Here is a 113,222-nt window from a genome sequence, read left to right as displayed (position 1 = left end):
CTGAGCTTCCACTGCTTCAGCCGGTCTTCCATACGGGCGCGGAAGCGGGCTTCCTGCTCATCATCGGTAATGGAGAACCAGTATTTCACCAGCTTGATGCCGCTGCGCACCAGCATGCGCTCAAATTCCGGCACAGAGCGGAAGAATTCTTCGTATTCTTCATCCGTGCAAAAGCCCATTACGTGTTCCACGCCGGCGCGGTTATACCAGCTGCGGTCAAACAGCACGATCTCACCCGCAGCAGGTAGATGCGCCACATAGCGCTGGAAATACCACTGCGTTTTTTCACGGTCTGTTGGGGCGGGCAGGGCGGCCACGCGGCAGATGCGGGGGTTCAGCCGCTGGGTAATGCGTTTGATCACGCCGCCCTTGCCTGCGGCATCGCGCCCTTCAAACAGCACCACAATGCGCTGGCCGGTGGCCTGCACCCAATCCTGCAACTTCACCAGTTCGGTTTGCAGGCGCACCAGTTCCCGAAAATACTCACGGCGGAAGGCATTTTCAGATTCAGAAATGCTGCCGTCCAGCCCGTCTTCCTGCAATTCCAGTTCTATTTCTTCGTCCAGGTCATCAATAATTTCCTGGCGCATCCGCTCACGTTCATGTTCTGCAGCGCGAAGGGTATCTGTTGCCTGATCTGTCATATCCAAGGCCCTCAAGCAAAGAGCGGGGCACTTTGGGGTGCCCCGCTCTGATTTATTAGAAGATGTGGCGGAAGATAAAGTAGAGCACGCCGCTGATCAGCATGGCGGCGGGCAGGGTTGTTACCCACGCCATGGCCATGGCGCGCAGGGTAGCCCATTGCAGGCCACCGCCACCGGCAACCATGGTGCCAGCCACACCGCTGGAAAGAATGTGCGTGGTGGAAACCGGCAGGCCATAGCGTTCTGCCAGGCCAATGGTGCCCATGGCCACCAGTTCTGCCGCAGCACCTTGTGCGTAGGTCAGATGGGTTTTGCCAATTTTTTCACCAACGGTGACCACAATGCGCTTCCAGCCCACCATGGTGCCAAGGCCCAGAGCCAGCGCCACAGCAATTTTAACCCATGTGGGAATAAAGCGTGTGCCTGCGTTAAGCTGGCCCATAAACTTGCTTAGCTCGGCACTTTCATCACCCGTAAAGCCGGAAACCTTGCCCATGTTGCGCACGGCTTCTGCCACCAGATACATGTCTGTGCGCACGTTTGGCACAGCAGCAGCCGGAATGGCCTGCAGGGAATGATAGCTGCCAACAGACTGTGCAATATCATCAGACAGCACGCCAAGGGCGGAATAGATTTCCGGGCGGGCCACTGTTTTGGTGCGCAGCGCATCGGTTACCTGTGCGCGGGCTTCTTCTGCACTTGGCAGGCTTGGCGCGGCAGAGCCGTGCACTTCAAACACATGGGCGGCCTGCTGTGCGGTCTGCACAAAGGCGGGCATCATGTCATCTGGCATGGCGCGGTTAAGCGCATACGCCGTGGGGGCCGCACCAATAAGGATAAGCATGATAAGGCCCATGCCCTTCTGCCCATCGTTACTGCCGTGGAAGAAGGAAACACCCGTGCAGGTGCCCACCAGCAAACCACGGATCCACAGCGGCGGCGGGGCATCACCCTCTGGCGCGCGATACAGGGCCGCGTTGCGGATAACCAGACGCATCAGGATCAGCATGCCCGCTGCCAGCACAAAGCCGCAAACGGGGGAGAACAGCAGGGCGGAAAACACCTTGCGCACCTGAGACCAGTCCACCCCATACAGGGCGCTACCGGCAGGAGACATAAGCTGGTTGGCAAACCCAACACCCAGAATGGAACCCACCAGAGCGTGGGAGGAGCTGTTGGGAATACCAAAGGCCCAAGTGGCCAGGTTCCAGATAATGGCGGAAAGCAGCAGGGCAAAAATCATGGCATGGCCGGCACCGCTGCCAACCTGCAGGATAAGCTCTACCGGCAGAAGCGTGACAACACTATAAGCCACCGCCCCGGATGAAACCAGAACGCCAGCAAGGTTCCACATGCCAGACCATACAACCGCCACCAGCGGTGGCAGGCTGTTGGTGTAAATAACGGTGGCCACGGCGTTTGCCGTATCATGAAAGCCGTTTACAAATTCAAAGCCCAGCGCAATCAAAAGCGCCAGAGCCAGCAGTGCAAAGGCCCCAATGGCCATGCCGTTTTCACCAGCAGACCGCAGGTCTGCCAGAACACTATACCCTACAAAAACAAGGGCTGCCGTCACCACGCCCATAAAGAACATGCGGAAGGCCTGGTTGGTGCCTCCCTTCATGTTTGGGCGTGGTGCGGCAGCCGGACTCAGCAACGTGCCGGACATGGATTTTTCCTGACTGTCAATTTCACTCTATAGGGGAAAAGCAGACCTTTTCCCGTCCTGCTGTCAGGGGTCAGACGGCGTGGGCCGGCTTGCCGGCCACATGGGCCGCTGTAGCAGGGCGTGCACCTGCACACACCTTGCGGCGTGCGGTATGCGGCAGGGCTGCATACGGGTGCGGGGTGCCGTTACGTTCCCATACATATAGCAAAGTGGTGCGCCAGCGCTCACGCACGGCTTCGCGCCACTTGGGCTTATGTGCATCGGGCTGCATTGCAGTAACTGATTGAGCACACATTGTCTGCTTCTCCTCCAAACAGGATGAGCAGTCCTTTAGCCCCTTGCTGGCCGATTGTGCGTGACGCTTTCATGACAACCTCTGCGAACTGTTCGCAAAAGCGTGAGGCTCACTGCCTGAAAACACGTTATTATATTGAAATAGTAATATCACATATGCGTTAATAATATAGATTGGCCCCTATAGGCCGGAACGCCGCCTTTCCTCCCTACGTTGGCACCCGTGTAACGCTGTGCAGATGTATGGAAAGGTCAGGCAGAACATGTCGGTTCAGATTTCAAGAGAAGCCCTGCTGCGTGCGTATCGGAGCATGCGTACCATTCGCGTTTTTGAAGAACGCCTGCACGTGGAATTTGCCACAGGGGAAATTCCCGGCTTTGTGCACCTTTATTGCGGCGAGGAAGCCTCGGCCGTTGGGGTGTGCGCCAACCTTACAGATAACGATACCATTGCCAGCACCCACCGTGGCCACGGGCACTGCATTGCCAAGGGCGTGGAAGTGGGCGGCATGATGGCCGAAATTTATGGCCGCCATACCGGCGTGTGCCGGGGCAAGGGGGGCTCCATGCATATTGCGGATCTTTCCAAGGGCATGCTGGGGGCCAATGGCATTGTGGGCGGTGGCCCACCGCTTATTTGCGGGGCAGCACTTTCACACAAAACGCTCAAGGATAACGGTGTGGCCGTGGCGTTTTTTGGTGATGGAGCCTCTAACGAAGGCACCACGCTGGAAAGCATGAACCTTGCCTCCGTATGGCATCTGCCCGCCGTGTTTGTGGTGGAAGACAATGGATATGGCGAGGCCACAGGCGCAGCCTATGCCTGTGCTGGCACGCAAAAGGACAGGGCCGCCGGGTTTGGCCTGCCGTATTTCTCCTGCGAGGGAGATGACTTTTTTGAGGTGTATGAAACAGCCCGCGCCGCCATAGATCACGCACGCTCTGGCGAAGGGCCGGTGATGCTGCATGTGCATCTCAGCCGCTGGTATGGGCACTTTGAAGGCGATGCCATGAGCTACCGCAAGGCCGGAGAAGTGGCCGAGCAGAAGAAAGATCATGATTGCCTCAAAAAGTTTCGCGCCCGCGCGGTGGCGGAAAACCTGCTGCCCGAAGGCGATATGGATGAAATAGACGCCGCCGTGGCGGACGAGGTGGAAAGCGCGGTTGTAACCGCCAAGCAGGCACCGTGGCCGCAGGACAAAGACCTGATGGCCGATGTGTATGCGCGGTACTAACCCCTCCACCAGTTTTTCAGCCACACAGGCAAACGGGAACCAGAACAATGGGTAAGAAAAGTTTCAGACAGGCCATTAACGAAGCTCTGCGGCAGGAAATGCGGCGTGACCCACGGGTGATCCTGATGGGGGAAGACATTGCTGGGGGCCGTGGCGGCACCGCTGGCATTACAGATGCCTGGGGCGGCGTGCTGGGTGTAACCAAAGGGCTGTGGGAAGAGTTTGGAGATGACCGCGTGCTGGACACGCCTATTTCCGAGGCCTCCTACATTGGTGCAGCAGCAGGTGCGGCGGCCACCGGCCTGCGCCCCGTGGCCGAGCTGATGTTTGTAGATTTTGTGGGCTGTTGTCTGGACCAGATCATGAATCAGGCCGCCAAGTTCCGCTACATGTTTGGCGGCAAGGCCACCACGCCGCTGGTTATCCGGGCCATGTATGGCGGCGGGTTTAGTGCGGCGGCCCAGCACAGCCAGGCGCTTTACCCGCTGTTTACGCATATTCCGGGGCTTAAGGTTGTTATCCCGTCATCACCGTATGAGGCCAAGGGCCTGCTGATAGAAGCCATCCGGGATGATGACCCCGTGATCTTCCTTGAAAACAAGGTGATGTATGATGATGAGGAAGATGTGCCCGATGAGGCCTACACCATTCCGTTTGGTGAAGCGAACGTAACGCGTGAAGGCGAAGATGTAACCATTGTGGCCATTGGCCGTATGGTTGGCATGGCCAACGCCGCAGCGGATGAGCTGGAAAAGCAGGGCATTGGCTGCACGGTCATAGACCCGCGCACCACATCCCCGCTGGATGAGGAAACCATTTTGGAATCCGTATCCGAAACCGGCCGCCTTGTGGTGGTGGATGAAGCCAGCCCGCGCTGCAACATGGCGTGCGATATTTCTGCCCTTGTGGCGGAAAAAGCGTTTTTCAGCCTCAAGGCACCTATCCGCCGCGTGGTGCCGCCGCATACGCCGGTGCCGTTTTCCACCCCGCTGGAAAAGCTGTACATGCCAGATGCAAATAAAATTGCCGCTGCGGTGCGTTCCATTACTTCCAGCCAGAAACAGAAGGTTGCATAAGCCATGCCCAACACCATTACAGCCCTCACCATGCCCAAGTTCGGTTTGGCCATGACAGAAGGCAAGCTGGCATCATGGACGGTGCCAGTTGGCCAGAGCGTGCAGCAGGGTGATGAACTGGCGGATATTGAAACCACCAAAATTACCAGCAGTTATGAAAGCCCCGCCGCAGGTGTGCTGCGCAAACAGGTGGCACAGGCGGGGGAAACCCTGCCCGTGGGCGCACTGATTGGCGTGCTGGCCGATGCCGAAACGCCCGATGTGGATATTGAAGCCTTTATCAAAAACTTTCATGCCGAAAACCCACAGGATGCTGCCGCCACGCAGGATGCCAACGCCGGGGAACCCAAACCGGTAACGGTGGGGGAACACACGCTGAATGTGCGTGATGTGGGCACGCATACGGGCACACCCATTGTGCTGGTGCACGGTTTTGGCGGAGATATCAGCAACTGGCTGCTCACGCAGGATGCCTTGGCCGCAGACAGGCGCGTGATTGCGTTTGACCTGCCGGGGCATGGGGCTTCCTCCAAAAACGTGGGCACAGGCACGCTGGCATTTTTGGCCGGTGTGGTAAGCGCCTTGCTGAAAACCCTTAAAATAGAAAAAGCTCATGTGGTGGGCCATTCTCTGGGCGGCGGCATTGCGCTGACCTTGTTGCGAGACCACCCTGATCAGGTTGCCAGCTTGAACCTTCTGGCCCCCGCCGGGTTGGGCAAGGATGTGAATACAGATTTCATCAGCGCGTTTGTGGATAGTGAAAGCAGCCGGGATATGAAGGCTGTTTTGCAAATGCTGGTGTATAACAAGGCCCTTGTGGGCCGGAAGATGGTGGATGCCGTGCTGCGCGCCCGCAGGCTGGATGGCGCGCGAGATGCCCTGCACGTTATTGCCAAGGCGTGCTTCCCCAACGGGCATCAGGCGGATGATCTGCGCCCGGTCTTGGCCGGGGCGGAAACACCTACCCAGATTTTCTGGGGCAAGGAAGATGAAATTCTTTCCGTCTCCAACGCATCTGGTCTGCCAGATGTCATTCCCGTAACGGTGTATGAAGAAACAGGACATCTGCCGCAGCTTGAACGCGCAACAGATGTTAACAAAGCCATTGCCGTGTTTGTAAAAGACCCCGAAGCCGCGCTGAGCATGGCCCGGATGGACGCTACAGCCTAACCCGCCAAATCTCCCCAATACGCCCGATCATGCAGGTGCCTTCTATACGTAAAGTGTAGAGGGCATCTGCATATTGTTTGTTAAAAACGCTGCATTGTTCTTTAGATATGGGAAGCGATGTTATGACATGCACGCATTTCCGGCACGCTGAATCAGGGCATGTAAAATTGATCTGGATCAAGGGAGAGGCGATCAGAAAGCGGTGATACTCCTAAGCGTGATCACAAGGGTGCCGCGTGCCGGGCCCTTGTGCCAGAACAAGGAGGATAAAATGACCAGTTACGTGAATACAGGCCGCTCCCCCGTTGTGCGCGTTCCTGTTGGCACTGTACGGGTGGCAGATCCGTTTTCTGTTCTGCAGCGGCAGATGAGCCGTTTGTTTGAAGATTTTAAAACACCAGAAGGGGCCGCAGCAGCCACAAGCCGCTTGGGCGCCACCGATATTACAGAAAACGCCAGTGCCTACGTGGTGGCCACGGAAGTGCCGGGCTGTTCTGAAAATGACATCAAGCTGGGCACAGCCAACGGGCTGCTGACCATTAGTGGCGAAAAGAAAAAGCCCGAACTGGAAGAAGGCACAAAGCACCACGTTGCAGGCCGCCAGTTTGCCGCTTTTGAAGATTCCTTTGCCATTCCCGAAGATGTGGACGTGGATAAAATTTCTGCCACCATCAAAAACGGTGTGCTGACAGTAACCATGCCCAAAAAAGCGGAAGCCAAACCGGTAGAACGCCAGATTGCCATTAAGGCAGGCTGAAAAAAACAGGCGGGGTGTTTAACCCCGCCATGAAAGATAGATTGATGAGCACGAAAAACAAAACGGTACTGATTGACAGCACCAAATACGAAATGCTGGGTGTTATCAATGATGGTGACAGCAAGGTGCGGCTGAAGGACAGCGCAGGCAAGGTGGAGGAAATGACAAGTGATTCCTTCATTACTCTGCTGAATGAAGGCAAGGCCAAGTATCTGGACTAATACAGATAGCCGGATAACGGGTTGTTGTTGGCAGGGTGTATAAAGGCCCGCATTGTGGGGTTTATCCAACACACAGAGCGGGCGCTTTAAAAATACAGGGGGCAAGCAGGATGCGGTGAACCTGCTTGGTCTGGCCCTTATACGGGTGGGCCGCCCCTGTGTGGCAGGTTTGTGTTATCAGGTTCCCGCACTGGCTGATGTTTTAAACAGGCCGGTGCGGGAATGCTTTTTTATAAACCGCGCGTTTATGGGCGGTGTTAAGTTTTGGCTTAGTCCATCCGCACGGGTGGGCGCACAAAGCCATCCAGCCAATCTGTAAAGCAGGCAATCATGCCGCGGAATGGCCCGTACAGTTCAAACTGATGTTGCCGGTACAGTGCCATATGGCCAAGCCGTGCGCTAAGGCCGTGCATAAAGCCGCCGCCAAAGGTTTTGCCATCTGCAAAAGCGCCCCAGCCGTTGTAATCCCCCAAAGCCACAATGGCCCCGCGATTTTTGAACTTAAAGGCGGGCACAGGCTTTTTGTTAAAGATAAAGCCCGGCAGATAGCGTGCCAGATGGTGTGCCTGCTGGCGGGCCACCTGTGCGGTGGGGGCAAGCGGGCTATCGCTAATAAAGGCGCAATCCCCCACAGCAAAAATGCTGTCATCCAGCGTGGTCTGCAAATTGGGGCGCACCAAAAACTGGCCACCACGCCCACATTCCAGACCATCCATCTGGCGGGTTACATCCGGGGCTTTTACGCCTGCTGCCCAAACGCGAAACTGTGCATCCACGCGTGAGCCATCTTTGAGCATAAAGCCGTGCTCATCCGCACCGCTCACCATTGTGCTGGTGAGCACCTTGATCTTGAGCGCTTCAAGCTGCTTTTGCGCGGCGGCAGACACGTTTTCGGGGAAGGCAGGCAGAATACGCGGCCCGGCTTCCAGCAATGTGACGCGCATTTCCGGCGTAACAGGCGTGAAGTTGTAAAGGGAGCCAATATCCAGCGCCTTGTGCAGTTCTGCCGCAAGCTGCACGCCCGTGGCGCCACCGCCCACAATGGCAATATCCAGCGGAGAACCCCGGCCATAGGCCTGAATAACCGCATGGCGGAAGCGCTCGTTAAAGTTGTTGGCTTCTACAATGTTGTCCAGGAAGATGCAGTTTTCCACCACGCCCGGCGTGCCAAAATCGTTCGCGCGGCTGCCAATGGCAAAAATCAGCACATCGTAATCCAGGTACCGCTCATCCAGCAGCACCTCGTGGTCTTCTTCTTCCAGCGGGGCCAGCTTCAGGCGCTTGGCGGCGCGGTCTATCCCGGCAATTTCACCATAGCAAAAGCGGAACCCATGCGCCGCAGCGTGGGAGATAAAGGTGATGCGGTCATTCTCGTTTTTGGCCGTGCCCGCGGCAAAGCAGTGCAACATGGGCTTCCACACATGGCTGAAGCCCTTGTCCACCAACGTAATATCCAACTTGCCGGAGCGCCCAAGGCTGTTGCCCAGCCGCGTTGCAATGGCCATGCCTGCAACACCGCCGCCAACAATAACCACCCGAAACCGATCACTCATCCCACAATATCCCCCTTGCTCCGCACCATGCGGTGCGGAGGAGTGCCGTGCAATCCACTACTTGTTGATCTCACGCACCCGTTTATTGTGTTCTACCGTGGTACGCGCAGTTTTGATGACCGAAGCCGGCGTAATCAGGAAGCGGCTAAATCCACCACACCAATTACACCTTCCTCGGTGCCAAAACCCAGCGTGCAGCCATCCGGGCTATAGGCCAGCGCCGTAATGGCCCCCGCCTTGCCCAGTGATACGGGCAGAACCCGCTGGGTAGATGGTTCCATCATTACAACGGTACCATCAGCAAAGCCAGCGGCCACAACCTCCTGCTCTGGATGAAAAGCCACGCGGGTGCACAGCGCACCGCCTGCGCCCGGCAGTTCCATGGGCGGTTTGCCCATGGGGCCACCCCCAAAGAACGGCCACATCACAACGATGTCAGCCCCACTGGTGGCCAGCCATTTGCCGTTTTTGGAAAAGGAGAGCGAGCGCACCTTGGTGGGGTAGCCGCTCATGCGCATGTTGTGGCCATCGGCCAGCCGCCAGCCGTGCAGGTCATTATCCTGCATGGCGGTAACTACGGCATCACCCGCCGGGTGCATGGCAATATCAAGGTGGCTGCCTTTCCATTCCAGTTGGCGGGGCTTGCCATCCTTGGATTGGGTGAACCACACAGAAACACCATTGTAGTGCGAAACCGCAATGCGCTTGCCTTTGGGGTCAAACGCAATGCCGCCCACGGTGGTGGGGTGTTCCAGCGTGCGGGTTACGGTGCGGCCCGTGGCATCGCGCAGCTCCACATTCTTGCCAGCAGCGGCGGCAATTACGGCAGATTTGGCATCTACATAGGTGGCAATGTGCTCCACCCAGCGGCGGCCCTTGCCCAGTTCCTCAATCTCGCCCGATGGATCAAGCCGGCACAGGCGGCCATCATCACCGCCCGTTAAAAAGCAATCGGGCAGCGTATCGGCAGAAAGAGAAAGGGCAGGGCCATCATGCACGGCATAGGTGTTCCATGCCTCTGGCGTAAGCTGGTCTTCACGGTGCACCACCACCACATCACCTTCACCGGTGGTAAAGGCAAAGCGGCTGTTATCCCGCGTGGCGGTGCAGGCGGTAATTTCACCTTCCACCTTGATGTGCGCACCGCGTTTTTCAATAAGGCCGCGCAGGGTCTGTGTTTCGGTGCTCATGCGGCAATGCAGCTTTCAAGCCCGCGGCGCAGCTGGGGCCGGTTGAGGTTGCGACCAATGAACACAAGGCGGCTTTCACGCGGTTCATCTTTCTTCCACGGGCCGATGTTGTCTCCATCCGCCATCATGTGCACGGCCTGAAAGGCAAAGCGGTCGGGCTGGCCTGCAAAGTCCAGAATGCCCTTGGTGCGTAGGATATCGCCGCCTTTTTCCTGCAACAATGCGCCAATCCATGCCTGAAAGCGCCCGGCATCCAGCGGCTGCTTGACGGTAAGGGAAACGCTGGTGATATCCCCTTCATGGTGGTGTTCTGGCGTGTGTTCCAGAAAATCCGGGGTGTTTTCCAAAACGCGTTCCAGATCAAACCCGCCACGGTCCATTACGTCTGTCAGCTTCACGTTGCCTTTTTTGGCGGGGTAGATGGGCGCTACGGCGTTGATCTTGCGGATGGCATCTTCCACCGTTTTCAGCTCGGCGGCATCTACAAGGTCTGTCTTGTTCAGGATAATTACATCCGCAAAGGCAACCTGTTCGTGCGCTTCGGGGCTATCCTTTAGTGTGCTCAGGAAGTTGCTGGCATCCACCACCGTTACCACGGCATCCAGCTTGGTTTTTGCGCGCACATCTTCATCGGCAAAAAAGGTCTGGGCCACGGGGGCGGGGTCTGCCAGACCGGTGGTTTCTACAATAATGCCATCAAACTTGCCGCGGCGCTTGAGCAGCCCGTTCAAAATACGGATCAGGTCTCCGCGCACGGTGCAGCAGATGCAGCCATTGTTCATTTCGAACACTTCTTCATCTGCATCCACAACCAGATCGTTATCCACGCCCAGTTCGCCAAACTCGTTAATCACCACGGCGTATTTGCGGCCGTGCTCGGCTGTTAGAATGTGGTTGAGCAGCGTGGTTTTGCCCGCGCCCAAAAAGCCGGTCAGCACGGTAACCGGTACGCGGGTATCGGGCGCGGCTGCGTTTTCAGGCGCTGAAGATGCGTCGGACATCGGGAATGAACCTTTCCAGTACAAACAACTGTTACAACATATAGGGTGCTAGAGCGCTCTAGGCCAGAACCCAGGCCCACAGGCGCATCAGCTCTGCTTTGAGGATGAGGCGCGGCGTGCGGTATCTGTGGCTGTTACCACGGATGCGCTGCTTTGTTTGGGGGCGGTGGTGCGCACAAAACGCACGGCCAGCGCGCCATACAAAGCGTGGCTGCACAGGGTGCGGGATACACCAAAGGCCAAAAAGGCGCTGGCCAGCAGGGCAAGGGTGATCTGCTGGTTATCGCACATTTCCATCACAATCACCGTGGCGGTGAGGGGAGACTGCGTAACGGCGGCAAAATAGGCCACGGTGCCCAGCAGCACCACGGCCCCCGGTGCGGTATGGGGCAAAAACTGTGCCACCCAGCCGCCCATGCCCGCCCCAACGGAAAGCGAGGGCGCAAACAGCCCGCCGGGAATGCCAGAACAGTAGGACACAATGGTGGCCAGCAGTTTCAGCACAAAAAACGAGGCCGGATACTGGTCTGACCCCATAATGATGTCACGCGCCTGTACATAGCCTGTGCCGTATGTCATGCCGCCAGAAATCAGCCCGATAAGGGCCAGCACCAGCCCGCACAGGGCTGCAAACGCCACCGGGTGGCGTGTAATGAATGTGCCAAAAGCCCCCGAAATACCGCGAGACATGCGCACCAGAAGGGCAGAAAACCCGCCCCCGCACAGCCCACCCATAATGCCGCAGGCCAGTACCGCCAGCCAGCTTGTGCCCACTGGCACGGAAGAATAGGTGTGCCCGAAATAGGTATAGTTGCCCACAAGGGCAATGGCCGTAACACCGGAGATGACCACACATGTCAGCATGGTGCCGCTGGTGCGTTGTTCGAAGGAATGGGCCAGTTCCTCAATACCAAACACAATGCCAGCCAGCGGGGTGTTAAAGGCGGCAGCCACACCTGCGGCCCCACCGGCCTTGATAAGCGCACGTTGGCGGGTAAGGTCTGTAATACCCATGTAATGCCCCACCGTGTGCATGATGGAAGCGCCCACCTGCACGGTTGGCCCTTCGCGGCCAATGGAAGCGCCAGAAAGCAGGCCAAGGCACGTCAGCAGGATTTTGGCCAGTGCAATGCGCAGGGCCAGCACTTTATCTACAATGGCAATGTTGTTGAGGTGCATGCACGCAATGGCTTGCGGAATACCGCTGCCCTGTGCGCCCCTAAACCATGTGCGCGTCAGCCACGTAGAAAGTGCCAGCCCGCCGGGGGTTACCAGCAGCATCAGCAGCGGGCTTATTTTTAAAATATGGTCACGCACATGGGCGGCGGCATCGGCCAGCGTGGCAAAGCCCACGGCCACCACACCCACCATAATGGCGCCAGACCAGTAAATAAATTTTCTGCGCCAGTTTACGGTGCCCGCTTTGGCATGTTCTCGCAAATGACGAAGGGATTCAGTCGTGGGGAACACGCTGGCGGGCATGGGCGGCATCCGTAAAGGCATAAGGGCAGGAAAAAAGGATGCAGCCGAGTGTAGCATTTCATGCACAACATGAAAGAGGCGATGTTCTTTATTGCCGAATATTTATGGCAAGTGCTGCTTTTATTATGCGTGGGCCCCAGTATCGGGCAGGGCATCGGGTGCGGGGCAGGCTTCTGCCGGGCCTTTCCAGAACACAATGCCCTCGCGCTTGGCGTGCGTGTCTGGCTCAACATGAATATGCACCAGCGTGCTGCCCATGCTGGCGCGCAGGGCGGCCTCTATGCGGTCACAGATATCATGCGCGGTGTTGACGCTCATGGTGCCGGGCACAACCAGATGGAACTCCAAAAACGTAACCGCCCCCACAATACGGGTGCGGATATCGTGCGCCTCAATCGCCCCTTTGCCGTTGGCGGCAATAATGGCGCGAATTTCATCCATTGTTTCGGGTTCGGGGGCTTCATCCATCAGCCCGGCAACAGATTCGCGCATAACTTCCCAGCCCACGCGCAGCACGTTTATGGACAAAAGCCCTGCCAGAATGGCATCCAGCCGCGCCCAGCCGGTGAGCGGAATAAGCGTAACACCCACCACAAGGGCAACGCCTGTCCATACATCGGAAAGCACATGCTGCCCGCCGGCCACCAGTGCGGGGGAGCGGCGTTTTTGCCCCACCCGCAGCATGATAAGCCCCCATGCCAGATTCACCACGGTGGCCAATGCGTTTAGCCCCAGCCCAAGCCACGGGGCCTTGGGTGGGTTGGGGTGCAGCCAGCCATGCACGGCTTCATCCCCAATAACAAAGGCTGTCACCACCACCAGCGCGCCCTCTGCCACGGCAGAAAGATATTCCGCCTTGTGGTGGCCGTAGGGGTGGTTGGTATCTGCGGGCAGTTCAGCCACGCTCAGCGCCCACAGCCCTCCGGCGGCGGCTACCACGTTAATGATGGTTTCTAGTGCATCGGCATACAGGGCAATGCTGCCGCTGGTGGCATAGGCAGCGTATTTAAGCCCCAGCGCAACAAAGCTGACACCAAGGCTGACAACAGCAATCCCGCGATTGCTGGAGGGAAGGGGAAGTTCTGGCACGTAAAAAAAACTCTGGCTGGCGTGGCGGCGTAAACTGCGCGGGGGCGAGGGCAGGCGTATCAGACAGTATGCGGGTCTGTTAAGGCGCAGGAGGGGGCGTAATCTGCCGCTTCTATCTGCAAGGTGGGGTGCACAATGCCAAAGCGTTCACGCAGGGCGGCGGCGGCTTTTTCCAGCAGCGCGGTATCATTGTCTGCTGCGGGGGCAGAGGTGCGCACCAGATGCACCGTCAGTGCGGTTTCCGTGGTGCTGATGGGCCAGATGTGCAGATCATGCAAATCCGCCACACCGGGCAGCGTGCGCAAAAAGCCTTCCACGGCTCCGGCATCTACGGTGCGGGGCACGGCATCCAGCGCCATATCCAGCGAATCCCGCAGCAAAGACCACGTGCTGGCCACCACCACAACGGAAATGGCAAGGCTTATGGCGGGGTCTATCCAGTTCAGGCCCGTTAGCAACACCAGCCCGCCCGCTATCACCACGGCAAGAGAGGTAACGGCATCTGCCATAAGGTGCATGAAGGCCGCGCGAATGTTGAGGTCTCCCTTCTGCCCGGAGGCAAAAAGCAGGGCTGTGGCGCCGTTCACCACAATGCCAAGGGCGGCCACAATCATCATGGTTTTGCCAGCCACGGGGGCGGGGTCAAACAGCCGGGTTATGGCCTCCCACGCCACACCACCGGTTACCAGCATAAGCACCAGCGCATTGGCCAGCGCCGCCAGAATGGAAGACCGGCGCAACCCATACGTAAACCGCAAGGAGGGCGAGCGTTGGGAAAGATGCTGGGCCATCCATGCAGCGGCCAGCGCCAGCACATCGGAAAGATTGTGCCCCGCATCGGCCAGCAGTGCCAGCGAGTGTGAGAAAAAGCCCCACAGCGCCTCTGCCACCAGATAAAGGCTGTTGGCCGCAATACCTATGGCAAACGCCTTGCCGAAGGAGGAAGGGGTATGCACATGGGCATGCCCAAAACCGTGGCTGTGCCCGCAGCCTCCGCCTGCTGCATGATCGTGCCCGGCGTGATCATCACCATGCGCATCATGGGCGTGGTCATGATCTTCCGCGCTGCACGCATGCGTATGGGTGTGGGCATCTGTTGCGTGATCATGCCCTGCGGTGCAGGATTCTTCTGCATGGCTGTGCCCGTCTGTCTGGCCCGGCGTGTGGTGCGCATGACCACAGGCGGAACCCGCAGGCTGGGAAGGTGGCGTATGATCGTGCGGCGAAGGCATGGATAAAGCACATTCCTGAATGAATGGGACACGAATGGCCGGGGTGGGGGCAAGCTAACAGGACCAACCCGGTCTGTCTTATTTATGTCTGCTAAGAAAGGCATGGAAGGGCAACATCTTTTTTGTGACCCACCAAGCCAATATTGCGCCACACGGCGGAGCGGCCTAGGGAAAGAGCAGATTTTTTTCACGGCTGCTTGAAAGGTAAGGGCACAGCGCATGCTCCGACTGACCGAATTACGGCTTCCGCTCGACCATTCGCCACAGGCACTGGCACAGGCCATTTGTGAGCGGCTGAACATCAGCGCAGATGCGCTGGAGCATTACAGCGTGTTCAAACGCGGGCACGATGCCCGCAAGCGCGTGGCCATCAAGCTGGTTTATGCCGTGGATTGCACCGTGAAGGACGAGGCCGCCGTGCTGGCGCGTTATCGTGCAGCCCACCCCAAGGATAACCACGTGCAGCCTTCCCCCAACATGGAGTGGGTACCCCCCATTACCAACGGGGCAGAGCTGGCAGCAAAGCCCGGATACAAACGCCCTATTGTTATAGGTGCCGGGCCGTGTGGCTTTATGGCCGCCCTTGTGCTGGCCCGCATGGGCCTGCGCCCGCTGCTGCTGGAGCGCGGCAAGGTGGTGCGTGAGCGCACGGTGGATACGTTTGCCCTATGGCGCCGCTCTGAACTGATGCCAGAAAGCAACGTGCAGTTTGGTGAGGGCGGGGCCGGAACGTTTTCTGATGGCAAGCTGTACAGCCAGGTGAAGGACCCGCGCTTTTTGGGCCGCAAGGTGCTGGAGGAGTTTGTAAAGGCTGGCGCGCCGGAGGATATTCTGTATCTGGCCCATCCGCATATTGGCACGTTCCGCCTTGTTTCCATGGTGGAGCACATCCGGCGCGAGGTAGAGGAAGCTGGCGGGGAATACCGTTTTCAAACCCGTGTGGATGGGCTGGTGCTCAACCCGCAAACCCGCGCGGCAGAAGGTGTGCGCACGGCTGATGGAGAGGTTATAGACTCCGACCACGTTATTCTGGCCGTGGGCCATAGTGCGCGTGATACGTTTGCCATGTTGCAGGCCGAAGATGTGGCCATGCAGGCCAAGCCGTTTTCCATTGGGGTGCGCATAGAGCACCCGCAATCCGTTATAGACGTGGCGCAGTTTGGCCCCAGCGCGGGTAACGAACTGCTGGGGGCTGCGGAATATCGGCTGGTGCACCATGCCAGCAACGGGCGGGGCGTGTATTCCTTTTGCATGTGCCCCGGCGGCACCGTGGTGGCGGCAACATCGGAAGAAGGGCAGGTGGTCACCAACGGCATGAGCCAGTATTCCCGCGCCGAGCGTAACGCCAATTCCGGCATTGTGGTGGAACTGTGCCCCGGTGTGGATTACCCAGATGACCCGCTGGCAGGCATGGCCTTCCAACGTAAGTGGGAGCGCAAGGCGTTTGAGGCCGGTGGTGGAGATTACCGCGCCCCCGCCCAGCGTGTGGGAGATTTTCTGGCAGGCCGCCCTTCCACCACGTTGGGGGATGTGGTGCCCTCTTACAAACCGGGCGTTACCCCAACCGATCTTTCAACATGCCTGCCGGATTTTGTGGTGGAAGCCCTGCGTGAGGCCCTGCCAAAGTTTGACCGCAAGATCCGGGGTTTTGCCATGGAAGATGCGGTGATGACGGGGGTTGAAACCCGTACGTCCTCACCCCTGCGTATTCCGCGGAATGAGGCCGGGCAGTCCATCAACACGCCGGGGCTGTATCCGGCGGGTGAAGGGGCCGGTTATGCGGGCGGCATTCTTTCTGCCTCCATGGATGGCATTCGTATTGCCGAGGCCGTGGCGCTGGATATGGCAGGCAAGCCCGTTACACTGCCGCCACGCTAATTAAAGTGGCGGCATAGCCCGTTTTTGTGCCCTCAGGCGGGAGTGGCGTTTTCTGTCTGGGTGGCAAATTCTTCCACCAGTTCCATAAACCGGCGCGGGGCATCTGCATGCACCCAGTGGCCTGCGCCGTTAATGGTTTCCAGCCGATAATGCGGGAACAGATGGCGCATTTGCGGGTAATTGGTGGGCTGAATATAGGGTGATGTTTCCCCCCTTATAAACAGTGTGGGGCCGCTATACTGCGCGCTGGCGGGCAGTGTGGGCCAGCCCATCATGGCGGGCATGCCGGCCAGAATATCGTGCATGCCAATGGCCCAGCCGGGGTTATCCCCCATGCGGATGTTCTGGATCATCAACTGCCGCACGGCATCATTGGCAATAAGCGGGCGCAATAGCTCATCTGCGCTGCGCAGGTCCAGATGTGAGGGGAAGGCCAGCTTATCCAGCCCCGGTGGCAGGTCCATGCGGGCAAAGCCGCCCTGACCGGGGGCAATATCCACCACCAGCAGGCTTTGCACGGCCTGAGGGTGTATGAGTGAGAGCATCATGGCGGTTTTGCCACCCATGGAATGGCCCAGCACCATGGCTTTTTGCATGCCGTAATGGTGCATGGTTTCCAGCACATCTTCCGCCATGGCGGGGTAGCTCATGGGGCCGTGGGGGCTGTTGCCGTGGTTGCGTAAATCCATTGCCAGCGTCTGGCGGGTGGCGGCCAGCTTACGTTGCACAAAACCCAGATTGCGTGCGCGGCCAAACAGCCCGTGCAACAGCACAACCGGCGGCAGGGTAGAGGGGGCATCGGGGCCGCGTTCAATCACGTTCAGCAACACGGTGGCCGTATCCTTTTCTTGCGTAAGGGCTGGTGTAATTCTTGCGGTTGTGCCGCGCTTTGCCCCGAAATGCGAGAGGGGGCGGCATGTTTTTTCTTCACCTTCCAGAGAGAGGGCAGGCGTGGCACAGTTGGGGGGATGGGCAACCCTTCAGCCGGCAGGCACGTTTGGTGCGGATGCTTTCTGGCGCTGGCCCACCATAGGTGTGCGTGGTGACACGCCACAGATAAGAAAGGGAGAGCGCAGGCAATGCAGAGATGTCTTGTTATTCTCAGCCAGCAGGATCAGGCAGAAGTGCTGCTTAACATGGCCGCACAGTTTCTGGCCCGCGTAAATGGCAACCGCATGGATGTTCTGGCCGCGCGGGAGCCCCCCACGCAGGTGCTGGGCAATATGGGCCTGACGGATGAAAGTGCCGCCGTGCTGCGTAAAAACCAGCGTGAATGGGCAGATAGCCTGCACGCTATTTTCCATCGCTGGCTGGCGGAGGAATATGGTTCTGGCGCAGAACGGCTGAACAAGGTGGAAGTAAACTGGCTGGACCCCGAAATTACGGTGGACAGAATTATCAGCGGTTATGGCAAGGATGCTGATTTGCTGATCATGAGCTTTCCCGATAGCCGGGATAGTGACCAGAAAAAACTGGCGACCCGATCAGCTATTTTTCAGACAGGCCGCCCCGTTCTGTTTGTGCCGCCATTTTGGGACCGCCCAAGTGGAGACCATATTCTGATGGCATGGAAGGATACAGATGGCTGCCGCAAGGCGTTTGCCTCTGCCCGTGTGCTGCTGGCGCAGGCCAAACAGGTGGATGTGCTGCAAACGCCAGATTCCCCCATGCCCATGGATATCCTGCCCGGCATTACGCCCGAACGGGTGGAGCTAAAACCAAGTGATGATGCCAGCAAGGCCGCCCAATCCATTCTGGATGAGGTAGATGCCCGGCGGGCCGATTTGCTGGTGATAGGCGGGTATCAGCACAACATGCTCTATAACCGGCTTATGGGCAGTGCGACGGATTACATTCTGGCCCACCCGGATGTGCCGGTCTTTTTGCAGCACTAACGTGCATACAAGGGGGGCGTATTGTGTAGGAATACGGCCTCCCCTTTGCTAAGGCGGGCATATGCCCGCTTTTTCTTTTTCTGCCCGCTATCGGTTTTGTGCACATTGGCCCGTATGGCACGTGGTTGTGCTGGTGTTGCTGCCTGTGCTGGTGCATCTGCCAGAACTGCTTGGCCCGGCCCTGTGGGGTGGTGCAACGTCCGACCCCATTTCCGTGCTTTCGGCAGGTACGCAAACGCGGCGCAACTGGCTGGAAGGCGGCATTCTGCCCGGCCTGCCGGGGTGGGTGGATGGCTGCGCGGGCGTGATTGTGCAGGCACTGGGGCACTTGGCCGCGGCAGATTGGCGGCATGGTATTCTGCCGTGGTGGAACCCGTATAGCGGCGTGGGCATGCCGCTTGCGGGGGAGTATCAGCCCGGCGCGTTCTTTCTGCCTTTTGTGCTGCTTTTAGGGCTGCCCGGTGGGTTGCTGTTTCTTAAAATTGCGCTGCAAATTCTGGCAGGTTTTTGCATGTACGCCCTGTTGCGCAAACTGGGGATGGATGCGCGCGTGGTGTTGGCGGGGGCCGTGCTGTGGGCGTTTAACGGCACGTTTGCATGGGCATCGGATGGGCCAAGCCAGCCGCTGGCCTTTTTGCCGCTGGCCTTGCTGGGGGTGGAGGTAGTGCGCGGCACAGCACGAGGCTGGGCCGGTGTGCGTAACTGGAGCATTCTGGCCCTTGGCTTGGGCGGCATGGTGCTTTCCAGCTTTCCCGAAACCGCGTTTTTGCAAGGCACATTGGTGCTGTGCTGGGCGCTTTTGCGGCTGGCGCAACAGCCTGCGGGGGCGCGTGCACCGTTTGCCGCCGCCATTGCGGTTGGGGGCAGCGCGGCGCTGCTTTTGGCCGCCCCGCAGCTTGTGGCATTTGCCACCTATCTGCCCCATGCGTGGGTGGGAAACCACGCAGCGGGTATTTCCATCACCCAGCCTATAACATGTTGGGCTATGGCGCTGTTTCCCTACATCAATGGCCCCATCTTTTACGGCCCGGCCTCTCGGTACGAGGCATGGTGGAGCGTGGGCGGATACTGGGGCACCGTGCTGCCGTTTCTGGCCGTTCTGGGCCTGTGGGGGCGAAGAGAGCGGGCTGCGCGTATACTGCTGGCGGCCTATTTTGTGGCATGTGTGGGCAAGCAGGCCAACCTGCCCGGCATAGCCCAGCTTGTGAATATGATACCCGGCATAGCGCTCACGTTTTTTCATCGCTTTTGCTACCCGATGGAGGAAATGGCGCTTCTTCTTCTGGCTGCCTTTGGGCTGGATGATGTGTGCCGTAATGCCGCCATTCAGGCGCGCACGGAGAGTGCAAAACAGCGCACCAAAAATTGGCTGGCAACAGCATGGCCTGTACTGTGCGCCGGAGGTGTGTTGCTGCTGGCCACTTATGCCGTGTGGCGCTGGAACGCTCCCGCGCGGGCGGATTTATGGGGCTTTGCGCAGGGGCCTGTTTCTTCCCGCTTTTATGCGTTTGGTTCCGTGCTGGCTGGTGGTGCGCTGGTGACGCTGTGCCTTGCCGCGTTGCTGCTGCCCATTTTGGCGCGGTGGCGGGTGGCGGTTCTGGCAAGTGCCGTGGTGGCAGAAGCACTTTTTCTGTTTTGCGTGCCGCTGCTTTCCACCCGCAGCGTGTTGCCGGTAGATGCCATGCTAATAAACACCATGAAGGCCCAGATCGGGCTGAACAGATTTGTCTCCCTCGGCGGGTTGGCTCCCAATTATGGCGCGTATTTTGGGCTGGCTTCTATCAACCACAATGGCGTGCCCATGCCTGCGGCGTGGATAGCCCGTTTGCAGCACGATTTTGGCACAAACCTCAACCCCGTAACGTTTGATGGCATTACGCCCAACACCCCAAATGGACACTTCTTTTTGCAGGATGTGCTGGGCCAAAAGCCGGAGGTGTTGGAACGCTTGGGCGTGGCACTGGCGGTGGTGCCACATGGCATGGCCTTGCCGGGCCAGCAGGAGGCCCCTGCCGAAAAGCGCCTGCAACTTCTTTACAGCAGTGCGGCGAATGATCTGTACCGCCTACCGCATCCCACCCCGTATTTTGAGGCCCCCGAGAACTGCGAGATCCAATCACTTTCACGCACCGCACTGCGCACAAATTGCCACACGCCTGCCACGCTTATCCGGCACGAACTCATGCTGCCCGGTTGGCATGTGCGCATAAACGGGCAGGAGGCCGCCCTTGGGTATGAAGAAAACCTGTTTCAGCGCGTAGCTTTACCAAACGGGCCAGCGGAAATTCGCTTTTCCTTTACCCCACCCGGCATGGCGTGGGGCTGGGCGGGGCTGGTGTTTGGGCTGGCCCTGCTGGGGCTGGGCTTTGGGCGCGGGCAGCGTTAACGGCCCAGTGCTTCGGCTTGCAGGGTTTTGTGGGCAAACCACCAGCACGCGGCCCCAAAAGCCGCAACGCCCAACACAGGAGGCAGGCTTTGGGGCACATATTGTGCGATAGAGAGGGCATCATCCTGCCCCAGCGCGCCAGAAAGCACGGCCAGTGCCACGCCTGTCAGGCTTTCACCCACAATAAAGCCGGAGGCCAACATGGTGCCAATGGCGGCAGTGGAGGTGGAAACACTCTGCGCGGTTTGCGCCCTGCTGGTTTTGATATGGTGTTTTAACCCCCAGCCCAGAATGGCCCCAAAAGCCAGTGTAATGCTGACAGAGGCAGGCAGATACAGCCCCACCGCCACACCCAAAGGCGGCAATGCCATATGGCGGCGGCGCAAAAGCTGGTCCACCCCCACCAGAATAGCCCCCAGCACCATGCCGATTGAGAGCATGCTCCAGTCTAGCGAGTGCGTGAAAATGCCATTGGCAATCATGGCTATCAGCGCGGGTTGTGGGGCGGAGAGCGCATGTGTGGGGTCCATGCCCGGGCGGGGCATGGCGCCTGCAAAACCGTAGGCCTGATAAAGCAGGTTTAGCACGGGTGGAATAACCGCAGCGCCTACCACGCAGCCTACAATCAGCGCCACTTCCTGCTTCCACGGTGAGGCTCCAACAAGCTGCCCGGTTTTAAGATCCTGCAAGTTATCGTTGGAAATAGCCACTGTGGCGGTAATGGCCGAAAGCACTAAAATGGTAAAAGCCGTGGCCAGCTTTTGCCCTTCCGCCATCATGCTGGTGGGGGCAAGGCCCAAGGCTTCCAACGCCAGAATCATCAGGGCGGAAAGCACAGCGCCAATAATGATAATGCCTGATATGGGGGAGGAGGATGAGCCCACAATGCCCGCCATATAGCCGCAGGCGGCGGCCATAATAAAACCGAACACAATGCAAAACAGCACGGCAGCGGCTACAACAGGCCAGAACCCCACCGCAACAGGGGCCAGAAAATACGCAAACAGCCCGGCCAGCATGGCGGCAGAAAGCAGCAGCAACAGCCCCATGCTGCGGCCAGACATATCGCGCTCGGCATCGGGTACCAGTGTTTGGCCACGGCCAGCAAACATGGCGCGCAGGCCGCGCAGCACAGGGGGCATAAGCTCCACCAATGTCCAGAGTGATGCCACGGCAATGGCGCCCGCGCCAATAAAGCGCACCTTGTGCAGCCACACATCATGCGCAAAGGCGGCAGGGGCCAGATGCTGCGGGTTGGGCAAATGGGCCGTAAGCCAAGGCACACCCATGCCCCACGCCAAAATGCAGCCCAGCAGCATGGCCAGCCCGCCTGCCAACCCCACCAGATACCCCGCACCCACAAGGGCAAGGGAAAGCCCGCCGGAAAACTGAAACACCGCTGCCCCAGCCGAGGCCGTAAGAGTAAGTGTATCAGCCAAAAGCCGCAGCCCAGCACTGGCGAAAGAGAAAAGCGTGGCAATAACGCCGCCGCCAATAAGGGCGCGCAGCCCTTGGCTATGGCCTTTTTCTGCCCCGGCGCGCAGAATTTCTGCCGCAGCCACACCTTCCGGGTAAGGCAGACTGCTTTCTGTTACCAGCGCACGCCGCAACGGGATGGTAAACAGCACGCCCAATATGCCCCCGGCGAGGGAAAGCCCAGCCGTTTGCCAGAACGGAAAGTTTTGCCAGTACCCCGCCATCACCAGCCCCGGAAAAGTGGCAAACACGCAAGAAAGCGTGCCCGCTGCCGAGGCCTGGCTTTGCACCATGTTGTTTTCCAAAATGGAGCCACCACCCAGCATCCGCAGCACCGCCATGGAAATAACCGCAGCAGGAATGGAGGAGGCAAACGTTAACCCAATACGCAGGCCCAGATACACGTTGGAGGCGGTAAAAACGATGGTGATAAGCGCGCCCAATATAAGCCCGCGCAGGGTGAGTTCTTGGCGGGCGGGGGATGGCGTCATGCTGGGGCCTCGGGCTGCTGCTTGGTCTGGCTGTGGCAGGGCGGCCCGATGGGTGCATGTTCAGGACATGCGTGGCGCGTGGGGCTGCCCCGTCTGGTTTGTATATGCTGCAAGCATTACGATGGACGGGGCAGTTTGTCTGTACCGCAGTGCCCTTATGGGGCACGCAAGGGTGGTGTTAGAACGTCAGTTCCAAGTTGCTCTGCACGAACGCGCCGGAGGAGGCGCCCGCGTTGATCATGGTTTTGGAGGCAAAAATATATTCACCATCAATGCTTAGCGTAATGTGGCGCGTGGCACGCCACGTAAAGCTGGCCTGCGGCATGGTGGCTGTATAGGCCCCGTGTGGGCGCAGGTTATAAAAAGCCGTGCCGCTGGCATAAATGGCATCCTGTTTGCTGTTGCGCCACACCACGGGCACCTTCATCAGCAAGGTGGTGTTAGGGGTGGGGGAAACCGTGGCAATAGGCCCTACATCAATAATGTTGGATTGCCCGATATAGGTGCTGATATCCAGGTAATAGGCGCTGGGCACGTAGGGTGAAAGAAAGCTGCCCCAACTGCTGCTCTGGCTTTTGTTCATGTTGCCGCCAGACACATCATCCACCTGAATGCCCACAGCCGGGTGCCCCGCCCATTTGGCAAAGCGCCATGAAAGTGTGGCGTTGACGGAATAGGCAGAAACAGGCCGTGTGGGGCCGCTTTTGGCGGCGCGGAATTCTCCGCCCTGCCACATGCCGCCAACAGAAAATTCAAGCGGCCCGGCGTTGCCCCATACGCGCATTCCCGGCGTATCGCGGTGGGTGGAGCCCGCAATGCTGCCACCTGCTGCGGTGGGCAGGGCGCTGCTGGCCAGGATAATGCCGTAGTAAAAGCTATCTACAAACACCTGGCTGCTTTTGCCTAAAAACGAGAACTTGGGCAGCGCGTAAGATGTGTAAGCCCCAAACAGGCGAGACCTCCACCCCACGGTATCATGGAAGGCAATGGGCGGGCTGTTATCTGTAAGGGTCAGGTAAAAGCCATCTACGCGAAAGTTCTTCCAAAAGGCATAGCCGCGCAGGCCGTTCCATGAATACGGCAGCGTGGGGTACACGCTTCCTGCCGTAAAATACGGGGGTGCATCCAAAAAGGTCATGCGCCCGGCCATGCCGCCTACGGTGGCGCCCAGCACCTTGCCGCGCACTTCTACAAATGCCTGCTGGGCATCCAGCTTGCTGCGCCAGCGGCCCCCGGCATAGCCATAGTAGTTTACACCTGCAGCTTGTCCGCTCATCAATTCACCATACAGGCGGACGTGTTCACCCAAGTGCAGGTCTGCGCCCAGATTCCAGCGGAAGTTGTTGCGGTAGGCGGGGTCTTTTTTAATGGTGCCAAAGCCTGCGCGCTGATCATAAAAATTGTGCTGGCGGAAGTTGCCGCTGAAGGACAGATAAATATCGCCTTCCTGATTGAAGGGAATGTATTTGAGCGCATCCATGGCATCCAGGCGGTTGCGCTTGTCCCGCAGGCTGGACCAATCCTCCGCCCAACGAGAAACAGCATAATACCCCACGGTGCCAAACCCTGCGGCGGCCCCGGTATTGGCGTTAAATACCCCCCATGGCCCTTGGTGCAGCAGGGCAGTAGGCAGGGGCGAAAGCTCCAGAGACTGTGGCTGACCATACGCTTCTGGCCGGCTGGTGAGCGGGGGCAGCAGGCGCGCATTGTCCCAAAACCCCGGTTTGGCCGCCGGTGCGGCAGAGGATGTCACTTCTGCTGGTGCTTCCTTGGCGGGCACAACGGTTGTTGCGGGGGCCCTGCGCACAGGAACAGATGTGTGCGGATAATGCAGATGCGCAGCATTGGGTGCTGTTTCTGCCGCGTGTGCAGATGGGGCAAGCCACACGGCAGCCCCGGCGGCAGAAGCTGCAAGCAGAATGTGCAGGCCAAAGGCAGGCCAATAAGCAGGCGTACGGGCAGAAAAGGCAGGAGGAGAAAAAGCCGGACAGTAAACGGCGGCAATGGCCTGTCCGGGACGAGAAAATCCGGGGTATGCGGTCATGGGCCGGGGTTCGCTTCTTGTTATTTTTTTTGAGAGATATTCTAATAATGAATATCTAATATTTGGATGTTACCACTTCACGCGCTCAGGTCATATCTAAATTGCGTGTGGTGCATTCCTGTCCTGTGCAGCGTTTTGGGCTGAACAGGCGCGTATAAACCGGCTGAAACTGGCAGTATTTCTTGGTTTTTTGTGCCAGCTTCAGGGTTTCATAAAAACTGTTTTAAAAAATCAACAAAAAAGTGTTCAGCCATCCAGCCTGTTCAGGCACCGCTGCGCGCGGTCAGACAGATGCACATCATGCACATGGGCAACGGCCTGACGGGCCTGTTGGCGCCATGCGTGGCTCATACCTATGGGGGAGCACACGGCCTGCACATCGGCCTGCAAGGGGCCACCCTGTTTGGTGGCGGCCAGCACAATGGCCGGGTGCTTGGGCAGGGCGGCCTGCATGGTTTTATAAAGCGTATGCGTTGTGCGCGAATCTGCTGCGGGCAAAAGTGCGGGCACAAGCCGCGCGGCATCGGGCTGGCCAGAGGCTACGGCGTGCTGCACATCCGCCCAGCCTTTTTGGCGCGAGAGGGCTTGTGCCGTCTGGGCTGCGCCATCATGTTCCACCATGTTCAGAATATGGGTGGTGCGTTCTGGCTGCCGTGCAGGCAGCGGGGCATGTTGCAGGGCAAAAAGGCACATCCCCACCGGCACGCAGGCAGAAAGCACCGGCACAAGAGCACGCAAGAAACGCAATGGCAGATCCTCCTCTAACCTGTGGGTTACATGCACTGCAGAAAGTGGCGCTGGCAGGGCAATGCTGCGGAAAGGTTGCGGCAGCGTGGGTGGTTGTCCTATAGCGGGGCCACAGATCGGAAAGGCGGCCGCGCCAGTGCCCGGTCGCTCCACCATTTTTGGGCGGGGTGGCCCATGCCTGCGCGGCCTGTCTTATTTTGGCGCAAAGTTATGCCAGCAGGAAAAGAATGACATGAGCGGTTCCATATCTCCTTCAGAAATCTCCCGGCTCCAGACAGCTCTGCGCAGGCTGCTGGGTTCCGAAAAGCTGACCATCAACCCCGCACCCCGTGCAGGTATGTCTGTTGAACTGGCAGCAGATGGTGAAGTGATTGGCACCATCCATCGTGATGATGAAGATGGTGATGTGTCCTACGCCGTAAACATTGTGGTGCTGGAAGAAGACCTGCCCGCAGCCAAATAAATCTGGCGCACAGGCTTGCAAGGCCACTTCATGCGTAGGCTGGCACTCTATTGCCGCCTTGCGGGTGGGTGGCCTTTTTTATAAGGGCCACCCACATGCGCTAGGGAGAAGGCGGGTTAGATTTCAGGCGTTGGACGGCGCCGCAGAAGCCTGAAGCACTGGAGCCCGCGCAGTGGGGAATTCCACATTGGTAATTTTCCAGCGCCAGCCCTGTATCCGCATTTCAATGCGCAGGGGCGTTTCACGCTCATGCCCCGGCAGGGGCACTTCCGCCACAAACTGATCAAGCCGTGCAAACCTTACGGAAGCATGGGCCGCCAGAGAGGCGAAGGAAATATTGGGCTGGCTGACCGGCACCGCCGCCGGAATGGCCTGATCGACCAGCATGCCCAGATTGTTTTGCGTAACCGTGGTATCCACCGCATTGGAAACAGCGGTGGCGGCAAAGGATTCACCAAACTCGGGCAGATCGTCCGAGGTAGGCACAAGGTGCAGGCCATTCAGCGTCTGGTGCTTGATGGAGGCATCTAGCGCCCCCCAGTTGATGACCTGGCCAAGGGCCGTCATATCGTGCGAATGCAGGGCGGAACCCACGCTCCACAGCGTGACAAAAGGGGAAGCCAGATACACACCCAGCGCTGCTGCGGCTGAGGCAACACATATCCCCCGCGCGGTCTGGCGCGGGGTCAGACTGGCTGCTCGGGCAGGTTGCCCAAACTGAGGAAGGGATATCATGTTTGCATTCCTCTTATGTTGATTTTGCAGGTTACTATAACAGAAGCATACCTCTGATGCACACTAACATGTCATGTTTTGGGTGTTATTACAAAAACGTGATTTCTGCCACAACACGAAGCATGATGGCTGTTTAACGCCATTCTGACCGATCGGTTCATTGCCTTTTTTACTTTTTTCAGGATGCCCCACCATGATTTCGCAGTTTTCTGAAGACGAGATCCAGCGCTATTCCCGCCACATTCTTTTGCCCGAGGTTGGCGGAATTGGGCAGATGGCGCTGAAAGGGGCTTCCGTGCTGATTATTGGTGCGGGGGGCTTGGGTTCACCCACGGCACTGTATCTGGCCGCAGCCGGTGTGGGGCGCATCGGGCTGGTGGATGATGATGTGGTGGAGCTTTCCAACCTTCAGCGGCAAATCCTGCACGCCACGGCAGATGTGGGCCGCAGGAAGATAGACTCCGCCCGCGCCACGCTGGAGGCCCTCAACCCCGGCATTGTGGTGGAAACACACCCCCAGCGGCTGGATGCGACATCCGCAGAAGGGCTGACAAGCCAGTACGATCTGGTGTGTGATGGGTGCGATAACTTTGCCACCCGCTATGTGGTGAACGCCGCCTGTGTAAAAACCCGCAAAGTGCTGGTTTCCGCCGCTGTGCAGCGGTTTGAGGGGCAACTTTCCACCTTTCGCCCGTGGCGCGGTGGGCCGTGTTACCACTGCCTCTACCCACAAACCGATGGTGAAGCCTCTGGCCTGAGCTGTGGTGAAGCCGGGGTGTTTGGCGCCGTAACGGGCGTGATGGGCACCTTGCAGGCCACCGAGGCCCTGAAGGAACTGCTGAATATAGGGGAAAGCATGGCCGGGCGTTTGCTGATGTGGGATGCCCTGCGCACGCGCTTTACCACCATTATGCTGGAGGCAGACCCCAACTGCCCCGTATGCGGCGGCATGGGGGCGGAACACGCCCACACACCCCAGCAACAGGCCGCACCTTCTGCCGGGTAGGCAGCCACAAACATATATGCGGCTGCGACTCCTGTTGCACTTACGCATGCAGCACCTTCAGGCAGCGGAGAATACGGGCCTTTTCCCCAAGGGATGTGCAGGCAGGGTGTGTTGGGCATAGGCTGCATGTGCGGGGCATGTCTGGCGGGAATGCAAGGTTTGGCTTAGATTTGCCGCGGCTTTGGCAGGGCAGGGCATGCGCCCTTATCTGCCGCCACGCGCGGGATAAGGTGTGATGCCTCTTGCCCCGGCGCGTCTCTCTTGGCAGGGATGCAGGCATGATGTTCACACGCTCTTCCATTTTCCGGCTTCACCTGCTTGCCTGTGCGGCAGGCTGTGCCGTGGCTTTTGCCAGTGTTCCCACGGTTTCTGCCAATGCGGCAGAGCAGAAAAAAACCTCGGCGCACAGCCACCACGCGCATCATGCAGGGGCCACGCATGAAGGCGCTTCTGCCAAGGCGGGAAAAAAGGCTTCCGCCAAGTCGGACACCGCAAAGTCAGACAGTGCAGAGGCCAAGGCCGCGCACAGCAAAAAGAGCAAGCATCATAAAAAGCACCACGCGGCTGGGCATGAGGCCACAGCCACACATACCGCTGCCGCCAAGCACCACCCTGCCGCCACGGCTGCCGTAGGGGCCGCAGCGGGGGCAGGGGCAGTTGCCGCTGGCACAGCCGCAGCAGATGCCGCAAACCCGGCCACTCCTCCGGCAGATGCTGCGCCAGAACCGCCAAAGGGCACCGTAACGGGCCTGCCGCTGCCACGTTATGCGGCATTGCGGGCGGATGAAGTGAACATGCGTGCCGGGCCGGGGCAGCGTTTCCCCATTATCTGGGTGTATCATCGCCGCGGTATGCCGGTGCGGATCGAGCGTGAATTTGATGTGTGGCGTCTGGTAGAAGACCCCACGGGCCAGAAGGGCTGGATGCAGCAGGCCACCCTTGCAGGCGGGCGAGATTTTCTGGTGCCGGGTGAACCCGCGGGGGATGATGCCCCCATAGCGCCCAAGCTGGACAAGAATGGTGAGAAAATTCCCGCATCCGGCCACATGGATACGCGCGTTGTAGAAACAGTGCCCACGCTGGATGATGCCAAAAGCATTGCGGGTGCCGTTATGCTTCGTGCAAGTGCCAGTGATGATGCCCCCGTTGTAGCGGTGCTGAAACCGGGTGCTGTAGGCTCTGTTAAGGAATGTGCGGCGGGGTCTGCCTGGTGCAGGGTTTCCGTTAAACAGTATAATGGCTGGGTGCCACGCAAGGCGATCTGGGGTGTGGATGCTGATGAGGCCGTTAACCCCTCCTGAAAGACCCCAGCGGACTAGAAGGAGAAACAGATATGGCTGAATCCACACAACAGGGTTCGGGCGCAGAACAGGCGCAAACCTGCCGTACTAAAATTGTGGCCACACTCGGCCCGGCTTCTTCAGATTATGCAACCATCCGCGATCTGGCTTTGGCCGGGGCGGATGTGTTTCGCTTCAACTTCTCCCACGGCACGCATGAAGATCACGCCGCCCGCCACGCCATTGTGCGGCGGTTGGAAGAAGAACTGGGCACCCCCATTGGTATTCTGGCCGATATGCAGGGGCCCAAGCTGCGCGTGGGCCGCTTTGCCGCAGGCCGCATTATCTTGCAGCCGGGTGCCACCTTTCGGTTCGATCTGTCTGACGTGCCGGGGGATGAGCACCGCGTAAACCTGCCGCACCCGGAAATTATCAGCGCCGTGCGCCCCGGCAGCCGCCTGCTGATGGATGATGGCAAGCTGGCCGTTGTGGTGGAAAAGGTAGGGCCAGACTGGATAGAAACGCGGGTGGATGTAGGTGGCCCGCTTTCTGACCATAAAGGCGTGAACGTGCCGGATGTGGCGCTGCCTATTCCCGCCCTGACGGAAAAAGACCGCAAGGATCTGGCCTTTGCGCTGGATCTGGGGGTGGATTACGTGGCCCTTTCCTTTGTGCAGCGGGCCGAGGATGTAGCGCAGGCCCGTGCGCTGGTGGGTGAACGCGCCGCCGTGCTGACCAAGCTGGAAAAACCGCAGGCCGTTGAAAATCTGGACGCCATTCTGGAACTGTCTGATGCAGTTATGGTGGCGCGTGGGGATCTGGGCGTTGAACTGCCGCCCGAAACCGTGCCGCTGGTGCAAAAGCGCATTATCCGTGCCGCCCGCAGGCTGGGCAAACCCGTTGTGGTGGCCACCCAGATGCTGGAAAGCATGATTTCTGCCCCAACCCCCACACGGGCCGAGGCATCGGATGTGGCAACAGCCGTGTTTGATGGTGCAGATGCCGTAATGCTTTCTGCCGAATCCGCAGCGGGCAAATACCCGCGTGAGGCTGTGCGGATTATGAACCGCATTTTGTGGCGGGTGGAAGAAGATGCCGGTTGGCAGGCCCACATGGCCGCAGCCCGTCTGGCCCCGGAAGATTACGTGGCCGATGCCATTGCCAGCGCCGTGCAGCAGGTGGCAGATACGCTCAAGGCTCCGGCCATTGTGGCCTACACGCACCGCGGCCCCACGGCGCTACGCATTGCGCGTGAACGGCCCACATGCCCCATTCTGGGCATTACGCCCACACATACATCTGCCCGGCGCATGGCGCTGGTATGGGGTGTGCGGGCCTTTGTAAGCGCGCCGCACAAGCCCACAACCACGGTGGAAGATGTGGTGGACGCCGCGCTGGATGTGGTCAACCGGGCTGGCATAGGGGCGGAAGGGGATTCCGTGGTGATAGCCGCCGGTGTGCCCTTTGGCGTAAGTGGGTCCACTAACCTTTTGCGCGTGGCGCGTATTGGCTGAAAACCGTGCAGGGCAGGGGGTTTGCAATGGCCCCATGCCCTTGCGCAAAGGGGTTGCCGCAGCCAAAGGGGTGACAGTGCAGGGCCAAGGCAGTATGCACCCGCTCCATATGGCAGAAATTGCCCGGTAAACGCAGGAGGCTCAATGGCACCCCCACGTAGCAGGCTGGCAAGACGCACAATGCTGAAAGGCATAACCGCGCTTTCTGCAACCGTGGCGGCCCCGGTGCTGGCCCGTGGGGCGGATGAGGTTCTGCCCGATACCGTGCGCCCGCCCGATGTTACCACCAATCCGCCGCGCCAATGGGGGGTAAACGGCCCGCCCGTTTATACGCCAGACCCGGACGTGCTGGTGATTGATCGCTCGTTCCGTGATCTGCTGTACGGCAACGCCGCGCTGCACCGTGTGTGGGATAAAGGCACATGGCTGGAAGGGCCTGCGTGGTCATCCCAAGGGCGGTATCTGTTGTTTAGTGATGTGGTGGCAAGCCGGCAGTATCGCTATTTGTGGGAAACGGGGGAGGTGACGGTTTTTCGCCCGGAATCCTACCACGCCAATGGCAACACGTTTGATTATCAGGGCCGCCAGATTACGTGCGAGCACTTTTTGCGCCGCGTGATCAGGTGGGAGCACGATGGCTCCGCCCATGTGGTGGCCGACAAGTTTGAGGGCCACTCCCTCAACTCCCCCAATGATGTGATAGCCCACCCGGATGGCAGCATCTGGTTTACTGATCCGGGATATGGAGACAACGTGGCCGAAGGCCATGCCGACATGCCGGGCGGTGAGGCCAACCCGGATGGGCATATCCGCTGGAAAATAGGGGAAGAACTTATTGGCACGCTGGGTGGTTCGCGCCGGCAGGCAGACCATACCTTCCGTGTAGATGCCACGGGCCATCTGGATGTGGTGCTCACGCAGGCGCAGTTGCCCAACCCCAACGGGCTGTGCTTCTCGCCCGATTTTTCGCGGCTTTATGTTATTTCATCCGGCAAGCAGCCGGGCGGGCATGGGCATGATGGAGATCAGGCCGTGCATGTGTTTGATCTGCACAAGGAGGAACTGCCGCTTTCCAACCCGCGCCTGTTCACCAACATGCGGTTTGAAGGCGTGCAGATGGGGCCAGATGGCATGAAGGCCGATGTGCACGGCAACATCTGGTGCGGTGTAAGCGGGCCGGTGGGGCTGTGCGGGGTGTTTGTGTTTAACCCCGAAGGGCACCTTATTGGCCGCATTCGTCTGCCGCAGAGTGTTTCTAACCTGACATTTGGCGGCCCCAAGCGCGATTGGCTATTTATGTGCGCGGGGGATTCCCTCTACCGTTTGCAGGTGAACACCCAAGGCGCCGCCCCAGCCTGAGAAAGCGCAGCGATTAAGCGCTTTTCTTCAGGAGCAGGGGCAGTAGCCCAAACAGCGCACAGGTGATGGCGGCAAACCATGCCAGACCATCTGGCGCAGCGGCCATGGAGCTGGCAGCCAGCGCAGGCCCTGCAAACGCGCCCGCACCCCATGCAAGGGAGCTGAGGGTGTAAATGGCTATCAGGTCTCCGCCCTTATAGCGGTCTCCCACAACAGACATGGCCACTGTGTAAATACTGGCAAACACGCCATCCCACGCAAACAGCACCGCATGGGCTATGCCGGGGTGATGGATAGCCACCGGCCACAACAACGCGCCCGCCGCGGCCACCCCGGCTAATGAAACCAGAAGCCAGCGGCGGCTTGTGCGGTCTCCTATCCAGCCAATGGGAATCTGGAACGCCGTGGCGCCCAGCAGCATGATGCTCAGTAACAGTGTGGCGCCATGTTCTGACCACCCGGAGTGCATGGCGTACAGCGCCAGAAAAGAGGTCGCGGCCGAATCCAGCATGGCAATCAGCAATGTTGCGGCAATGGCTATGGGGGCCAAAGGCAGATAGCGCAGCAGGCTGGGGCGTTGTGGGGGTGTAAGCTGCGGGTGCGGCAACCACGGTGCTGCCACAAGCCCGGTGGCAACCAGCAGGCCAATACTGGCACAGGCAAAGGGCAGGGCGCTGGTGCGGCCCGTTACAGTCAGCAAGGCGGGGCCTGCTGCAATGCCAATGGAAAGCAGCGTGCTATAAAGCCCCATCACGCGGCCTCTGGCGTGGTCTGGTGTAATCTGGTTCAGCCAGCTTTCAGAAAGCACCAGAATAATCTCGCACGCAGCCCCCAGCACGGTGCGCAGGCCAAACCACACCCAGATGAACGGCAGCAGCGGAAAAAGGGCCAGCGTGGCAGCACCCGTAAGCAAAGCCAGTGTAACGGCTCGCTTGGGCCCCAAGGCCATGCTGATGCGCGGGATAAACGGCGCAATGGCCAGGGAGCCCACAGCGTGCATCATGGTGTTGGCGGCAATCATGCCGGTGCCAAAGCCCAGATCCACCATTTCCAGCGTAAACAGGGGCGCACCCAGCCCCATAACCAGCCCGAACATAAGCCCTACAACAGTAAGGGAAAGGGTGGGGGCGGCGCTTATGGCAGAACGCGCAGGGGGGTGAAGCAGCATAGGCTGGCTTGTAGCCGGTTGCGTGCGCCGGAGCCAGCCTTCACGCCCTTGGGCGTGTGCGCATTTAGAACAGTTTGTTGATAAGCGTGTTGCCAATGCCAAACCCCGCGCCAGATGCAAGGGAATGGGCAAAGCCGGAGTTGATGACATCATTCAGCACATTTTCCACTTCCGGCTTGACGGTGCTGAGGGCGGAGGGCTGCGGCGGGGCCACATTCTGCTGCACCTGTGTGGCAAGGGCCGTGTGCAGGGCCTGAAGCAGGTTGATAACCTGAGATTGCTCATCACGCAGGGAAAGGGCCAGTTCCTTCAGGTCCAGCAGCCATTCACGGGCCTGCATATCTCCGCCATCGGCTGCGGTTTGCATTTTGGCGCACAGCGTTTGCAGCGCGGTGGCAGATTGTTGGGCCTGTGCCTGAAACTGGTTGTAGGTTTGATCTATGGCCTGAATATCCATGCTAAAAACCCTTTCAATATAATGTGTTCTACGGTGCGGAGCACACCACCATAAAGGGGTAAATGCAAGCCGTGCGGCCTGTGTGCAGCCACCCCCGGTGGCAGCCATGATACGCACTGGTGAGGATTTTGCGTGCATTCCTGCGCGCGGGCGGCTATTTGTCTGGCCAAGCAAACATCAGCAAAGCCATTCTCCACCCTTTCAGGCAGAAAGCGGTGGCGTGGCCCGCAGGGAATATCAGGCCTTTACATGGATATCCGCAATATCGCCATCATTGCCCACGTTGACCACGGCAAGACGACTCTGGTTGACGAACTGCTCAAGCAGTCGGGTTCGTTCCGCGAAAACCAGCACGTTGCCGAACGCGCAATGGACAGCAACGATCTGGAACGCGAACGTGGCATTACCATTCTTGCCAAGTGCACATCCGTTGTCTGGAAAGATACCCGTATCAACATTATTGATACACCCGGACACGCCGACTTTGGCGGGGAAGTGGAACGTATTTTAAGCATGGTGGATGGCGCCATTGTGCTGGTGGACTCCGCCGAAGGTGCGCTGCCGCAGACCAAGTTTGTGGTTGGCAAGGCACTGGCCCGCGGCCTGAAGCCAATTGTGGTTGTGAACAAGATTGACCGTGGCGATGCCCGCCCCGATGAAGTGCACAACGAAATTTTCGATCTGTTTGCAGCCCTTGGCGCAAATGATGAGCAGCTTGACTTCCCGATGCTGTTTGCTTCCGGCCGTCAGGGCTGGGCAGATGAAACGCTGGACGGCGCCCGCAAGGACCTGAGCCCGATGTTCGAGCTGATCCTGCGCCATGTGCCAGCTCCGAATCTGGACAAAGACAAGCCCTTCGCCATGACAGCCACCATTCTGGAAAGTGACAACTTTCTGGGCCGCGTGCTGACAGGCCGTGTGGAACAGGGCCGCGCCAAGGTGAACATGCCTGTTAAGGTGCTGCGGGCCGATGGCTCCGTGGTGGAAACAGGCCGCCTGACCAAGCTGCTTTCCTTCCGTGGTCTGGACCGCGTGGGCGTGGAAGAAGTGGAAGCGGGTGACATTGTGGCCGTGGCCGGTTTGTCTGAAGCCACCATTCCAGACACCATTGCCGCCCCGGAAGTTGAAGCCCCGCTGGAAGCTATTCCGGTTGATCCGCCGACACTGTCCATGACTTTCCGCCTGAACGATGGCCCGCTGGGTGGCCGTGAAGGCAAGAAGGTGACGTCTCGCCAGATTCGTGACCGTCTGTTCAAGGAAATCGAAAGCAACATTGCTATTCGCGTGACAGACAGCCCCGAAAGCGAAGCGTTTGAAGTGGCTGGCCGTGGTGAACTTCAGCTTGGTGTGCTGATTGAAACCATGCGCCGTGAAGGCTTTGAGCTGACAATCGGCCGCCCGCGCGTGCTGTTCCGCACCAATGAAGAAACCGGTGAGCGCGAAGAGCCTTACGAAGAAGTTACCATTGATGTGGACGAACCCTATTCCGGCGTTGTGGTGGAAAAGATGTCCCTCCGCAAAGGCCAGATGCAGGACATGCGCCCCTCCGGCGGTGACAAGGTGCGTCTCACATTCGTCATCCCGTCTCGCGGGCTGATTGGTTATCACGGTGAGTTCCTGACCGACACGCGCGGCACGGGTATCATGAACCGTCTGTTCTCCCACTACGGGCCTTATGCTGGCACCGTGGAAGGCCGCCGCAACGGGTCTCTGATTTCTGCAGAAAACGGGGCAACCACGCAGTACTCCCTGTTCTCCCTGCAGGATCGTGGCACGCTGTTCGTGGATGCGGGTGAAACGGTTTATCAGGGCATGATCATTGGTGAGCATTCCCGTGAGAATGATCTGGAAGTAAACCCGATCCGTGAAAAGAAGCTGACCAACATGCGTGCCGCCGGTAAGGACGAAGCCCTGCTGCTGACCCCGCCGCGCCGTATGTCTTTGGAACAGGCTATTGCTTACATTGAAGATGATGAGCTGGTGGAAGTAACCCCATCTGCCATCCGCCTGCGTAAGCGGTATCTGGACCCGAACGAACGCAAGAAGCGCGCCAAGAAAGTAGACTGATTCTGTAACTTGTGGGCTGCCTAGCTTTTGGGCAGCCTGTAAGTGTGGCGCGTTTATGGTGTAGGCATATTTTTTTCGGTTACATCATTTTGTCACATACAGAAGTGCTTCAAGTGCTTTTTCCTATAAAAACCGCCTGTTACAGGGCGGTTTTTTTGGTTTTGCCCGTGCCAATATGGCCTGTTTACGGCTGTCAAGTGGCGGAGCGGTGATATGTGCAAAGATTGCACAAATTTTAGCTCAAGACGCTGTGCTTTTGCCGTGATAATAAGCAATGCATAAACCGGTCTATGTGCTGGATGCGGGGTTGTCCTGCATGAGGCGGATTGGACCACAGGTTTTTGGAGACATTCTATGATTTCTCGTCGTCTGCTTGCGGCTCTGTCCACCGTTGCCCTGCTGGGCGCTGCTGCTCCTTCCTTCGCTCAGGAAGCTGCTGCTCCTGCCGCACCTGCTGCCCCGGAAGCTGCTGCTCCTGCTGCTGCCCCAGAAGGCGCTGGCCCGGCTGCTGAAGAAGCTGGTAAAACCGAAGAAAGCAAAGGTGCAGCTGCCCACAAAGGCCACAAAGGTAAGCACCATGGTGGCAAGCACCACGGTAAGAAGAAAGCCGCAGCTCCGGCTTCTGACGCTTCTTCTTCTGAATCTGCTCAGTAATAACCCGGCAGAAAGGGGCACTGCGTTACAGGCGCGGTGCTTCCTGCCTGCTGCGGCATAAAGCTGCGCATATTAAAAAGGCCGCTGGTGGTTTTGCCACTGCGGCCTTTTTTTGTGCCCGATGTAGAGGGCTATTTTTTATAAACAGCTAGATCAGCGCCGCAGCGGGCAAGCCCGCGCCAGCTTAGTTATAGCGGCTGATGGAAAGATCCAGCGCCGGAATATCGGGCTTTTTGCCGTGCACAAGGTCTGCAATCAAACGGCCAGAACCACAGGCCATTGTCCAGCCTAGCGTGCCGTGGCCGGTGTTCAGCCACAGGTTTGTAAAGGCGAGCACAGGGCCAATAACAGGTGTGCCATCTGGCGTGCAGGGGCGCAGGCCTGTCCAGTATGTTGCGGCGGTCAGGTCTCCGCCGCCAAACAGTTCAGAAAAAGAAAGTTCCAGCGTTTCACGCCGGTCAGGGCTTAGCTTCTGGCTATAACCCGTCAGTTCCGCCGTGCCACCTACCCGGATCCGGTTGCCAAGGCGTGTAATGGCCAGCTTGTAGGATGTATCATTCACGGTGGATGTGGGGGCGTGGGTTTCATCCGTAAGGGGCAGGGTGAGGGAATAGCCTTTTACGGGGTAAACGGGCAGATGCACGCGCAACGGGTGCAGCAGCAGCGGGCTATAGCTGCCCATGGCCACAATATAGGCATCCCCCCGGAAGTGCCCGGCACTGGTGCGCACAGACATAATCTCATCCGCTGCGGCATCCAGCCCCAGAATGGTGGTGTCATATACAAACTTCACACCCTTGGCTTCTGCCATGCGGGCCAGCCTTTGGGTGAAAATATGTGCATCGCCCGATTCATCACCGGGTAAATACAGCCCACCCGTAAGCAGATGCTTGGCATGGGCTAGGCCGGGTTCGTGCTCTAAAACCTGATCCACCGCCAAAAGCTGGTGCGGAATGTTGGCTTCTGCCAGCAGGCGCATATCGTGCTGGGCGGTGTCTATCTGTTTGTTGGTGCGGAAAAGCTGGATCAGCCCGCGCTGCCTGTCATCATACGTAATGCCGGTTTCTTCACGCAGGGCGTCCAGACAATCACGGCTGTATTCGGCAATGCGCAACATGCGGGATTTGTTGATATCATACGCATGGGCATTACAGTTTTTTAAAAGCTGTTCCATCCAGCGCAGCATGGCCAGATCAAACCGTTTGCGAATAACAAGCGGGCTGGTTTTGGGGTGCAGCATCCACTTTGCGGCCTGAAGCGGCAGGCCGGGAGATGCCCATGGTGTGGAATATCCGGGGGAAACCTGCCCCGCATTGGCAAACGATGTTTCAAGCGCTGGGGCGGGCTGGCGGTCTATCACCGTGACTTCATGCCCAAGGCTGGCCAGATACCAGGCCGATGTCACCCCGATAACGCCAGCGCCGAGAATGATGACTTGCACGGTTTTATCCTTACTCACAAGGCAGATGGATCAGGCAGGCACCATACCTTGCTGCGCCCAACCGCGCCAGAACCCGGAAGAAAACTGGCATGGCGCACGCTGTAGGGAGGTATGCGAGAATAACGCGCAAAAAGTGCCTAACCCATTGCACAACAAAGATGCGTTTATAAAAAATGGCGGCATGTTGTGCCCGCTTGGGGCCATGCCGCCATAATGGCGTGGGGTTTAGGCAGGCACACCTTTGCTGGTGGAATATTCAAAGTGCAACGCCTGATCTGGGTTCACAATGGGGTAAATGGCGTGGGCGGCCATGGCGGCTTCACTAAACCCTTGCAAAATCAGCTTCAGTTTGCCGGGGTAGGTAGCCACATCGCCCACGGCAAACACGCCCGGCAGGCTGGTTTCACAGCTTGAGGGCGTTACGGGAATGGTGGAGCGCATGGTATCCATACCCCACCGCGCCACAGGCCCCAGATCTGTTGCCAGCCCAAAGAAAGGCAGCAGCACATCGGCTTCCAGCATGCGGGTTGCGCCATCCAGATCAGCCACTTCCACGCCTTCTAGCGCGCCGTTCTGGCCGTGCAGGGCATGGAGCTGATAGGGCACCACCTTTTCAATCTGCCCGGCGGCTACGGCCTCATCCAACTGGCGCAGGCTTTCCGGCGCACCGCGGAACCTGTCACGCCGATGCACGAGGTACAGCTTTTCTGCATTGTCTTTGAGGGAAAGCGCCCAATCCAGCGCGGAATCGCCACCACCGGCAATAACAATACGGCGGCCTGCAAAATCGGCTTTGCGGCGCACATAGTATTGCACGGCCCCGGTATCTTCAAACGCTTCCAAACCTTCCAGCGGCGGACGGTTGGGGCCAAAGGCACCTGCACCGGCGGCAATAATAATGGCCTTGGCCTTTAGCGTGGTGGCCTGGTTGGTGCCCAGCGTAAAGTTGCCCCGGTGGCCCTCAAGGCTTTCCACCCGGTGCTTGAGCAGGCGCGGGATGTTGAAAGGGGCAATCTGTTCTTCCAGCCGGGCAATAAGCTGCGCGCCTTCTACGGCGGGGCAGGCGGGAATATCGTAAATCGGCTTTTCCGGGTACAGGGCTGCACATTGGCCGCCCACTTCTGGCAGCACATCAATCAGCACACAGTTCAGCCGCAGCATGGCGCACTGAAAAGCGGCAAAAAGCCCGGCTGGGCCAGCGCCAATTATGGCTACGTCTGTTTCTGCTGGCGTATCAGTCATGGCGTGGCGTGATGCTCCCTTATCTGGTTACATTAAAATACAGTTTCTGTTTTGCGCCAGCACGGGCCGGTGCGCAATGGCCTAGAATAAGCAACACCCCGAAGCAGAATTTGCTTCGGGGTGTGCAGATATGCTCATGGCAAAAAGACGTGCGGCAGAAAGTTCAGCCTTTGGCCAAGGCCTGCTTGAGTTTTTCATCCAGCACATCAAGGAAGGGCTGCGTGTCCAGCCATTTGGTGCCGTTGCCCACCAGTAGCGCCAGATCCTTGGTCATCTGCCCGCCTTCCACGGTATCTACGCACACTTTTTCCAGCGTGTTGGCAAAGTGCACAACGTCTGGCGTATCATCAAAGCGGCCGCGATAAGCCAGCCCACGTGTCCATGCAAAAATGGAGGCAATGGGGTTGGTGCTGGTGGGCTTGCCTTTCTGGTGTTCACGGTAATGGCGGGTGACGGTGCCATGCGCAGCTTCGGCTTCCACCACATCGCCCTTGGGGCTGAGCAGCACGGATGTCATCAACCCAAGGCTGCCAAAACCCTGTGCCACAATGTCACTTTCCACATCGCCATCGTAGTTTTTGCAGGCCCATACATAGCCACCCGGCCATTTAAGGGCGCAGGCCACCATGTCATCAATCAGGCGGTGTTCGTAGGTCAGGCCCAGCTTTTCAAACTCGGCCTTGAATTCCTTTTCGTACACTTCCTGAAACACATCCTTGAACATGCCATCATAGGCTTTCAGGATAGTGTTCTTGGTGGACAGATAAACCGGCAGCTTGCGGTCGCGCCCGTAGGAGAGGGAAGCACGGGCAAAGCCTTCGATGGAGGCACGGGTGTTGTGCATACCCAGCGCCACGCCGGGGCCCTTGAAGTCATGCACATCCAGCGTAATGGGCTCACCACCATCTTCGGGAATGTAGTTGAGCGTCACCTTGCCGGGGCCGGGGATCTTGGTTTCCGCAGCGCGGTAGATATCCCCATAGGCATGGCGGCCAATCACGATGGGCTTTGTCCAGTGCGGCACAAGGCGCGGCACGTTGGAGCAGATGATGGGTTCACGAAAAATGGTGCCATCCAGAATATTGCGGATAGTGCCGTTGGGTGAACGCCACATTTTTTTCAGCCCAAACTCCTTCACCCGTGCTTCATCGGGGGTGATGGTGGCGCATTTTACGGCCACGCCGTAGCGTTTGGTGGCTTCTGCGGCTTCTACGGTCACCTTGTCATCCGTGGTATCACGGTTTTCTATGCCCAGATCGTAATATTTCAGGTCAATATCCAGATAGGGCAGAATCAGGCGCTCACGAATGAAGTGCCAGATGATACGGGTCATTTCATCCCCGTCCATTTCCACCACCGGGTTCTTGACCTTGATTTTAGCCATAATACTGCATCCGATTCGAAGAGTGTCTTGCATTCGTTGCGCGCAGATGCGGAATACGCATAGGCATCATGCAGTGCGCGAATTGAGACCATAAGCAGGGATGCAACACTGCGCTGTTCACGATCAGGACAGAACAGGCCCTGTTGGGCGCAATGGTGCTTATGCGCGGGCAAAAATCTTTGTTTTTTGCGGGGTAGGCCCTGTTATCACAAACATGTCAGGGCTGTGGGCGGATGGAGCATTCCATCCCGCTCAAGAGGTGCCGTGGGGAAGATGTTATGCTAACTCTGTGCATTATTAAGAAAAATGGCTGGCCGCCTGTATGCATGTGTCAGCCAAAATCATGATTCCGCGTATGGAACGGGCAGCCGGGGTAAGCTGAGGCATGTTTTCTTTTATATCATTTCACGGGCACATTCTGGCTCATCGTGATTTCTATCTGACGGGCATTCCGGTTGCGCAGGCCGCTTCTTCGCAGTGGAAGGTGGTTCAGTTGGACCCCGCAAGCAATAGTCTGCAAGGGTTTGCGGATATTGCGGTTGGCGTTGTGGAAGAGGGCGATAACAGAGGACTGGTGACCCTGGGGAATGGTACAAACTTTTTGTGTGCCAATCAGCATGCTGAACTGGCATGGATGCCGCATGTTCAGACATGGGAACGGTTTGTGCCCGTACTTAGCCAGCATGTGCCTTTGCTGGCCCGCTTGGCGCAGGGTAAATGGCTGATTCCCGGGCAGCAGCAGGCAGAGCCTGTTTCGTTTCATGAATATGCGCTGCGTCTTGGCGGGCGCGATTGGGACCTGCGCACCCTTTTCCTACGTGAAAAAGGTGATGCCATTGTGATTTCCGATGGGCGAGAGCAGGAAATCGTGCTCCAGCCCAGCCCCATGGCGGTGCAAAAAACCTTTATGGCGGCGCTGTCTGCGCAGATACAGGCCATGGAGGATAGCCCGTTTGTGAAGGCTGCACAGGCTGCCCGCCAACGTTTGCTTGTAGCCCCCGAAGATTCTGGCTGTCTGCTGGAACTGGCAAAAAACTGCGCCAAAGCTGGGCAACTTGGCTTGGCGCGCACTGCGGTGTTGTGTGCGGCGTTGCAGGATTTCCGGCCAGATATCTCCTTCTTTTCTGCCATTTTGGCATTGCGGGAAGGTGAGACCAAGCAGGCTGCAGATTTGGCCGCTCTGGCTCTGAAAGGCCGGTTTGGCGATGCCCCCATACCTGAACAGCTTACGCAGCTAGTGCAGCGGACAGAGCAGGGAGAGGCCGCACTGCTTTTGCTGCCTGCAGCCTTGAAAGATCTGCCAGACACAGAAGAGTTTGACCCCGCCTTTAACATTTTTATGGTGCCTTTGCCGGCCGCCATGCTGAGGGCAGAAGATGTGCGGCAGGCCTATTCCTACCTGTTTGAAGAAGTCGCCTCTGCCAGCACGCAGGAAGAACGGCTGCAACTGGTGCAGACCGATCTGGCGCAAAACAGAGCGCAATACTGGAACCAGGTTGTGTCGGGCCATTATGCATGGCTCAATCAGGATCGCGCCAGCGCAGACCCGCATTACGTTACGGCCCGCAAGCTTTCCAAAGATTCCGGCATCAAGGCCATTCGCTACAATTCTGGCGTTTATACATGGTTGCCGGAAGCCGCAGCCTATAACCTGCACGACCAGCAGGTAACGGACCAGTTGGGCATTGCAGGCTGGAGCTGGCATTCCAGCGTAGCGCCTGATCGGAGCGAGGCGGATACGCCAGATGCCTGTCTGGTTTTTGGATGTGATAATACTTATTTCCGCTTCGTACCCAAGCTTGTCATGTCTTTAATGCGGGCGTGTCAGGCACACCCAGAACACGGGCGCTTCCGCCTATGTTTGGGCGTGGATCGGCCCACGGATGAGCAGTTGATCCTGATGCGGGATCTTGTGTCCTTTTTCTCGGAAAAAGACCGTGGGATGGATGTGTCCTTCACGCACGGGCAGCTGAGCCATGCGAACGAGGCCACGTATCCCTGCATTCGTTACCTGATGCTGCCGCATATTGTGAGCCAGTGGCATTGCCCCGTGCTGATAGCCAATTGCGATGGCTACTTCCCGGAAGATTTCCCGGTCTTGTGGCAGGAGCTTACATCCGGTTCGGATTATGGGTTCCTGCTGAATGCTTACAATCATGAAGGCAAACAGATAAACGGAGAACCGTGGAGCTTTGGTACGGGCCTGTCCTATTTTGGGGAAACAGAGCTTCTGCCGCAGATCGGGCGGTATCTGCACAATTATGTGCAGCGGACATACAGCCCGGAAAATCCAACCAACTGGTGTATTGACCAATGCGCACTGGCGCAGGCTTATGCGCGCTTTGTTGCGCCGCGCTGGAATGACCTGCGGATACGCTTCATAGAGGAAGGCGCCCCCCTGTTGGTGGTGCCGCACCCCTGCTGGTAATGCCACACCATGTAGGCGGCCAAGATACGTTGCTGGAACCTGAGGGTGCCGTTTTTGAACAGGGTTTATGCCTGTTCACGCAAGGCAACGTTTAAGAGTGTTTTGGCAAAAGCCGGTCAGACCAAACTGGCCGGCTTTCTTTTTTGTAAATTCAAGTGCGGGCAGCACAAAGGGCGTGCAGTGGTTTATTCAAACACTGTTTTGATGCCGTGTACGAAGCACAGGGCTGTTGCTGTACACATATCATTCAATTTTTTAAGGAAATATGCTGGGGCGAACGACGGGGCTTGAACCCGCGACCACCGGTACCACAAACCGGCGCTCTACCAGCTGAGCTACGTCCGCCGCACAGCAAGCGGACGTTTAGAGAAAACTGCGTCGTTCGTCAATCACTTCTGGCGTTTTTATATAGAAAAATCAGCTCTGGCGGCTTTTCCACTGTTCCAGACGGGCCACAGCTTCAATCAGCACCTCCTCACGCTTGCAAAAGGCAAAGCGAATCAGGTTGCGCGGGGGGGTGCCGCTTTGTGCATCGTAAAAGGCAGATGCGGGAATGGTGGTGACACCGGCCTGCTCTGTCAGCAGGCGGCTGAAGGCCATGTCATCCAGCCCGTTTGCCAGCGGGGTAATATCTGCCATCACAAAGTAGCTGCCCTGGCAGGGCAACACGCCAAAGCCCACACGGGCCAGCCCGGCAGAAAGGATCTGGCGTTTTGTATCCATCTCCTGCGCCAGTTGGGTAAAGTAGGCAGTATCCTTGTTCAGCCCAAAGGCCACGGCGCGTTGCAGGTTGGGGGCGGTGGCAAACACAAGGTTCTGGTGCGCCTTGGCCACAACGGCTGCCAGCGGGGCAGGGGCGGTAACGTAACCCACCTTCCAGCCCGTAAAGGAAAAGCTTTTGCCTGCGCTGCCAATACGGATGCAGCGTTCACGCATATCCGGCAACGCCATGAGCGAGAGGTGCGGCGCGCCAAATACAAGGTGTTCATACACCTCATCGCAAATGGCGTAGGTATCGTGCTGGCGTATCAGGTCGGCAATAAAGGCCAGTTCCTCGGCGGTGAACACCTTGCCGGTGGGGTTCATGGGGGTGTTCAGCACAATGGCCTTGGTGCGGGGGCCAAAGGCGTTCTTCAGGGCCTCACGCGGGAGCGCCCAATCTGGTGCTTCCAGCCGCACAAGGCGCGGGATGCCCCCAAGCTGGCGCACAACAGGCAGGTAGGTATCGTAAAGCGGTTCTATCAGCACCACTTCATCGCCCGGTTCTATCAGCGCCATGAAGGAGGCTGCCAGGGCCTCGGTTGCGCCGGAGGTCACAACCACTTCCGATTCGGCATCAACGGGAATGTTCTGGAATCGGGCAGAGGCACCTGCAACGGCGGCACGCAGTTCTGGCAGGCCTGTAAGGGGCGCATACTGGTTGCGCCCATCAAGCAGGGCATCTGCAGCCAGTTGCACCATGTCCTGCGGGCCTTCCGTATCAGGAAAACCCTGCCCAAGATTGATGGCGTTATGCTTGCGCGCCAGCTCGGACATAAGCGTGAAAATAGTGACAGGCTGGTTGGCAATCTGCCTGTTAAGCAATTTTGTCATTACAAAGTTCCTTGCCCCGCTGGCGGAAAGAGGCGAATAAGACGCGATACCGAAACATTTGGCGGAAACAGTTGATTTGGTGCTTTATCGATACAAATTTGCATCTGCCTGATTGCCCGCACGGGCAAGCCGTGCAAGTGTAACGGTATGGGGTGCCTTCTGCCTATAGGGGGAGGGGGCATCATGAACGGACAGGCCCAAAATACGGGCACAACAATGGTGTGTTGACGACGCGCGATGAAGAAGATCGAGGCCATAATCAAGCCCTTCAAGCTGGATGAGGTAAAAGAAGCCCTCCATGAGCTTGGGTTGCAGGGTATTACCGTGATCGAAGCCAAGGGTTTCGGGCGGCAGAAGGGGCATACGGAGCTTTATCGCGGCGCGGAATACATTGTTGATTTCCTGCCCAAGATGAAGATTGAAGTTGTTTGCCCTGCTTCCATGGTGGAGCGGGCGGTAGAAGCCATTTCCGCTGCGGCCCGCACAGGCCGCATTGGTGATGGCAAGATTTTCGTGAGTCCGGTGGATGACGTGGTGCGAATCCGTACCGGGGAACGAGGGGAAGACGCAATCTGATACGGCCCATGCGCAAGTATGGGGCGCGAACGTGCGCGTACATTATTCCCGCAGACCGCGTGCCCGCAAAGTGCGGCATGCTGACAAAGCTTAGGTGAAGAGAGCATGGTAAAGAAAACAGCTCCGGCGGGTGACAGCAAGGCTGCTGCAATTGCCAAGGTTTTTGATCTGATTCAGGAACACTCTGTGGAACTGGTGGATCTGCGTTTTACAGACCCAAAGGGCAAGTGGCATCACACATGCCAGTATGTCAGCACCATCGAGGAAGATAGCTTTACCGATGGCTTCATGTTTGATGGATCTTCCATCGGTGGGTGGAAAGCCATTAACGAAAGCGACATGGTTCTGCTGCCGGATCCCACATCCGCAGTGATGGACCCTTTCTCTGCTCGTCCGCAGCTGATCCTGTTCTGCGATATTATCGAACCTTCCACCGGGCAGCCTTACAACCGCGACCCGCGCTCCACCGCCAAGCTGGCTGAGCAGTACCTCAAGTCCTCCGGTCTGGGTGATACGGCATTCTTTGGCCCGGAAGCCGAATTCTTCATCTTCGACAACGTGCTGTTTGGCACTGGCCCGAACTACGGCAAGTATCAGCTCGACAGCATTGAAGGACCCGATGCATCCCTGAAGGAATATCCTGAAGGCAACATGGGCCACCGTCCGGGTGTGAAGGGTGGTTACTTCCCCGTACCGCCAGTGGATAGCGAAAGCGATCTGCGTGCAGAAATGCTGGCAGCCATGGGCGAAATGGGTCTGGCTATTGAAAAGCACCACCATGAAGTGGCGCAGTCTCAGCACGAACTTGGCACCAAGTTTGAAACGCTGGTACGCGCAGCAGACTTCATGCAGATCTACAAATACTGTGTGCACAATGTTGCCAATTCCTACGGCAAGACCGCAACATTCATGCCAAAGCCCATCTATGGTGATAACGGCTCCGGCATGCACGTTCACCAGTCCATCTGGAAAGACGGCAAGCCCACCTTTGCTGGCAATGGTTATGCAGACCTGTCCGACACGGCCCTGTATTACATTGGCGGCATTATCAAGCACGCCAAGGCGCTAAACGCCTTCACCAACCCGTCCACCAACTCCTACAAGCGCCTGATTCCGGGCTTTGAAGCACCTGTGCTGCTGGCATATTCCGCCCGCAACCGTTCTGCTTCCTGCCGTATTCCGTACGCAACAAGCCCCAAGGCCAAGCGCGTTGAAGTGCGCTTCCCGGACCCCACAGCTAACCCGTATCTGGCATTCGCTGCCATGCTGATGGCTGGTATGGACGGCATCAAGAACAAGATCCACCCGGGCGATGCCATGGACAAGGATCTGTATGACCTGCCGCCGGAAGAACTGAAGCAGATCCCGACAGTTGCGGGTTCCCTGCGTGAAGCTCTGGAAGCTCTGGCTGCGGATCATGAGTTCCTGCTGGCTGGTGGCGTGTTCACCAAAGACCAGATTGAAAGCTACATCACCCTGAAATGGGATGATGTGTACCGTTTCGAACACACACCGCACCCGGTTGAATTCGAAATGTACTACTCCGTCTGATTTTCTTTTCCTTTTAGGGAAGATATCGGAAATAAAAGGCGCGGCTCCTTCGGGGGCCGCGCTTTTTTGTATTGGATTGCTGAATGGTATTGAAAACACGTATTTTTTCCGCGCTTGGGCTGTTGTGTCTGGCGGGGTGTGCAACCTCTGGTTCTGTGCCGGGCGGGCATGTTGCCACTGCGCCGCATGCTCTTGCACAGGCACAGCCCCCGGCATCTGCAACGGTTTCTGGCGCGGGAAACCCTGTGCTTTCGTCAGATCAGTCTTCCTTGATGAATGTCACCTCCCTGTCCCCTTCATGGGGAGAGGTTTACTGTGCGCAGGATATTCGCAAGCTGGCTGTGCAACTGCCGCTTCAGCAGGATGATAAGGATTATATTGCCAAGAGCCTGAAAGACGCCAAGCCGTTACAGGCGTGCTTTATTTACTCTCGCCCGGCTCCGGCACCCACACAGCCGCTGTTTGTGGCGGATGGGCAAAGCAATGGCCTTGGGGTGATGAGCATGTACGTTCTTACAGGGGCGGATCTGGCGGATACCACGGCTCTGTCCTTCAATTCCCAAACATACAGCCGGTTTCTGCTAGGGTTGCAGTGGCCCAAAACCCGCCCAACCGATGGTGTTTCTGTGCAGTTACAGGCAGATACGCCAGACAGGCACCACTATAATTTTCCGTTGGTGTTTGCCAAAGATACGCCGCAAAAAATGTTCGGCATCTTTTTGCCAATAGCCACAGTGCAGGAACTTGCCAAAGCACATCAGCTGAGTGTGAAAGTTACGGTGCCGGGGCAGGCCCCCTATACGCTTCATTACGGCACAGAGGGTTTACCCAAAAGTTTGGAAACCCTGTACAACTGGCGCCACACAACGGAAGATAAGGACGAATACGCCGTTATCAACGCCATGTCTGCCGTAGATAAAACCGTGCGGCTTAACCGTATCAACACGGCAGCCCCCGTTTACCCGGCAGTGGAAGAAAACAAAAATCTGGAAGGGCGCGTGCTGGCGCGGTGCGATATTACAGCGGCAGGGGCCCCCACCAACTGTGTGGTGCTTAAAACCATGGGCGGCGCAAATTTTACAAAAAGCGCGCTAACATATTTGCAGCAGGTGCGTTTTGCCCTTTCGGGTAACAATGTTGCAGATGGTGTTAAAGGCCATGTATTTACCGTGCGCTTTAAGCTGGACTGATACGGCCAAGTATCAAGCCACAAGGTATTGAAGTGAAAACTTCTGTAACCGCCTGTGTTTTATGAAAATGCAGGCGGTTTTTTGTGTCTTTTACAGTATTTTCTTGGGCTGCAATGCCCCGCTGTTGTATTGATTGTTCTCAAACGGTTTTTCTTGTGCAGAAAAATTGGGATGTGAACGTGTGCAGGGCAGAAAACAGGCAACATGATACAAACGAATAGTCACAAGCCAGATATTGTATTGCGGATTACCGCAGCAGTTTTTGCAATATTGGGCGTTTTTCTTGCAGGTGGAGGCCTCTGGCTGGCCCTGCTGGGCGGCTCCTGCTTTTACGTGGTGTGCGGTGTTGTGCTGCTGGCCACGGCGGTGCTGCTGTGGCAGCGGCGGCGTGATGCCCTGTGGCTTTACGCAGTGCTGGTTGCGGCCACACTCGTATGGTCTGTGGGAGAAGCCGGGTTTGATTTCTGGGCCCTGGCCCCGCGTGGTGATGTGCTGCTGCCGCTGGGCCTGTGGCTTGTGTTGCCTTTTGTCTCTTCTCGCCTGTTGCCGTCTTCACGCTGGAACAGTGCGCCCTTGCTGGCTGGTGTTGTGGTAGGGGCTGGTGTGTATGGTTACGCCCTTACGCAGGACCCGCAGGATATTGCCGGCGTGTTGCCCCGTGCCAATGTACAGGCTTCATCCGCCCCATTGCCGGGGGATAATGCAGTTGTGCCTGCGGCAGACTGGCCCGCTTATGGCCGCACGCAGGCGGGGGACAGATACTCCCCACTTGCGCAGATCAATGCCCACAATGTGCATGATCTGAAGGTGGCATGGGTGTTCCGCACCCATGATCTGAAGCGCGCGGATGATCCAGACGAAATTACAGATGAAGCCACGCCTATAAAGGTGCGCGATACGCTGTATCTATGCTCACCGCATCAGATCCTGTTTGCGATAGACGCCGCCACCGGGCACGAGCGCTGGCATTTTGACCCCAAAATTACCTACAACGCCTCCTATCAGCACATGACATGCCGCGGCGTGTCCTACGCAGAAACGCCGGTGGCGGAAGAACAGGCCCACGATGTGGCTGTGGCGGATGAATGCGCACACCGTATCTTCCTCCCCACCAATGATGGCCGCCTGTTTGCCCTGAACGCTGATACCGGGGCCCTGTGCCGTGGTTTTGGGCGTGATGGCGCAGTGGATCTTACAGATGGCATGCCCATGCGCACGCCGGGGTTTTATGAACCCACATCTCCGCCGGTTATCACGTCCAAGGTGGCCATTATTTCTGGCGCGGTGACGGATAACTACTCCACGCACGAACCTTCAGGCGTGACGCGTGGGTATGATCTGTATAGCGGCAAGCTGGTATGGGCGTTTGATCCGGGCAACCCGAACCCGAACGAACTGCCTTCCGCCACACATCATTATGTAGCCAATTCTCCCAATTCATGGATTACCTCAGCTTATGATGCACGGCTGAACCAGATTTACATTCCCACAGGTGTGGCCACGCCGGATATCTGGGGCGGCCACCGCACGCCGGATCAGGAGCGCTATGCTTCTGGCATTCTGGCGCTGGATGCAGATACCGGGCGCAAGGTGTGGTTTTACCAGACAGTGCATCATGATCTGTGGGATATGGATGTGCCATCCCAACCCAGCCTTGTGGATATAAAGCAGGCTGATGGCTCCGTAGTGCCAGCGCTGTATGCGCCCGCCAAAACAGGCAACATCTTTGTGCTGGACCGGCGCAATGGCCATTTGCTGGTGCCCGCGCCAGAAATGCCCGTACCGCAGGGGCCTGCGCCGGGGGATCATCTTTCTCCCACCCAGCCGTTCTCGGCTCTCACATTCCGCCCCAAAAACAACCTGACGGATGCCGATATGTGGGGCGCGACCATGTTGGACCAACTGGCCTGCCGCATCATGTTCAAACGCCTGCGGTATGAAGGGCCGTTTACGCCGCCTTCCACACAGGGCACGCTGGTGTTCCCCGGTAATCTGGGCATGTTTGAATGGGGCGGTCTGGCAGTGGACCCGGTGCGTGAGGTGGCGTTTACCAACCCCATTGCCGTGCCGTTTGTTTCTCGCCTTGTGCCGCGTGGGCCAAACAACCCGGCAGAGCCACCGCAGAATGCTGGCCCTTCTGGCGGAGAGGCTGGCCTGCAACCGCAATACGGCACACCGTTTGGGGTGGATTTGCACCCGTTCCTGTCCCCCATTGGCATTCCGTGCAAGCAGCCGGGCTGGGGCTATGTGGCGGGGCTGGATTTGCGCACCAACACAATTTTGTGGAAGCACCGCAACGGCACCACGCGGGATAGTTCCCCCGTGCCGCTGGCCTTCCGCGTTGGGGTGCCTTCTCTGGGTGGGCCTATCATTACCGCTGGGGGTGTAGCGTTCCTGACATCCACGCTGGATCTGTATATCCGCGCCTATGATGTCACGACAGGCCAGCAGCTCTGGCAGGACCGCCTGCCCGCAGGGGGGCAATCCACCCCCATGACGTATGAGCAGAACGGCCACCAATATGTGCTCTCGGTAGATGGCGGCCATGGTTCCTTTGGCACCAAGTTGGGGGATTACGTGGTGGCCTATGCGCTGCCAGATGCGCAGGCAAAACACTAACGCCACCCCGGTTTGGGCAGGCTTTGGCGGGCACACGTTTCAGGCGTGTGCCCGCTTTGCGTTTGGGAGAAGTGCTGTGTGTGAAAACATCCTCTTGCCGCCGCGCGCGGGATGCGTGATCCTGCATTGATGTGGAACGAACCCTACCTTGAAACATGTTGCCGCGCCGCCCTGCACAGGTTGTGCCTTGCGGGTGAGGTTGGCCGCCCAACGGGCATGAAGGACGACCCCTGCCTGACGCGTCTGGCGGGCAAGGGCCTTGCGCGGCAGAACGGGCAGGGGCGTTTTTTTATTACTGATGAAGGCACAGCCCGCCATGCCAGCGAAGTGCTGAAGCTAGAAGAACTTCACACCAAAAAATCATGATACCGGCAGAGCGTATATGGCACGCGCTGGATACACTGGCGCAGGAGCGTGGGCTTACGCCTTCTGGCTTGGCGCGGGCAGCGGGGCTGGATGCCACCACCTTTAACCCCTCGCGCCGCTATGCCGGCCATGGCGTATGGCGCTGGCCTGCGCTGCCAAGCCTGCTGCGTGCGCTGGATGTGCTGCGTGTTTCCCTCACCCAGTTTGAGGCCCATATCTGGGGGTATGATCAACCAGACAGGGCAGAAACTCCGGCACCCTGCTTGATGCGTAGCCTGCCGCTTTCCTGGCTGGATCAGGAAAGTGTGCTGGACCGGGCAGGCCTGCCCGCCGGAGGGCTGTGGGAGCAGGAAGAAACATTTTTCAGCCTGCCATCATCTTCAGCCTACATGCTGCGGGTGGATACGGAAGAGATGGAGCCCATTCTGCGGCTTGGCTGTTCACTTGTGGTGCAGCCTGAGCTGCACCCGCGTGGGGCAGACCGTGTGGTGCTGATACGCCCGGGCCAAGCCCCCGTGGTGGGCATTTTGCAGGAAAAACCCGTAATGGCCATTCAGCCCTTTGGGCGCAGCGCCCTGCACCCTGTGCCACAGGCTGCGGCAGGTGTATGGCTGCACCGTATTGTGCTGATATCGGGCTAAAAAACAGGCTGCGGGCTGGTGCCAAATGCGGCAGTGTGCGCAATAGGGAAAAAATTTACCTGATAATGGCCCAAGCCCGTGCGGAAGCGGCTGACTTTTCTTTCCGTTTCGCTTAAAGGAGCAGCATGACCGATACACCCCTTTCGCTCATCCGCAATTTTTCCATCATCGCACATATCGATCATGGAAAATCCACTCTGGCTGACCGCCTGATTCAGGCGTGCGGTGCCCTGACCGCGCGTGAAATGACCAATCAGGTTCTGGACAACATGGATCTGGAGCGTGAGCGTGGCATTACCATTAAGGCGCAAACCGTCCGGCTGACCTATCCGGCCAAGGATGGCAACACCTATGTGCTGAACCTGATGGACACCCCCGGACACGTGGACTTCGCCTACGAAGTCAGCCGGTCTCTGGCGGCGTGTGAGGGCTCGCTGCTGGTGGTGGATGCCTCTCAGGGGGTGGAAGCGCAAACACTGGCCAACGTGTATCAGGCCATTGATGCCAACCATGAAATTGTGCCCGTGCTCAACAAGGTGGATCTGCCAGCCGCAGAACCCGAGCGCGTAAAGGCCCAGATTGAAGAAGTTATTGGTATTCCGGCGGATGATGCGGTGGAAATTTCCGCCAAAACCGGCCTGAATATTGAAGGCGTGCTGGAAGCCATTGTAACCCGCCTGCCACCCCCGAAAGGTGATGCGGAAAAACCCCTGCAGGCCATGCTGATTGATAGCTGGTACGACCCGTATCTGGGTGTGATTGTGCTGGTGCGTATCAAGGAAGGGCGGCTCAAGCGCGGCATGAAGGTGCGCATGATGTCCTCCGGCGCGGTGCATCAGGTCGATCAGGTGGGTGTGTTTGCCCCACGCATGACCAGTGTTGAAAGCCTTGGCCCGGGTGAAATGGGCTTTATCAACGCGGCCATCAAAACCGTGGCGGACTGTAATGTGGGTGATACCATTACGGATGACCGCCGCCCGGCAGAAAAGCCGCTGCCCGGGTTCAAACCCTCCATTCCCGTGGTGTGGTGTGGCCTGTACCCCGTTGTGGCCGATGACTTTGAAAAACTGCGCGACAGCCTTGCCAAGCTGCGCCTGAACGATGCCTCCTTCCACTACGAGGCCGAAACCTCCGCAGCCCTTGGCTTCGGGTTCCGTTGCGGCTTCCTTGGTCTGCTGCATCTGGAAATCATTCAGGAACGTCTCTCGCGCGAGTTCGATCTGGATCTGATCGCAACCGCACCTTCCGTTGTGTACAAGATCACCCGCACCAATGGTGAGCGTGAGGAACTGCATAACCCGGCAGACATGCCCGATTCCTCCCTGATTGAAACCATTGAGGAGCCGTGGATTAAAGCCACCATCATGGTGCCGGATGAATATCTGGGCGCGGTGCTGACCCTGTGCACAGAACGGCGCGGCGTGCAGGTGGATCTGACCTACGTGGGCAGCCGTGCAATGGCTGTATACCGCCTGCCGCTGAACGAAGTGGTGTTTGATTTCTATGACCGCCTGAAATCTCTTACCCGCGGGTATGCCAGCTTCGATTACCAGATGGATGGGTATGAGGAGAGCGACCTCGTGCGTATTTCCATTCTGGTGAATCAGGAACCCGTGGATGCGCTGTCCTTTATTGCGCACCGCACGGCGGCGGAATCTCGCGGGCGTTCCATTTGCGCACGCTTGAAGGATCTTATCCCGCGCCAGTTGTTCAAGATCGCCATTCAGGCCGCCATTGGCAGCAAGGTGATTGCGCGTGAAACCATTGGCGCACTCTCCAAGGATGTGACGGCCAAGTGTTATGGTGGTGATATCTCCCGTAAGCGCAAACTTCTGGAAAAGCAGAAGGAAGGTAAAAAGCGCATGCGGCAGTTTGGTAAGGTGGAAATTCCGCAAAGCGCCTTCCTGGCCGCGCTTAAAATGGAACACTGAAACGGGACCGGGCGGAACTTTCCAGCACATCGGGCGTAACAGGGCAGGGCCGTTGGAAACCGGACTTGCCTTGTCCTGTAAACGTCCGTATGCCGGAGGGGATTGTTTGGAGCATTCGGCGTTTTTATGAACAGCACAACACCCTTGGCCATTGGTGAACAGCAGCATGTCCGGTTTGCCGAAGGGCTGGGGCTGGATTGCGGCGTTACCCTTGCCCCTGTTGATATTGCCTACCGCACCTATGGCACGCTTTCAGAAAAGCGGGATAACGCCATACTGATCTGCCACGCCTTTACGGGGGACCAGTACGTGGCGGAGGAACACCCGCTTACGGGCAAGCCCGGCTGGTGGAGCCGCATGGTGGGGCCGGGAAAGCCCATTGATACCAACAGGTTTTTTGTTATCTGCTCCAACGTGTTGGGGGGGTGTATGGGCAGCACCGGCCCACGCTCCATCCGCACAGATGCAGAAGGTGATGGCACAGAGCTTTGGGGCACGGCGTTTCCGCCCATTACCATTCGGGATATGGTGCGCGCGCAGCACAAGCTTGTGCATGCACTGGGCATAGAAAAACTGTTTGCCGTTATTGGCGGCTCCATGGGCGGTATGCAGGTGCTGGAATGGACAGTGACCTACCCGCAGATGATGCTGGCAGCCATGCCCATTGCCACGGCACCTTTCCATTCCGCCCAGAACATTGCGTTTAACGAGGTAGGGCGGCAGGCCATTATTGCAGACCCGGACTGGCGCGGTGGCCGCTATTGGGCGGATGATGTTGTGCCTGCCCGTGGCTTGGCTGTGGCCCGCATGATGGGGCATATCACCTATCTTTCGGAAGAAGCCTTAACGCGCAAGTTCGGCCGCCGCATGCGGCGCGGGCCTGTAAGCGGGCAGGGGCCAGAAGGCCCTGTTTCCATGTTCAGCGATATTTTTGAGGTGGAATCCTACCTGCGTTATCAGGGCTCCACCTTTGTGCGCCGGTTTGATGCCAACTCCTACCTCACCATCACCCGTGCGATGGATTGGTTTGATATTGCCGCAGACCATGATGGAGAACTGACACACGCCTTTGCTGGCACGCCGGTGCGGTTTTGTGTGGTGTCGTTCTCGTCCGACTGGCTGTTCCCCACATCGGCGGCCCGCACATTGGTGCGTGCGCTCAACCGGGCTGCGGCCAATGTCTCGTTTGTAGAAATCGAGACAGACAAAGGGCACGATGCTTTCTTGCTGGAAGAACCGGATTTTGACCGCACGGTGCGTGGCTTTTTGTGTGGTGTGGCCGAACATGCGGGGCTTGCCTGATGCGTCTTGACCAGCGGCTGATTGCCGAAATGATAGCCCCCGGCACCCGCGTGCTGGATATTGGCAGCGGAGATGGCGCGCTTATTGACCATCTGTTCCGTTACCGTGGGTGCGATGCGCGCGGTATTGAGCTGAATATGGAGCTTGTTACCAAGTCTGTCGCGCACGGGCTGCCTGTGGTGCATGGTGATGCAGACCACGATCTGGCGCATTATCCGCACCACGCGTTTGATTACGTGGTGCTGCAACGCACCTTGCAGGCTGTGGCCCGCCCGCGTGAGGTGCTGCTGCAAATGCTGCGTATTGGGCGGCATGCCATTGTCTCGTTTCCCAATTTTGGGCATTGGGAGCTCCGGCTTAAGCTGCTGCTCAGCGGCCGTATGCCCATGACATCTGTCTGGCACACACCGTGGTATGAAACCCCGAACATCCACCCCTGTACCATCCGGGATTTTCTGGAGCTGTGTAAGCAGGATGGCTACATTGTAGAGCAATGGATGGCGGTGGATGAAGAAGGTGAACGCGCGCCGTGGCGGCGCTCTATCCGGCTGGCTAACCTGTTTGGGGAACAAGCACTTTTCCTGCTTCGGCGCCGAAATGGCTAACGGGTAAGAGCCTGCGGCAAATAAGTTGCCTAAAAATTATGTTAGATTTATGCCATTTGCGTGAACGGCGTGCAAAATTCTCTAAATGGCAATATTTTAAAAAGATCTTTAAGATATCAGCATAAACCGTCTAAAACCAACAATGTTATAACGATTTTTATCCCGATTTCTAAAAATTCCTCAACATTACACGAACATCATTTTAGGACTAATATGGTACGGAAGCCTTGCGGCGTTTATAAAGTCCCCTTATATACAGCTTTACAAGGTTTGTGAGGAATGAACGCAGTTCAAAAACTTCCTTAGCGGATCTTGATGTGTTCAAAATTTTGTGGGTGCTCAGCTGCAAGCCGGTGCAAGAATGTTCCGTGTGCGCCACAAAACATACAGTGCATAACTGAAAAGGGTGCGGTCTCTCGATCTCGTTTTCAGGCTGCACAAATAAGGTTGGCCCTGATGACCAAATTTTCCGATCTGGCACTTGCTCCACCACTGCTGAAGGCATTGGCAGAGCAGGGGTATGATACACCCACTCCTATTCAGGAACGTTCCATCCCCTATCTGTTGCAGGGGCGTGATCTGCTGGGCCTGGCCCAAACAGGCACAGGCAAAACCGCATCCTTTGCGCTGCCTATTCTGGAACATCTAATCAAAAACCCACGTGCAAATACGCCCAAGCAGCCGCGTGTTCTGGTGCTGGCCCCCACGCGTGAGCTTGTGGCCCAGATTAGCGATAGCTTTAAGGCTTACGCCCGCCACATGAAGTTTACGCAGGCCGTTGTGTTTGGCGGTGTAGGGCAGGGCCGACAGGTTGAAGCCATGCGCCGTGGCGTAGATGTGCTGGTGGCTGCACCGGGCCGTCTGCTTGATCTGATGGGTCAGGGCTTTATTGATCTGTCCGGTCTGGAAATTCTGGTGCTGGATGAAGCCGACCGCATGCTGGACATGGGGTTTGTACGCGATATCCGCCGTATCATGACCTTTGTGCCAGAGCAGCGTCAGACACTTCTGTTCTCTGCCACCATGCCGCGCAGCATTGAAGATCTGGCAGCATCCCTGCTGAATGACCCGGCACGCGTTGAAGTGGCGCCGCCTTCCAGCACGGTGGATCGTATTCAGCAGGCTGTCATGTTCGTCAATGGCGCGGGCGATAAGCGCGATGCGCTGCTGAACATGGTGGAATCTCCCAAGGTTTCCCGCGCTGTGGTGTTCACGCTCATGAAGCATGAAGCCAACAAGGTTGCGGAGTTTTTGAACAAGAACAACGTGGTGGCAGAGGCCATTCACGGCAACAAGTCTCAGGGTGCGCGTGAGCGGGCCATGAAGGGCTTCCGCTCCGGTTCCGTTAAGGTGCTGGTGGCAACGGATATTGCCGCCCGCGGTATTGATGTGGACGACGTAAGCCACGTGTTCAATTACGATCTGCCAAACGTGCCGGAAAGCTACGTGCATCGTATTGGCCGTACAGCACGCGCCGGGCGTGATGGCTGGGCTGTTTCCTTCTGCGATGCAGAACAGCGCGCTTGGCTGCGTGATATTGAACGCACCATTGGCAAAACCGTGCCAGTGGTTCGGGACCATCCGTGGCACTCGGCTGAGGCTGAAGCTTCCACCATGCGTCCGCCTGTTCTGGGTGGCGGTGGCCGTGGCCGTGGTGGCCCGCGTGGCGGCGCACCTCGTGGGGGTGCGCCCGGTGGTGGGCGTGGTGGCCCGCGCCGTTCCGGTGGTGGTGCCCGCAGTGGTGGCCGTTCTGGCGCACCTGCTGGCCGCATGTAATATCTCAGGCGAATAGCTTGCAAAATAAGGCTGCTGCATCCTTTGGGTGCGGCAGCTTTTTTGTTTTGGGGCGCGCTATGGCTGTGGCAACTGGTTGGCAGATGGTAGGTGCAGGCTAATGGAAACGGGGCAGTGATCGGAAAGGTTTTGCCCGGTTTCCTCCGCCAAAGGTATTACGCGTAAGGAATTGGGAACTTTCCATGCCCGCGCAGCCCCACCCAGAATAATGTGGTCTATAAAATAGCTGCCGCCTTGGCAGGGGCTTGCCACGCCAGCGGTTGCCAGATCCAGCGGTGCAATGCGTAACAGCGTAAGAAACAGCGGATCATGCACCGTAAGGTGGCGGTTAAAATCCCCCATAATGGCAAAGGCTTCATGGTGTTGGGTGCGGTCGGCCACCCAATCATCCAGCGCGGCAAATTGCTGCCAGAGGGTTGCGCAGGCGGGGCGGGAGGCATGGGGCAGGTTATCCGGGCATCCGGCTTTAAGATGCACCACCAGAATACGCAGGGCCTGCCCGTTCTGGTGGATGGTAATATCCAGCCCGCTGCGTAAGTGATGATGTGAGGCCGGGGCTGTTGCATAGGCATCCAGCGCCGTAACATCCGGATTTTGTTCAAACGGAATATCTGCCCGCACAGCTAGCGCCGTATGCTGCACGATATGATCTTGGCTGATGACAAGGTGATAACGCGCGAATGGAAAAAGCTGCCCGGCACTGGCGGGGCTTTCTATTTCCTGCAAGGCCACAATATCGCCGTGCAAATGGGCGGCGTAGCTGGCAAGGCTGGAAATATCGGCAGATGTGCGGTGGGGAATATCTGGCGGCGCCTGTGCGTAACCGGGGTGTGCCGGATCAAGCAGCCAGTCCAGATTCCACGTGCTGAGTTTAAGTGTGTCTGCTGCGGTTGCCGAAGTAAAACTTAGGCAACACGCAGCCAGAACAAGTGCAGAAAAGAAGAACGAAGGGCCTTTAGGCGGCTTTTTCTTCCATCTGTGTAATAACGGTTTTAATGGGCAGGCTTTTACGTGTTTGTTCATCCAGCACCGTAATTTCACCGGTGCCGATATCATAAAACCACCCTTGCAAGAACAGCGTGCCCTTTGCCAACCCAGCGGCCACGGCGGGGTGCGTACGCAAATGGGCCAGCTGCAACAGCACGTTCTGTTCTGCAACAGAGCGCACGGTGGCGGGGCCAACATCTTCGCCCGTAAAGGTGTGCAGCGTGGCCGCGCGGGCGGCTTCTGCATTGCGCAGCCATTTACGCACGGTTGGCATTTTATCCAGCCCGTTCTTTTCTGGTTCCAGCAGGGCCTTCATGGCGCCGCAATCAGAATGGCCACACACAATAATGGTGGAAACCCCAAGGCCCAGAACAGCATATTCCACTGCGGAGGACACACCACCCAGCATTTCACCATATGCGGGCACAAGGTTGCCAATGTTGCGCAGAATAAACAGGTCACCCGGCCCTGTCTGAGTAATCAGATTGGGGTTAATGCGGCTATCTGCGCATGCAATAAACAGAGCTTCTGGGGCTTGCCCTTTTGCCAGGCTGGCGAACAGTTCTTCTTTGGCAGGAAAAACCTCGGTGTTGAAGTGCTCAACGCCACGCAGCAGGGAAAGAAGGCTGCTTCTGGCTTCAGAACATGAGGGCATATAAGAACTCCGGCAAATTACTATGTCGGTTCACCCTTGTAACAAAAGGGCTTCAACAATGGTGACGGTTAAATAACGGCAAGACAACTTGAGAGTTTTGCACGCAGATGAAAAAAAATGCCACCCTCTGCTGGAAGGTGGCATTTGCATAGAGCGCTTTAGCTTAGCGGATCATCTTCATCCGGTTCGCTCATCTGGTCTGCCGGGTGGCGCACGGGTGGGGCATTGGTGCGCACGGGGCGGGGGTTTTCTGTCTGCCTGCGGGTAAAGTTGCCTGCCAGAGCGGAAAGCTCCAGAAACTGGTCTGCCTGCCGGCGCAGATCATCCCCAATCAACGGCGGGGTGGAGCGCATGGAGGACACAACAGAAACCCGCGTGCCCTGCCGCTGCACGGCTTCCACCACGCGGCGGAAATCAGAATCACCGCTAAACAGAATGGCGTGGTCGATATGCGGGGCCATTTCCATCATGTCCACGGCAATTTCTATGTCCATATTGCCTTTTACGCGGCGCTTGCCGGTGGAATCGGTAAATTCGCGCGCAGGTTTGGTAACAAGAAAATACCCGTTATAGGAAAGCCAGTCCGTAAGGGGCTTAAGCGGGGAGTAATCTTCTGTATCCAAAATGGCAGCATAGTAATAAGCGCGGATAATATGCGTTTTAGCCGCAAAGAAATCCAACAGCTTTTTATAGTCTACATCAAAACCAAGGCTACGGGATGTAGAATAAAGGCTGGAGCCATCAATGAAAAGGCAGGTCTTTTCGGTTTTCTGAAGGTTCATAGTGGGTGTCCTCTAAATACTTTGGGGTGCTGTTTTGGGCATTCTTATGAAATGGTCTGAGGTCTTTTCGGTTTTGATAGAAAGAATGGTAAGATCATCAGATAACGATATCCATCAAATGTGGCAGAATTTTCTGCGAGGAACGAGTTTATAACGATGCCGGAAATGAATACCAGATCAGTGCTGATAGCGATAGGTGCGAATCTTCCGCATTTGCGATTAAGTGCGCGGCAGACGTGTGAGCAAGCCGTGCAGGCCTTGAAAAACCTACCTGAACTGGAGGTTGAGGCTGTTTCTCACTGGTATGAAAGTGCACCTGTGCCACCATCTGGGCAGCCTCCTTATGTGAATGGGGTTGTGCGTTGCCGCACGACGCTGGCGCCTCTGGCTTTGCTTGATGCGCTTCAAGGGGTGGAAACGCAGTTGGGGCGTGTACGTTCCGTGCCAAATGCAGCGCGCACGCTTGATTTGGATATTATTTCGATAGACAATATACAGACAAATATAGATCGGCTTATATTACCGCATCCCCGCGCAACCCAGCGCGCTTTTGTGCTGTACCCCTTGCGCGATGTTGCGCCGGAATGGAAAGACCCCGTAACCGGCAAGGGGCTGGATGCCCTGCTTGAAGGTGTTGCAGGGCAGGAAATACAGCCCGCAAAAGAATAAGCTCTTCCGTAGGCGGGGCGGATGCGGTAATATACTCTTTCTGTTCCTATAAGCATCTATAAGCTGAAACTTGTCTGGAGGCTCTCCGCAATGGCCCGCGTCACCGTTGAAGACTGTGTGGAAAAGGTCCCGAACCGTTTTGAACTGGTGGTCTATGCCGCACAGCGCGCCCGCAATATCTCTCGCGGGGAAGAGCTGACAGTTGATCGGGATAACGATAAAAACCCCGTTGTCGCTCTGCGTGAAATTGCAGACGAAACCGTCTCTCTCACCGCTCTGCGCAATGATCTGATCCGTTCTCAGGCCCGTGAGCCCGAGCCCGAACCTGTGGAAGAAGAAGTGCAGGATCTGGTTCCGACCGAGCAGAACATCTTTGGCCTGCAGGAAGTTTCTGCAGAAGAAGAAGCCGCTGATGATGTGCGGGCTATTGAAGCTGCACTTACCGGTCGCGCACGTCGGTAATTCGGGTGGCGCATACGGGCGGCGATCATTCCCCTCCGGTTCCGGTTTCCGTTAAGGACTCGGGGGAGGGGATCATGCAGCCTGTTAAAACGGACGCTCCTGTAGAAAAAAACACGGCTCCAGTTCCCGCCGCAGAAAATGGCGGGCGGAGTGAGTTGAACTGTGAGCGTCTGGTCAACCGGGTGCTCAGTTACGCACCCAAGGCGGATGTAGAGAGCATTCGCCGCGCTTTTGCCGTGGCCTACAAGGCGCACGAAAACCAGAAGCGCGATAATGGTGACCCGTACATAACCCACCCGCTTGCCGTGGCCATGATTCTGGCCCGCTTCCGGCTGGATGTGCAGTCCATCTGCACCGCTTTGCTGCACGACACCATAGAAGATACTGGCGTTACCTACGATACGCTTAAGGCACAGTTCGGCCCAACAGTGGCCGATCTGGTAGATGGCGTTACCAAGCTTACCCGGCTAGAGCTGCAATCAGACCGCACCAAGCAGGCGGAAAACTTCCGCAAGCTTGTGCTCGCCATGTCCAAGGACATCCGCGTTCTGCTGGTCAAGCTGGCAGACCGTCTGCACAACATGCGCACCCTGCATTTTGTGGAGCGGCAGGACAGGCGGCAGCGCATTGCGCGTGAAACGCTGGATATCTATGCGCCGCTGGCCGAGCGCATTGGTATGGACCGCGTTAAGACAGAGTTGCAGAACCTGTCCTTCGCGCAGCTTGAGCCAGAAGCCGATGCCACCATCCGCACACGCCTGAATTATCTGCGCGGGCAGGGCGCGGATGTGATTGAAGAAGTGCGGCGTGAACTGCTGCGCCTGTGCCATGAAGCCGGGCTGAAGAACGTTCAGGTTTCGGGGCGTGAGAAATCTCCCTATTCCATTTGGGAGAAGATGCAGCGCCGTAATGTGGCGTTTGAGCAGCTTTCAGACATCATGGCCTTCCGTGTGATCGTGGATACGCGGGAAGATTGCTACATGGCGCTGGGTGCCGTGCACGCGGCCTACCCCATGATAGCCGGGCGGTTTAAGGATTACATCTCCACCCCCAAGGCCAACGGATACCAGAGCCTGCATACGGGGGTGACGCTACGCTCCCCCCGCAACCAGAAGATTGAAGTGCAGATCCGCACGCAGGATATGCACGATGTGGCAGAAAACGGTGTGGCCGCGCACTGGGCCTATAAGGAAGGCACAGGCACGGAGGAAGGCGGCTATGGCGGCCTGCGCCGCCCACGCTGGGTGCAGGATCTGCTGGAAATTCTGGAAGCCTCATCCGCCCCGGATGAGTTTTTGGAAAACACCAAGCTTGAACTGTATCAGGATCAGGTTTTCTGCTTCACGCCCAAGGGGCAGCTTATTTCTCTGCCACGTGGGGCTACTCCGGTAGATTTTGCCTACGCCGTGCACAGCCATGTGGGTGATACCTGCGTGGGGGCCAAGATCAATGGTCGCCTGATGCCCTTGCGGCATGAGCTGGAAAACGGCGATCAGGTTGAAATCATGACAGCCCGTGGCGGCGCGCCTTCTCCTTCGTGGGAAAGGTTTGTTGTTACCGGCAAGGCGCGCGCACGTATCCGCCGTTATGTGGCGCAGCAGCAGCGTCAGGTCTCGCTGGATGGCGGGCGTGCCGCACTGGCTAAGGCCTTCCGTCAGGAAGGTGTGGATGGGTCTGAAAAGATTCTGGAAACCACGCTCAAGCCGCTCAAACAAAGCTCGCTGACAGATCTGTACGTGGCCGTGGGCGCGGGCAATCTGGCCGCGCGGGACGTGGTGCATACAGCGTACCCCGAACTCAAACGTGTGCAGCGTGTGCCGCGTATGCTCTCCGGCCTGCCGGGTGTGCTGGGTACTGCGGGGCCGCGTGCACGTGGGGCCGGTGGTGGCTCTGGCCGCCGCTCTTCCAACGCTGCTGTGCCGCTGGTGGGGCTGGGGGCCGGTGTGGCCGTGCATTACGCCGCTTGCTGCCACCCCTTGCCGGGGGACAGAATTGTGGGCGTGGTGGCCACAGGCCGCGGTGTCACAATTCACACCCGCACCTGCCAAACGCTGGAAAGTTTTTCCGCAACGCCAGAACGCTTTTTAGATGTGGATTGGGATTACGATGCCATGGCCCGTTCTGGCGGCGCCGGGCAGATGCGGGTTGGCCGTATCAGCATTGTGGCGGAAAACGAGGCCGCCGTGCTGGCCAACATCACCAATTCCATTTCCAAATCCGATGCGGCAATGGTGAACCTTAAAATCGTGCATCGCCAGCTTGATTTCACGGAAATTCTTGTGGATGTGGAAGTGCGCGATCTGCGCCATCTTTCCTCGGTTATTGCCAGCCTGCGCGCGGCCCCCGGCATTACGCAGGCAGACAGGGTGAAATCATGACACTGATTTCCGCCGGAGTGGATCTGTGCGATATGCGGCGGATTGCTCAGGCCTTGGAACGGTTTGGAGATCGGTTTACGCAGCGCGTGTTCACCCAGCAGGAACGCGCAAAGGCAGAAAGCAGATCCGGCCAGGCGCGTATTGGGGCCTATGCCAAACGCTGGGCCGCGAAGGAGGCCTGTGCAAAGGCACTGGGTACCGGCTTTGCGCAAGGGGTGGCGCATAGCCAGATAGGTGTGCATAACCTGCCATCTGGCCAGCCAACATTGGTGCTTACCGGGGCGGCTGCACAAAAACTGGCGCAGCTTATGCCCCCTGGCACTGTGCCCCATATTGTGCTGAGCATGACGGATGAGCCCCCATACGCGCTGGCGCAAGTGCTGGTATCAGCCCGCAAGGCATGAACACCTGCCTTGACATCCAGCGCCCTGCACGGCTTGATCCGCCGGATTTTTCTTTTTTACTGAACCGCAGGAACGGGCGAGACAGCGTATGAGCACACCGGAACATCCTCCCACCACCGGGGCAAGCAAGCCCGAAAAGGGCGGAAATACCGTGCTGGACTCCCTGCGCACCATCGTAACGGTGGTGCTGGTGGTGACTGTGGTGCGCACCTTCCTGTTTGAATCTTTCGTGATCCCATCGGGCTCCATGATCCCAACCCTACAGGTGGGGGATTACATCTGGGTGTCCAAATTCAGCTACGGATATTCCAAATATTCCTTCCCGTTCTCACCCAACCTGTTTGAAGGGCGTGTTTTTGGGGCAGAGCCGCATCGGGGTGATGTGGCTGTTTTCCGCTACACCAAAGATACATCGGTTGATTACATCAAACGCATTGTGGGCCTGCCGGGAGACCACATTCAGGTGACCAACGGCCATCTGATTCTGAACGGGCAGGAAGTGCCGTGCCTGAACCCCCATACCTACACCACGCGGGATGAAACGCAGGTGGATATGGAAGGTGAAGCCTGCACGGAACAACTGCCCGGCAGCGCCAACGGCACGGTGGTGAAGCACGATATTCTTAAGCTGACGGATGAAGGCCCGCAAAACAACACGCCCGAATATGTTGTGCCGCCGGGTTACTTTTTTGCGATGGGTGATAACCGGGATGATAGCGCCGATAGCCGCTTTATGGGTGATGGCCCCAAGGATCTGGGCTTTGTGCCCATGGAAAATCTGGTAGGCCGTGCGCAGCGTATCTTCTTCTCGGTTCAGTCTTCCCACCCGTTCTGGCAGGTCTGGTACTGGCCGGCTGAAATTCGCTGGGCGCGTATTCTGCGGGGCGTATCGTGAGAAAACCAAACAACATGTCCGATGCCGCGCGCTTCCGGCTGGAAGAGCTGGAAGTGCGTCTGGGCTACCGCTTTGCCAATCCTGATCTGCTGCAGGAGGCGCTAACGCACCGTTCCGCCGCACATCAGAAGGCAGGCGGGCGCAAGCGGCAAAAAGCCAAGGGCGCAGGCTCTAACGAGCGGCTAGAGTTTATAGGGGACCGCGTTTTGGGCCTGCTGATGGCCGAATGGCTGCTGGAGCGCTTCCCCAACGAGCAGGAAGGCGCGCTGGGGTCTCGGCTGGCGCATCTGGTCTCTCGCGTGTCTTTGGCGGAAATTGCAGATCGGCTGGATCTGCCGCAGTCTCTCACCGTTGCGGCGCATGAAGCCCGCGCAGGCGTGCAAACGGCCGCCAATGTGGTGGCCGATGCGCTAGAGGCCGTGCTTGGTGCAGTTTTTCTGGATGGCGGGCTGGAGCCTGCACGCCAGATGGTGCGGGATTGGTGGAAATCTGCGCTGGATGCGCAGGCACACCCGCCCAAGGACCCCAAAACCGCGTTGCAGGAATGGGTGCTTGGCCGCGGGCAAAGCCTGCCTGTGTATGAAACAATAGGGGCAGATGGCCCCTCTCACGCACCGCTGTTTGTGGTGCGCGTTACGGCAGGCGGCATGTTTGGTGAAGGCCGGGCAGGCAGCAAACGTGCTGCAGAAAGTGCCGCCGCCGCTGATTTACTAGAAAAACTGGAGGGGTAGCCCAGCATGGCTGATGATACCACGCGCTGCGGTTTTGCTGCCCTTGTGGGGGCGCCAAACGCAGGCAAATCAACACTTCTTAACCGCATGGCCGGGGCCAAGCTGTCCATCGTTTCGCCCAAGGCGCAAACCACGCGCTTTCGGGTTCTGGGCATTCTTATGCGCGGGCACAGCCAGATTTTGCTGGTGGATACGCCGGGAATCTTCCGCCCCCGCCGCAAGCTGGACCGCGCCATGGTGGCCGCGGCATGGACGGGTGCTGAAGATGCAGACATCACGCTGCTGCTGGTAGATGCCCGCAGCGGGCTGACAGAAGCGGTGCAGACCATTATCGAGCGTCTGGCAGAAACCAAGCGCAAGGTCTGGCTGGTGTTGAACAAGACTGATCTTGTGCCCGCCACAGCTCTGCTGCCGCTTACGGCTGCCATTACGGAAAAGCTGCCGGTTGAGCATGTGTTCATGGTGAGCGCCCGCACCGGTAATGGTGTGGAAGACCTGCTGGACAAGCTGGCCGCAAGCCTGCCCGAAGGCCCGTACCTGTACCCTGAAGATGATCTGACAGACCTGCCAGACCGGCTTTTGGCTGCTGAACTGGTGCGTGAGCAGATTTTTATGCAAACGCATGAAGAAGTGCCCTACAGCGCCACGGTGGAAACCGAAAGCTATAAGGAGCGGCCAGATGGATCTGTGCGCATAGATGCCACCATCTATGTCTCCCGCGCGGGGCACAAGGCTATCCTGATTGGCAATGGCGGGCAGAAAATTCGCCAGATTGGGGAACGCGCACGCAAGCAGCTTTCCAGCTTGCTGGAACGCCCCTGCCACCTGTTTCTAAACGTAAAGGAACGCGGTGGATGGGATGAGGAACGCGCGCGTTTGCGTGCCATTGGTCTGGACGACGTACCATAAACTACGGCATGGGCGCTTGTGGCCGTGGGCCATGAAGGATAAGAGGGGGCGATCTCGCCGTATCTGCATACGGTGTGGGATCTGTGTGGGACTTTCTGCAAGATCGAGGGCCAATGACTGCTTCTGTAGGCGAAAAGCCAAGCCGTAAACGCGTGTTGCTCAAGGTGTCGGGGGAAGCCCTGATGGGGAATGGCGCCTTCGGAGTGGATCAGCAGACGGTAGAACGCATTGCCCATGATATTGGCGAAGTGGTGCGTTCCGGCACGGAAGTGTGCCTTGTTGTGGGGGGTGGCAACATCTTTCGCGGGTTGGCGGCAGCCGCCAAGGGCATGGACCGTGCGCAGGGTGATTACGCCGGTATGCTGGCCACCGTTATTAACGCGCTGCTGCTGCAAAACGCGCTGGAGCGTGAGCAGATTGCAACGCGGGTGATGTCTGCCATCCACATGTCCTCCATTGCGGAGCCATATATCCGCCGCCGCGCCGTGCGGCACATGGAAAAAGGGCGTGTGGTTATTTTTGCCGCAGGCACAGGCAACCCGTTCTTTACCACGGATACAGCCGCTGCCCTGCGCGCTGCGGAAATGGAATGCGACATGCTGCTGAAAGGCACGCAGGTAGATGGCGTTTATTCCGCAGACCCCAAAAAGGATCCCTCCGCCAAGCGCTATGAAGAGCTGACATACATGGACGTGCTGGCCAACCAGCTTAACGTGATGGATGCTGCCGCCATTAGCCTTGCGCGTGAAAACCGTCTGCCTATCATTGTTTTCAATATTGGCGAGGAAGGGGCCTTCCCGCGTGTGATGCGCAATGAAGGGCCTTTCACACGGATTATCGAAGCCGCCTGAAAAGCGCCGCATCATTCTGGCACGCCTATGCCGCCAGAATGGCCGACAAACTGAACAGGGCGTGTAAGGCCATGCCCTTGTAGGATGCAACGGGAGAAAACACCGTGTCTGACTTGAATGCTCTGCTGGATGACCTGAAGCGCCGTATGGATGGCGCGCTGGATAGCCTGCGCCGTGATTTTTCCGGCCTGCGCTCTGGCCGCGCAAGCCCGGCTTTGCTGGAACCTGTGCGGGTGGAAGCCTATGGCGGTGAAGTGCCGCTTACACAGGTTGGCTCCATTGCCGTGCCAGAAGCCCGTATGATTACGGTGCAGGTGTGGGACCGCGCACTGGCTGGCGCTGTAGAACGCGCTATCCGTGATTCCGGTCTGGGTCTGAACCCGGCGGGTGAAGGCCAGACCATTCGTGTGCCCATTCCGCAGCTGACAGAAGAACGCCGTAACGAGCTGGCAAAAGCTGCGGCCCGTTATGCAGAAGGCGGCAAGGTGGCCGTGCGTGGCGTGCGCCGTGATGGCATGGACAAAGCCAAGGGCTTTGAAAAGAAAGGTGAAATCAGCCAGGACGATGTTAAAACCTGGTCTGACGCCATTCAGAAACTGACCGACCAGTATGTGAAAAAAATTGATGATATGCTGGCCGATAAAGACAAGGAAATCAAACAGGTCTGAGGCAGTATTGGTGCTTCTTCGGATGTGTTTGTGCACGTTAATGGGGTGGAACCCTGCCTGTTATGTCCACGCGGCTAGCTGATAAAAAACCGGCAATTCCAACCCATGTTGCTGTCATCATGGATGGAAACGGGCGCTGGGCGCGCGAACGCGGCCTGCCGCGCCTTGCCGGGCACAGGGCAGGGGCGGAAGCCGTGGCCCGTTGCGTGCGCGCGGCTATGCAGCGTGGCGTGGCGTATCTAACGCTGTATGCGTTTTCATCAGAAAACTGGGCACGCGGGCAGGAGGAGGTTTCAGACCTTACCGGCCTTTTGCGGTATTACCTGCGCCACAAGGTGCGGGAACTGCATAAGGAAGGCGTGCGCCTGCGCTTTATTGGTGATCTGGCCCGTTTTGATGACAGCTTGCGCGAAGAGCTGGCGCAGGCCGAATCCTTAACCCGTGGCAACAGCAAGCTCACGCTTATTCTGGCGCTTTCCTATGGTGGGCGGTTGGATATTGTGCAGGCTGCGCAGCGTTTGGCGCAGGAGGCCAAGGATGGCCGCATTGCGCCAGAACAGATTACAGAAAGCGTATTCACCAACTTTCTCTGGACCAGTGGCGTGCCAGACCCCGATGTGGTGGTGCGCACCAGTGGTGAATGCCGGCTTTCCAACTTTCTGCTGTGGCAGAGCGCGTATGCCGAACTGGTGTTTCTGAACGTGTTCTGGCCCGATTTTAACGAACGACATTTTGCGATGGTGCTAGACCAGTACGCCCAACGAGAACGGCGCTTTGGCGCGCGCCCGCAAGGCCCGGCATGAGCACGAACGCGCAGGATACCTCGGCTTGGCGTGATTTGCGCCCACGGCTGATGTCTGCCGCCGTATTGGTGGCTGTGGCAGGCACGTGCATCGGCTTGGGCGGCTTGGCGTATGATGCCCTTATTCTGGGCATGATGGGTGGCATGGCGGTAGAGGCCGCAGCCCTGTTTGGGCTTTCCGTCAAAAGCTGGCGCGGTGTGCTGTATCTGCTGTGGGCCGTGTGTGCAGGGCTTTCTGCCGCAACCGGGCATTGGGCCTATTTTGGCGTTTTCTGCATCAGTTCTCTGGTGTTTGGTGCTCCGCTTTGCGCCATTATGTGCGTGATTATTCTGGCTGGTACCGCGCTGCTGTGGCTGCGGCAGGGCAGCTTTTGGCCTGTTCTGTTTGTTATTGCCGTTGTGGTGGCCAGCGATAGCTCGGCCTATGTGGCAGGGCGTATTTTTGGTGGCCCCAAACTGGCACCGCGTATCTCTCCGGGTAAAACACGTTCCGGCGCTGTTGGCGGCTTGGTTGGCGCTGTGGCTACCGGCGGTATTGTTGCCACACTTTCCGGCTTAGGTGGCGTGGGTTCCGCACTGGTGTGGGGTGGCATTTTAGGCATTTCCGCCCAAGCGGGGGATCTGGCCGAAAGCGCGATGAAGCGTGCCTTGGGCGTGAAGAATTCGGGCAAGCTGCTGCCGGGGCACGGTGGGCTGCTGGATCGGTTTGATGGGCTGGTGGTGGCTGCACCTGTGGCGGCACTGGTTTCTGTATGTGCGGGGGCTTTCATGCCGTTTTGGGCAGCGGGCGCACGCACCATTTTAAGGGCTCTGGCAGGCCATCTGCCGGGGTAGGGCCAATAGGTGGTGTGGCCGCCTGTTGGGCGGTCTGCCGCCGTTTGTATTTTCAGGTTTGGAAAGACGTTAAGCATGAGAACCGTAACCGTTCTGGGCAGCACAGGCAGCATTGGCTGTTCAACCGTAGATCTGCTGGAGCAGGCGCGAGACCAGTTTCGGTTACGGGCGCTTGTGGGGGGTAAAAATGCTGCCAAACTGGCAGAACAGGCCCGCAGCCTGAAGGCGGAACTGGCCGTTCTGGCGGATGAAAGCGCGTTTGAGGAACTAAAAACCCTGCTGGCAGGCAGCGGCACGGAAGTAGCCTGTGGCCGTCAGGCAGTTATTGATGCCGCAGCCCTTCCGGCAGATTGGACAATGGCCGCCATTACCGGTGCTGCGGGGCTGGAGCCTACGCTGGCAGCGGTAAAAAACGGCAAAAGCATTGCGCTGGCCAACAAGGAAGCCTTGGTGTGCGCCGGTGATGTAATGCTGCGTGCCGTAAAGGAAGCAGGTGCTACGCTGCTGCCTGTGGATTCTGAGCACAACGCTGTTTTTCAGGCTATGGCCGACCGGCAGATTGATCAGGTTGAAAAAATTATTCTCACAGCATCTGGGGGGCCGTTCCGCACCTCCACGCTGGAAGAAATGCGCGTGGCCACTCGTGCGCAGGCGCTCAAGCACCCAACATGGAGCATGGGGGCCAAAATCAGCATCGATTCTGCCAGCATGTTCAACAAGGGGCTGGAAGTTATTGAGGCCGCCCGTATCTTCAATCTGCCGGAAGACAAGATTGATGTGCTGGTGCACCCGCAATCTGTTGTGCACGGCATGGTGCAGTACACAGATGGCAGCCTGATTGCCCAGATGGGTTCTGCCGATATGCGTATTCCCATCGTACACACGCTTACATGGCCCAAGCGTATGGCCACTACGTCTCCGCGTCTGGATCTGGCAGCTTTTGGCAAGCTGGAATTCTATGCGCCGGATGAAGTGCGCTTTCCCGCGCTGCGCCTTGCGCGTGAGGCCCTGCGTAAGGGTGGGGCGGCATCTGCCATTCTTTCCGCTGCCAATGAAATTGCGGTTGATGCCTTCCTGCATGAACAGATCGGCTTTTTGGATATCTCCCGCATTGTGGAAGAGGTGATGGTGGCCTTGGGCGCACCGCCAGCAGATACGCTGGACGCCGTGCTGCATTGGGATGCCGAGGCGCGCCGTGCCGCACAACGCCTGATTCCCGCCCACGCGGCTTGAGAAAACGCAGCCCCCAGCCGATATCGGAAGAATGATGATACACGATTACCTGCGTACACTGCTTTCCTTCGTTTTCGTGCTGGGTGTGTTGGTGAGCTTTCACGAACTTGGCCACTATCTGGCGGCCAAGTGGCGCGGCGTGCATGTGGAGGTATTCTCGCTTGGGTTTGGCCCGGCCCTGTTCCGCTGGCGCGATAAATCCGGCACGGAATGGCGTGTCTGCCCCATTCCCTTGGGTGGCTACGTGCGCCCCCACGGGTTTGAAGACCCCGAAGACGCGACGCCAGAGCAAAAAGCCGCGTGGATTAAGGGCCGCACCTTCCATGATAAATCGGTTTTCTCCCGCGCCATCGTTATTCTGGCGGGGCCGATTTTTAACTTCATTTTAGCCTTTGTGCTGTTTGCGCTGCTGTTTGCCACAACGGGCCAGCCGCATGTGCGTGATCAGATTGCAACCGTCATGCCAAATGGTGCGGCGGCTGTGGCAGGCGTGCAACAGGGCGATGTCATTCAGCGTATCGGCAGCCACGATGTCACGGGGGTGGAGGATATTCAGGCCACCATTTCCACACAGGCTGGCGCACAAACCACGCTGACCGTCAAACGCGGCGAACAGAGCGTGACGTTGCCTATCACCATCGGCAAGGCCCCGGATTCGACTCCTCAAAAACCGCATGGTCAGCTTGGTATTATTTTTGCCACGGAAGTGGGCAAGCCACTGCCATTTCCGCAGGCTGTGGCGGCGGGCGTAAAAGCTACGTGGAACGCCAGCGTGCAAACGCTGGATGGCGTGTGGCAGATTCTTACCGGCCAGCATACAGCCAAAGATTTGGGCGGTCCGCTCAAGATTGCGCAACTTTCCGGGCAGGTGGCGCAGTATGGGTTTGCCAGCCTGTTGTCCTTTATGGCGCTGCTTTCTGTTAACCTCGGGCTGATTAATCTCTTCCCCGTGCCGCTTCTTGATGGTGGACGTCTGGTTTTTTATGCCATAGAGGCAATAAGAGGCCGCCCGGTTTCCAAGCGGGTGCAAGAGATCAGTTTTCAGGTTGGATTTGCATTGCTTGCAGGCCTGTTCCTGTTCTCCACGTTCAATGACCTTTCAGGTTTTGGCCTGTTCAGGTGGATTGCTTCGCTTGTAGGATGAATGACGGCGGGAACAGGAAGGGAAGTGCTTGCGTGACAGGGGTGATTTCGGATACCTCCCGTTGCGGGCGGAATGAGAACGGAAGATGGGCTTTCGTACGAAAAGCGACCCGGATGGAAGGAAGCAGATCTTGACGGGTAAGCGTTCAGCCCTGTTCGTTTCTGTCTGTGTGCTACCTTTTGTGATGGTGGATGGCAGACAGGCATCCGCCGCATCAACAGAAGGTACAAGTGCTGCCGCACCAGCGGCAGTGGTGGCGCCATCCCGCGCTATACATGCGCGCACGCCGCGCCTTTCCGAATCCACATCATCTGTTGCGCCTACGGGCGGATATATTGAAGATATCCGGGTATCGGGTAACACCCGTATCGAAACCAACACCGTGCTGTCCTACATGGTTGCACGTGTGGGGGACCCGTTCAGCCAGGATGATCTGGACCGCTCGCTCAAGACCCTTTACGCCACCGGCCTGTTCAAGGACGTAACGCTGCGGCGTGATGGCAATATCCTGCTGGTGCGCCTGAAGGAAAACCCCATCGTCAACCGTATCGTGTTCGAGGGGAACCACGCGGCCAAGGATGAAGACCTGCGCAAGGTGCTGGCGCTGCGCCCGCGTGCGGTGTTCTCGGCTGAAACCACGGCGGATGACCGCCAGCGCATTCTGGAAGTGTATGCCCAGAAGGCTCGCTTTGCCGCGGTGGTGACACCCCAGATTATCAAGCTGGCCCATAACCGTGTGGATGTGGTTTTCCAGATTAACGAAGGGCCGCAGACACTCATCAGCAAGATCGCATTTGTGGGCAACAAGGCTTACAGCGAATCCAGTCTGGCAGGTGTTGTTTCCTCCAAGGAAACAGCTTGGTACCACTTCCTGTCCTCATCCGATGAGTACAACCCCGAACGTATTAAATACGATGCGGAATTGCTGCGCCGGTTTTACCTGCGCAACGGGTTTGTGGATTTTCAGATCAAGGACGTAAAAGGCGAGCTCTCGCCAGATCGGAAGTCTTTCTACGTTACCTTCACCATGGATGAAGGTGTGCGCTACCGCTTGGGTAAGGTGGATATCCGCTCCAGCCTGCGCCATGTGCCAGCTAAATCTCTGCGTAAGTATGTCGAGCTGTTCCCGCATCAGTGGTACGATGGCAAGGCCGTGCAGGATAACGCCACGGATATGGAGGAAATCCTTCAGGCCGAAGGGCATCCGTTTGCGCAGGTACGCCCCACCATTGCCCGCAATCCGGAAAAGCGGATTGTAAACCTGCTGTTTGATGTGAGCGAAGGCCCGCGCCATTACGTTGAACGTATTGACGTGAACGGCAACACCATCACGCAGGATAACGTGGTGCGCCGCCAGTTGCCGTTTGCTGAGGGTGACCCCTACACAACCAGCTACAAGAAATACGCCAAGGAAGCGGTGCAGGATCTGGGCTTCTTCAAGAGCGTGGATGTCTCCACCTCTCAAGGCTCTGCGCCTGATCGCACCAACGTGGCCGTTAACGTGGTGGAAAAACCCACTGGCGAATTCTCGCTTGGTGGCGGTTACTCAACCGACGTGGGCGTGATCGGTAACGTCGGGCTGAAACAGCACAACCTGCTGGGCACCGGGGTTGATGCCGGGTTCTCCGGCACGGTTTCGCAGTGGCAAAAACAGGCAGATATCTCCATCACCAACCCGGCATTCATGGGGCGCAACCTTGTTGCCGGTGCGGATATCTTCTTTGTTGAAAACAACTACCAGACCTATCAGAACTATTCAGAAGGCCGCTACGGTATCACCTTGCGTATGGGGTATTCGTACAACCGCTATCTGTCCCAGTCCTGGAACTACAGCCTGATCCGCCGTTGGGTGGGTGATACGTGGGATCAGTCCTCCTACTACGTGCTGGATCAGAAGGGTAAGTCTCTGCTCTCGCAGATCGGCACAACCCTTATGTATGATACGCGTGATAACCGTATGGCGCCGCATAGTGGGTACTATGTATCTGTGGGCGGTGACTTTGCCGGTATTGGTGGCGATGAAAAATACGTCCGCGGCAAGGTTAACGGTGCGTACTATGTGCCGTTGGATGATATTACCAACAGCCATAGCTGGACGTTCATGGTGCGCGGTGGTGCCGGGTACATGGCGGACTGGGGCAATGGCCGCCACGATATTATTGATAACTTCTATCTGGGTGGTAACAACCTGCGCGGCTTCTTGGATGGTGGTGCAGGCCCGCGTAGTGTGGGTATCCTGAACCATTCATCCGAAGATCTGTTGGGTGGGCGCTTTATGTATAACGCTTCCGCCCAGCTTAACTTCCCTATTCCGTTCCTGTCTGACATGGGTATTGGCGGGCGTGCGTTTGTGGATACCGGGAGTGTCGCTGGTTTGCGTGTGAAGCGCCTTTATACAAGCAAGGCGAATGATGGTATCTATTACACGCCTATCAGCGGTGATACGTTGCGCCCACGTGTAAGTGCTGGTGCTGGTTTTTCATGGAAAAGTCCGTTTGGTCTGCTGAACATCGATCTGGGTGTGCCCGTTATGCGGAGCCATAATGACCGCACGCAGCTCCTTCGCTTTGGCTTCGGCCAGCAATTCTGAGGTAATGATGCGTTTTTCCACCAGAACTGCCCTGCTGGGGGCTGTTGTCCTGTCTTTCTCATCCGCATTTGTGCCATCTGCACAGGCGCAGAATGGGGGCGGGTGGTTTGTGCCCAAAACCCAGCAGCCTGCTGCACAGGCTCCGGCACAGCATCCGGCTGCGGCCCGTCGCGCCCCGGCTCCGGTGCAGCTGCCTGCACCGCCGGCTGATAGCCAGGAAGCAGATCAGGCTCCGCCCGTGCTGCCGCTGCCGCCTATTCCGTCTGCGCCAGAAGTTGCCAAGGAAGCACCGCCACCCACAACCGTTATTGGTGTGATCAGCGTTGGTGGCGTTATGCGTCAGTCTTCCGCAGCCATGCAGGTTGAACGCACTCTGGGTGGCCGCCGTGATGAACTGGCGCAGGACCTTCAGAAGGAACAGGCTGGCTGGCGTGATGAGCAGCAGAAGCTGCAGGCACAGGCCAAGTCTCTGACATCCGAGCAGATTCAGACGCGTGAACGCAGCCTTCAGGCCCGCGTGATGAAAGCCCAGCGTGATTTCCGTAACCGCAACCGCATTATTCAGGAAGCGGCACAGGTTTCTCTGGGCCAGATCGAACGTGAACTGGTGCAGGTTATTCAGAAAGTGGCCGCTGCGCATGGCATGAACCTTGTTCTGCACAGCGAACAGGTGGCTCTGCATGTTGATGGGCAGGACATCACCAACGAAGTGGCCGTGCAGCTGAACAAGATTCTGCCGTCCGTGTTCATTCCAGAAGCTAATGTTGACCCAGAAGAGCTGGCAAAATCTGGCAAGATGCCCACAACGGCAGATGCAGATCAGGGCCCACGCACAGGCCCAGCCCCAGTGGTGGCACCGGCAGCCGGGCAGCAGTAATCGTGGCTGAGGGTACAACATTTTCCGGGCCAGCAGACCCGCGCTTTTTTACCCGTGCGGGGCCGTTTGATGCGGCCACGCTGGCTGAAACCGCAGGGGCGGAACTGATGCTGCCCAAAGCTGGCGCCGTGCCAGAAGAAGGCTTTGTGGGTATTGCGCCGTTGCAGGCCGCAGGCCCGCGTGATGTCAGCTTTCTGGATAACCGCCGGTATGCTCCTTTGTTGGAGCAAACCAAGGCTGGGCTGGTTATTGTTGCACCCGCTTTTGCAGATAAGGTGCCTGCCGGGTGCGCTGCACTGGTAACGGCAGCGCCCTATCTGGCGTGGTCTCGCATTGCGCGGCTGTTCCACCCACGGGTGCCAGCGCGTGCAGGTGTGCATCCTTCTGCATGTATTGACCCCACAGCCAGCATAGACCCCACGGCAGAAATTGGGCCGTTTGTAGTGGTTGGGGCCAAGGCGGAAATTGGGCCGGGCTGCATTATTGGCTCCCACGCAGTGGTGGGTGATGGTGTACAGCTTGCGCAGGATTGCCGTATTGGCAGCCATGTTACGCTTTCTCATGCCGTGTTGGGTGAGCGGGTGATTATTCTGCCCGGTTCACGCATTGGGCAGGATGGGTTTGGTTTTGCGGTTGGCCCGCAGGGGTTTGAAACCGTGCCACAGCTTGGCCGCGTGGTGCTGGAAAACGATGTAGAGATTGGTGCCAACAGCACAATTGACCGTGGTTCGGTGAATGATACGGTTATTGGTGCAGGATCACGTCTCGACAATCTGGTGCAGATCGGTCACAACGCCCGTCTGGGGCGGTGTTGTATTGTGGTTTCGCAGGCCGGGATCTCTGGCTCCACCGTGCTGGAAGACTATGTAACGATTGCCGCGCAGGCTGGCCTTATCGGGCATATCCGCATTGGCGCAAAGGCGCGTATTGGCGCGCAATGTGGCGTGATGTCGGATATAGAAGGCGGCGCGGATGTAATTGGCAGCCCGGCTATGCCGTTCAGGGAGTTTTTCCGGAACGTAGCGGTATTGCGCAAGCTGGCAAAAAAAGCGTCTGGATCGGCCAAGAACGGTTCGGACAAGGGATAAACTAAGGTCGGTGCTTGGTAACCGGCGCAAAGGGTGGTTTCGGGGACGTGGAGACGAAACAAGAATCGCAGCAGGACGCTCAGACGATCGATAAAATTGACGTCAACCGTATTATGCAGGCGATTCCGCACAGATATCCTTTTCTTCTGATCGACCGGATGGAAGATATCGTCCTGGGAGAAGAGGCAACAGGTATCAAGAATGTTTCGGTCAATGAACCATTCTTTCAGGGGCATTTTCCTGCACGCCCTGTTATGCCGGGCGTATTGCTGGTTGAAGCCATGGCGCAAACCGCAGCAACGCTGGTTGTGCTAACACTGGGCAAGGATTTTGAGGGCAAGCTGGTCTATTTCATGACCATCGAAGGCGCAAAGTTCCGCCGCCCGGTAGAACCGGGTGATCAGGTGCGGATTCATGTCGCCAAGGAACGCCACCGCTCCAATGTGTGGAAATTCCGTGGTGAAGCCCGCGTAGAAGGCACTGTGGTGGCGGAAGCCACATTCAGCGCCATGATTATGGGTTGAGAACCCGGCCTGTTCACATCATTCTGTTAAGGCAAGTCAGGTTTGCCCCTAAACTGCCCAGATTTTTTGCAAAAGGGTAAGGTTAGGGCAGATCTGCCCGGCCAACGGTGAACGGAAATAAGGAACTGAATTGGTGCACGCTGCAGAGGAAGCCAGATCAACCGTTGTCCACCCAACGGCTCTTGTTGCTCCCGGTGCGCGGCTTGGGCAGGGGGTGGTTATCGGCCCTTGGTGTTCTGTCGGGCCAGATGTCACGATTGAAGACGGGGTTGAACTGATCTCTCATGTGGTGGTCGATGGCCACACGCGTCTGGGGGCGGGTTCACGCTATTTTCCGTTTTGCACCGTGGGCATGGCCCCGCAGGATCTAAAATATAAAGGTGAGCCAACCCGGTGCGAGATCGGGGCTGGCACGGTGGTGCGTGAACACGTTACCATCCATCGTGGCACGGCCACGGGCTCTGGCTTAACCAAGGTTGGCCAGAATGTGCTGATCATGGCCAACGCCCACGTGGCGCATGATTGCGTGCTGGGTGACCGCGTTATTATCGTGAATAACGTGGTGATGGGTGGGCATGTCACCATTGAGGACGATGCCCGTATTATGGGTTCTGCCGCCATCCATCAGTTTGTCCGCATCGGGCATGCTGCCCTTGTAGGCGGTGTGGCTGGGGTGGAAGCCGATGTTATTCCTTACGGCAGTGTGCTGGGTAACCGTGCGCGGCTGATTGGCCTGCATTGGATCTGGCTGCGCCGCAATGGCGTGCAGTCTGATGAAATCCACCGCATGCGCAAGGCATTCCTTACGCTGTACCCCAAAAATGGCTGTGCGGAAGATCCGTTTTCTGTGCGTCTGGAGCGGGTGCGTACAGAGTTTGGTGATAACCCACGTGTGCGTGAAATTCTGGACTTTATAGATGCTCCAAGCCGGCGTGGCCTTGTGCGCCCCGCACGGCAGGATCTGGAGCGCGCAGAAACCGAGGGCGCGTGAGCACTCCTTCTGCTGTTGGTATTCTTGCAGGCGGCGGCCCTCTGCCGGGCAGAGTGGCAGAAGCGGCCGCTGCAGCAGGGCGCCCCGTATTTATTCTCGGGTTTGAAGGTTTTGCCGAACCCGATGTGATAGGCCCTTGGCCGCACGAATTTGTTCGGCTGGGTGCAGCCGGGCGCATGCTCTCCCTTTTGAAGCAACACAACTGTTCGGATCTGGTTCTTATCGGGCCAATCCGCCGGCCTTCCTTGCGCAATTTGCGGCCAGATGCCGAGGGTGCGCGCATTATGGCGCGTTTGGGGCGTGCCCTGTTTGCAGGGGATGATGGCCTGCTGGGTGCCCTTGTGCGTCTTTTGGGTGAGGAAGGCTTTCACATTCGTGGGGCGCATGAATTTCTCACGCAGGCTGTGGCGCAACCGGGCGTGCTGGGGCGCGTGCAGCCAGATGCGCAGGCACAGGCCGATATTCAGCGTGGCATAACCGTGGTGCAGGCGCTGGGGCGGCTGGACATAGGGCAGGGCTGCGTGGTGCAAAATGGCGTGGTGCTGACGGTGGAAGCCATGGAAGGCACAGACCGCATGCTGGCCCGCGCAGGAGAATGCAGGCAGCCGGGTGAAGGCGGCGTTCTGGTAAAAATGCTCAAGCCGGGGCAGGAAAAACGGGCAGACATGCCCACAATAGGGCCTGTAACGGTGCAGAACGCGCATGCGGCAGGCCTACGCGGCATTGCGTTTGAGGCCGCCCACACGCTGCTGACAGACAGGCAGCGCTGTATAGAGGAAGCAGACCGGCTAGGCCTGTTTCTTCTGGCTTTTGATCCTGTTGAAGGTGCAGGATCAAGCACACCGCCTGCCTGATACTTCAAAATAGGGAGCAAACAGATGGCAAGTTTTCTGCACACCATGGTGCGGGTTCGCAATCTGGAAAAAAGTCTGGCGTTTTATAAGCTGCTGGGCATGCACGAACTCCGCCGGCGCGAGGTGCCGGAAGGGCGTTATACGCTGGTGTTTATTGGCTATGCAGATAACGCCGCCGGGCAGGCTGAAATTGAACTGACCTATAACTGGGGCGAAGATGACGGCTATGAGCTGGGCACCGGGTTTGGCCATTTTGCCGTAGGCGTGCCCAATGTGGCGGAAATGGTTGCGCGCGTGCGGGCCGGTGGTGGCAAGGTAACGCGGGAAGCCGGGCCAGTAAAATTTGGCACCACCGTGATTGCCTTTGTTGAAGACCCCGATGGCTATAAGGTCGAGTTGATCGAACGCGCTGAATAAAAGGCTGTTCAGCTTTGCGGGCGCTGCTTGAGGCGTGCCGTCAGGCGGTCTAGCGAATCATTAATGGTTTTGGCGGCTGTCTGCACCGCTGGGTCGGCAGACATATCAAGTTGCTCTGCTGCCAGCATGGCGGGGGAAACAATGCCCCGAATATCATGCCGCAATTTGGAATCCGCTGTGGGGGCAGGCGCCTGAGGTGCTGCCACCGGAGCAGGTGCAGTGGCATGATGAGGCTGAAGCTTGATGCCCAGCCATGCGCCCAAAGCTGCGGCGCACATAATTGGCCCTAATGCTGCGGGGAAAGACAGCCCCAGCACTCCGGCCAGCACAGCACCCGCTACAGGCAGGCAGAAAATAACGGCTGCGGCACGGATAGGAAAGGGCATGTTGTTCATGTTTTTCTCCATCTTGCGGGGGATTCTGCCGCAAGGCTGCATTCACGACTCTACGGTATAGATTGACGGTTCCTTATCTGAACTCTATAAGCCGCAGCTTCAAGAGGCGTGGTCTTTAACAGGCCACCGGATAACCGTATTCAAATAGTAAGGGAGTGCCGCCATGAAGCGCACTTATCAACCGTCCCGGCTGGTTCGCAAGCGTCGTCACGGGTTCCGCGCGCGTATGGCAACCGTTGGTGGCCGCAAGATCATTGGCAACCGTCGTTCCAAAGGCCGTAAGCGCCTTTCCGCGTAAGAACTGCCCGGCAGTCCGGCTTGATGGACGGGCCTGCAGCGCAGGAGCAGCCAGCGGCGGAATCTGCAAGATCTCTGCGGCTTAAAAAGAGGAAGCAATTCCTCTTTCTGGCTTCTCGCGGGCGTAAAGCGCCTGTGCCGGGGCTTGTTTTGCAGCTTTTCCGGCGTCCGGATACGGATGTCGCGCGTGTGGGCTTTACGGTTACCAAAAAGGTCGGCAACTCCGTGGTGCGTAACCGCGTGCGCCGCAGGTTGCGCGAAGTTGTGCGTATTGTAGAAGCCGATACGCCGCTAAACGGTCTGGACCTTGTTCTTATAGGCCGTAGCGCCACCATAAATCGCCCATTTGTGGCGCTGGTGGCTGATTTCCGTAAAGCATTAGCGTTGTGCCAGCGGGATTCCTGATATCCTGCCTTGCATTCGTGTGCGTCCTGCGCTGGAACCTGTATGCCGTTTAAGACTCCGGGTTTTTTACGGGTGTTAAGTTTTCCAATTTGTATGTGCAGGGGGCCGCAAGGCCGGAGCTTATGGATTCAAAACGTCTGATACTGGCAACAGCGCTGTCAGCTCTGGTACTTATCGGGTATGACTATCTATTCCCGCAGCATCAGCCCGTGCCACCGCCGCAGCCGGGTGTGCATGCGGTAGCGCCTCCGGCACCGGCTTCTTCTGGTGCGGCTGCTCCGGCTGAAAACACGCAGGCAGAAGCCGCAGCCCCCATAAAGGATGGCCCGGAAACCCGAGTGGCCATTAACGCCCCCGCCGTACAGGGCACGCTTAACCTGCGTGGCGCACGGCTGGATGATCTGGTGCTCAAGCATTATCGGGAAACCGTAAAGCCAGATAGCCCGGATGTGCGTGTTCTCAACTCTGCTTCCACCCATGCAGATTATGTAGATTTCGGCTGGCGTGCGCCGTCCGATGTTTCTGTGCGTCTGCCAGATGCCAACACATTGTGGAAAGCCTCTGGCAACCAGATGGATGCCGAACACCCGCTTACCCTTTCTTGGGATAACGGGCAGGGGCTGACCTTTGATATCCGCCTGTCGGTGGATCAGAACTACATGTTCACCATCAGCCAGCAGGTGCACAACAGCACCGGGCAGGCTGTGGCGCTGTATCCTTTCTACCGTGTAAACCGTGGCTACACGCCGGAAGAAACCGGCGGCATGCTGGTGCATGAAGGCCCGATCTCGGTGATTGATGGCCGCCTGAACGAAGGTTCCTACAAAACGGTGCGCACAGGTGGCGTGCCGCCAGACAACATTGCATGGAGCCATCAGGGCACCGGCGGCTGGGCTGGCATTACAGACAAATACTGGCTGATGGCCGTGCTGCCAGACCAGAACGCCAACGTAATTGGCACCTATGGTTTTCAGGCGGCGCAAGGCACGTATCAGGTTGGCTTTACGGCTACGGCACCTGTGCAGGTGGCTGCGGGACAGACAGCCTCTACCGAGGCCCACGTGTTTGCGGGTGCCAAGGAAGTGCGGCTGCTTGAGCAGTATGAAAAAGACCTGCACGTGCCGATGTTCTGGAAAGCAGTGGACTTTGGCTGGCTTTCCTTCCTCACCCGTCCCGTGTTCTTTGTGCTGGACTGGCTGAACGAGCATCTGGGCAGCTTTGGTCTGGCCCTGCTGACGTTTACCGTGATTGTGAAGGTGGCCTTCCTGCCGCTCACCATCAAGCAGATGCGCATGACATGGAAAACAGCGCGCCTGAAGCCGCAGGTGGACCTGATCCGCTCCCGCCTGAAGGATGACCCGATGGCCATGCAGCAGCAGATTATGGCGCTGTATCGGCAGGAAAACGTCAATCTGTTCGGGGGCTTTCTGCCGCTGCTTATTCAGGCGCCTGTGTTCTGGTGCTTGTATAAGGACCTGTATGTCACCATCGAAATGCGGCACGCACCGTTTGTGGGCTGGGTGAAGGATCTTTCTGCACCAGACCCCACCAACCTGTTCAATCTGTTTGGCCTTGTGCCGTTTGATCCCACGCACATCACGCCGTTTCTGGCGCTGGGCGCTTGGCCGATCATGTATGGTGCCACGCTGTTCCTGATGCAGAAGGTGAGCTCCAGCTCTGCCAACATGGACCCATCACAGCAGAAGGTGATGATGTTCATTCCGCTGCTGTTCACGTTCTTCATGGCGCGGCAGCCGGTCGGGCTGGTGATTTATTACTGCTGGAGCAACATCCTTACGGCTGTGCAGCAGGTTATCATCATCTCCCGTCTGAAAGCGGCAGATGCCAAACCCCAACTGGTTAAGCCCAAATGACAGATGATGCCGCATCCTCTTTCCGAGAACTAAAGGATGAAGCCCGTATTGCCGCCGCCCTGGAAGAGGGGCGGCGGCTTTTTGCGGGTTCATGCGAATTTGTGTTTGGCGCGCAAAAGCTGGGGCAACTGCCGCCGCAAACCCTGCCGGAAATTGCGTTTGCCGGGCGCTCCAATGTGGGCAAGTCCAGCTTGGTGAACGCACTTACGGGCCGCAAAACGCTGGCGCGGGCCTCTTCCGAGCCGGGGCGCACCAAGCAGCTCAACTTCTTCAATCTGGCAGACCGGCTGATGCTAGTGGATATGCCGGGTTATGGCTACGCAAAGGCTGCCAAATCCGTAAAGGAAGACTGGCAGGATATGATGTTTGATTACCTGCGCGGTCGGCCAAGTTTGCAGCGTGTTGTGCTGCTGCTTGATGCGCGGGTGGAAATGAAGGCGCATGATCTGGAAGTGATGGACCTGCTGGATAAGGCAGCTGTCAGCTTTCAGGTGGTGCTGACCAAGTGCGATAGCGTTAAACCCGGCCCGCTGGCACGCAAGCAGGCAGAAGTTGAAGCGGAAATTCGCCGCCACCCCGCGGCTTTTCCCTACCTGTCCTTAACAAGCAGCCAGACAGGTGAAGGTATTAAGGGCTTGCGGGCGGAACTGGCAGAATTTGCCCTGCCCAAGGCGCCATGATCTGATTGATGACAAGCAGGAAGTGCAGAGCATGACAGAACCACGGGTTCCTTCTTCCCATTCCCATCATGATGCGGCGCAGGAAGCCGCCATTCTGGCCGGAGCCTTGCCGTATCTGCGCCGCTATGCGGGGGATACCATTGTGGTCAAGTATGGTGGCCACGCCATGGGCAATGCAGATCTGGCCAAAACCTTTGGGCGGGATATTGCGCTGCTTAAGCTGGTGGGCATCAACCCGGTTGTGGTGCATGGCGGCGGCCCGCAGATTAACCAGATGCTCAAGCGGCTGGAAATTCCCTCCACCTTTATAGATGGCCTGCGCGTAACAGACGCCAATATGGTGGATGTTATCGAGATGGTTCTGGCTGGTTCCGTGAACAAGGAAGTGGCGGAGCTTATCAGCCGTGAAGGCGCGCTGGCTGTTGGTATTTCCGGCAAGGACGGTAAAATGATTACCGCCCGCAAGCTGCAACGCACCGTGCGGGATACGGAAAGCCAGATTGAACGCGTGCTGGATCTGGGCTTTGTGGGCGAACCCGTAAAGGTGGACCCGCGCGTGATTTATGCGCTCTCCGGTTCCGGCCTTATTCCGGTTATTGCGCCGGTAGGCTTTGGGGAAGATGGCGCCACCTACAACATCAACGCCGATACGGCTGCCGGTGCTGTAGCTGGTGCGGTGCATGCCACACGCCTGCTGATGCTAACAGACGTGCCCGGCGTGCTGGATGCCGATGGCAAGCTGATACCTGAACTCACAGCCGCGCAGGCCATGCAGGCTATTGAGGATGGTGTGATTACTGGCGGTATGATCCCCAAAGTGGAAACCTGCATTCAGGCCGTGCAGGCCGGTGCGCGTGCGGCCGTGATTATTGATGGCCGTATGCCCCATGCCTGCTTGCTGGAACTGTTTACGGCATCTGGCTCCGGCACCATGATCCGGGCGGAATAACGCCGCGGTTGCCAGCCATTTTCCGGGGTGCCATGCGTTGACACGCCGCGTGTGTGTCCGCATGGTCGCTCTGTATTTTTCTGCCGGGGCTGTGGTGCAGGCCCGGTGTTTGTCCATCCTGTCTGACGGTGTGTTATGACCAACGAAACCTTGCGCGCGCATATTGAAGCCCTGTGGGAAAAGCGGGACCAGATTTCCTCCGCTACAACGGGGGAAGACCGCAAAGCCATTGAAACGGCTCTGGAAGCTCTTGATTCTGGCGCGCTGCGTGTGGCCGAACCCAAGGAAGATGGCTGGCAGGTGAATGAATGGCTGAAAAAAGCTGTTCTGCTTTCCTTCCGTCTGAACGATAGCGTGGCCATTCCCGGTGGCGCAGCTGGTGCCCCGGCTTATGATAAAGTGCCGCTGAAGTTTGCTGGCTGGGATCAGGCCCGTTTTGATAAGGCTGGCTTCCGCGTGGTGCCGGGCGCTGTTGTGCGCCGCTCCGCCTTTATTGCCCCCGGCGCTGTGCTGATGCCCAGCTTTGTAAACGTGGGCGCCCGCGTAGATAGCGGCACCATGGTGGACACATGGGCCACTGTTGGTAGCTGTGCCCAGATTGGCAAGAACTGCCATATCAGCGGTGGCGCAGGTATTGGTGGCGTTCTGGAACCGCTGCAGGCTGCCCCGGTGATTATTGAAGATAACTGCTTCATTGGCGCACGTTCCGAAGTGGCAGAAGGCGTGATTGTGGAGCGCGGCTCCGTGCTGTCCATGGGTGTGTTCCTTGGCGCTTCCACCAAGATTGTGGACCGTGCAACGGGTGAAATCTACATGGGCCGCGTTCCGGCTTATTCCGTTGTTGTGCCGGGCACCATGCCGTCTTCCAAGCCGGTTGGCCCGGATGGTCGCCCCAATCCTGCTCTGGCTTGCGCCGTGATTGTGAAGCGGGTGGACGAACGCACACGTTCCAAAACCTCCATTAACGATCTGCTGCGTGACTGATCAGGCAGACTAAAAGCGAAAAAAAGAGGCAGAAAAGCATGGCGGACGCAGCGCAGGTGAATATTCCGGTCAATCTGGCACTGACAGATCCGGTTGGAGTGGCGCAGGCGCTTATCCGTCTGCCTTCTGTCTCGCCAGATCCCGGCGCATCACAGCATCTGCTTGCAGCCATGCTGGAGCGCTTGGGGTTTGAGGTGACGCATCTTCCCTTTGGTGAAGGTGCGGAGCGCACGCCCAATTTCTTTGCCCGCCTGGGCACGGGCAGCCCCCATATCTGCTACGCTGGCCATACCGATGTGGTGCCGCCGGGGAACGAGGCTGATTGGTCTCACCCCCCATATGCGGCGGATATTGTAGATGGCGTGCTGTATGGCCGTGGCGCGTGTGACATGAAGGGCGGCATTGCGGCTTTTGTGTCTGCCGTGGCACGCCATGTGGCGGCTGGGCCGGGCAAAGGCTCTATCAGTTTTCTGATCACCGGGGATGAAGAAGGCCCCGCCACCTACGGCACGGTAAAGGTGCTGGAATGGATGGCACAGCACAATCAGATCCCGGATTACTGTCTGGTAGGTGAACCCACCAACCCCAAGGTATTGGGCGAGATGGTGAAGGTTGGCCGCCGTGGCAGCTTAAACGCGCATATTGTGGTGGAAGGTACGCAGGGCCACGTGGCCTATCCCCACCGGGCAGATAACCCGGTGCATCGCCTGCTGGCGGTGCTGGAGGCTTTGCGCGCCACACCGCTGGATAACGGCACCGAGTATTTTGAACCCTCCAGCCTTCAGATTACCAGTGTGGATGTGGGCAATGGGGCTACAAACGTCATTCCCGCACGGGCCGAAGCACGGCTGAACATTCGGTTTAATGATTTGCACACAGGGGCCGCGCTAAAGGGGTGGGTAGAAACCATTTGCCGCCAGCATGCCCCGCGTTCATGCGTGGAAATCAAGATAAGTGGCGAATCTTTCCTTACGTCCCCCACGCAGGAAACCACGGCCCTTGTAGAGGCTATCAAGCAGGTTACGGGCCGCACGCCCAAGCTGGATACCGGGGGCGGCACATCGGATGCGCGCTTTATCAGCCGGTATTGTGCGGTTTCTGAATTCGGGCTGGTGGGCGCGAGTATTCATAAAGTTGATGAACACACGGATGTTGCGGATCTGGAAATGCTGACACGGATCTATCAGACTTTTCTGGAAGGAGCGCAGGCATGATTCCCGATACCAGCAAGCCCGGTGTAATCCGGCGTACATTGCAGGGCATGTTGCTGCTGGCCAGTGGGCGCCGAGATGGCATGGCGTGTTTTGATAGCACGCTGGATGCCTTTGGCGCAGCACTTGCGCCGCAGTTGGCGTTTTTGGTGGTCGGGCTGATGCAGGTTTTCCTCCAGACCGACAAGATCATGGCGCTTATCAAGGTTCTGCTTTCCTTGTGTGTCACCTTGCTGCCTGCCGTTGTCTCTCATTTTTACGCCCAGAGATGGGGGCGTGGCGTGCTGTGGCTGCGCTATATTACGGCCGCCACATGGTGCAACTGGGTGGTGGTGCTGATTTCTCTGGCGGCCACGCTTATAGCAGCTCTGCTGTTTCCCGCCATTGCACAACAGCCGGGCTTTATGGCCGCGTTGGTAATGACGGCGGCTGTATATGAACTCTGGCTGCAATGGTCTGTGGCCCGTGTGGGCTTAAACATTAGCGGTGGGCGTGCCTTTGTGCTGTATGCCTCTGTGCTGCTGGCCACACTGGCGCTGTATGGTTTGGCCGCACTGCTGCCGCCCCATTACAAGGTGCTGACTGATCTGCTTCAGCCCATGATTGTAATGAACAATTCCTGAAGAAAGTTTTGTGCCAGACCTGTTTTAGTCAAACGGGTCTGGATCATACCCCACGCCGTTTAGGTAAAGCCCCTCTGGCGGGGCGGTAGGGCCTGCGGCGCAGCGGTTGCGGGCTTCTAGCGCATCTGCAACGCGTTCTGGCTGCCACGCCCCAATTCCCACAAGTTTAAGTGTGCCCACCATGTTCCGCACCTGATGGTGCAAAAAGGAACGGGCCTTGGCAAAAACAATCACCTCATCCCCGTGGCGGGAAACTTCCAGCTGATCCAGCGTGCGCAGAGGGCTGTGGGCCTGGCAGGCCACGGCGCGGAAAGATGTGAAATCATGCGAGCCCACCAGAATATTGGCCGCTTCCTGCATTTTTTCCACATCCAGCGTGCTTTTAACGTGCCACACCTGCCCAGCCAGCAAGGTGGGGCGCGAGCGACGGTTGAGAATACGATACTGGTATGAGCGCCATATGGCAGAAAAACGTGCGCTCCAGTCTGTATCAACCTGCGCGGCATCCAGCACCACCACGTTGTGGGGTTTGAGGTGATAGCTTAGCCCCTCCCGCACAGAATGGCGGGAGAAACGCACATCAGCAGGAAAATCCAGATGCGCCACCTGTGCCAGCGCATGCACGCCGGAATCCGTGCGCCCGGCGGTAATGCTGCTTACGGGGCGGTTGTTGGCCAGCCGTGCAGCAGCCTCTTCCAGCAAAGACTGAACGGAAACGCCAGATTTCTGGCGCTGCCAGCCCACAAGGCCGGTGCCATCGTATTCCAGTTTCACGGCCCAACGCTGAACGGGGGCGAGTTCTTCTTCCATCATGCGGGGTTTTGCTGCTTGGCCCCTAAAAGCGTGCCAGCGGGCAATGGCTGGCCACGCAAAAAGGCATCGGCATCCATCATGCCGCGGCCCGGTTTTTGCAGCCGGCTGAGCCGTACAGCACCGCTGCCACAGGCAATGGTGAGGGCATCATCCAGCACTGTGCCGGGTTGGGCGGTGTGTTTGGCATCGGGCAGCGGGGTGGCTGCGCCAATTTTCAGCACTGTGCCATCGGGCAGGGTGGTAAAGGTGCCGGGCCACGGGGTGAGCGCGCGAATCTGGCGGTCTATTTCCGTGGCGGTTTTGGCCCAGTCTATGCGCCCATCTTCACGCGTGAGACGCGGGGCGTAGGTAACGCCTTCTTCCGGCTGCGGAGTGGGTGTGGGCATATCGGCCAGCACACGCAACGCCATATCTGCCCCCAATGCGCTAAGGGCATCATGCAGGCTGGTGGCTGTTGTGCTGGCGGTAATGGGCACGGCTTCACGCAGCAGCATGGGGCCTGTATCCAGCCCGGCTTCCATCTGCATGATGGTCACACCGCTTTGCGTATCTCCGGCCAGAATGGCGCTCTGGATGGGGGAGGCGCCGCGCCAGCGTGGCAGCAGGCTGGCATGAATGTTCAGGCAGCCAAGGCGTGGGGCATCCAGCATGGGTTGGGGCAGAATAAGCCCATAGGCGGCCACAATGGCGGCATCTGCCTGTAGTGCTGCAAAATCTGCCCATTCGGGCTCATTTTTACGGAGCGAGAGCGGGTGGCGCACCAGCAGCCCCAGTTCTTCCGCCGCCTGTTGCACGGGGGAAGCCTGAAGCTTTTTGCCGCGTCCTGCGGGGCGCGGGGGCTGACAGTACACAGCCACAATTTCGTGCCCCGCAGCATGGAGCGCACGCAGCGCCGGAACGGAAAAGTCCGGCGTGCCCATAAAGACAAGACGCATGGTTGGCGGCCCCTCAGGCTTATTTACGCTTCAGTTCCTTGGCCAGCCGGCGCAGGATCATGTTGCGGCGCAGGGCGGAAAGGTGATCTACAAACAGCACGCCTTCCAGATGGTCTATTTCATGCTGGATGCAGGTGGCCAGCAGGCCTTCGGCTTCGCGCTCCACCACATCACCATTCACGTTGTTCCAGCGCACGCGAATCTTTTCCGGGCGCACCACTTCTGCATACTGGTTGGGCAGGGAGAGGCAGCCTTCTTCCCGCACGGCCATGTCTTCGGTTTCGGCAATCACTTCGGGGTTGATCATGACAATCGGGTCCCGCGCGTCTTTTTCTCCCAGATCAACCAGAATAAAGCGCTGGCTCAGGCCCACCTGCGGTGCTGCAAGCCCAATGCCGGGGGCCTGATACATGGCCGAGAACATGTTGGGCAGAATCTTGCGAATGTCTGCCACGTCCTCCGGCTTCACCAGCCGCGCCTTCTGGCGCAGCACGGGGTGCGGCGGCGTAAGGATCTGAAGGGGTGCTGCGCCATCCGATGCAGCAGAAAAAGAGATGTCTGTATTGGCTGCGTGTGTCATACTGCGGGATGTAGCGTTCCGCCGCGCCTGATGCCAGAGAAAAACACAGGGAAAATCTGCCTCTGGCCTTAAAACCTGTTGCCTGTGCGCCACAGTGTGTTGTCCAATACCCCCATATGGCCGAATACAGGCATGGGGGCGGGGTTGCGTGTCAGCGGGCCTATCCCATATCGTGATAAGATCAGATGCCGTAACGGGTCTGATTTTTCTGTCTCGCTCAAGGAAGGAGGAGGCTTGGATGTCTGGAAGACTGTTTGGCTCACCCATGTTTTTAGGGTTTGATCATCTTGAGCAGATGCTCGAACGCGCCAGCAAGGGATCGGGCGATGGATATCCGCCCTATAACATTGAGCAGATTGCCCCCAACGGCCTGCGGATCACTTTGGCCGTAGCAGGCTTTAAAATGGATGACTTGCAGATTACGCAGGAAGATAATCAGCTTGTTATTCGTGGCCGGCAGATGGAAGACGGAGAAGAACGCGTTTTTCTGCACCGGGGCATTGCCTCCCGCCAGTTTCAGAAAGCCTTTGTGCTGGCGGAAGGGATAGAAATTGGCGGGGCGTGGCTGGATAACGGTCTGTTGCATATAGACCTGTTCCGCCCCCAGCCGGAGGTGCGTGTCAAACGCATTGAAATTGTGCAGGGTGGGCAAAAAAATGGCCGCGCGCCTGCTGCCGGTAATGGCAGCGTGCTGAAAGCCCGCTCATCGCGCATGCTGCGCCCAGTGATGGACGTGGATGAAAGCTGACCCAATAAGGAGGACGCCATGAAAAGTTCCATCTACAACGGTAGCGCCCCCGTTATGCCGCATGCGGCTGAACGCCCAGCAAATGTTCGCCAGCTTTCAGAAAGCCAGTTCCGCTCCCTTGGGCTGCGGGAGGTTGCCTATATGTCAGGTTGTGAGACGTCATTGGCGTAATCAAGGATTTCGTCGACCTGTTTCATGATGTCACGACCAGCCGGTTTGATATAGTCTTGATTACGTGACGCGGGATGTTTTTCAAGCCATGAGATGATGCATTGGGCGGGAGCGATGCCGCCCAGAACACGCTGCGGGCGATGATTGTAGGCGAAACAGAAGCCTCTGAGCAGAATTTCCAGATCTTCATGGTTTGAGACACAGACCTGCAGTACTTCTGTAGCGACACGGCCATTGAAGCGTTCCACCATTCCATTGGTCTGAGGGGAGTAAGCCTTGGTCCGGCGTCGGTCGATTCCCATGTCATGACAGGCTTTTTCGAAGGCGTCCGCTGTAAAGCAGGAGCCACGATCGGTCAGGATATGGGTGATCCGGAAAGGAAAGGCCGATTTGACGGCATTGAGGAAATCAACGGAATTATCCGCATTTTCCGCGTCATAAACAGCCAGGTGCACTGAACGGGAACAGCGATCGATGGCGACATACAGAAAACGTTTCCGCCGGTCCCCATCTGCTGTCTGTAATTTTGGCAGATGTTTCACATCGATATGGACATAACCGGGATCGTAATCGCGGAACTTTCCCTGTCCCCGAACTGGTCCGGCCTTTGGAACAGGAGGCAGCCTGTTCAATCCGGCGTCTTTCAGTATCCGCCAGATATTGTCCCGGTTCAGATGCGGCAGGAAATGCCGTAAGACAAAGGTCAGATCATCCAGACCAAAACCGGTAGAACGCCGAAGCTGACAGACAATGGCGCGCTCCTCCTCCGAGGCTTTCCAGGCCAGCCTCCAGGGACGGCTGCTGCGGTCCTGACAGGCGTCCGAACCACGCCTGCGCCACTTGCGGACTGTTTCATCGCTGATCCCGTAGCGTCTGGCGAGCACGGATGTCGGTTCTGACGAACGAGCTATCTCAGCCCGGACAGCCGGTGTCGTGCGTGCCTGTGGGTGGATCTGAAGCATCATTCGGTCTCCCTGCAAACGGAAGAAAACAACGAAGCATAACGCGGTATCGCCCACGCTACATCATCCCAATGACGTCTCACAACCTGACACCTATACGCGCCCGGCGCTGATGGAAGATGATGAAATTGGTTGCGCCATTTACGCGGCGGACGGGTCTTTGCTGGCGGTAGTGGAAGATCTTGAAACCGCATGGGGCGCTATTGTGCAGAATGATATGATCCCCGCCAGCTTGCAGTAACAGCAGCGGCGCAAGGGCCATTCAGCTTTGCCAGACAGAGAAAAAGGATCGGCCAGAGCCGATCCTTTTTTTATGCGTATCACGCTAGTGGCTTAGCGTGGGTTGGTATCAATCCACCCGATATTGCCATCATTGCGCCGGTAAACCAGGCTGACCTGCTCATTGGCCGCGTTGCGGAACAGCAGGAAGGAAATGCCTGCCAGATCAAGCCGCATCACGGCTTCACCCACGCTGAGTACGGGAATATCCGTGGGTTGTTCGGCAATAATGGCGGCAAAGGTTTCTGTATCCGTGCCTTCTGGCTGGGTGGCCAGCACGGGTTTTTCCGCACTGTTTTCAGAGGGTAGCGGGTCTTCATTAAGCGGTTGCAGCACATAGGTGCGCCCACTTTGGGCGGCTGCCTGCCGCTGCGCACCACGCGCATGGGATGTAACGCGGCGGTTATACCGGCGCAGGCGTTTGGCAATATGTTCGGCGGCATCATCAAATGCGCCATTGGCATCTGCGGCTTCGCCTTCACCGCGCAACACAAGGCCGCTGCCTGTGCGCACATTGATATCGCAGGTAAAGAACGAACGCGCCTTGCTAAATGTCACCTGTGCTTGCAGGGCTTTGTCAAAATATCGTTCCGCTAGGTTGCCAAGGTGGGAATTGACCCGGTGCTTGAGAGCATCGGACAGATCAATTTGTTTACCTGAAACCTGAATATGCATAGAACGTCGTTCCTTGCTGCTAAGTGGCAGAATCTCCAGATCTGAATAAACACCGGTGCCATACCAGAACCGGGTTTTTTCAGGTTCAACTGGCTAGCCTTGTTACGTTACGCGAAGTGTCTGTAACGCTTCCTTCATATTTGGGCATGGGTGGCGGTTGGTGTCCATGCCTTTGTTTCAAATATAATGCAGGGCTGGGCCTCCCGGTTGCATGGCTGTGTAAAAAGCGCTCAGCAGGCTTGCAGTGGGCAAACAGGCGTGCCTAACAATAAACATTAAAGCCAGAATGGTACGGGGCAGCCTGTCTGCCGAAACGATGTTTTTTCTGACAGGAGAGTATATTTTCCATGCTGCTGCGCTCTGCTCCGCCGGTTGAAATGCCTAAAATGCCACGTGGGCAGATGGTGCGTGTTAAGCTGGGCTGTATGGCTGGGCTTGGCCTGCTGTATGGCGCATTTGTCTGGCATCTGGCGCATGAAAAAATAGCCCCACGGCCTAACCCGGCAGCACGTGTTGCTATTCGGTTTATCAAGGTGCCCATGGTGCTTCCGCCTGCGCCGCCACCTGTTGAGCCTGTGCTTGTGCAGCCTGCGCCAGTTTCGTTCCCGCCACCAAAACTGGTGCTGCGCCATGCGGGGCATCGCCGTTAGAAATTAGTCTTCATCTGTCGGGAGTATGCCGCATGACAGGCCTAAGCGTTGCCAGCGTGCATGTTTACCCCGTTAAGGGGTTGCGAGGGCTTTCTCCCGCCCAAGCCAGATTATGGCCGTGGGGGCTGGAGGCAGATCGGCGGTGGATGATTACAGACCCACATGGCCGATTTATAACCCAAAGAACCTGCCGGGATATGGCGCTGATAAATGCTGTGCCCACGCAGGAAGGGCTGGAACTGGGCAAGGCCAATATGCCCCCGTGTTCCGTGCGGTTTCCTGATACCAACGCGCCCGTACGTTCTGTGACTGTATGGAAAGACACAGTGCAGGCGCGGGATGCGGGAGAAGATGCGGCTGATTGGTTAACCGAGGCCTTGGCACAGCCATGCAGGCTGGTGTGAATGGATACGCCCCAGCACGCGCGCCTGCGCCATTTGGATCAGGCAGATGTTCCAGTTTCCTTTGCAGATGGATACCCGCTGCTGGTGGCCACTACGGCATCTTTGGCGGATTTGAACGCGCGTTTGCCAGTGGGGCAGGCTGTGCCTATGGCGCGGTTTCGGCCCAATATTGTGGTGCAGGGCGCTACACCGTGGGCCGAGGATAGCTGGCTGCGCATCCGTGTTGGCGCGGCTGTTTTGCGTATTCTGGCCCCGTGTTCGCGCTGTGTGGTGACAACCATTGATCAGACCACAGCAGAAGTACCCAACCCCAAGGAGCCTCTGGCCACGTTGGCAGCCTTCCACCGCACGCCCAAAGGGGTGATGTTTGCGCAAAACGCTAGAGTGGAGCAGCCCGGCACAATAGAGGTGGGCGCACCAGTAACCGTATTGGACTGCGGGCCATCCAACCTGCTGGCAGAAGCCTAGAGCGAGAAGCTTTCACCCAGATACACGCGGCGCACATCTTCATGGGCCACAATTTCTTCTGGTACGCCCTGCATCAGCACCTGACCGCTGTGCATGATATAGGCGCGGTCAATCACTTCCAGCGTTTCACGCACGTTATGATCGGTAATCAGCACGCCGATGCCGCGATCTTTAAGGTGAGACACCAGATCACGAATTTCCCCCACGGCAATGGGGTCAATCCCGGCCAGAGGTTCATCTAGCAGAATGTAATGGGGCTGGCTGGCCAGTGCGCGGGCAATTTCCAGACGGCGGCGTTCACCCCCTGAAAGGGCAAGGGAGGGGGAGCGGCGCAAATGGCTGATGCCAAACTCGCTCAACAACCCATCCAGCATCACCTGCCGTTGGTCGGGGTCTGGTTCCACCACTTCCAAAGCGGCCAGAATGTTTTGTTCCACATTCAGGCCACGGAAAATGCTGGCTTCCTGCGGCAGGTAGCCAATGCCAAGCCGTGCGCGCCTATACATGGGCAACTGCGTAATATCCGCACCATCCAGCGTAATGGAGCCGGTATCGGGTTGTACAAGGCCCACAATCATATAAAAGCTGGTGGTTTTACCCGCACCGTTTGGGCCCAGCAGGCCAACGGCTTCCCCCCGATGCACCTCGATGGAAACGTTTTTCACCACCTCGCGCTTTTTATAGCTTTTGCCAATGCCGCGTGCATACAGGCCGTGGCCGGGGCGATGCGGGGCATGAATATCAGTCGGTTCCGGGCCTAGGCCCACCACTTCTTCACGAACCGTTTCTTCCGACGTCCAGGTGACTTCCTGATTCATGCTTATTTCCTGTCCGACGTATCGCCGTTATTGGGCACAACCAACCCGCTTACCCGGCTGCCGGGGCGTTCTGTCATGGTGGCTATGCCTGTGTGCATGTTAATAATGGCGGCAGCGCCCTGAATCTGGTTTGGCCCACGGGTGATATGGACATTGCCAACAATGCGGGCAATGCCGGTATCAGGCACGTACACCCCGCGTTCCCCCGTGACGATTTCTGTTTGCGTGTGCACCCACACATGGCCAAAGGCATTTACCTTTTCCAGCTTGCCCGAACCACTGCTGAGCGGGTCTGAACTGCTGCTGTTATTATTGGCCTGCTGCTGTGGCTGGGCGTTCTGATCCGGCGGGGCGCTGTAGCCCACCAGCACATCTGCCCGGATCTGGCGCTGATCATTGGTGGTGACGGTGGCGTTGCCACGCCCGATGGAAATACGCTGCTGCGAGTAATATTCCATCGAATCCCGCGCTGTCAGCACATCTTGCGGGGTGGTCAGCTTCATGGCCTTGCCGGTCATGACAAGCACGGCCTGATCCATGTCGTACACCGCTTTATCACCCCATGCCTGATCGGTCTGGGTGAAGATATGCACGTGGCCTATGGCTTCAAGCCGGAAGATTTCGTTGGCGCCGGAATCCTGATCATCCCCTCCGGCGGCCTTCTGGCCGCCTGCATCTGCGCTGCCATTGGGGGCGGGGGCTGGTGGTGGCTGATCCGTGCTGGCCGGAGGTGTGGCCGGTGTGGTGCCGTTGGCGGCCGGGGCCTGCACGCTTGCCGGTTTTGCACCATCTGGCGCGCCGGGTGCGGGGGCTTTTTTGCGGTAATAGGCAATCAGCTTATCTGCCGTAACCGTAACATCCCCACGGATGGCCTTTGCCTGATCGTAGGCGGTAACTTTTTTCTGGTTCTGGTCCCAGTCAAACCCACCGGCGGCGGTAACGGTAATCTGCCCCCCGTGGGACATATCAATGGCCTGCGCCAGCGCTGTGCCAGAAAGGGCCAGCATGGCACATGGCAGTGCCGCCATAACGGCAGAGGCAACACGCAGGGCAGGGCGGGAGCGGGGAAAAAGGCGGCGCATATCAGGAAGCCTTGCCTTTGGGGGCTGAATCACTGTGGCGATCATCATTCAGAATCAACTGGCCGGGGCCGCGGAACTGGGCAATGCCCTCATGCTGGGCCAGCAGATAGCCCTTGGCATCAAGCGAGCCAAAAGGCCCTTCTGCCCGCACCCATGAATCGGAGGCAATAATGCCGCGTTTGACATCAATATCGGCTACGGGGCTGTGCATCATCAGGCCATCATCGCGGTACAGGGTGACTTCTCCGGTCAGGTCGAGAATCTGTGCGTGCTGCATGTAAACGCCTTTTTCCGATTCAACCAAAAGCCAGCTTCCGCCCTGTGTCAGCAAATCGGCCTTGGGGTGTATCAGATCCATCCGGTTGTCGTTTACCTGATGCGCGCTGTCTGCCGTAATCATGAACGGGCGGTTGTGTTCATCCACCCCGCGATACGTGGCGCCTATCAGGTTGCCGCTTTCAATCTTAACCTTGGCCAGTTCCTTAATGGTGGTCTGGTTGGCGCTTAGCAGCCGGTCTACTTCTGGCCATACGGCAATGGTGGCCAGCAGCAGCAGGGCCGTGGCGGGCAGCACCCATTTGGCCCAGCGCAGCATGGTGCGGCGGCGTGCCAGCTTGGCGGCATCCGGCAGTTTGCGCAACTGGGCGGAGGGCGCAAGCCGTTCACGCTGGCGGCGGATGGTTTCTTCCGAGCGGGCAAAATCGGCCCGTTGCGGGCGTTTGTCTTCCGGGCTGGTCATCCAACCCCGGCTCGGATCAGGTCATGCACATGCACAACGCCTAAGGGTTTGCGCTCATCATCCAACACAAACAGGGATGTAATGGGCCTTTTGCGTTCGTTCATCAGCCGCAGGGCTTCAGAAGCAAAAATACCCGGCCCTATGGTGAGCGGTGAATCGTTCATGACATCTTTCGCCAGCGTGGTCGTCAGGTCGTGATCAAGCGCGCGGCGCAGGTCACCATCCGTGATCAGCCCCGCCAAGGTACCATTCTCGCCCAGAATGGCCACGCATCCTAGCGCCTTGTGCGTCATTTCCACAATAACGTCCCGCATGGGGGTGTTGGGGGTGGCCAGTGGCATGGCGTTATCTGTGCGCATCAGCTCCCGCACGGTGCGCAGGCGTGCGCCAAGGCGGCCACCGGGGTGGTAGGTGCCAAAATCTGTGGCGGTAAAACCGCGCTGGCGCAGCAGGGCCACGGCCAAGGCATCACCAAACGCAAGCTGGGTAAGGGTGCTGGTGGTGGGGGCCAGCCCCATCGGGCAGGATTCCGGCAAAGATGGCAGCGTAAGCGCCACTGTGGCCGCAGAAGCCAAGGTGGAATGGGCGCGGCTTGTTACAGCCAGAAGCGGCAGGCCCGTGCGGCGGGCATGGGCGGCAATGTCTCCCAGTTCCGTGGTTTCCCCGGAATTGGAAAAAGCCAGAACGGCATCACCTTTCTGCACCATTCCCAGATCACCATGGGATGCTTCTGCCGGGTGCACAAATACGGCGGGCGTGCCGGTGCTGGCCAGCGTGGCCTGCACCTTGCGGGCAATATGGCCGGATTTGCCAATGCCGGTTACAACCACACGGCCCGGCAGCGCCAGAATAATTTCTACCGCCTCGGCAAAGGCACCGCCCAACCCTACGGGGTTTTCCAGCGCCTCTGCCAGCGCATCCAGCCCTGCACGTTCTGTGCGCACAACGTCAGCCGCCTCTACGCCGGGGAAAGAGGAAGCCTGCGAGCTGATATGGGTGGACATGTTCATGCCGAGCCGATCCGGTTGATCAGAAAAAGGTAATGCGAAGGCGCGCGCTTACGCGCGGTGAGAGAAAATATCCGGGTCTTCATACCCAAGCAGATCAAGCCGGGCGCGGGCGGGCAGGAAGTCATAGCATGCCTGTGCCAGTTCACGCCGGCCTTCACGCTCCAGCAGGGCGGACATTTTATCCCACAATGCGTGCAGATACAGCACATCAGATGCCGCATAAGCCAACTGTTCGGGCTTGAGTTCCAGCGCACCCCAGTCCGATGTCTGCTGCTGTTTGCTTAGTTCCACACCCAGCATGTCGCGGCACAGGGCGGCAAGGCCGTGGCGGTCTGTAAAGGTGCGCACAAGGCGGGCGGCAATTTTGGTGCACACCACCGGGCTTACGGTAATGCCCAGCGCGTGCTGCAGAATGGCTACGTCAAACCGTGCAAAATGCATGATCTTGGTAATGGAAGGATCGGCCAGAACACGCTTGAGGTTGGGGCAATCATACCCTTTGCCACCAAGGGAGGTGGGGATGATCTGTACCAGATGTGCCGTGCCATCACCGGCAGAAAGCTGCACAAGGCATAGTCTGTCCCGGTGCGGGTTCAAGCCCATTGTTTCCGTATCCACGGCCACGGACCCACTAAAGGTCACGTTGTCTGGAAGATCGTTCCGGTGCAGTGTAATGGCACCTTCGGATGGGGCAGAGGTCATAACCCGCTCCTGCGTGTTCTGTTGCTGTATGCTGTTGTGTTCCAGACCGATACAGCCGGCGTGATGGAATGTCCATTCCTGCGCGTTGTGTATGGCGCTGTTATGGCGGCGGCGCACATTTATATGCGGGATAGGCGCAGGTAGGCGGAATGCGCTAGAAGGGCCTCATCTGTTACACCCTTAATAACCCGGAACTGTGTGTTTATGCGTCAACCTCGTCATGGCCGTCCTGCGCGGCGCCCTCGTGTTTCTTCTGCTGGTGGGCGGGAAGGCGCGCCTTCGGCTCCGGCGGGCACATGCTGGCTGTTTGGCACGCATGCAGTGGCGGCAGCACTTAACAATCCGCGCCGTGTGTATGAACGCCTGCTGGTAACCGAAGAAAATCATCCCGCGCTGGAAGAGGCCACACGCTCAGGCCGGGGTGTGCGCGTGGCGCCGGAACTGGTGCAACGCCAGCGGCTGGATGATTTGCTGGGGCCGGATGCGGTGCATCAGGGTGTAGCCCTTCTGGCGCGTGTTCTACCCCCTATGCCGCTGGATGAAGCGCTGGAACGCCCCGGCCCGGTGCTGGTGCTGGATCAGGTGACAGACCCACGGAACATCGGGGCTATTCTGCGCTCAGCCGCAGCGTTTGGTGCAGCCTGCCTTGTGGTGCAGGACCGCAACGCGCCGGAAGAAACAGCCGTACTGGCTAAGGCGGCATCTGGCGCACTGGAAACCGTGCCCATGGTGCGAGAGGTCAACCTCTCCCGCGCTATTGAGCAGTTGCAGAAAAGCGGGTGCTGGACAGTGGGGCTGGATGCAGGCGGCACCACGCTGGATGGCGCCAGTTTTGATGGTCGCCGCGTAGCCCTTGTGCTGGGGGCAGAAGGCAAGGGGCTGCGCCGCTTAACGCGTGAAAGCTGTGATGAAATTGCCGGGCTTTATATGCCCGGAGAAATGGAAAGCCTGAACGTATCCGTAGCCGCCGCTGTGGGGCTTTACGAACTGGTGCGCCGGGGCATGCCCAGCGCATACCAGAAAGCCGCAGCAAAAAAGCCCACGTAATACCCAATATCGGCCCCGCCCAGCCAACGGGCTACGGGGCCGGTATACAGGCTGCTGGTTGAAAACAGCGCAATGGTCAGCACGGCTGTTACAGTAAAAATAGTGGCGCCGCGTGTCCAACCCGGTGGAATGGGGTGCACTGTGCGGTCTCCAAAATACCAGTCTGCCAGCACAATGCCGATCCACGGGGCAATCCAGTACATCGTCACCAGCAGGTAGTCTGTATAAAGCGTGGTGTAGCGGCCCGCACCGGCCACAGCCAACACATAGCCAAGGCTGGCTGTAAGAATGGCCGCAGCAATGCGCGGCACATGCAGCCCGGCAGAAATAAGGCTGTAACTGGCGGTATTATCGTTAAACGAATTGCCGGTAATGGATGAAAGCGCAATGGCCCCAAGGGCTACGGCACCAAGTGGGCCCATAGCCTGCTGGAGCGAGGCAATAACCGCCGTGGGTGAGGCCTCTGCCACAGACCCGGCAGAAATAAGCCCCAGAATCTGGAACGGAATGGCCGAACCCAAAAGCCCCGCCAAAGCCAGCAGCACCACCTTTTTGGGGCTGGTATTGGCAGGCAGATACCGCGTGTAATCTGAGGAATACGAAGCCCAGGACAGATTGAAGCTGACCAGCACACCCGTTGCCAGCAAAAAGGTGGAAAAGCTGACAGCATGATGCGCGGCCAGCGGGGCCTGCCCTTTTAGCGCAAACACAATGCCAATAAGCGTGAACACCACCAGCAGCACGGTGCCTAGATATTTCTGCAAGGCCTGCACCACGTGGTGCCCGTAAATGGAGGCCACCATCTGAATACTGGCCAGTATGCCCAAAGCCAGCCAGAAGGGCATGGAAAGCCCGGCCAAAAGCAGCAGCGCCATAAGGGCCGTGGCGGCGGGCACGTTATTTACGGCATCCCACCCCACGCAATAAATCCAGTTGAGAAACGCCGGAGGGCGCAGGCCTTTTTGCCCCAATGCGCGGCGAGAGGCCTCCATTTGTGTCAGCCCGGTTTTGGGGCCAATAGCGGCAGCAAGGGCTACGGGCAGCGCGCCTATAATGTTGCCAATAATAATGGCAACCACCCCTGTGCGAAAATCCAGCCCCATGCCTGTAAGCAATGCCCCAGTTACCCAACCGCCGGGGCCAAGGTTGGGGGAAAAATGGCTCCAGAACACCCGGTCTGTTGGCATGGTTTTAAGCGCTGCCGGAACGGGCTCTCTTACAGATGCGGCGGAAAGATCCTCCATCAGGCCACCGGTCTGGGGGGCTGAAGGGGGTGATTGTATCATGGATGGCGTGTTCCTGCGGCGTGGGGGCGGGAGTGGAGAAGGTTGGCGCTACAGTATCATGAAAGATCAGGTTCGGGCATGGACCCAGCAGCCCCAGAGGGCTGATTGTTGTAATAGAACTCTGCCAGCCGGATGGGCAGCAGGTCCATAAAGCGGGAGCCCGCTACTAACCATAGCGGAAAGGTAATGCGCCGCTCGTTCCGGCTTAGCCCACGCAAAATGCGGCGGCAGGCGCTGTTAACATCAGTTAGCCCCGGCATGGGAAAGGCGTTTTTGGCCACCATAGGGGTATCCAAAAACCCACACACAACGGAGCTTAATAAAATACCAGCCTTTTTGGCATCTCCCCCGGTGGCCACCATAAATCTGTCCACTGCCGCCTTGGCTGCGGAATAAGAGGGTGTGCCGGGGTAAGACACCACGCCCGCAACGGAAGAAATGGCGCAAATACGCCCACGCATGCCATCTGCCCCACGGGGTTGATGTTGCATAACATCCAGCGCAGGCAGCACGGTGTTGAGTACGCCCATCATGTCTGTTTCAAAAATACGATAAATCTGTGCCGCAGGTTCATACGGTGCGCCATCGGGCGTTTGCGGCTTGCGGGTGCCGCCCGTTATGCCTGCACAGGCCAAAACCAGATCTAGCCCGTTTGTGCTGCGTATCCAGGCCTCCATTGCGGCACGGTCTGCCACATCACCAAGGTGCAAATGCACCGCCGCACCCCGGCTAATGCAGGCTTTGGCTGTTTCTTCTAGCCGTTGCACGTTGCGCCCGCCCAAATACAGGGTGCGCCCAGGCCGGGCCAGCGTCTGGGCCAATGTTTGCCCAAGGCCGGAGGATGCGCCAGTAATCAGAACGGTATCATGCTTCATATTACAGATCGGCCTTTGCTTATGGTGGTTATGGCATAGCATGGCGGCTTCTGGCATGAAGGCGCAAGACGGATAGATAGAACACGCAGGGAAGGCAGCATGGCGCACAACGCACAGGGTAAGCATAACGGAGCAGAACGGCGGCGCGGTGTGTGCCTGGTTATTTCTGCGCCATCTGGGGCGGGTAAGTCTACCATTGCCAATGCACTGCGTGCTTCCGAGCCAGCGCTCAAGCACTCGGTTTCTGTGACCACCCGCCAGCCAAGGCCGGGGGAAAAAGAAGGTGTGCATTATCACTTCCGCACTATGGAAGATTTTGAGCGCATGGCCGCAAATGGCGAGTTGCTGGAATGGGCCACCGTGTTTGGCCGTGGTTACGGCACGCCCCGCGCCCCGGTGGAAGCCGCATTGGCTGCCGGGCACGATATGGTGTTTGACATAGACTGGCAGGGCCACCAGCAAATCCGCCGCGCACTGCCTGATGATGTGGTGAGCCTGTTTGTGCTGCCCCCATCATTAGAGGAACTGGAACGGCGCCTGCGTGGCCGTGCATCAGACCACCCCGATGAAATTGCCCGCCGCATGGCCGCCGCGCGGGATGAAATCTCGCATTGGCGGGAGTTTGACCACGTAATTATCAATACGGATCTGGACCGCGCCATTACAGAAGCCCGCGCCGTGCTGGTGGCGGCACGCCTGCAAACCCGCCGGCGCACGGGGCTGTTGGATTTTGTTGCCAGCTTTGGAGCCTGAACGGCATGGATTTTTCTGCCATTACCGTGCTGTGCCTGGGCGATGTGATGCTGGACCGCTTTTTATACGGCAGCATGGACCGCATCTCGCCTGAAGCACCCGTGCCTGTGTTGTTGCTCGATTCCCGGCGTGAAATGCCTGGAGGAGCCGGTAATGTGGCCAGCAACGTTATCTCGCTCGGGGGGCGTGCCGTTCTGGTGGGGCTGAGTGGTCAGGATGAGGCCGGGGCCAGCCTGCGCACCACATTGGCAGAAAAAAACCGGCTGGTGGATGCTACGGTGCAGAGCGCTGCCCGGCCTACAATTTGCAAAACACGCTTTATTGCCGCGCATCAGCAGGTGGTGCGGGTGGATGAAGAAAGCCACGCCCCCATTGCAGAGCCTGAGCAGGAAGCCCTGTGCCGCCAGATTGATGCGCATATTGGGGCCTGTCAGGCTGTGGTGGTGTCTGATTACGGTAAAGGCGTGTGCACTCCGGCTGTGCTGGCGCATTTGTTCCGCGTGGCGCGGCAAGCTGGCGTGCCTGTTTTTGTAGATCCCAAATCTACCGATTACGCGCGCTACAAAGGGGCTACCTGCATTACCCCCAACGCCAAGGAACTGGCAGCCGCTTCTGGCATGCCGGTGGATACCGCAGCCCATGTGGAAGCCGCCGCCAGCAAGGTGATGGCTCAAGCCGATGCACAGGCCATTCTGGCCACCCGGTCGGAAAAAGGCATGATGCTGGTGCGGCGTGGGGGCGAGGTGCTGGCTGTGCCTGCCCGTGCGCGGGAAGTGTTTGATGTTTCCGGCGCGGGAGATACCGTTATTGCCACTATGGCGCTGGTTGTTGGGGCGGGTATGTCGTTCGAACAGGGCATGCGTGTGGCCAATGCGGCGGCAGGCGTGGTGGTGGGCAAGCTGGGCACGGCCACGGCGGATATTCAGGAAGTTCTGCACGAGCTGGAAGAACAATCTGGCCCGGATGAAGTGCCGCACTTGCTACCTTTGGGGGCTGCTTGTGCGCAGGTGGCCCGCTGGCAGGCTCGTGGCTTGCGTGTGGGTTTTACCAACGGGTGCTTTGATATCATCCACCCCGGCCATATCAGCTTGCTGGCAGAAGCTCGGAGCGCGTGTGACAGGCTGGTGGTGGCGCTGAACACAGATGCCAGCGTGCGCCGCCTGAAAGGTGACACACGGCCTGTGAATTCACTGGAATCCCGCGCCGCTGTTATGGCCGCTATCCGCTATGTGGATGCCGTGGTGGCGTTTGATGAAGATACGCCGTTGGAGCTTATCCGTGCCCTGATGCCAGATGTGCTGGTAAAAGGGGCAGATTACCGGCCCGAACAGGTTGTGGGGGCGGATATTGTGCAGGCCGCAGGGGGCCGGCTGGTGCTAGCCAATTTGCAGCAGGGGCATTCCACCACATCCACAATCGGGCGGATTCGCAAGACATGACGGGGCATAACCTGCCGGGCGCAGAAAACCTGCCGCTTGTGGCTGTGCGCAACCGCTTTGCGCATTGGCTGTTTGAGGATGCCTTGCCTTTCTGGGCCAGTACAGGGTGCGACGGCACAGCCTCAAACCCGGCGGCCTTGGGTGCGCAGGAGTGTCTGACGCTACAGGGCGCACCAGCCCTGCCACCGTTCAAGCGCGTAAGGGTGCAGGCGCGGCAGCTTTTTGTGTTTTCATGGGCGGCCTTAAAAGGCTGGCAGCCCGCAACGCAACGGGCGGAAAGTATTTTCAGGTTTCTGCTCAACGCCCATAGGCCAGATGGCGGCTGGGTTAAGCTGCTGGCGCGTGATGGCGCTGTGCTGGATGACAGTGCAGATTTGTACGATATCGCTTTCGTGCTGTTTGCTCTGGCATGGTATGGCCGTGTGGACAGCACAGGCCAGGCGGTAGAACTGGCGCGGCAAACGCTTGCGTGGCTGGGGCAGGCAATGGCCCTGCCCAATGGCGGTTTTATGAACACGCGGCCCGCCAATGATGCGTGGCGGCAGCAAAACCCCCATATGCACCTGCTGGAAGCTGTGCTTGCCCTGCATGAAACAACGGGCGATGCCGCAGATCTGCCGCAGGCCCACGCATTATATGCGCTGTTCAGCCAACACTTTATGGATGAACGTACTGGCACGCTGGGCGAATATTTTGGGCTAGACTGGCAACCCGCCGCAGGGCCAGAAGGCCAGTGGTGTGAGCCGGGGCATCATTTTGAATGGGTGTGGCTGTTGCAGGCTTATGCGCGCCAAAGCGGAGTGGATACCGCAGCACAGGCCGCGCGCCTTTACCATTTTGCACATCAGTATGGTGTAGATGCCCAAACCGCATTGGTGCGTGATGCCGTTGCACGGAATGGGCAAATACTTAAGCCAACATTCCGCCTATGGGTGCAGGGCGAGGCTTTGCGTGGCGCATTGTGCCATGATCCGCAGGATAAAGCCGGTTGGGCCACGCGTATGGCCAGTAATCTGCTGGATCGGTATTTTACAGGTTGCCCCACCGGCACATGGGTGGATCAACTGGATGCACAGGGCGCACCTGCGGCTTCACAAATACCAACTAGCTCGCTTTATCATATCGTAACGGCGTATGATGCGCTGGATCAGGCTGCGCGGGCCTGCGTGCCATCTGCATAAAAAACGCTGTGCGGAAATGTGCCTGTAAGCAGGACGTGGCAGCGCGAATCTGATACAAGCGGTGTTGTGAACATGACAACAACAGATACCCCCAGCCAGAAGGACGAAAGCCTTCTGGCCCTTACCCTTCGGCAGCCCCCGGCCAATGTGGAGGCCGAGCAGGCGCTGCTTGGCGCGTTGCTGACCAACAACCGCGCCTATGACCGTGTTTCGGACTTTCTGGCTGGTGAGCATTTTGCCAACCGCGTGAATGGCCAGATTTATGATGCCATTGCCCGGCGTATTGAAAACGGGCAACTGGCAGACCCCGTAACCATGCGGGCTGAGCTGGAGCATTCCGGCATTTTGGCCAGCGTTGGCGGCATGGCCTATATGGCCAAGCTGCTGTCCTCCATGGTCGGGATTATCAACGCCGGAGATTACGGCCGCACCATTCATGATGCGTGGATCCGCCGCCAGCTGATTGATATTGGTGAAAACGTGGTGAACAACGCGTTTGGCACCACCATTGGCCTTTCCGGGCAGGACCAGATTGAGGCAGGGGAAGAAGCCCTGTTCAAACTGGCCACGGAAAAAGGCAATGAAGGGGATTTTGTTTCCTTCAACAAGGCACTAAGCGGCGCTATTTCCGTTGCAGCCCAAGCCTTTCAGAACGAAGGGCACGTTACGGGCCTGACATCTGGCCTGCGTGATCTGGATAAAAAAACAGGTGGGCTGCACCCGTCTGACTTGCTGATTCTGGCGGGGCGCCCTGCCATGGGTAAAACGGCGCTGGCTACCAAAATGGCCTTTTCCGCTGCCCGCGCCATTATGGATGAGGCTGAGGAAACGGGAGAAAAGCCCAAAGGGGCAGTGGCTATTTTCTCGCTCGAAATGTCGGCAGAACAGTTGGCCACTCGTATTCTGTCTGAACAGGCCGAGGTTTCGGGTGAGCGCATCCGCCGTGGTGATATCGGGCAGAAGGAGTTTGATCGCTTTGTGCGTGTCAGCCACGAACTGGCCCGCCTGCCATTGGTGATTGATGATACGCCAGCTATCTCTCTTTCCGCCATGCGCACACGCTGCCGCCGGTTAAAGCGTACGCAGGGCCTGTGCCTTGTGGTGGTGGATTACCTCCAGCTTATGCGGCCATCTGTTGGCACGCGCCCAGAAAGCCGCGTGTTGGAAATTTCCATGATCACGCAGGGCCTCAAGGCCATTGCCAAGGAACTGGAAGTGCCGGTTATTGCACTTTCCCAGCTTTCCCGTCAGGTCGAAAGCCGTGAAGACAAGCGGCCCATGCTGTCGGATTTGCGTGAATCCGGCTCTATTGAGCAGGACGCCGATGCGGTGATGTTTGTGTACCGTGATGAATACTACCTGCAACAGCGTATGCCCAAGGAAACAGCTTTTGAATCCATGGAGAAATACTCTGTGGCAATGGATGAATGGCAGCGCAAGATGAGCCTGGTGCATAACAAGGCCGAGCTTATTCTGGAAAAGCAGCGTCATGGCCCCACGGGCACTATCAATCTGTTTTTCGAAGGCGAATACACACGCTTTGCAGATTTGGATACCATTCATCAGGAACACTAAACCAGTTAAAAGGCCCCACATGTTGGGGCCTTTTTTGGTAAAAGCCTTCTGATATCCACGTAAATTTGAAAAATTATACCGCTTGCTGTATGGCGCACGTATGTGCCACTGCATGCACGTGCAAGAACAGCCTGTAAGCTGCGCGCCAAAAGAATAAATAAGATTGGGCAGATTTTTTAATGGATAAACTTGGTGCCATTATTGCAATGGCAGTGTGCCTTCTTGTCTTGCTGAATATTTCAACTGTTTTTGCGTTCTTGTTCCTGCTTGTAAAAATTGCTTTGGTTGTGGGGCTTCTTGCACTGGCCGGGTTTCTGGTTTTTGGGTTTATTGAAAAACCAGAAAAGCACTTACCGCCGCCTCCAACCCCTAAAGATGAAGCCCCGGCAGAACCGGTTATTGAGAAACCGTATTTTGATGCCCATGAAAAAGGGCGGGAAGGGGAAGAAAAGGTTAGCACAATTCTCCAGCATATGGGCTGGCCGGCCCTGCATAATGTTTTGCTGGAAGGTGACAGAGGGCTGACAGAAATAGACCATCTTGTAAAAGCCCCGTGGGGTATTGTGGTTATTGAAACCAAAAATTACGATGGCTTTATTTCCGGCTCCTCTACGCCGGGGGTGTGGAAACAGAGTTTTCCAAACTCTACCGGTGTAGGGTACCGGCTGTTTATGGACCCCGTGCATCAGAACTATCGGCATGTCTGTGCCGTAAAATACCTTACCGGGCTGGAAAATGTGCAGTCTCTCGTGGTGTTTGCCGGGCGGGCCTATACCAGCCCATTTGTGCATCATCAGGTTGTGCGCCTGAAAGATCTGGAGCGCGTTTTACGCACACGGCCAGAAGGTTTTGCCTATGTGGATGAGCGCGAACTGGAAAGAGCATGGTATGTTCTGCAACAGGCCTTTGTTGCCAATACAGGGCGTGGGCGTGAGCATATAGATAAATTACGCCAGCGTTTTTCATAAACATAACGTATCTGTATTCCTGCGGGCCATACAGATAGCCCGCAGGAACAGGGCGTGCTGGTTAAACGGTTATCAGGTTTTGCCGCACCGTCACCGGGATCTTGTTTTCCTGAAATGCCTTCCAGATTTCAAAAAGTGCAGCGCTGCGCACAACCTTTATATCTGTGCCAGACATGGCCTTGGCTGATCCAATCAGCAAGGCAGAGCCATCAGATACGGAAGACATGCTGACGGTTGGCTGCACGCTTTCATCTACATCCTTACAGGTGGCAAGGGTGCGGGCCATCACATCCATGGCTTTATCCAGATCAGATGCAAAAGGCAGATTGAGTTCTATGGTGAACACACCGGGCTTTTGCGCCCGTGTGGCGTTTTTAACAGCCGAGGTAATGAACTGCGAGTTAGGGACAATCATGGTGGATTTGTCATCCAGCCGGATATCGGTAGAGCGCACGCTAATGCGTTCCACCGTGCCGGTTACACCCGCAATAGTGACAACATCCCCAATGGAAACCGGGCGTTCCGCCATAAGGATAATGCCGGAAACAAAGTTTTGCACAATGGATTGCAGGCCAAAGCCAATGCCCACAGAAAGCGCGCTAACAACCCATGTCATGCTTTTAACGGTTACACCCAGCACCGCCAGCATGCTCAGCCCAACCAGAATCCATGCGGCATAGCTCAGAATACTCAGGATAGAGGCCTGCGCCCCGATATCCAGCCGCGTGGTGGGGAAAAACCTTTGCTGGAACCATGATTTTAAAATGCTGATGGCGTAATACCCCGCCACCGGCAATACGGCACACAGCAAAATGGCATCCAGAGAGATATGGGAGCCATCGGTGCTGGCCTGGCCATGAAACAGCCAGTAAAGCTGGTGCCATATCTGCTGCGGGTCAAACCCACCGCCACTGGTGGCAACGGCATAAGCCACAGCCAGCAGCAGCACATTTACAATGCCGGGCACCACAACGCACATCTGGTTTACAAGCCGCGGGGGCAAGCCCAGTTCAACCAGATGCCGCCCCAAGGGCGCACTGGCCGGAAACAACGTGTTGGCCGTAACTGTTACCAAAAGGGAAAGCAGCAAAAGGCCTGTCATGCTAATGGCCATCATGCTCAGCCATGAGATGATGGTGTAAGCCAGCGGAATGTAGCCTGAAAAAACAGCCAGCCAGCAGACAATGGAAATGCCCATAGCCAGACTGATTAAAAACTGCGTGCGCGAGGGCTGGCTGGGGGTATTGTCTGTTTGGTCGGAAATACGCAACTCCCGCGGGATGGCAAACAGCAGCGGGCTTACAGCCAGCACATACAGCCCATCCATAAGCTGGACAGACAGCATGGAAATGCCGCTTTGCGTATCAATATAACGCAGGAACCCACGCACAATAAGTGCTGCGGCCAACCAGAGCGGGAACAGCCGTAAATTTCGCGCAATGGTGTCCGACATCGGAAAGATGCGCCATTCTGGATGGCGTGAAAGCAGGCAAAACCCCAGCTCAATCACAAGCCCGCAAAGTGGAAACTGCGCGCCCATCATGCTGCCAAGGGTGGTTAAATCCTCATCCAGCGCAGAGTTGTCAAAGGCCAGAACACTCCAGAAAATCTGGAAGGCAAAACCCCATGCCAGCAGGCTGAGCACACCACACAAAAGGGTTGCAATAATGGGGCGGATACGCCCCGCAGGTAAAACACGCGCCACCAGACGGCGAATAATACCGTGTGAGAAAAACCACCCCACCAAAAGCAACGCAGAAAGTGCGATGCCACCCAGCGAAATAAAGATGCGATTGCCAGAAAAAGCGACCCCCAGCACCCCAAGGGCTTCTCCCCCCAAAGCGCTAAGGCGTGTGGTGTCTGTATGGAAATTGCTGGTAAACTGAGACCAGAAGTTGACTCCCAGTGGGGAGGGAAAACGCTGCCACAAGGTAGCCTGCTGTATGGCGGTGCCATGCTGGCGCAGTTCATTTACAAGCTGCTGGGCTTCTACCTGATACAGCTTCAGCCGCGTCATGCGGGAATTGATGTCCTGCTGTTTTTTAAGCAGAAGGGTGCGCTGTTCGGTAATGGAGGCGGATTCTGCTGGCTCATCCTTACCGGGTGGCTTGCCCAGAATATCCAGAAAGTTCTGATAAACGCCCTGATAGGGTTTTAGCCGGGCTTGCAGGGTATCTGTTTGTGTGGCCACAGCATTGGCGCGGCGCAGCAGGGCGGCAAGCTCGGTTGTGCTTTGGCCGTTGGTTCTTTCCTGCTGGCTGCTTTGGTATATGGCACTTATTTCTGAACCAATACTTTCCAGCGTGCTGTTACTGACAATATCGGAAGTATTGGTAATAAGGGTTGTTGGGGCAGGGGCCGTAACGGAGGTATTGTCTGTATCCGCTGCCCAAAGGGGGGAACTGGCGGCAAAAGGCAAGGCACCCTGCGTAAGCACAAAACACGCTAGAAAAAGAGAACAGAACCGCTTCAAACGCATCAGAAAACCTTGTGTTTCAGGTGTCTGGAAAAATAACCCTTATATCCGTAACGTAGCGGCGTAAGAGGGGGTTGCGCCACCATTAAGCAAGCGGCGTGGTGATGTTGGGGGAATGTACGTAAGTTTCTGTTTGGTGCAGGCCACACAATGCTGTGCACTTTTCAAACAGGCAAAAGCCCTGCCATCAACGGTGGCAGGGGTAAAAATTAACGTATGGGAAACGTGGTGAGGTTAGTCGTCATCACCTGTTTTGAGGTGATCATGATACCCGTATTTTTCCCATTGGGCGGCTGTGGTCAGATGCTTCGGTTCTTTGGAGCTAAACATGCCACAGGCGGATAGTCCCAAGGTGCAGGCCAGCAGCAGAACCGCGCGTTTCATCTTACCGAATATCCCTTACCCGTTTTGTCTGCTTTTTCTATCTCATTGCAGGGCATCGCGAGCAAGTGGAGATTGCAGCCAAGAGTGATTAACGCCGCAATTCCATGCTAATGGGGCCTTCACGCCGCCCGTGGGTGAACTGATCTACATACGGGTTGCCACTGTTCATGAGGGAAGATGCCGCTCCCTGCCAGATCAGCTTGCCTTTGTAGAGCATGGCGGCTTCATCCCCAATGCGTTGGGCAGATGCCATATCATGCGTAATGGCAATGGCGGTGGAACCCAGCTTTTTCACGCAATCTACAATCAGCCCATCAATCACCGCACCCATAATGGGGTCCAGCCCGGTGGTGGGTTCATCAAAAAACAGAATATCCGGCTGGGCGGCAATGGCGCGGGCCAAACCCACGCGCTTTTGCATGCCGCCAGAAAGTTCGGAGGGGTATAAATCCCCCACAGAAGGATCAAGCCCCACTTGCGCCAGAATGGTGCCTGCATGGTTGCGGGCATTCTTGCGGGTGATTTTATGCAGCGCCAGCAGCCCGAAGGTGACGTTTTCCCATACGGTCAAACTGTCAAACAGCGCGGCGTTCTGGAACAGCATGCCAATTTCACTGCGCAGTTTTTCACGCCGTTTTTCCGGGGCTTCCAGAACGTTTTCGCCATCAATTTCAATAATGCCGGAATCTGGCGTAATCAGCCCCAGAATACAGCGCAGCAGCACGGATTTGCCCGAGCCAGACCCGCCAATAACAACAAAGGATGTACCCTGTGCAACATCCATGGAAACACCATCCAGCACCTTTTTGGCGCCGAAGGATTTGTGCAGGTCCCGAATACGGATTTTAGGCGTGGTGCCTGTCATGGTCTGGCTCATTGTGAAAAGAACAGGTCTGTCAGCAGGTAATCAAAGGCCAGCAGCATGATGGATGCGGCCACCACAGCGGCTGTTGTGGCAGACCCCACACCTTCTGCCCCGCCCTTGCTGTTATAGCCGTAGTAGCAGCCCATTAGCGCAATAAGGAACCCAAACAGCGCAGCCTTTACCAACCCTACGGTTACATCAATGGCCTTGAGGGAGTTTAGCGTGGCCGTAATGTAAGCGGGGGCAGAAAAGCCCAGCTTCACCACAGCTACGGTAAAGCCGCCTGCCACACCCAGTATGTCTGCCACCAGCACCAGCAGGGGCAGGGCAATCAGCCCGGCCAGCAGGCGCGGGGCCACCAGATACTTCATGGGGTTGGTGGAAAGGGTGGTGAGCGCATCTATCTGGTCTGTTACGCGCATGGTGCCAATTTGGGCGGCCATGGCAGCCCCCACGCGGCCAGCCACCATAAGCCCAGCCAGCACTGGCCCCAGCTCACGCGTAACGGCCAGCACCACAATACCGGCAATGGCGCTTTGGGCATGGTATTGCGCAAACCCGGTATAGGATTGCAGCGCAATAACCCCGCCAGAAAACAGCGCCGTAAGCGCCACCACAGGCAAGGAGAAAAAGCCTGTTTCTAAAAAGGTGGACAAAAACACGCGCCCATAAAACGGAGGACGCACAATGTGCGAAAGCCCAGAAGCCGCAAACAGGGCCAAAGCCCCCGCCGCGCGAATAAGGGAGAGTGTAGCGCGGCCAAGGCGGGCCACAAGATCAAGCACCATGTCCATGAGTGTGGACTGTCCGTTCCTGCTGAAGTGTGAAAAGGCAGTTCCAGCAGCCGTAACCTGTGCGGGCGGGTTCGTCAAAGCATCGTTGCGTGGTGGGCTGGGGGTGTTACTCTTTCAAATAACAAATACTGCATAAATCAGGCAGGGCTGATTTGAACGCTTAATTGGGCTACGCATAAAAAACAGTTCAGGCGAGCCCTTGAGTTTGTTCCTGTTTTATTCCACATCAGGGGGGATGAACCAGACAGCAAAAGAGCTTGCCTGATGGCTAAAAAACCTTCCCGCACCTATGTTTGCACCAATTGTGGCGCTGTACATGCCAAATGGGCCGGGCAGTGCGATGCCTGCGGTGAATGGAACACGCTGGAAGAAATGGCTGTGGAACCCTTGGCCGCATCCTCTGCCGCGGTGCGTGGTGGCAAGGGGCGGCGCGTGGCGTTGCAGGCGTTGGAGGGGGAGATCAAACTTCCACCACGCACCCAAACAGGCATTGCAGAGCTTGATCGGGTTTTGGGTGGTGGTCTTGTACCTGCTTCTGTTGTGCTGGTGGGGGGTGACCCCGGCATAGGTAAATCCACTTTGCTGCTTCAGGCCGCCAGCAAGCTGGCAGGCAAGGGCGAGCGGGTTCTGTATATCTCTGGTGAAGAAGCGGTGGACCAGATCCGCCTGCGTGCCCAGCGGCTGGGTGTGGCCGGAGCCAAGCTGGATTTGGCGGCATCCATCAACGTGGCAGATATTGTGGCCACGCTGGAAGCCGAACCCGATGTGCGGGCGGTAGTGATTGATTCCATCCAGACCATGTGGCTGGAAACCATAGATAGCGCGCCGGGTACGGTCTCTCAGGTGCGGGCCTGTGCGTTTGAGCTGATACGCGCGGCCAAGCGCCGGGGGTTCAGCCTTATTCTGGTTGGGCATGTAACCAAGGAGGGCGCGCTGGCTGGCCCGCGTGTGCTGGAGCACATGGTGGATGCCGTAATGTATTTTGAAGGCGATAGGGGCCACCAGTTCCGTATCTTGCGCGCCGCCAAAAACCGCTACGGCGCAACGGATGAAATTGGCGTGTTTGCCATGACAGACCGCGGTCTGGAGGAAGTAAGCAACCCATCAGCCCTGTTCCTGGCCGAACGGCGGGGCAATATTGCCGGCTCTGCCGTATTTGCCGGGCTGGAGGGCACGCGGCCTGTTTTGTTGGAAGTGCAGGCCTTGCTGGCCCCCAAAGGTGGAGATGGTGCCCCCCGCCGTGCCGTGGTGGGGTGGGATACAGGCCGCCTTTCCATGTTGCTGGCTGTGCTGGAAACGCGCTGTGGGCTCAAACTTTCTGGCATGGATGTGTATCTGAACGTGGCAGGTGGCCTAAAGGTGGCGGAACCTGCGGCAGATCTGGCTGTGGCGGCTGCGCTGGTTTCTGCCGCCAGTGGCGTGCCCACCAGCCCCGGAGAGGTTTATTTTGGAGAGGTTGGTCTTTCTGGCGAGGTGCGGCAGGTGGCGCAGGCCGATGCCCGTTTGAAGGAAGCTGCCAAGCTGGGGTTTGACCGCGCCGTGTTGCCCCGCCGCATTGCGCGCGGCAACACGCGCTCTCGCCCGCCGGAGGGGCTGCATCTGCGTGAAATCGGTCATATTTCTGATTTGGTAAGTGCAGAAATGGAAGCTGAGTGAAACTGACACATTGCCATTTGCACAATGTATCGGTATAGTGCGCCCCACAAAGATGCGGATGTAGTTCAATGGTAGAACGGCAGCTTCCCAAGCTGCATACGAGGGTTCGATTCCCTTCATCCGCTCCAACTTCCAAAAACCTAATGAAATCAAGCACTTGTCGCATAGCAACGTTACTCGGCCTGTAAGCGTGCGTTACAGGGTCAGCGTTACACCTTCCGATACAAAGAAGGGTGCTGAAGATATGCGGAATATGCTGAAGCGTGGGAACAGTTATTCTGTCCGCTTCAACGTGCCTGAAGATAGACGTGCAGATGTCGGAAAGGTCTTTGGTGCCAAGAGTGGCATGAAAGATGAGATTGTCCGCACCTTGGGCACTCGTGACTATCGAGAAGCCGTGAAGCGCCGTGATGCTGCCCTTGCGGCTATCAGGAAGGAAGTCAACGCCAAGCTGACAGATGCAAACCTTCCACCCTTGCATGGTGATTATGTGCCTAACTGGTGGGCTGCACCTGAGAAGGCTGTAGAAGCTGGCCTTCATTATAAAAAGCAGATTGATCAAGCCTCAGAAGCTTATGAGCCATGTGAAGGGATAGTGCCGGGAACGATTGCAGAAGGCGCTCCTACGTCTGAGAAGGAACATATCAGGGCCGTTGTGGCTGACTTGGTGCTTGAAGCTTCTGAAAAACTCCCTCCGGCGGAGGGCCTGCGCTACTACAACACTGTCATGGGCATTGCAGAGGGCCAGGAAACGCCCTTGGAACCACTTGCAGAACGTTGGCTGGCTGATGCTAGGCGCTTGGTCTCTAACGGCCTTCTGAAGAGGCA

General features: G+C 57.7%; 107 protein-coding genes, 2 tRNA genes and 1 pseudogene (2 of these 110 cut by a window edge). 69 read left to right on the top strand and 41 right to left on the bottom strand.

What is annotated here, in order from left to right; all coding sequences use genetic code 11:
• The 3 genes from ppk2 to ABNV41_RS08275 form a co-directional block, all read right to left on the bottom strand.
• Positions 1-644, bottom strand: partial view of a polyphosphate kinase 2 gene (gene ppk2, locus ABNV41_RS08285; protein ID WP_012812584.1) — the 5' portion only. 274 nt of this gene lie to the left of the window's left edge; the window shows 644 of its 918 coding nt (coding positions 1-644); its start codon is at positions 642-644; its stop codon lies off the left edge, out of view.
• A gap of 55 nt (positions 645-699) precedes the next feature.
• On the bottom strand, positions 700-2,313 hold the full coding sequence (locus ABNV41_RS08280) for an inorganic phosphate transporter (RefSeq protein WP_003622408.1): 1,614 nt from the start codon (positions 2,311-2,313) through the stop codon (positions 700-702).
• Between the two features lie 70 nt (positions 2,314-2,383).
• A complete protein-coding gene (locus tag ABNV41_RS08275; RefSeq protein WP_196332525.1) occupies positions 2,384-2,608 on the bottom strand; it encodes a hypothetical protein in 225 nt (74 codons plus the stop codon).
• A gap of 238 nt (positions 2,609-2,846) precedes the next feature.
• Between ABNV41_RS08275 and ABNV41_RS08270 the strand changes: the two genes are divergently transcribed.
• The 5 genes from ABNV41_RS08270 to ABNV41_RS08250 all read left to right on the top strand — a co-directional run bounded on the left by ABNV41_RS08270 (position 2,847) and on the right by ABNV41_RS08250 (position 7,066).
• Positions 2,847-3,842 (top strand): thiamine pyrophosphate-dependent dehydrogenase E1 component subunit alpha, encoded by a 996-nt coding sequence (locus ABNV41_RS08270; RefSeq protein ID WP_050819352.1) that lies wholly within the window; start codon positions 2,847-2,849, stop codon positions 3,840-3,842.
• Positions 3,843-3,889: 47 nt separating this feature from the next.
• On the top strand, positions 3,890-4,918 hold the full coding sequence (locus ABNV41_RS08265) for an alpha-ketoacid dehydrogenase subunit beta (RefSeq protein ID WP_019089856.1): 1,029 nt from the start codon (positions 3,890-3,892) through the stop codon (positions 4,916-4,918).
• A gap of 3 nt (positions 4,919-4,921) precedes the next feature.
• Positions 4,922-6,088 carry an acetoin dehydrogenase dihydrolipoyllysine-residue acetyltransferase subunit gene (locus ABNV41_RS08260; protein WP_050819353.1) on the top strand — a complete coding sequence of 389 codons (1,167 nt, stop codon included), beginning with the start codon at positions 4,922-4,924 and terminating at the stop codon, positions 6,086-6,088.
• Between the two features lie 202 nt (positions 6,089-6,290).
• Positions 6,291-6,845, top strand: a complete 555-nt coding sequence (locus tag ABNV41_RS08255; protein WP_196332526.1) for an Hsp20/alpha crystallin family protein — start codon at positions 6,291-6,293, stop codon at positions 6,843-6,845.
• 29 nt (positions 6,846-6,874) lie between these two features.
• Positions 6,875-7,066: a hypothetical protein gene (locus tag ABNV41_RS08250; protein ID WP_349934539.1), complete on the top strand. Its 192-nt coding sequence runs from the start codon at positions 6,875-6,877 to the stop codon at positions 7,064-7,066.
• Between the two features lie 269 nt (positions 7,067-7,335).
• On the opposite strand, the gene ABNV41_RS08245 is transcribed toward ABNV41_RS08250, so the two are convergent.
• The 6 genes from ABNV41_RS08245 to ABNV41_RS08220 form a co-directional block, all read right to left on the bottom strand.
• Positions 7,336-8,619, bottom strand: a complete 1,284-nt coding sequence (locus tag ABNV41_RS08245; protein WP_050819355.1) for an NAD(P)/FAD-dependent oxidoreductase — start codon at positions 8,617-8,619, stop codon at positions 7,336-7,338.
• A 134-nt stretch (positions 8,620-8,753) separates the two neighbouring features.
• Complete coding sequence (locus ABNV41_RS08240) at positions 8,754-9,809, bottom strand: WD40 repeat domain-containing protein (protein ID WP_050819356.1); 1,056 nt, start codon at positions 9,807-9,809, stop codon at positions 8,754-8,756.
• Complete coding sequence (locus ABNV41_RS08235) at positions 9,806-10,810, bottom strand: GTP-binding protein (RefSeq protein WP_050819357.1); 1,005 nt, start codon at positions 10,808-10,810, stop codon at positions 9,806-9,808. Before ABNV41_RS08235 ends, ABNV41_RS08240 begins: the two co-directional genes overlap by 4 nt.
• Before the next feature lie 87 nt (positions 10,811-10,897).
• Positions 10,898-12,292, bottom strand: coding sequence for a chloride channel protein (locus ABNV41_RS08230; RefSeq protein ID WP_050820345.1), 1,395 nt, complete (start codon positions 12,290-12,292; stop codon positions 10,898-10,900).
• A 123-nt stretch (positions 12,293-12,415) separates the two neighbouring features.
• Positions 12,416-13,381 carry a cation diffusion facilitator family transporter gene (locus tag ABNV41_RS08225; RefSeq protein ID WP_050819358.1) on the bottom strand — a complete coding sequence of 322 codons (966 nt, stop codon included), beginning with the start codon at positions 13,379-13,381 and terminating at the stop codon, positions 12,416-12,418.
• A gap of 59 nt (positions 13,382-13,440) precedes the next feature.
• Positions 13,441-14,613, bottom strand: coding sequence for a cation diffusion facilitator family transporter (locus tag ABNV41_RS08220; protein WP_087651464.1), 1,173 nt, complete (start codon positions 14,611-14,613; stop codon positions 13,441-13,443).
• A gap of 219 nt (positions 14,614-14,832) precedes the next feature.
• On the opposite strand from ABNV41_RS08220, the gene ABNV41_RS08215 reads away from it, so the two are divergent.
• A complete protein-coding gene (locus tag ABNV41_RS08215; protein ID WP_349934538.1) occupies positions 14,833-16,491 on the top strand; it encodes an NAD(P)/FAD-dependent oxidoreductase in 1,659 nt (552 codons plus the stop codon).
• 32 nt (positions 16,492-16,523) lie between these two features.
• Here the strand turns inward: ABNV41_RS08215 and ABNV41_RS08210 are convergent, their stop codons facing one another.
• Positions 16,524-17,321: an alpha/beta fold hydrolase gene (locus tag ABNV41_RS08210; protein WP_050819361.1), complete on the bottom strand. Its 798-nt coding sequence runs from the start codon at positions 17,319-17,321 to the stop codon at positions 16,524-16,526.
• Between the two features lie 249 nt (positions 17,322-17,570).
• Between ABNV41_RS08210 and ABNV41_RS08205 the strand changes: the two genes are divergently transcribed.
• Together ABNV41_RS08205 and ABNV41_RS08200 are read left to right on the top strand one after the other, a co-directional pair.
• The gene (locus ABNV41_RS08205; protein ID WP_349934537.1) at positions 17,571-18,386 is read left to right on the top strand and encodes a universal stress protein; all 816 of its coding nucleotides are present in this window, start codon (positions 17,571-17,573) and stop codon (positions 18,384-18,386) included.
• Positions 18,387-18,447: 61 nt separating this feature from the next.
• Entirely contained in the window at positions 18,448-20,772 is a 2,325-nt protein-coding gene (locus ABNV41_RS08200) for a hypothetical protein (protein ID WP_050819363.1), read from the top strand.
• Here the strand turns inward: ABNV41_RS08200 and ABNV41_RS08195 are convergent.
• From ABNV41_RS08195 to ABNV41_RS08185, 3 genes are all read right to left on the bottom strand, one after another.
• Positions 20,769-22,739: an OPT family oligopeptide transporter gene (locus ABNV41_RS08195; protein ID WP_349934536.1), complete on the bottom strand. Its 1,971-nt coding sequence runs from the start codon at positions 22,737-22,739 to the stop codon at positions 20,769-20,771. The two genes, ABNV41_RS08200 and ABNV41_RS08195, sit on opposite strands and share 4 nt — an antisense overlap.
• A gap of 178 nt (positions 22,740-22,917) precedes the next feature.
• Positions 22,918-24,783 (bottom strand): alginate export family protein, encoded by a 1,866-nt coding sequence (locus ABNV41_RS08190; RefSeq protein WP_050819366.1) that lies wholly within the window; start codon positions 24,781-24,783, stop codon positions 22,918-22,920.
• Positions 24,784-25,029: 246 nt separating this feature from the next.
• The gene (locus ABNV41_RS08185) at positions 25,030-25,686 is read right to left on the bottom strand and encodes a hypothetical protein (protein ID WP_196332527.1); all 657 of its coding nucleotides are present in this window, start codon (positions 25,684-25,686) and stop codon (positions 25,030-25,032) included.
• A 76-nt stretch (positions 25,687-25,762) separates the two neighbouring features.
• Here ABNV41_RS08185 and ABNV41_RS08180 point away from each other — a divergent pair, with 76 nt between their 5' ends.
• Positions 25,763-25,993 (top strand): DUF3126 family protein, encoded by a 231-nt coding sequence (locus ABNV41_RS08180; RefSeq protein WP_012812599.1) that lies wholly within the window; start codon positions 25,763-25,765, stop codon positions 25,991-25,993.
• Positions 25,994-26,116: 123 nt separating this feature from the next.
• Here ABNV41_RS08180 and ABNV41_RS08175 read toward each other — a convergent pair whose 3' ends face one another.
• Positions 26,117-26,728, bottom strand: coding sequence for a DUF2939 domain-containing protein (locus tag ABNV41_RS08175; protein ID WP_050819367.1), 612 nt, complete (start codon positions 26,726-26,728; stop codon positions 26,117-26,119).
• Positions 26,729-26,921: 193 nt separating this feature from the next.
• Between ABNV41_RS08175 and ABNV41_RS08170 the strand changes: the two genes are divergently transcribed.
• The 5 genes from ABNV41_RS08170 to ABNV41_RS08150 all read left to right on the top strand — a co-directional run bounded on the left by ABNV41_RS08170 (position 26,922) and on the right by ABNV41_RS08150 (position 31,887).
• Positions 26,922-27,734, top strand: coding sequence for a molybdopterin-synthase adenylyltransferase MoeB (locus ABNV41_RS08170; RefSeq protein ID WP_349934535.1), 813 nt, complete (start codon positions 26,922-26,924; stop codon positions 27,732-27,734).
• Positions 27,735-28,012: 278 nt separating this feature from the next.
• On the top strand, positions 28,013-29,035 hold the full coding sequence (locus ABNV41_RS08165; RefSeq protein ID WP_050819369.1) for an SH3 domain-containing protein: 1,023 nt from the start codon (positions 28,013-28,015) through the stop codon (positions 29,033-29,035).
• Between the two features lie 32 nt (positions 29,036-29,067).
• Complete coding sequence (pyk, locus tag ABNV41_RS08160; RefSeq protein WP_087651461.1) at positions 29,068-30,528, top strand: pyruvate kinase; 1,461 nt, start codon at positions 29,068-29,070, stop codon at positions 30,526-30,528.
• Entirely contained in the window at positions 30,521-30,658 is a 138-nt protein-coding gene (locus ABNV41_RS08155) for a hypothetical protein (RefSeq protein WP_196332528.1), read from the top strand. The genes pyk and ABNV41_RS08155 overlap by 8 nt, the downstream gene beginning before the upstream one ends.
• 14 nt (positions 30,659-30,672) lie before the next feature.
• Positions 30,673-31,887, top strand: a complete 1,215-nt coding sequence (locus ABNV41_RS08150) for an SMP-30/gluconolactonase/LRE family protein (RefSeq protein ID WP_349934534.1) — start codon at positions 30,673-30,675, stop codon at positions 31,885-31,887.
• Between the two features lie 13 nt (positions 31,888-31,900).
• Here the strand turns inward: ABNV41_RS08150 and ABNV41_RS08145 are convergent, their stop codons facing one another.
• Both ABNV41_RS08145 and ABNV41_RS08140 read right to left on the bottom strand, forming a co-directional pair.
• Positions 31,901-33,055, bottom strand: a complete 1,155-nt coding sequence (locus ABNV41_RS08145; protein ID WP_050819372.1) for an MFS transporter — start codon at positions 33,053-33,055, stop codon at positions 31,901-31,903.
• A gap of 64 nt (positions 33,056-33,119) precedes the next feature.
• On the bottom strand, positions 33,120-33,620 hold the full coding sequence (locus ABNV41_RS08140) for a hypothetical protein (protein WP_080986854.1): 501 nt from the start codon (positions 33,618-33,620) through the stop codon (positions 33,120-33,122).
• Between the two features lie 141 nt (positions 33,621-33,761).
• On the opposite strand from ABNV41_RS08140, the gene typA reads away from it, so the two are divergent.
• Both typA and ABNV41_RS08130 read left to right on the top strand, forming a co-directional pair.
• Positions 33,762-35,579: a translational GTPase TypA gene (typA, locus tag ABNV41_RS08135; RefSeq protein ID WP_050820348.1), complete on the top strand. Its 1,818-nt coding sequence runs from the start codon at positions 33,762-33,764 to the stop codon at positions 35,577-35,579.
• A 354-nt stretch (positions 35,580-35,933) separates the two neighbouring features.
• Positions 35,934-36,233, top strand: a complete 300-nt coding sequence (locus ABNV41_RS08130) for a hypothetical protein (RefSeq protein WP_050819373.1) — start codon at positions 35,934-35,936, stop codon at positions 36,231-36,233.
• A 184-nt stretch (positions 36,234-36,417) separates the two neighbouring features.
• On the opposite strand, the gene ABNV41_RS08125 is transcribed toward ABNV41_RS08130, so the two are convergent.
• The 3 genes from ABNV41_RS08125 to ABNV41_RS08115 all read right to left on the bottom strand — a co-directional run bounded on the left by ABNV41_RS08125 (position 36,418) and on the right by ABNV41_RS08115 (position 40,300).
• Positions 36,418-37,674, bottom strand: a complete 1,257-nt coding sequence (locus tag ABNV41_RS08125; protein ID WP_050820349.1) for a D-amino acid dehydrogenase — start codon at positions 37,672-37,674, stop codon at positions 36,418-36,420.
• Positions 37,675-37,899: 225 nt separating this feature from the next.
• A complete protein-coding gene (locus ABNV41_RS08120; protein ID WP_050819375.1) occupies positions 37,900-38,916 on the bottom strand; it encodes an NAD(P)/FAD-dependent oxidoreductase in 1,017 nt (338 codons plus the stop codon).
• A gap of 163 nt (positions 38,917-39,079) precedes the next feature.
• A complete protein-coding gene (locus tag ABNV41_RS08115) occupies positions 39,080-40,300 on the bottom strand; it encodes an NADP-dependent isocitrate dehydrogenase (protein ID WP_050819376.1) in 1,221 nt (406 codons plus the stop codon).
• A 385-nt stretch (positions 40,301-40,685) separates the two neighbouring features.
• Here ABNV41_RS08115 and ABNV41_RS08110 point away from each other — a divergent pair, with 385 nt between their 5' ends.
• On the top strand, positions 40,686-42,728 hold the full coding sequence (locus ABNV41_RS08110; RefSeq protein ID WP_230844478.1) for a hypothetical protein: 2,043 nt from the start codon (positions 40,686-40,688) through the stop codon (positions 42,726-42,728).
• A gap of 269 nt (positions 42,729-42,997) precedes the next feature.
• Here ABNV41_RS08110 and ABNV41_RS08105 read toward each other — a convergent pair.
• Together ABNV41_RS08105 and ABNV41_RS08100 are read right to left on the bottom strand one after the other, a co-directional pair.
• Positions 42,998-43,073, bottom strand: a tRNA-His gene (locus ABNV41_RS08105).
• Between the two features lie 72 nt (positions 43,074-43,145).
• Positions 43,146-44,321 (bottom strand): aminotransferase, encoded by a 1,176-nt coding sequence (locus ABNV41_RS08100; protein WP_349934533.1) that lies wholly within the window; start codon positions 44,319-44,321, stop codon positions 43,146-43,148.
• 237 nt (positions 44,322-44,558) lie between these two features.
• Here ABNV41_RS08100 and ABNV41_RS08095 point away from each other — a divergent pair, with 237 nt between their 5' ends.
• The 10 genes from ABNV41_RS08095 (at position 44,559) to ABNV41_RS08050 (ending at position 56,878) form a co-directional block, all read left to right on the top strand.
• Positions 44,559-44,897 (top strand): P-II family nitrogen regulator, encoded by a 339-nt coding sequence (locus ABNV41_RS08095; protein WP_003622497.1) that lies wholly within the window; start codon positions 44,559-44,561, stop codon positions 44,895-44,897.
• 105 nt (positions 44,898-45,002) lie between these two features.
• A complete protein-coding gene (gene glnA / locus ABNV41_RS08090; protein WP_003622499.1) occupies positions 45,003-46,448 on the top strand; it encodes a type I glutamate--ammonia ligase in 1,446 nt (481 codons plus the stop codon).
• 83 nt (positions 46,449-46,531) lie between these two features.
• Positions 46,532-47,638, top strand: a complete 1,107-nt coding sequence (locus ABNV41_RS08085; RefSeq protein WP_050819379.1) for an energy transducer TonB — start codon at positions 46,532-46,534, stop codon at positions 47,636-47,638.
• Between the two features lie 204 nt (positions 47,639-47,842).
• Entirely contained in the window at positions 47,843-50,257 is a 2,415-nt protein-coding gene (locus ABNV41_RS08080) for a glucose/quinate/shikimate family membrane-bound PQQ-dependent dehydrogenase (RefSeq protein WP_050819380.1), read from the top strand.
• Positions 50,258-50,368: 111 nt separating this feature from the next.
• Positions 50,369-50,623 carry a hypothetical protein gene (locus ABNV41_RS08075; RefSeq protein ID WP_080986755.1) on the top strand — a complete coding sequence of 85 codons (255 nt, stop codon included), beginning with the start codon at positions 50,369-50,371 and terminating at the stop codon, positions 50,621-50,623.
• The gene (locus ABNV41_RS08070) at positions 50,620-51,264 is read left to right on the top strand and encodes a helix-turn-helix transcriptional regulator (protein WP_050819381.1); all 645 of its coding nucleotides are present in this window, start codon (positions 50,620-50,622) and stop codon (positions 51,262-51,264) included. Before ABNV41_RS08075 ends, ABNV41_RS08070 begins: the two co-directional genes overlap by 4 nt.
• A 125-nt stretch (positions 51,265-51,389) precedes the next feature.
• Positions 51,390-53,195: a translation elongation factor 4 gene (gene lepA / locus ABNV41_RS08065; RefSeq protein WP_050819382.1), complete on the top strand. Its 1,806-nt coding sequence runs from the start codon at positions 51,390-51,392 to the stop codon at positions 53,193-53,195.
• A gap of 126 nt (positions 53,196-53,321) precedes the next feature.
• Positions 53,322-54,497, top strand: a complete 1,176-nt coding sequence (locus ABNV41_RS08060; RefSeq protein WP_087651454.1) for a homoserine O-acetyltransferase — start codon at positions 53,322-53,324, stop codon at positions 54,495-54,497.
• A complete protein-coding gene (metW, locus tag ABNV41_RS08055; protein WP_050819384.1) occupies positions 54,497-55,102 on the top strand; it encodes a methionine biosynthesis protein MetW in 606 nt (201 codons plus the stop codon). Before ABNV41_RS08060 ends, metW begins: the two co-directional genes overlap by 1 nt.
• A gap of 456 nt (positions 55,103-55,558) precedes the next feature.
• Positions 55,559-56,878: a DEAD/DEAH box helicase gene (locus ABNV41_RS08050; protein ID WP_050819385.1), complete on the top strand. Its 1,320-nt coding sequence runs from the start codon at positions 55,559-55,561 to the stop codon at positions 56,876-56,878.
• A gap of 75 nt (positions 56,879-56,953) precedes the next feature.
• Here the strand turns inward: ABNV41_RS08050 and ABNV41_RS08045 are convergent, their stop codons facing one another.
• The 3 genes from ABNV41_RS08045 to ABNV41_RS08035 all read right to left on the bottom strand — a co-directional run bounded on the left by ABNV41_RS08045 (position 56,954) and on the right by ABNV41_RS08035 (position 59,320).
• Positions 56,954-57,919 (bottom strand): hypothetical protein, encoded by a 966-nt coding sequence (locus tag ABNV41_RS08045; protein ID WP_080986756.1) that lies wholly within the window; start codon positions 57,917-57,919, stop codon positions 56,954-56,956.
• Complete coding sequence (locus tag ABNV41_RS08040) at positions 57,852-58,538, bottom strand: carbonic anhydrase (protein ID WP_087651453.1); 687 nt, start codon at positions 58,536-58,538, stop codon at positions 57,852-57,854. The genes ABNV41_RS08045 and ABNV41_RS08040 overlap by 68 nt, the downstream gene beginning before the upstream one ends.
• Before the next feature lie 158 nt (positions 58,539-58,696).
• Entirely contained in the window at positions 58,697-59,320 is a 624-nt protein-coding gene (locus ABNV41_RS08035; protein ID WP_003622527.1) for an NYN domain-containing protein, read from the bottom strand.
• Positions 59,321-59,476: 156 nt separating this feature from the next.
• Between ABNV41_RS08035 and folK the strand changes: the two genes are divergently transcribed.
• The 20 genes from folK to gloA all read left to right on the top strand — a co-directional run bounded on the left by folK (position 59,477) and on the right by gloA (position 78,641).
• Entirely contained in the window at positions 59,477-59,989 is a 513-nt protein-coding gene (gene folK / locus ABNV41_RS08030) for a 2-amino-4-hydroxy-6-hydroxymethyldihydropteridine diphosphokinase (RefSeq protein WP_349934532.1), read from the top strand.
• A gap of 90 nt (positions 59,990-60,079) precedes the next feature.
• Positions 60,080-60,451: a DNA-directed RNA polymerase subunit omega gene (rpoZ, locus tag ABNV41_RS08025; RefSeq protein ID WP_050819388.1), complete on the top strand. Its 372-nt coding sequence runs from the start codon at positions 60,080-60,082 to the stop codon at positions 60,449-60,451.
• 5 nt (positions 60,452-60,456) lie between these two features.
• Positions 60,457-62,829: a bifunctional (p)ppGpp synthetase/guanosine-3',5'-bis(diphosphate) 3'-pyrophosphohydrolase gene (locus tag ABNV41_RS08020; protein WP_197687355.1), complete on the top strand. Its 2,373-nt coding sequence runs from the start codon at positions 60,457-60,459 to the stop codon at positions 62,827-62,829.
• Positions 62,826-63,233: a holo-ACP synthase gene (gene acpS / locus ABNV41_RS08015; protein WP_003622537.1), complete on the top strand. Its 408-nt coding sequence runs from the start codon at positions 62,826-62,828 to the stop codon at positions 63,231-63,233. The genes ABNV41_RS08020 and acpS overlap by 4 nt, the downstream gene beginning before the upstream one ends.
• Positions 63,234-63,321: 88 nt before the next feature.
• Positions 63,322-64,128: a signal peptidase I gene (gene lepB, locus ABNV41_RS08010; protein WP_087651450.1), complete on the top strand. Its 807-nt coding sequence runs from the start codon at positions 63,322-63,324 to the stop codon at positions 64,126-64,128.
• 14 nt (positions 64,129-64,142) lie between these two features.
• Positions 64,143-64,859: a ribonuclease III gene (gene rnc, locus ABNV41_RS08005; protein ID WP_050819391.1), complete on the top strand. Its 717-nt coding sequence runs from the start codon at positions 64,143-64,145 to the stop codon at positions 64,857-64,859.
• Between the two features lie 6 nt (positions 64,860-64,865).
• Entirely contained in the window at positions 64,866-65,768 is a 903-nt protein-coding gene (gene era / locus ABNV41_RS08000) for a GTPase Era (protein ID WP_042788649.1), read from the top strand.
• A gap of 113 nt (positions 65,769-65,881) precedes the next feature.
• Positions 65,882-66,619 (top strand): UMP kinase, encoded by a 738-nt coding sequence (gene pyrH, locus ABNV41_RS07995; protein ID WP_050819392.1) that lies wholly within the window; start codon positions 65,882-65,884, stop codon positions 66,617-66,619.
• 146 nt (positions 66,620-66,765) lie between these two features.
• Positions 66,766-67,287, top strand: a complete 522-nt coding sequence (frr, locus tag ABNV41_RS07990; protein ID WP_044583078.1) for a ribosome recycling factor — start codon at positions 66,766-66,768, stop codon at positions 67,285-67,287.
• A 62-nt stretch (positions 67,288-67,349) separates the two neighbouring features.
• Entirely contained in the window at positions 67,350-68,090 is a 741-nt protein-coding gene (gene uppS / locus ABNV41_RS07985; RefSeq protein WP_050819393.1) for a polyprenyl diphosphate synthase, read from the top strand.
• Positions 68,087-68,923 (top strand): phosphatidate cytidylyltransferase, encoded by an 837-nt coding sequence (locus ABNV41_RS07980; protein ID WP_349934531.1) that lies wholly within the window; start codon positions 68,087-68,089, stop codon positions 68,921-68,923. The genes uppS and ABNV41_RS07980 overlap by 4 nt, the downstream gene beginning before the upstream one ends.
• Before the next feature lie 75 nt (positions 68,924-68,998).
• Positions 68,999-70,156 carry a 1-deoxy-D-xylulose-5-phosphate reductoisomerase gene (gene dxr, locus ABNV41_RS07975; protein WP_050819395.1) on the top strand — a complete coding sequence of 386 codons (1,158 nt, stop codon included), beginning with the start codon at positions 68,999-69,001 and terminating at the stop codon, positions 70,154-70,156.
• 31 nt (positions 70,157-70,187) lie between these two features.
• The gene (gene rseP, locus ABNV41_RS07970) at positions 70,188-71,300 is read left to right on the top strand and encodes an RIP metalloprotease RseP (protein ID WP_080986757.1); all 1,113 of its coding nucleotides are present in this window, start codon (positions 70,188-70,190) and stop codon (positions 71,298-71,300) included.
• An 85-nt stretch (positions 71,301-71,385) separates the two neighbouring features.
• Positions 71,386-73,890, top strand: coding sequence for an outer membrane protein assembly factor BamA (bamA, locus tag ABNV41_RS07965; RefSeq protein WP_050819396.1), 2,505 nt, complete (start codon positions 71,386-71,388; stop codon positions 73,888-73,890).
• A 4-nt stretch (positions 73,891-73,894) separates the two neighbouring features.
• Positions 73,895-74,767: an OmpH family outer membrane protein gene (locus tag ABNV41_RS07960; protein ID WP_050820353.1), complete on the top strand. Its 873-nt coding sequence runs from the start codon at positions 73,895-73,897 to the stop codon at positions 74,765-74,767.
• A gap of 2 nt (positions 74,768-74,769) precedes the next feature.
• Complete coding sequence (gene lpxD, locus ABNV41_RS07955) at positions 74,770-75,855, top strand: UDP-3-O-(3-hydroxymyristoyl)glucosamine N-acyltransferase (protein WP_050819397.1); 1,086 nt, start codon at positions 74,770-74,772, stop codon at positions 75,853-75,855.
• An 86-nt stretch (positions 75,856-75,941) separates the two neighbouring features.
• Positions 75,942-76,379 (top strand): 3-hydroxyacyl-ACP dehydratase FabZ, encoded by a 438-nt coding sequence (gene fabZ, locus ABNV41_RS07950; RefSeq protein ID WP_321196928.1) that lies wholly within the window; start codon positions 75,942-75,944, stop codon positions 76,377-76,379.
• A gap of 133 nt (positions 76,380-76,512) precedes the next feature.
• Positions 76,513-77,370, top strand: a complete 858-nt coding sequence (gene lpxA / locus ABNV41_RS07945; RefSeq protein WP_050820354.1) for an acyl-ACP--UDP-N-acetylglucosamine O-acyltransferase — start codon at positions 76,513-76,515, stop codon at positions 77,368-77,370.
• A complete protein-coding gene (locus ABNV41_RS07940; RefSeq protein ID WP_050819398.1) occupies positions 77,367-78,224 on the top strand; it encodes an LpxI family protein in 858 nt (285 codons plus the stop codon). Before lpxA ends, ABNV41_RS07940 begins: the two co-directional genes overlap by 4 nt.
• A 24-nt stretch (positions 78,225-78,248) precedes the next feature.
• On the top strand, positions 78,249-78,641 hold the full coding sequence (gloA, locus tag ABNV41_RS07935; RefSeq protein WP_003622570.1) for a lactoylglutathione lyase: 393 nt from the start codon (positions 78,249-78,251) through the stop codon (positions 78,639-78,641).
• 8 nt (positions 78,642-78,649) lie between these two features.
• Here the strand turns inward: gloA and ABNV41_RS07930 are convergent, their stop codons facing one another.
• Positions 78,650-79,078 carry a hypothetical protein gene (locus ABNV41_RS07930; RefSeq protein WP_196332530.1) on the bottom strand — a complete coding sequence of 143 codons (429 nt, stop codon included), beginning with the start codon at positions 79,076-79,078 and terminating at the stop codon, positions 78,650-78,652.
• 121 nt (positions 79,079-79,199) lie between these two features.
• Here ABNV41_RS07930 and rpmH point away from each other — a divergent pair, with 121 nt between their 5' ends.
• From rpmH to ABNV41_RS07890, 8 genes are all read left to right on the top strand, one after another.
• Positions 79,200-79,334: a 50S ribosomal protein L34 gene (rpmH, locus tag ABNV41_RS07925; protein ID WP_003622574.1), complete on the top strand. Its 135-nt coding sequence runs from the start codon at positions 79,200-79,202 to the stop codon at positions 79,332-79,334.
• 23 nt (positions 79,335-79,357) lie between these two features.
• Positions 79,358-79,738: a ribonuclease P protein component gene (gene rnpA, locus ABNV41_RS07920; protein ID WP_050793129.1), complete on the top strand. Its 381-nt coding sequence runs from the start codon at positions 79,358-79,360 to the stop codon at positions 79,736-79,738.
• 122 nt (positions 79,739-79,860) lie between these two features.
• Positions 79,861-81,612, top strand: coding sequence for a membrane protein insertase YidC (gene yidC / locus ABNV41_RS07915; protein WP_050819400.1), 1,752 nt, complete (start codon positions 79,861-79,863; stop codon positions 81,610-81,612).
• Positions 81,609-82,292: a ribosome biogenesis GTP-binding protein YihA/YsxC gene (gene yihA, locus ABNV41_RS07910; RefSeq protein ID WP_050819401.1), complete on the top strand. Its 684-nt coding sequence runs from the start codon at positions 81,609-81,611 to the stop codon at positions 82,290-82,292. Before yidC ends, yihA begins: the two co-directional genes overlap by 4 nt.
• Before the next feature lie 31 nt (positions 82,293-82,323).
• The gene (argB, locus tag ABNV41_RS07905) at positions 82,324-83,241 is read left to right on the top strand and encodes an acetylglutamate kinase (protein ID WP_050820355.1); all 918 of its coding nucleotides are present in this window, start codon (positions 82,324-82,326) and stop codon (positions 83,239-83,241) included.
• Positions 83,242-83,376: 135 nt separating this feature from the next.
• The gene (gene dapD, locus ABNV41_RS07900) at positions 83,377-84,225 is read left to right on the top strand and encodes a 2,3,4,5-tetrahydropyridine-2,6-dicarboxylate N-succinyltransferase (RefSeq protein WP_003622584.1); all 849 of its coding nucleotides are present in this window, start codon (positions 83,377-83,379) and stop codon (positions 84,223-84,225) included.
• A 38-nt stretch (positions 84,226-84,263) separates the two neighbouring features.
• The gene (gene dapE, locus ABNV41_RS07895; RefSeq protein ID WP_349934530.1) at positions 84,264-85,439 is read left to right on the top strand and encodes a succinyl-diaminopimelate desuccinylase; all 1,176 of its coding nucleotides are present in this window, start codon (positions 84,264-84,266) and stop codon (positions 85,437-85,439) included.
• Positions 85,436-86,059 carry a hypothetical protein gene (locus ABNV41_RS07890; protein WP_349934529.1) on the top strand — a complete coding sequence of 208 codons (624 nt, stop codon included), beginning with the start codon at positions 85,436-85,438 and terminating at the stop codon, positions 86,057-86,059. Before dapE ends, ABNV41_RS07890 begins: the two co-directional genes overlap by 4 nt.
• Before the next feature lie 24 nt (positions 86,060-86,083).
• Here ABNV41_RS07890 and truA read toward each other — a convergent pair whose 3' ends face one another.
• The 3 genes from truA to def are packed head-to-tail and all read right to left on the bottom strand — an operon-like array spanning position 86,084 to position 88,387.
• Complete coding sequence (gene truA / locus ABNV41_RS07885; protein WP_050819404.1) at positions 86,084-86,872, bottom strand: tRNA pseudouridine(38-40) synthase TruA; 789 nt, start codon at positions 86,870-86,872, stop codon at positions 86,084-86,086.
• Complete coding sequence (gene fmt, locus ABNV41_RS07880; protein ID WP_050819405.1) at positions 86,869-87,807, bottom strand: methionyl-tRNA formyltransferase; 939 nt, start codon at positions 87,805-87,807, stop codon at positions 86,869-86,871. Before fmt ends, truA begins: the two co-directional genes overlap by 4 nt.
• Before the next feature lie 19 nt (positions 87,808-87,826).
• A complete protein-coding gene (def, locus tag ABNV41_RS07875; RefSeq protein ID WP_042788625.1) occupies positions 87,827-88,387 on the bottom strand; it encodes a peptide deformylase in 561 nt (186 codons plus the stop codon).
• 238 nt (positions 88,388-88,625) lie between these two features.
• On the opposite strand from def, the gene ABNV41_RS07870 reads away from it, so the two are divergent.
• Positions 88,626-89,135 (top strand): Hsp20 family protein, encoded by a 510-nt coding sequence (locus ABNV41_RS07870; protein WP_035362006.1) that lies wholly within the window; start codon positions 88,626-88,628, stop codon positions 89,133-89,135.
• An 18-nt stretch (positions 89,136-89,153) separates the two neighbouring features.
• On the top strand, positions 89,154-89,306 hold the full coding sequence (locus ABNV41_RS07865) for a hypothetical protein (RefSeq protein ID WP_349934528.1): 153 nt from the start codon (positions 89,154-89,156) through the stop codon (positions 89,304-89,306).
• On the opposite strand, the gene ABNV41_RS07860 is transcribed toward ABNV41_RS07865, so the two are convergent.
• Positions 89,273-90,268: an IS481 family transposase gene (locus tag ABNV41_RS07860; protein WP_349935084.1), complete on the bottom strand. Its 996-nt coding sequence runs from the start codon at positions 90,266-90,268 to the stop codon at positions 89,273-89,275. The genes ABNV41_RS07865 and ABNV41_RS07860 overlap by 34 nt on opposite strands.
• 112 nt (positions 90,269-90,380) lie before the next feature.
• Here ABNV41_RS07860 and ABNV41_RS07855 point away from each other — a divergent pair, with 112 nt between their 5' ends.
• Positions 90,381-90,509, top strand: coding sequence for a hypothetical protein (locus ABNV41_RS07855; protein WP_349934527.1), 129 nt, complete (start codon positions 90,381-90,383; stop codon positions 90,507-90,509).
• Positions 90,510-90,601: 92 nt separating this feature from the next.
• Here ABNV41_RS07855 and hpf read toward each other — a convergent pair whose 3' ends face one another.
• On the bottom strand, positions 90,602-91,222 hold the full coding sequence (gene hpf, locus ABNV41_RS07850; protein WP_003622606.1) for a ribosome hibernation-promoting factor, HPF/YfiA family: 621 nt from the start codon (positions 91,220-91,222) through the stop codon (positions 90,602-90,604).
• A gap of 347 nt (positions 91,223-91,569) precedes the next feature.
• Here hpf and ABNV41_RS07845 point away from each other — a divergent pair, with 347 nt between their 5' ends.
• Both ABNV41_RS07845 and ABNV41_RS07840 read left to right on the top strand, forming a co-directional pair.
• On the top strand, positions 91,570-91,872 hold the full coding sequence (locus ABNV41_RS07845) for a hypothetical protein (protein ID WP_050819407.1): 303 nt from the start codon (positions 91,570-91,572) through the stop codon (positions 91,870-91,872).
• Positions 91,873-91,904: 32 nt separating this feature from the next.
• Positions 91,905-92,744 (top strand): annotated as a pseudogene (locus ABNV41_RS07840) (MOSC domain-containing protein).
• Here ABNV41_RS07840 and lptB read toward each other — a convergent pair.
• The 5 genes from lptB to ABNV41_RS07815 are packed head-to-tail and all read right to left on the bottom strand — an operon-like array spanning position 92,741 to position 97,095.
• Positions 92,741-93,562 (bottom strand): LPS export ABC transporter ATP-binding protein, encoded by an 822-nt coding sequence (gene lptB / locus ABNV41_RS07835; RefSeq protein ID WP_128105020.1) that lies wholly within the window; start codon positions 93,560-93,562, stop codon positions 92,741-92,743. The pseudogene ABNV41_RS07840 and the gene lptB sit on opposite strands and share 4 nt — an antisense overlap.
• A 2-nt stretch (positions 93,563-93,564) precedes the next feature.
• The gene (locus tag ABNV41_RS07830) at positions 93,565-94,644 is read right to left on the bottom strand and encodes an LptA/OstA family protein (protein ID WP_050819408.1); all 1,080 of its coding nucleotides are present in this window, start codon (positions 94,642-94,644) and stop codon (positions 93,565-93,567) included.
• 1 nt (position 94,645) lies between these two features.
• Entirely contained in the window at positions 94,646-95,383 is a 738-nt protein-coding gene (lptC, locus tag ABNV41_RS07825) for an LPS export ABC transporter periplasmic protein LptC (protein ID WP_050819409.1), read from the bottom strand.
• On the bottom strand, positions 95,380-96,393 hold the full coding sequence (locus ABNV41_RS07820; RefSeq protein ID WP_050819410.1) for an SIS domain-containing protein: 1,014 nt from the start codon (positions 96,391-96,393) through the stop codon (positions 95,380-95,382). Before ABNV41_RS07820 ends, lptC begins: the two co-directional genes overlap by 4 nt.
• Positions 96,394-96,441: 48 nt before the next feature.
• Positions 96,442-97,095: a ribonuclease D gene (locus tag ABNV41_RS07815; protein WP_050819411.1), complete on the bottom strand. Its 654-nt coding sequence runs from the start codon at positions 97,093-97,095 to the stop codon at positions 96,442-96,444.
• 204 nt (positions 97,096-97,299) lie between these two features.
• Between ABNV41_RS07815 and rlmB the strand changes: the two genes are divergently transcribed.
• Positions 97,300-98,142 carry a 23S rRNA (guanosine(2251)-2'-O)-methyltransferase RlmB gene (gene rlmB, locus ABNV41_RS07810; RefSeq protein WP_042788716.1) on the top strand — a complete coding sequence of 281 codons (843 nt, stop codon included), beginning with the start codon at positions 97,300-97,302 and terminating at the stop codon, positions 98,140-98,142.
• Here rlmB and ABNV41_RS07805 read toward each other — a convergent pair.
• Positions 98,076-99,428, bottom strand: a complete 1,353-nt coding sequence (locus ABNV41_RS07805) for a cytosine permease (RefSeq protein ID WP_050819412.1) — start codon at positions 99,426-99,428, stop codon at positions 98,076-98,078. The genes rlmB and ABNV41_RS07805 overlap by 67 nt on opposite strands.
• Before the next feature lie 56 nt (positions 99,429-99,484).
• Complete coding sequence (locus ABNV41_RS07800) at positions 99,485-100,303, bottom strand: SDR family oxidoreductase (RefSeq protein WP_196332531.1); 819 nt, start codon at positions 100,301-100,303, stop codon at positions 99,485-99,487.
• Between the two features lie 99 nt (positions 100,304-100,402).
• On the opposite strand from ABNV41_RS07800, the gene gmk reads away from it, so the two are divergent.
• The 5 genes from gmk (at position 100,403) to ABNV41_RS07775 (ending at position 106,219) form a co-directional block, all read left to right on the top strand.
• Positions 100,403-101,056 carry a guanylate kinase gene (gene gmk / locus ABNV41_RS07795; RefSeq protein ID WP_050819413.1) on the top strand — a complete coding sequence of 218 codons (654 nt, stop codon included), beginning with the start codon at positions 100,403-100,405 and terminating at the stop codon, positions 101,054-101,056.
• 5 nt (positions 101,057-101,061) lie between these two features.
• Positions 101,062-102,495, top strand: a complete 1,434-nt coding sequence (gene rfaE1, locus ABNV41_RS07790) for a D-glycero-beta-D-manno-heptose-7-phosphate kinase (RefSeq protein ID WP_050819414.1) — start codon at positions 101,062-101,064, stop codon at positions 102,493-102,495.
• Entirely contained in the window at positions 102,492-103,676 is a 1,185-nt protein-coding gene (locus tag ABNV41_RS07785; protein ID WP_050819415.1) for an AGE family epimerase/isomerase, read from the top strand. The genes rfaE1 and ABNV41_RS07785 overlap by 4 nt, the downstream gene beginning before the upstream one ends.
• Before the next feature lie 72 nt (positions 103,677-103,748).
• Entirely contained in the window at positions 103,749-105,251 is a 1,503-nt protein-coding gene (locus tag ABNV41_RS07780; RefSeq protein WP_050820358.1) for a replicative DNA helicase, read from the top strand.
• Positions 105,252-105,430: 179 nt separating this feature from the next.
• Positions 105,431-106,219, top strand: a complete 789-nt coding sequence (locus tag ABNV41_RS07775; protein ID WP_050819416.1) for an NERD domain-containing protein — start codon at positions 105,431-105,433, stop codon at positions 106,217-106,219.
• A gap of 61 nt (positions 106,220-106,280) precedes the next feature.
• On the opposite strand, the gene ABNV41_RS07770 is transcribed toward ABNV41_RS07775, so the two are convergent.
• From ABNV41_RS07770 to ABNV41_RS07755, 4 genes are all read right to left on the bottom strand, one after another.
• Positions 106,281-108,698, bottom strand: a complete 2,418-nt coding sequence (locus ABNV41_RS07770) for a mechanosensitive ion channel domain-containing protein (protein WP_050819417.1) — start codon at positions 108,696-108,698, stop codon at positions 106,281-106,283.
• A gap of 231 nt (positions 108,699-108,929) precedes the next feature.
• The gene (locus ABNV41_RS07765) at positions 108,930-109,079 is read right to left on the bottom strand and encodes a hypothetical protein (RefSeq protein ID WP_167506844.1); all 150 of its coding nucleotides are present in this window, start codon (positions 109,077-109,079) and stop codon (positions 108,930-108,932) included.
• 88 nt (positions 109,080-109,167) lie between these two features.
• Positions 109,168-109,956 (bottom strand): ABC transporter ATP-binding protein, encoded by a 789-nt coding sequence (locus ABNV41_RS07760; RefSeq protein WP_080986758.1) that lies wholly within the window; start codon positions 109,954-109,956, stop codon positions 109,168-109,170.
• On the bottom strand, positions 109,953-110,738 hold the full coding sequence (locus ABNV41_RS07755; protein ID WP_003629138.1) for an ABC transporter permease: 786 nt from the start codon (positions 110,736-110,738) through the stop codon (positions 109,953-109,955). The genes ABNV41_RS07760 and ABNV41_RS07755 overlap by 4 nt, the downstream gene beginning before the upstream one ends.
• A gap of 264 nt (positions 110,739-111,002) precedes the next feature.
• Here ABNV41_RS07755 and radA point away from each other — a divergent pair, with 264 nt between their 5' ends.
• From radA to ABNV41_RS07740, 3 genes are all read left to right on the top strand, one after another.
• The gene (gene radA / locus ABNV41_RS07750) at positions 111,003-112,394 is read left to right on the top strand and encodes a DNA repair protein RadA (protein ID WP_004448875.1); all 1,392 of its coding nucleotides are present in this window, start codon (positions 111,003-111,005) and stop codon (positions 112,392-112,394) included.
• Between the two features lie 54 nt (positions 112,395-112,448).
• A tRNA-Gly gene (locus tag ABNV41_RS07745) sits at positions 112,449-112,522 on the top strand.
• A gap of 125 nt (positions 112,523-112,647) precedes the next feature.
• On the top strand, positions 112,648-113,222 hold the 5' portion of the coding sequence (locus ABNV41_RS07740) for a DUF6538 domain-containing protein (protein ID WP_349934526.1). 961 nt of this gene lie beyond the right edge of the window; only the first 575 of its 1,536 coding nucleotides appear in the window; it begins with the start codon at positions 112,648-112,650; its stop codon lies beyond the right edge, outside the window.

This window comes from Acetobacter sp. A11-2 (assembly GCF_040208445.1).
In the GTDB taxonomy this organism is placed as follows: domain Bacteria; phylum Pseudomonadota; class Alphaproteobacteria; order Acetobacterales; family Acetobacteraceae; genus Acetobacter; species Acetobacter oryzoeni.
The sequence above is the reverse complement of the archived record's forward strand: the minus strand, read 5'-3'. Positions and strand labels throughout refer to the sequence as shown.

Excerpts from the sequence above, each read along its gene's own strand:
- ABNV41_RS08280 (WP_003622408.1), bottom strand. The coding sequence starts at position 2,313 with ATGTCCGGCACGTTGCTGAGTCCGGCTGCCGCACCACGCCCAAACATG.
- ABNV41_RS08275 (WP_196332525.1), bottom strand. The coding sequence starts at position 2,608 with ATGTGTGCTCAATCAGTTACTGCAATGCAGCCCGATGCACATAAGCCC.
- ABNV41_RS08270 (WP_050819352.1), top strand. The coding sequence starts at position 2,847 with ATGTATGGAAAGGTCAGGCAGAACATGTCGGTTCAGATTTCAAGAGAA.
- ABNV41_RS08265 (WP_019089856.1), top strand. The coding sequence starts at position 3,890 with ATGGGTAAGAAAAGTTTCAGACAGGCCATTAACGAAGCTCTGCGGCAG.
- ABNV41_RS08260 (WP_050819353.1), top strand. The coding sequence starts at position 4,922 with ATGCCCAACACCATTACAGCCCTCACCATGCCCAAGTTCGGTTTGGCC.
- ABNV41_RS08250 (WP_349934539.1), top strand. The coding sequence starts at position 6,875 with ATGAAAGATAGATTGATGAGCACGAAAAACAAAACGGTACTGATTGAC.
- ABNV41_RS08245 (WP_050819355.1), bottom strand. The coding sequence starts at position 8,619 with ATGAGTGATCGGTTTCGGGTGGTTATTGTTGGCGGCGGTGTTGCAGGC.
- ABNV41_RS08240 (WP_050819356.1), bottom strand. The coding sequence starts at position 9,809 with ATGAGCACCGAAACACAGACCCTGCGCGGCCTTATTGAAAAACGCGGT.
- ABNV41_RS08235 (WP_050819357.1), bottom strand. The coding sequence starts at position 10,810 with ATGTCCGACGCATCTTCAGCGCCTGAAAACGCAGCCGCGCCCGATACC.
- ABNV41_RS08230 (WP_050820345.1), bottom strand. The coding sequence starts at position 12,292 with ATGCCCGCCAGCGTGTTCCCCACGACTGAATCCCTTCGTCATTTGCGA.
- ABNV41_RS08220 (WP_087651464.1), bottom strand. The coding sequence starts at position 14,613 with ATGCCTTCGCCGCACGATCATACGCCACCTTCCCAGCCTGCGGGTTCC.
- ABNV41_RS08215 (WP_349934538.1), top strand. The coding sequence starts at position 14,833 with ATGCTCCGACTGACCGAATTACGGCTTCCGCTCGACCATTCGCCACAG.
- ABNV41_RS08205 (WP_349934537.1), top strand. The coding sequence starts at position 17,571 with ATGCAGAGATGTCTTGTTATTCTCAGCCAGCAGGATCAGGCAGAAGTG.
- ABNV41_RS08200 (WP_050819363.1), top strand. The coding sequence starts at position 18,448 with ATGCCCGCTTTTTCTTTTTCTGCCCGCTATCGGTTTTGTGCACATTGG.
- ABNV41_RS08195 (WP_349934536.1), bottom strand. The coding sequence starts at position 22,739 with ATGACGCCATCCCCCGCCCGCCAAGAACTCACCCTGCGCGGGCTTATA.
- ABNV41_RS08190 (WP_050819366.1), bottom strand. The coding sequence starts at position 24,783 with ATGACCGCATACCCCGGATTTTCTCGTCCCGGACAGGCCATTGCCGCC.
- ABNV41_RS08185 (WP_196332527.1), bottom strand. The coding sequence starts at position 25,686 with ATGGTGGAGCGACCGGGCACTGGCGCGGCCGCCTTTCCGATCTGTGGC.
- ABNV41_RS08180 (WP_012812599.1), top strand. The coding sequence starts at position 25,763 with ATGAGCGGTTCCATATCTCCTTCAGAAATCTCCCGGCTCCAGACAGCT.
- ABNV41_RS08175 (WP_050819367.1), bottom strand. The coding sequence starts at position 26,728 with ATGATATCCCTTCCTCAGTTTGGGCAACCTGCCCGAGCAGCCAGTCTG.
- ABNV41_RS08170 (WP_349934535.1), top strand. The coding sequence starts at position 26,922 with ATGATTTCGCAGTTTTCTGAAGACGAGATCCAGCGCTATTCCCGCCAC.
- ABNV41_RS08165 (WP_050819369.1), top strand. The coding sequence starts at position 28,013 with ATGATGTTCACACGCTCTTCCATTTTCCGGCTTCACCTGCTTGCCTGT.
- pyk (WP_087651461.1), top strand. The coding sequence starts at position 29,068 with ATGGCTGAATCCACACAACAGGGTTCGGGCGCAGAACAGGCGCAAACC.
- ABNV41_RS08150 (WP_349934534.1), top strand. The coding sequence starts at position 30,673 with ATGGCACCCCCACGTAGCAGGCTGGCAAGACGCACAATGCTGAAAGGC.
- ABNV41_RS08145 (WP_050819372.1), bottom strand. The coding sequence starts at position 33,055 with ATGCTGCTTCACCCCCCTGCGCGTTCTGCCATAAGCGCCGCCCCCACC.
- ABNV41_RS08140 (WP_080986854.1), bottom strand. The coding sequence starts at position 33,620 with ATGGCTGCCACCGGGGGTGGCTGCACACAGGCCGCACGGCTTGCATTT.
- typA (WP_050820348.1), top strand. The coding sequence starts at position 33,762 with ATGGATATCCGCAATATCGCCATCATTGCCCACGTTGACCACGGCAAG.
- ABNV41_RS08130 (WP_050819373.1), top strand. The coding sequence starts at position 35,934 with ATGATTTCTCGTCGTCTGCTTGCGGCTCTGTCCACCGTTGCCCTGCTG.
- ABNV41_RS08120 (WP_050819375.1), bottom strand. The coding sequence starts at position 38,916 with ATGACTGATACGCCAGCAGAAACAGACGTAGCCATAATTGGCGCTGGC.
- ABNV41_RS08115 (WP_050819376.1), bottom strand. The coding sequence starts at position 40,300 with ATGGCTAAAATCAAGGTCAAGAACCCGGTGGTGGAAATGGACGGGGAT.
- ABNV41_RS08110 (WP_230844478.1), top strand. The coding sequence starts at position 40,686 with ATGTTTTCTTTTATATCATTTCACGGGCACATTCTGGCTCATCGTGAT.
- ABNV41_RS08100 (WP_349934533.1), bottom strand. The coding sequence starts at position 44,321 with ATGACAAAATTGCTTAACAGGCAGATTGCCAACCAGCCTGTCACTATT.
- ABNV41_RS08095 (WP_003622497.1), top strand. The coding sequence starts at position 44,559 with ATGAAGAAGATCGAGGCCATAATCAAGCCCTTCAAGCTGGATGAGGTA.
- glnA (WP_003622499.1), top strand. The coding sequence starts at position 45,003 with ATGGTAAAGAAAACAGCTCCGGCGGGTGACAGCAAGGCTGCTGCAATT.
- ABNV41_RS08085 (WP_050819379.1), top strand. The coding sequence starts at position 46,532 with ATGGTATTGAAAACACGTATTTTTTCCGCGCTTGGGCTGTTGTGTCTG.
- ABNV41_RS08080 (WP_050819380.1), top strand. The coding sequence starts at position 47,843 with ATGATACAAACGAATAGTCACAAGCCAGATATTGTATTGCGGATTACC.
- ABNV41_RS08075 (WP_080986755.1), top strand. The coding sequence starts at position 50,369 with ATGCGTGATCCTGCATTGATGTGGAACGAACCCTACCTTGAAACATGT.
- ABNV41_RS08070 (WP_050819381.1), top strand. The coding sequence starts at position 50,620 with ATGATACCGGCAGAGCGTATATGGCACGCGCTGGATACACTGGCGCAG.
- lepA (WP_050819382.1), top strand. The coding sequence starts at position 51,390 with ATGACCGATACACCCCTTTCGCTCATCCGCAATTTTTCCATCATCGCA.
- ABNV41_RS08060 (WP_087651454.1), top strand. The coding sequence starts at position 53,322 with ATGAACAGCACAACACCCTTGGCCATTGGTGAACAGCAGCATGTCCGG.
- metW (WP_050819384.1), top strand. The coding sequence starts at position 54,497 with ATGCGTCTTGACCAGCGGCTGATTGCCGAAATGATAGCCCCCGGCACC.
- ABNV41_RS08050 (WP_050819385.1), top strand. The coding sequence starts at position 55,559 with ATGACCAAATTTTCCGATCTGGCACTTGCTCCACCACTGCTGAAGGCA.
- ABNV41_RS08045 (WP_080986756.1), bottom strand. The coding sequence starts at position 57,919 with ATGAACAAACACGTAAAAGCCTGCCCATTAAAACCGTTATTACACAGA.
- ABNV41_RS08040 (WP_087651453.1), bottom strand. The coding sequence starts at position 58,538 with ATGCCCTCATGTTCTGAAGCCAGAAGCAGCCTTCTTTCCCTGCTGCGT.
- ABNV41_RS08035 (WP_003622527.1), bottom strand. The coding sequence starts at position 59,320 with ATGAACCTTCAGAAAACCGAAAAGACCTGCCTTTTCATTGATGGCTCC.
- folK (WP_349934532.1), top strand. The coding sequence starts at position 59,477 with ATGCCGGAAATGAATACCAGATCAGTGCTGATAGCGATAGGTGCGAAT.
- rpoZ (WP_050819388.1), top strand. The coding sequence starts at position 60,080 with ATGGCCCGCGTCACCGTTGAAGACTGTGTGGAAAAGGTCCCGAACCGT.
- acpS (WP_003622537.1), top strand. The coding sequence starts at position 62,826 with ATGACACTGATTTCCGCCGGAGTGGATCTGTGCGATATGCGGCGGATT.
- lepB (WP_087651450.1), top strand. The coding sequence starts at position 63,322 with ATGAGCACACCGGAACATCCTCCCACCACCGGGGCAAGCAAGCCCGAA.
- rnc (WP_050819391.1), top strand. The coding sequence starts at position 64,143 with ATGTCCGATGCCGCGCGCTTCCGGCTGGAAGAGCTGGAAGTGCGTCTG.
- era (WP_042788649.1), top strand. The coding sequence starts at position 64,866 with ATGGCTGATGATACCACGCGCTGCGGTTTTGCTGCCCTTGTGGGGGCG.
- pyrH (WP_050819392.1), top strand. The coding sequence starts at position 65,882 with ATGACTGCTTCTGTAGGCGAAAAGCCAAGCCGTAAACGCGTGTTGCTC.
- frr (WP_044583078.1), top strand. The coding sequence starts at position 66,766 with ATGGATGGCGCGCTGGATAGCCTGCGCCGTGATTTTTCCGGCCTGCGC.
- uppS (WP_050819393.1), top strand. The coding sequence starts at position 67,350 with ATGTCCACGCGGCTAGCTGATAAAAAACCGGCAATTCCAACCCATGTT.
- ABNV41_RS07980 (WP_349934531.1), top strand. The coding sequence starts at position 68,087 with ATGAGCACGAACGCGCAGGATACCTCGGCTTGGCGTGATTTGCGCCCA.
- dxr (WP_050819395.1), top strand. The coding sequence starts at position 68,999 with ATGAGAACCGTAACCGTTCTGGGCAGCACAGGCAGCATTGGCTGTTCA.
- rseP (WP_080986757.1), top strand. The coding sequence starts at position 70,188 with ATGATGATACACGATTACCTGCGTACACTGCTTTCCTTCGTTTTCGTG.
- bamA (WP_050819396.1), top strand. The coding sequence starts at position 71,386 with ATGGGCTTTCGTACGAAAAGCGACCCGGATGGAAGGAAGCAGATCTTG.
- ABNV41_RS07960 (WP_050820353.1), top strand. The coding sequence starts at position 73,895 with ATGATGCGTTTTTCCACCAGAACTGCCCTGCTGGGGGCTGTTGTCCTG.
- gloA (WP_003622570.1), top strand. The coding sequence starts at position 78,249 with ATGGCAAGTTTTCTGCACACCATGGTGCGGGTTCGCAATCTGGAAAAA.
- ABNV41_RS07930 (WP_196332530.1), bottom strand. The coding sequence starts at position 79,078 with ATGCAGCCTTGCGGCAGAATCCCCCGCAAGATGGAGAAAAACATGAAC.
- rpmH (WP_003622574.1), top strand. The coding sequence starts at position 79,200 with ATGAAGCGCACTTATCAACCGTCCCGGCTGGTTCGCAAGCGTCGTCAC.
- rnpA (WP_050793129.1), top strand. The coding sequence starts at position 79,358 with ATGGACGGGCCTGCAGCGCAGGAGCAGCCAGCGGCGGAATCTGCAAGA.
- yidC (WP_050819400.1), top strand. The coding sequence starts at position 79,861 with ATGGATTCAAAACGTCTGATACTGGCAACAGCGCTGTCAGCTCTGGTA.
- yihA (WP_050819401.1), top strand. The coding sequence starts at position 81,609 with ATGACAGATGATGCCGCATCCTCTTTCCGAGAACTAAAGGATGAAGCC.
- argB (WP_050820355.1), top strand. The coding sequence starts at position 82,324 with ATGACAGAACCACGGGTTCCTTCTTCCCATTCCCATCATGATGCGGCG.
- dapD (WP_003622584.1), top strand. The coding sequence starts at position 83,377 with ATGACCAACGAAACCTTGCGCGCGCATATTGAAGCCCTGTGGGAAAAG.
- dapE (WP_349934530.1), top strand. The coding sequence starts at position 84,264 with ATGGCGGACGCAGCGCAGGTGAATATTCCGGTCAATCTGGCACTGACA.
- ABNV41_RS07890 (WP_349934529.1), top strand. The coding sequence starts at position 85,436 with ATGATTCCCGATACCAGCAAGCCCGGTGTAATCCGGCGTACATTGCAG.
- truA (WP_050819404.1), bottom strand. The coding sequence starts at position 86,872 with ATGATGGAAGAAGAACTCGCCCCCGTTCAGCGTTGGGCCGTGAAACTG.
- fmt (WP_050819405.1), bottom strand. The coding sequence starts at position 87,807 with ATGCGTCTTGTCTTTATGGGCACGCCGGACTTTTCCGTTCCGGCGCTG.
- def (WP_042788625.1), bottom strand. The coding sequence starts at position 88,387 with ATGACACACGCAGCCAATACAGACATCTCTTTTTCTGCTGCATCGGAT.
- ABNV41_RS07870 (WP_035362006.1), top strand. The coding sequence starts at position 88,626 with ATGTCTGGAAGACTGTTTGGCTCACCCATGTTTTTAGGGTTTGATCAT.
- ABNV41_RS07865 (WP_349934528.1), top strand. The coding sequence starts at position 89,154 with ATGAAAAGTTCCATCTACAACGGTAGCGCCCCCGTTATGCCGCATGCG.
- ABNV41_RS07860 (WP_349935084.1), bottom strand. The coding sequence starts at position 90,268 with ATGCTTCAGATCCACCCACAGGCACGCACGACACCGGCTGTCCGGGCT.
- ABNV41_RS07855 (WP_349934527.1), top strand. The coding sequence starts at position 90,381 with ATGGAAGATGATGAAATTGGTTGCGCCATTTACGCGGCGGACGGGTCT.
- hpf (WP_003622606.1), bottom strand. The coding sequence starts at position 91,222 with ATGCATATTCAGGTTTCAGGTAAACAAATTGATCTGTCCGATGCTCTC.
- ABNV41_RS07845 (WP_050819407.1), top strand. The coding sequence starts at position 91,570 with ATGCTGCTGCGCTCTGCTCCGCCGGTTGAAATGCCTAAAATGCCACGT.
- lptB (WP_128105020.1), bottom strand. The coding sequence starts at position 93,562 with ATGAATCAGGAAGTCACCTGGACGTCGGAAGAAACGGTTCGTGAAGAA.
- ABNV41_RS07830 (WP_050819408.1), bottom strand. The coding sequence starts at position 94,644 with ATGCGCCGCCTTTTTCCCCGCTCCCGCCCTGCCCTGCGTGTTGCCTCT.
- lptC (WP_050819409.1), bottom strand. The coding sequence starts at position 95,383 with ATGACCAGCCCGGAAGACAAACGCCCGCAACGGGCCGATTTTGCCCGC.
- ABNV41_RS07820 (WP_050819410.1), bottom strand. The coding sequence starts at position 96,393 with ATGAACATGTCCACCCATATCAGCTCGCAGGCTTCCTCTTTCCCCGGC.
- ABNV41_RS07815 (WP_050819411.1), bottom strand. The coding sequence starts at position 97,095 with ATGACCTCTGCCCCATCCGAAGGTGCCATTACACTGCACCGGAACGAT.
- rlmB (WP_042788716.1), top strand. The coding sequence starts at position 97,300 with ATGCGTCAACCTCGTCATGGCCGTCCTGCGCGGCGCCCTCGTGTTTCT.
- ABNV41_RS07805 (WP_050819412.1), bottom strand. The coding sequence starts at position 99,428 with ATGATACAATCACCCCCTTCAGCCCCCCAGACCGGTGGCCTGATGGAG.
- ABNV41_RS07800 (WP_196332531.1), bottom strand. The coding sequence starts at position 100,303 with ATGAAGCATGATACCGTTCTGATTACTGGCGCATCCTCCGGCCTTGGG.
- gmk (WP_050819413.1), top strand. The coding sequence starts at position 100,403 with ATGGCGCACAACGCACAGGGTAAGCATAACGGAGCAGAACGGCGGCGC.
- rfaE1 (WP_050819414.1), top strand. The coding sequence starts at position 101,062 with ATGGATTTTTCTGCCATTACCGTGCTGTGCCTGGGCGATGTGATGCTG.
- ABNV41_RS07785 (WP_050819415.1), top strand. The coding sequence starts at position 102,492 with ATGACGGGGCATAACCTGCCGGGCGCAGAAAACCTGCCGCTTGTGGCT.
- ABNV41_RS07780 (WP_050820358.1), top strand. The coding sequence starts at position 103,749 with ATGACAACAACAGATACCCCCAGCCAGAAGGACGAAAGCCTTCTGGCC.
- ABNV41_RS07775 (WP_050819416.1), top strand. The coding sequence starts at position 105,431 with ATGGATAAACTTGGTGCCATTATTGCAATGGCAGTGTGCCTTCTTGTC.
- ABNV41_RS07770 (WP_050819417.1), bottom strand. The coding sequence starts at position 108,698 with ATGCGTTTGAAGCGGTTCTGTTCTCTTTTTCTAGCGTGTTTTGTGCTT.
- ABNV41_RS07765 (WP_167506844.1), bottom strand. The coding sequence starts at position 109,079 with ATGAAACGCGCGGTTCTGCTGCTGGCCTGCACCTTGGGACTATCCGCC.
- ABNV41_RS07760 (WP_080986758.1), bottom strand. The coding sequence starts at position 109,956 with ATGAGCCAGACCATGACAGGCACCACGCCTAAAATCCGTATTCGGGAC.
- ABNV41_RS07755 (WP_003629138.1), bottom strand. The coding sequence starts at position 110,738 with ATGGACATGGTGCTTGATCTTGTGGCCCGCCTTGGCCGCGCTACACTC.
- radA (WP_004448875.1), top strand. The coding sequence starts at position 111,003 with ATGGCTAAAAAACCTTCCCGCACCTATGTTTGCACCAATTGTGGCGCT.